The 88,549-nt window shown below is 39.0% G+C and carries 77 protein-coding genes; 75 read left to right on the plus strand and 2 right to left on the minus strand.

Features of this window, described 5'->3' with window-relative positions:
• Positions 1 to 57: 57 nt before the first annotated feature.
• Entirely contained in the window at positions 58 to 2,523 is a 2,466-nt protein-coding gene (locus tag CD122_RS06745) for a YfhO family protein (protein WP_103358233.1), read from the minus strand.
• 415 nt (positions 2,524 to 2,938) lie between these two features.
• On the opposite strand from CD122_RS06745, the gene CD122_RS06750 reads away from it, so the two are divergent.
• From CD122_RS06750 to hfq, 69 genes are all read left to right on the plus strand, one after another.
• Positions 2,939 to 4,801 (plus strand): heavy metal translocating P-type ATPase, encoded by a 1,863-nt coding sequence (locus CD122_RS06750; protein ID WP_103358234.1) that lies wholly within the window; start codon positions 2,939 to 2,941, stop codon positions 4,799 to 4,801.
• A 69-nt stretch (positions 4,802 to 4,870) separates the two neighbouring features.
• A complete protein-coding gene (locus tag CD122_RS06755; RefSeq protein WP_103358235.1) occupies positions 4,871 to 5,098 on the plus strand; it encodes a heavy-metal-associated domain-containing protein in 228 nt (75 codons plus the stop codon).
• A gap of 12 nt (positions 5,099 to 5,110) precedes the next feature.
• A complete protein-coding gene (locus CD122_RS06760) occupies positions 5,111 to 5,380 on the plus strand; it encodes a hypothetical protein (protein ID WP_206167753.1) in 270 nt (89 codons plus the stop codon).
• A gap of 36 nt (positions 5,381 to 5,416) precedes the next feature.
• Positions 5,417 to 6,070 carry a Crp/Fnr family transcriptional regulator gene (locus CD122_RS06765; protein WP_103358237.1) on the plus strand — a complete coding sequence of 218 codons (654 nt, stop codon included), beginning with the start codon at positions 5,417 to 5,419 and terminating at the stop codon, positions 6,068 to 6,070.
• A 138-nt stretch (positions 6,071 to 6,208) separates the two neighbouring features.
• Positions 6,209 to 6,721, plus strand: a complete 513-nt coding sequence (locus CD122_RS06770; protein WP_103358238.1) for an NAD(P)H-dependent oxidoreductase — start codon at positions 6,209 to 6,211, stop codon at positions 6,719 to 6,721.
• A 288-nt stretch (positions 6,722 to 7,009) separates the two neighbouring features.
• Complete coding sequence (gene ylqF / locus CD122_RS06775; protein WP_103358239.1) at positions 7,010 to 7,891, plus strand: ribosome biogenesis GTPase YlqF; 882 nt, start codon at positions 7,010 to 7,012, stop codon at positions 7,889 to 7,891.
• Entirely contained in the window at positions 7,878 to 8,666 is a 789-nt protein-coding gene (locus CD122_RS06780) for a ribonuclease HII (RefSeq protein ID WP_103358240.1), read from the plus strand. Before ylqF ends, CD122_RS06780 begins: the two co-directional genes overlap by 14 nt.
• 160 nt (positions 8,667 to 8,826) lie before the next feature.
• Positions 8,827 to 9,096, plus strand: a complete 270-nt coding sequence (locus CD122_RS06785; RefSeq protein WP_103358241.1) for a hypothetical protein — start codon at positions 8,827 to 8,829, stop codon at positions 9,094 to 9,096.
• A 328-nt stretch (positions 9,097 to 9,424) separates the two neighbouring features.
• Positions 9,425 to 10,591, plus strand: coding sequence for an ADP-forming succinate--CoA ligase subunit beta (sucC, locus tag CD122_RS06790; RefSeq protein WP_103358242.1), 1,167 nt, complete (start codon positions 9,425 to 9,427; stop codon positions 10,589 to 10,591).
• A 20-nt stretch (positions 10,592 to 10,611) separates the two neighbouring features.
• On the plus strand, positions 10,612 to 11,520 hold the full coding sequence (gene sucD, locus CD122_RS06795; protein WP_103358243.1) for a succinate--CoA ligase subunit alpha: 909 nt from the start codon (positions 10,612 to 10,614) through the stop codon (positions 11,518 to 11,520).
• A gap of 153 nt (positions 11,521 to 11,673) precedes the next feature.
• Positions 11,674 to 12,552 carry a DNA-processing protein DprA gene (dprA, locus tag CD122_RS06800; RefSeq protein WP_103358244.1) on the plus strand — a complete coding sequence of 293 codons (879 nt, stop codon included), beginning with the start codon at positions 11,674 to 11,676 and terminating at the stop codon, positions 12,550 to 12,552.
• Positions 12,553 to 12,654: 102 nt separating this feature from the next.
• Positions 12,655 to 14,724 carry a type I DNA topoisomerase gene (gene topA / locus CD122_RS06805; protein ID WP_103358245.1) on the plus strand — a complete coding sequence of 690 codons (2,070 nt, stop codon included), beginning with the start codon at positions 12,655 to 12,657 and terminating at the stop codon, positions 14,722 to 14,724.
• A 23-nt stretch (positions 14,725 to 14,747) separates the two neighbouring features.
• Positions 14,748 to 16,055, plus strand: a complete 1,308-nt coding sequence (gene trmFO, locus CD122_RS06810) for an FADH(2)-oxidizing methylenetetrahydrofolate--tRNA-(uracil(54)-C(5))-methyltransferase TrmFO (RefSeq protein ID WP_103358246.1) — start codon at positions 14,748 to 14,750, stop codon at positions 16,053 to 16,055.
• 118 nt (positions 16,056 to 16,173) lie between these two features.
• Positions 16,174 to 17,064: a tyrosine recombinase XerC gene (gene xerC, locus CD122_RS06815; protein WP_169926483.1), complete on the plus strand. Its 891-nt coding sequence runs from the start codon at positions 16,174 to 16,176 to the stop codon at positions 17,062 to 17,064.
• Positions 17,065 to 17,071: 7 nt separating this feature from the next.
• Positions 17,072 to 17,614, plus strand: coding sequence for an ATP-dependent protease subunit HslV (hslV, locus tag CD122_RS06820; protein WP_103358248.1), 543 nt, complete (start codon positions 17,072 to 17,074; stop codon positions 17,612 to 17,614).
• A 16-nt stretch (positions 17,615 to 17,630) separates the two neighbouring features.
• The gene (hslU, locus tag CD122_RS06825; protein ID WP_103358249.1) at positions 17,631 to 19,040 is read left to right on the plus strand and encodes an ATP-dependent protease ATPase subunit HslU; all 1,410 of its coding nucleotides are present in this window, start codon (positions 17,631 to 17,633) and stop codon (positions 19,038 to 19,040) included.
• 14 nt (positions 19,041 to 19,054) lie between these two features.
• Positions 19,055 to 19,828, plus strand: coding sequence for a GTP-sensing pleiotropic transcriptional regulator CodY (codY, locus tag CD122_RS06830; protein ID WP_103358250.1), 774 nt, complete (start codon positions 19,055 to 19,057; stop codon positions 19,826 to 19,828).
• Positions 19,829 to 19,991: 163 nt separating this feature from the next.
• Complete coding sequence (gene rpsB, locus CD122_RS06835) at positions 19,992 to 20,762, plus strand: 30S ribosomal protein S2 (RefSeq protein ID WP_103358251.1); 771 nt, start codon at positions 19,992 to 19,994, stop codon at positions 20,760 to 20,762.
• Positions 20,763 to 20,849: 87 nt separating this feature from the next.
• The gene (tsf, locus tag CD122_RS06840; protein WP_103358252.1) at positions 20,850 to 21,728 is read left to right on the plus strand and encodes a translation elongation factor Ts; all 879 of its coding nucleotides are present in this window, start codon (positions 20,850 to 20,852) and stop codon (positions 21,726 to 21,728) included.
• Between the two features lie 155 nt (positions 21,729 to 21,883).
• The gene (gene pyrH, locus CD122_RS06845) at positions 21,884 to 22,606 is read left to right on the plus strand and encodes a UMP kinase (protein ID WP_103358253.1); all 723 of its coding nucleotides are present in this window, start codon (positions 21,884 to 21,886) and stop codon (positions 22,604 to 22,606) included.
• Positions 22,607 to 22,625: 19 nt separating this feature from the next.
• Positions 22,626 to 23,180, plus strand: coding sequence for a ribosome recycling factor (gene frr, locus CD122_RS06850; protein WP_103358254.1), 555 nt, complete (start codon positions 22,626 to 22,628; stop codon positions 23,178 to 23,180).
• 271 nt (positions 23,181 to 23,451) lie between these two features.
• Positions 23,452 to 24,213 (plus strand): isoprenyl transferase, encoded by a 762-nt coding sequence (locus tag CD122_RS06855; RefSeq protein WP_103358255.1) that lies wholly within the window; start codon positions 23,452 to 23,454, stop codon positions 24,211 to 24,213.
• 14 nt (positions 24,214 to 24,227) lie between these two features.
• A complete protein-coding gene (locus tag CD122_RS06860; RefSeq protein ID WP_103358256.1) occupies positions 24,228 to 25,010 on the plus strand; it encodes a phosphatidate cytidylyltransferase in 783 nt (260 codons plus the stop codon).
• A gap of 17 nt (positions 25,011 to 25,027) precedes the next feature.
• Positions 25,028 to 26,158 carry a 1-deoxy-D-xylulose-5-phosphate reductoisomerase gene (locus CD122_RS06865; protein WP_103358257.1) on the plus strand — a complete coding sequence of 377 codons (1,131 nt, stop codon included), beginning with the start codon at positions 25,028 to 25,030 and terminating at the stop codon, positions 26,156 to 26,158.
• Between the two features lie 6 nt (positions 26,159 to 26,164).
• Positions 26,165 to 27,445, plus strand: a complete 1,281-nt coding sequence (rseP, locus tag CD122_RS06870; RefSeq protein ID WP_103358258.1) for an RIP metalloprotease RseP — start codon at positions 26,165 to 26,167, stop codon at positions 27,443 to 27,445.
• Between the two features lie 27 nt (positions 27,446 to 27,472).
• A complete protein-coding gene (locus tag CD122_RS06875; RefSeq protein WP_103358259.1) occupies positions 27,473 to 29,176 on the plus strand; it encodes a proline--tRNA ligase in 1,704 nt (567 codons plus the stop codon).
• A gap of 255 nt (positions 29,177 to 29,431) precedes the next feature.
• Positions 29,432 to 33,742: a PolC-type DNA polymerase III gene (locus CD122_RS06880; RefSeq protein ID WP_103358260.1), complete on the plus strand. Its 4,311-nt coding sequence runs from the start codon at positions 29,432 to 29,434 to the stop codon at positions 33,740 to 33,742.
• Positions 33,743 to 33,866: 124 nt separating this feature from the next.
• The gene (rimP, locus tag CD122_RS06885; RefSeq protein WP_103358261.1) at positions 33,867 to 34,334 is read left to right on the plus strand and encodes a ribosome maturation factor RimP; all 468 of its coding nucleotides are present in this window, start codon (positions 33,867 to 33,869) and stop codon (positions 34,332 to 34,334) included.
• A gap of 21 nt (positions 34,335 to 34,355) precedes the next feature.
• Entirely contained in the window at positions 34,356 to 35,528 is a 1,173-nt protein-coding gene (nusA, locus tag CD122_RS06890) for a transcription termination factor NusA (protein WP_103358262.1), read from the plus strand.
• Positions 35,529 to 35,539: 11 nt separating this feature from the next.
• On the plus strand, positions 35,540 to 35,827 hold the full coding sequence (rnpM, locus tag CD122_RS06895; protein WP_103358263.1) for an RNase P modulator RnpM: 288 nt from the start codon (positions 35,540 to 35,542) through the stop codon (positions 35,825 to 35,827).
• Positions 35,824 to 36,132 (plus strand): YlxQ family RNA-binding protein, encoded by a 309-nt coding sequence (locus CD122_RS06900; protein ID WP_103358264.1) that lies wholly within the window; start codon positions 35,824 to 35,826, stop codon positions 36,130 to 36,132. The genes rnpM and CD122_RS06900 overlap by 4 nt, the downstream gene beginning before the upstream one ends.
• Positions 36,133 to 36,143: 11 nt before the next feature.
• Positions 36,144 to 38,264, plus strand: a complete 2,121-nt coding sequence (gene infB / locus CD122_RS06905; protein WP_103358265.1) for a translation initiation factor IF-2 — start codon at positions 36,144 to 36,146, stop codon at positions 38,262 to 38,264.
• Positions 38,265 to 38,425: 161 nt separating this feature from the next.
• Positions 38,426 to 38,728 (plus strand): hypothetical protein, encoded by a 303-nt coding sequence (locus tag CD122_RS06910; protein WP_103358266.1) that lies wholly within the window; start codon positions 38,426 to 38,428, stop codon positions 38,726 to 38,728.
• Positions 38,729 to 38,831: 103 nt separating this feature from the next.
• On the plus strand, positions 38,832 to 39,176 hold the full coding sequence (gene rbfA / locus CD122_RS06915; RefSeq protein ID WP_103358267.1) for a 30S ribosome-binding factor RbfA: 345 nt from the start codon (positions 38,832 to 38,834) through the stop codon (positions 39,174 to 39,176).
• Positions 39,177 to 39,275: 99 nt separating this feature from the next.
• A complete protein-coding gene (gene truB, locus CD122_RS06920) occupies positions 39,276 to 40,193 on the plus strand; it encodes a tRNA pseudouridine(55) synthase TruB (protein WP_103358268.1) in 918 nt (305 codons plus the stop codon).
• A gap of 17 nt (positions 40,194 to 40,210) precedes the next feature.
• Positions 40,211 to 41,182, plus strand: coding sequence for a bifunctional riboflavin kinase/FAD synthetase (locus CD122_RS06925; RefSeq protein WP_103358269.1), 972 nt, complete (start codon positions 40,211 to 40,213; stop codon positions 41,180 to 41,182).
• Between the two features lie 105 nt (positions 41,183 to 41,287).
• On the plus strand, positions 41,288 to 41,557 hold the full coding sequence (gene rpsO, locus CD122_RS06930) for a 30S ribosomal protein S15 (protein ID WP_103358270.1): 270 nt from the start codon (positions 41,288 to 41,290) through the stop codon (positions 41,555 to 41,557).
• 157 nt (positions 41,558 to 41,714) lie between these two features.
• Positions 41,715 to 43,808, plus strand: a complete 2,094-nt coding sequence (gene pnp / locus CD122_RS06935; protein WP_103358271.1) for a polyribonucleotide nucleotidyltransferase — start codon at positions 41,715 to 41,717, stop codon at positions 43,806 to 43,808.
• 333 nt (positions 43,809 to 44,141) lie between these two features.
• Positions 44,142 to 44,747, plus strand: a complete 606-nt coding sequence (locus tag CD122_RS06940; protein ID WP_103358272.1) for a DUF6088 family protein — start codon at positions 44,142 to 44,144, stop codon at positions 44,745 to 44,747.
• 292 nt (positions 44,748 to 45,039) lie between these two features.
• On the plus strand, positions 45,040 to 46,713 hold the full coding sequence (rnjB, locus tag CD122_RS06945) for a ribonuclease J2 (RefSeq protein WP_103358273.1): 1,674 nt from the start codon (positions 45,040 to 45,042) through the stop codon (positions 46,711 to 46,713).
• Positions 46,714 to 46,859: 146 nt separating this feature from the next.
• Positions 46,860 to 49,223 (plus strand): DNA translocase FtsK, encoded by a 2,364-nt coding sequence (locus CD122_RS06950; protein WP_103358274.1) that lies wholly within the window; start codon positions 46,860 to 46,862, stop codon positions 49,221 to 49,223.
• Between the two features lie 2 nt (positions 49,224 to 49,225).
• Entirely contained in the window at positions 49,226 to 49,942 is a 717-nt protein-coding gene (locus CD122_RS06955) for a GntR family transcriptional regulator (RefSeq protein ID WP_103358275.1), read from the plus strand.
• Positions 49,943 to 49,961: 19 nt separating this feature from the next.
• On the plus strand, positions 49,962 to 51,233 hold the full coding sequence (yfmF, locus tag CD122_RS06960) for an EF-P 5-aminopentanol modification-associated protein YfmF (protein WP_103358276.1): 1,272 nt from the start codon (positions 49,962 to 49,964) through the stop codon (positions 51,231 to 51,233).
• The gene (yfmH, locus tag CD122_RS06965; protein ID WP_103358277.1) at positions 51,226 to 52,515 is read left to right on the plus strand and encodes an EF-P 5-aminopentanol modification-associated protein YfmH; all 1,290 of its coding nucleotides are present in this window, start codon (positions 51,226 to 51,228) and stop codon (positions 52,513 to 52,515) included. Before yfmF ends, yfmH begins: the two co-directional genes overlap by 8 nt.
• Positions 52,512 to 53,213, plus strand: coding sequence for an elongation factor P 5-aminopentanone reductase (ymfI, locus tag CD122_RS06970; protein ID WP_103358278.1), 702 nt, complete (start codon positions 52,512 to 52,514; stop codon positions 53,211 to 53,213). Before yfmH ends, ymfI begins: the two co-directional genes overlap by 4 nt.
• A gap of 48 nt (positions 53,214 to 53,261) precedes the next feature.
• On the plus strand, positions 53,262 to 54,101 hold the full coding sequence (locus CD122_RS06975) for a YmfK family protein (RefSeq protein ID WP_103358279.1): 840 nt from the start codon (positions 53,262 to 53,264) through the stop codon (positions 54,099 to 54,101).
• A gap of 15 nt (positions 54,102 to 54,116) precedes the next feature.
• The gene (locus CD122_RS06980) at positions 54,117 to 54,512 is read left to right on the plus strand and encodes a helix-turn-helix domain-containing protein (protein ID WP_103358280.1); all 396 of its coding nucleotides are present in this window, start codon (positions 54,117 to 54,119) and stop codon (positions 54,510 to 54,512) included.
• Positions 54,513 to 54,550: 38 nt separating this feature from the next.
• Positions 54,551 to 55,135 carry a CDP-diacylglycerol--glycerol-3-phosphate 3-phosphatidyltransferase gene (gene pgsA / locus CD122_RS06985; RefSeq protein WP_103358281.1) on the plus strand — a complete coding sequence of 195 codons (585 nt, stop codon included), beginning with the start codon at positions 54,551 to 54,553 and terminating at the stop codon, positions 55,133 to 55,135.
• 223 nt (positions 55,136 to 55,358) lie between these two features.
• The gene (locus tag CD122_RS06990; RefSeq protein ID WP_103358282.1) at positions 55,359 to 56,501 is read left to right on the plus strand and encodes a CinA family nicotinamide mononucleotide deamidase-related protein; all 1,143 of its coding nucleotides are present in this window, start codon (positions 55,359 to 55,361) and stop codon (positions 56,499 to 56,501) included.
• A gap of 208 nt (positions 56,502 to 56,709) precedes the next feature.
• Positions 56,710 to 57,759, plus strand: coding sequence for a recombinase RecA (gene recA / locus CD122_RS06995; protein WP_103358283.1), 1,050 nt, complete (start codon positions 56,710 to 56,712; stop codon positions 57,757 to 57,759).
• A gap of 482 nt (positions 57,760 to 58,241) precedes the next feature.
• Entirely contained in the window at positions 58,242 to 59,801 is a 1,560-nt protein-coding gene (rny, locus tag CD122_RS07005) for a ribonuclease Y (protein WP_103358285.1), read from the plus strand.
• A 358-nt stretch (positions 59,802 to 60,159) separates the two neighbouring features.
• Positions 60,160 to 60,534 carry an ArsR/SmtB family transcription factor gene (locus CD122_RS07010; protein WP_103358286.1) on the plus strand — a complete coding sequence of 125 codons (375 nt, stop codon included), beginning with the start codon at positions 60,160 to 60,162 and terminating at the stop codon, positions 60,532 to 60,534.
• Positions 60,524 to 62,674, plus strand: a complete 2,151-nt coding sequence (locus tag CD122_RS07015; protein ID WP_103358287.1) for a heavy metal translocating P-type ATPase — start codon at positions 60,524 to 60,526, stop codon at positions 62,672 to 62,674. Before CD122_RS07010 ends, CD122_RS07015 begins: the two co-directional genes overlap by 11 nt.
• A gap of 279 nt (positions 62,675 to 62,953) precedes the next feature.
• Positions 62,954 to 63,766, plus strand: a complete 813-nt coding sequence (locus CD122_RS07020; protein WP_103358288.1) for a TIGR00282 family metallophosphoesterase — start codon at positions 62,954 to 62,956, stop codon at positions 63,764 to 63,766.
• A gap of 220 nt (positions 63,767 to 63,986) precedes the next feature.
• Positions 63,987 to 65,747: a 2-oxoacid:acceptor oxidoreductase subunit alpha gene (locus tag CD122_RS07025; RefSeq protein WP_103358289.1), complete on the plus strand. Its 1,761-nt coding sequence runs from the start codon at positions 63,987 to 63,989 to the stop codon at positions 65,745 to 65,747.
• Positions 65,748 to 66,614, plus strand: a complete 867-nt coding sequence (locus CD122_RS07030; RefSeq protein ID WP_103358290.1) for a 2-oxoacid:ferredoxin oxidoreductase subunit beta — start codon at positions 65,748 to 65,750, stop codon at positions 66,612 to 66,614.
• Between the two features lie 164 nt (positions 66,615 to 66,778).
• Positions 66,779 to 66,955 carry a hypothetical protein gene (locus CD122_RS11940; RefSeq protein ID WP_169926484.1) on the plus strand — a complete coding sequence of 59 codons (177 nt, stop codon included), beginning with the start codon at positions 66,779 to 66,781 and terminating at the stop codon, positions 66,953 to 66,955.
• A gap of 151 nt (positions 66,956 to 67,106) precedes the next feature.
• On the plus strand, positions 67,107 to 68,654 hold the full coding sequence (gene miaB, locus CD122_RS07035) for a tRNA (N6-isopentenyl adenosine(37)-C2)-methylthiotransferase MiaB (RefSeq protein WP_103358291.1): 1,548 nt from the start codon (positions 67,107 to 67,109) through the stop codon (positions 68,652 to 68,654).
• On the plus strand, positions 68,654 to 69,043 hold the full coding sequence (locus CD122_RS07040; RefSeq protein ID WP_103358292.1) for a YlbF family regulator: 390 nt from the start codon (positions 68,654 to 68,656) through the stop codon (positions 69,041 to 69,043). The genes miaB and CD122_RS07040 overlap by 1 nt, the downstream gene beginning before the upstream one ends.
• Positions 69,033 to 69,545 (plus strand): energy coupling factor transporter S component ThiW, encoded by a 513-nt coding sequence (thiW, locus tag CD122_RS07045; protein ID WP_103358293.1) that lies wholly within the window; start codon positions 69,033 to 69,035, stop codon positions 69,543 to 69,545. Before CD122_RS07040 ends, thiW begins: the two co-directional genes overlap by 11 nt.
• A 117-nt stretch (positions 69,546 to 69,662) precedes the next feature.
• A complete protein-coding gene (gene mutS / locus CD122_RS07050; RefSeq protein WP_420852953.1) occupies positions 69,663 to 72,254 on the plus strand; it encodes a DNA mismatch repair protein MutS in 2,592 nt (863 codons plus the stop codon).
• Between the two features lie 11 nt (positions 72,255 to 72,265).
• Entirely contained in the window at positions 72,266 to 74,221 is a 1,956-nt protein-coding gene (mutL, locus tag CD122_RS07055) for a DNA mismatch repair endonuclease MutL (protein ID WP_103358295.1), read from the plus strand.
• 24 nt (positions 74,222 to 74,245) lie between these two features.
• Positions 74,246 to 74,779 carry a glycerol-3-phosphate responsive antiterminator gene (locus CD122_RS07060; RefSeq protein ID WP_103358296.1) on the plus strand — a complete coding sequence of 178 codons (534 nt, stop codon included), beginning with the start codon at positions 74,246 to 74,248 and terminating at the stop codon, positions 74,777 to 74,779.
• Positions 74,780 to 75,041: 262 nt separating this feature from the next.
• A complete protein-coding gene (locus CD122_RS07065) occupies positions 75,042 to 75,857 on the plus strand; it encodes an MIP/aquaporin family protein (RefSeq protein WP_103358297.1) in 816 nt (271 codons plus the stop codon).
• Positions 75,858 to 75,907: 50 nt separating this feature from the next.
• Entirely contained in the window at positions 75,908 to 77,413 is a 1,506-nt protein-coding gene (glpK, locus tag CD122_RS07070) for a glycerol kinase GlpK (RefSeq protein ID WP_103358298.1), read from the plus strand.
• A gap of 122 nt (positions 77,414 to 77,535) precedes the next feature.
• Positions 77,536 to 79,206, plus strand: a complete 1,671-nt coding sequence (locus CD122_RS07075) for a glycerol-3-phosphate dehydrogenase/oxidase (protein WP_103358299.1) — start codon at positions 77,536 to 77,538, stop codon at positions 79,204 to 79,206.
• Positions 79,207 to 79,475: 269 nt separating this feature from the next.
• Positions 79,476 to 80,429 carry an alpha/beta hydrolase gene (locus tag CD122_RS07080; protein ID WP_103358300.1) on the plus strand — a complete coding sequence of 318 codons (954 nt, stop codon included), beginning with the start codon at positions 79,476 to 79,478 and terminating at the stop codon, positions 80,427 to 80,429.
• Entirely contained in the window at positions 80,416 to 81,372 is a 957-nt protein-coding gene (gene miaA / locus CD122_RS07085) for a tRNA (adenosine(37)-N6)-dimethylallyltransferase MiaA (RefSeq protein ID WP_103358301.1), read from the plus strand. The genes CD122_RS07080 and miaA overlap by 14 nt, the downstream gene beginning before the upstream one ends.
• Positions 81,365 to 81,571 (plus strand): RNA chaperone Hfq, encoded by a 207-nt coding sequence (gene hfq, locus CD122_RS07090; RefSeq protein WP_103358302.1) that lies wholly within the window; start codon positions 81,365 to 81,367, stop codon positions 81,569 to 81,571. The genes miaA and hfq overlap by 8 nt, the downstream gene beginning before the upstream one ends.
• Before the next feature lie 510 nt (positions 81,572 to 82,081).
• On the opposite strand, the gene CD122_RS07095 is transcribed toward hfq, so the two are convergent.
• The gene (locus CD122_RS07095) at positions 82,082 to 82,555 is read right to left on the minus strand and encodes a glutathione peroxidase (protein WP_103358303.1); all 474 of its coding nucleotides are present in this window, start codon (positions 82,553 to 82,555) and stop codon (positions 82,082 to 82,084) included.
• 107 nt (positions 82,556 to 82,662) lie between these two features.
• On the opposite strand from CD122_RS07095, the gene hflX reads away from it, so the two are divergent.
• From hflX to CD122_RS12320, 6 genes are all read left to right on the plus strand, one after another.
• Positions 82,663 to 83,901: a GTPase HflX gene (gene hflX / locus CD122_RS07100; RefSeq protein ID WP_103358304.1), complete on the plus strand. Its 1,239-nt coding sequence runs from the start codon at positions 82,663 to 82,665 to the stop codon at positions 83,899 to 83,901.
• 7 nt (positions 83,902 to 83,908) lie between these two features.
• Positions 83,909 to 85,153, plus strand: coding sequence for a methionine gamma-lyase family protein (locus CD122_RS07105; RefSeq protein WP_103358305.1), 1,245 nt, complete (start codon positions 83,909 to 83,911; stop codon positions 85,151 to 85,153).
• Between the two features lie 594 nt (positions 85,154 to 85,747).
• Positions 85,748 to 86,116, plus strand: a complete 369-nt coding sequence (locus tag CD122_RS07110; RefSeq protein ID WP_103358306.1) for a MerR family transcriptional regulator — start codon at positions 85,748 to 85,750, stop codon at positions 86,114 to 86,116.
• 23 nt (positions 86,117 to 86,139) lie between these two features.
• Complete coding sequence (gene glnA / locus CD122_RS07115; protein ID WP_103358307.1) at positions 86,140 to 87,480, plus strand: type I glutamate--ammonia ligase; 1,341 nt, start codon at positions 86,140 to 86,142, stop codon at positions 87,478 to 87,480.
• A 255-nt stretch (positions 87,481 to 87,735) separates the two neighbouring features.
• On the plus strand, positions 87,736 to 87,942 hold the full coding sequence (locus tag CD122_RS07120; RefSeq protein WP_103358308.1) for a hypothetical protein: 207 nt from the start codon (positions 87,736 to 87,738) through the stop codon (positions 87,940 to 87,942).
• Between the two features lie 370 nt (positions 87,943 to 88,312).
• Positions 88,313 to 88,444: a hypothetical protein gene (locus CD122_RS12320; protein ID WP_373694279.1), complete on the plus strand. Its 132-nt coding sequence runs from the start codon at positions 88,313 to 88,315 to the stop codon at positions 88,442 to 88,444.
• Positions 88,445 to 88,549 lie beyond the last annotated feature (105 nt).

Below are 88,549 nucleotides of genomic sequence, written 5' to 3' on the forward strand. Positions count from 1 at the left end.
GTATATATGTTAAAAAAGCCGTTAAAATTCATTTTAGAGAATTTTAACGGCTTTTTCTTAGGGAATCTGAGTGCTTATGTCCCAGCCCCCTTTTAACACAGGTCTTACTTTGCCATCTACTTCAGCCTTTAAGCCATCGCGATAGGGTATCGGTAATACGAGATACGCTTTTTTCTTAGGATTCATCTCTATTTGAAAGTCGTGCTTTGTTTTGCTTACTTTCACCGGTACCACATTTCGAGCTGCTTGTTTAAGCGTTGTGTAATTCTCCCCATAAATGCCGTTGATTTTTAGACGATAAGTCCCTTTGTCCAGTCTTAAATGCACGGTTTCTTTTACCGGCACACGAATAGTAATAGGTGTTACAAAACGTCTATATCTGTAATTTTGTGATACACGCAGTTGCTGAAAATCATCTAAATCGATGTAGTGCGGTTGTTCTGGACGTAATAATTCGATATCCATTTCAAAGTAATAGTCTTTATATAGATTCGATAACGTTTCAGGCATCGAAATATCTAAACCCGCATTTTCTTGAGTCACTTTAAGACGATCACCCTTGAATTTGGCGTGTCGCGGTTGTATTTCAGCATACTTAATCAGGTTTGGATTCGACTTGAATGTTGAATTTTCTTTAATACCATCTGCGACAACACCTTGAAGATACGCTTGTTCACGGTCTAAAGGCGTCTTTAAATCCGCAGTATCATACACTTTAGAGGTCAAATGTGCAGCCGGATAATCAATTGTATTAAAACTACGAACCCAACTGTTTTCGTCATCTTTAATTTTCTCTCGCTGTTTCATGCCATAAGGGCGCGTTGTGTCAGGTGTTGTTGAGATGCGATCTGTCACACCCCAAAGTGCATATAAATTCGCACGATTACCGAGTGAACGGTAGGTGCTATTGCTATCTTGGCCTGTGTTTATTTGCATACGCTTGTCGTAGTAATCTAATATCGCACCGTCAAAAATACTCGAATAAAGAGACATACCATTAAAGTGATAGAGCAAACTCCAGTTTACAGTGTGGATTTCGCTTGTGTTGATAAAGTCAATACGTTCAACAGGCGATTGCTGTTTCGTAATCTTATCGAATGTTTTCTGCAATTTCGTACTGTAATAATAAGGCTTGCTGATCGTTTCAAGGTTAGGGACGTGTTTAACGATATGATTCGTATGATAATTCAACAACATCACAAACTGCTGCATGATGAAAAGACAGACAACGAATTTCAGACACCATTGAGACATTGTGCGCTGACTAAAGATGAAGTACCCGACAATGCATAAGATGAATGTGCTGAAAACCATCCACCACATACGTCCAGACGAAAAGAATACGGTCAGCAGAGCGAATGGCACTAGTGGTACTAAAGAAATTAAATAATGACGCCAGAATAACTCGGCAAAATGTTGTAACCATAACGCAACGATAATACTTGATGAAAAAACTAATAAATAGCCCCAACGACGTTCAGGAAATGAAAAGCCATTGAAGATCGTATCCGTATAAGCTGTTAACGTTCCTATTAACAATATCCATGTAAGAATCGCGAAAAGGCGATAGTAATAGTGGCGATAAAGTTTAAACGAGCAGAGTGCCACTAATACGATAAATGAAATTGTAAAATAGTAGTTATTTGAAAAGATGTGGTTATAGTTCGTCACATCTATCAGTCTTGGGACATGAAATGTATTAAGTTTTCGATCATTATTTAAAAAGGAATGGATACCTGTTAAAAAACCAAATGATGCCATACAAACACTGAGTAAAATTGCAGGACAGAGTAACCAAAGTTTTTTCCAGCGCATAACGATATCATCCGGATGTGTATCAATCATACGATAGACAAGATAAACAAACATTGCGATAGCTTCATAATAGCTGAAATAAAAATTTGAAAATAACGTCAATGTAATCGCAAAAACAAATAAACCAATTTTACGCGTCTTGAAAAACCGTTCCATACCCCAAATGGAGAGAGGTAAATAAATTAAAACGTCTCCAAAAAAAGACCATAAAAAGTTAAAGAAATACAGGATTGTTGACGCACTATAAAGCAATGCACCTAGAAAACGATATGGGTTGTTAAGCTGAAACATTTTCAACATACCGTATATCGCTAAAAACGTAAGTGCACATTTGAAAAACGCAACGATCATTAGGTTAGCTGCCCAAAAATTAATTGTTGAAGGATCGACAAGGCTGAATAATTCTAGAAGCTTAATACATAAGAAGTTGATATACATAATAGGAGAAGTCGTATAATAATATGAAAGATCTGAGAAGTAATCTCCACCGAGTCCAAGACCTATATCGTAGAAGGATGATAAGTTCGACAGGCGATTATATAAAAACAATTGAAAAGGTAGCAACTGTTTTATGCCATCATATCCACCACAATAGATTGAACCATATTTGAAATAACGTTTAAAAACTGGAAAGTATACAAGAGTAGCAACAAAAAATGCAGCCCCAAACACTTTCGTCCATTTTAAGAATAAGTATGATTTTTTCAATGAGAGTCACTCTTTCATAATTCATTTGAAACGGAGATAAATTTTTATAATACGTCGTACATATAGTAGGGAGTGTCTCTATAGCAACGAACACTACTTACACAATCGTCAATTTATAGTTAAACAACGATCACCTAATCAAAGTAAAAACGCATATTAAATATAAAACAAAATCTACTTTAAAATATATCATAAAATTTATCAGCACGTATAGTAAATGAGTAAAAAAGGCATATACTTTTTAATGTCATATTGTTAAAAATTGTATGCAAAGTTAGCAATTATCATTAAGAAAACGTGTGAGAGTATATCGAATGACTTATTTGTTTTTTGTCAAAATATCCCAAAACTTGATACGTATCAATTCTTTATTGTTGTTTATTGGCTATCCTTAAAGTAACAAGGAGGTCATCATATGCAAAAGTTCATTTTAAAACATAAAAATCAGTTGCTCATTCTCGTGATATTGTTAGTGATGTTTGCTTTTATTGTGCGATTCACTTTAGGTAGTGATCTTATTGTAGCTAGTATGCTATTCATCGCTTCAATCATGGGTGGTGCACCCATTTTTATTCAAGCACTACAAGCATTAAAAGTCCGTGTTATTAGCATTGATTTATTAGTGACCTTAGCCATTTTAGGTGCAATCAGTATTAGGAATTTTGAAGAATCAGCAGTCGTATCGCTATTGTTTTTATTAGGTGGCTATTTAGAACAACGTACTTTAAATAAGACACGTTCGGCGATACAAAATCTTGTAGACCTTGCCCCAGATACCGCATTAAGACAGATAGAAAATGGTGAATTTGTGGAAGCGGATATTGATGAGATTGAGGTGTCAGATAAGATTTTAGTTAAAACTGGTATGCGTATACCCGTGGATGGTCATATTTACGCGGGACAAGGCACATTAAACGAGGCGAGTATTACTGGTGAATCGTTGCCAGTATCAAAAGCGGTTGGTAAAGATGTTTACGCTGGCACAATTTTAGAGGATGGCGTGTTGTATATCGAAACTGAACGTGTTGGAGAAGAGACGACGTTCGGAAAAATTATTGAGCTCGTTGAAGAAGCACAAGATGCTAAGTCACAGGCAGAACGTTTCATTGATCAATTTGCCAAATATTATACGCCCTTCGTCTTAATACTTGCGGTTATCGTTTGGATGCTCACGACAAGTATAGAACTCGCAGTCACCATTCTCGTATTAGGTTGTCCGGGAGCGCTTGTTATCGGTGTGCCAGTATCCAATGTCGCAGGATTAGGAAATGGTGCGAAAAATGGTGTGCTGTTAAAAGGCAGCGAAGTCGTTCAGCAATTAAGTCATATTGATACGCTGTTATTTGATAAAACGGGCACTTTAACATATGGAAAGCCTGAGGTTAATGAGACACTATTTTATCAAGAAAACAAGCAAGACATTATCGATTATTTAGTAAGTGTTGAGGCATCATCGGATCATCCATTAGCACAGGCAATTATGCAATACTATCCGTCAGCTGAAAAACGTAAAGTATCGGATGTGTCAGTTGTAAAAGGTGGGGGAATGACTGCGCAAATTGAGAAACATCACGTAATCGTTGGCAATGTTCAAATGATGCGACAACATGATGTGACTTTTACTGATGCCATGACATTAGATATTCAACGACTTGAAAATGCAGGCCATTCACTTGTCATCATTGCCATTGATGGTTATGTGGCACTTATTAATGGTATTCGCGATAAGGTAAGAGAAGGATTAGAGCAAGATTTGAAAAAAATACAGCGCTTAGGTGCTCAAAATTTAATTGTACTTTCAGGAGATAATCAAGGAACGGTTGATCAAGTTGTTCAAGAATTAAATTTATCAGAAGGGCATGGCAATATGTTGCCTGAAGATAAAGCAGCATTTGTTGAAAAACGACAAGCGAATGGGGAGACGGTTGCCTTTATTGGTGATGGTATTAACGATAGTCCATCACTGGCTTTAGCAGACATCGGTATTGCAATGGGCTCGGGCACAGACGTTGCAATTGAAACATCTAATGTAGTGTTAATGAATGATGATTTCCGACGCTTACCACATGCACTCGGCTTAGCTAAGGCGATCAGAAGTAATATGATACAAAATATTGTCATTGCGCTGTTAGTTGTATGTGTATTGCTGTTAAGTCTAATTTTCAGTAATTGGATGAATATGGCGATTGGTATGTTTGTACATGAAGTGAGTATTCTCGTTGTAATTCTAAATGGTATGCGGTTATTACGTTATCATCCAGAAAAATCAAAATCTTGATAGAAATCAATTCGTCTTTGTGCACTGACTGTTAAGATTGAAATAACAAGAAGAAAAGGGGTTTTGAAGATGAAACAAGCTATTTTAAAATTAGAAACATTGACGTGTCCAAGTTGTATGCAAAAGATTGAATCAGCACTTAAACGACTTGATGGTGTTGAATCAGAAAGTGTCAAAGTTTTATTTAATGCGAGTAAGGCGAAAGCAAATTTTGATCCAGCACAAGTAACATTAGGAGAAGTTGTTACAGCCGTAGAGTCAGTAGGTTATACTGTTTTGAAATCAAGTGAAAAGTAGGAGTGGTTATTGATGAAAGCATTTTTAGAGGCCAATCGTGAAACTTTAGATTTATACACAAATGCAATTACGAAAGCGCATGGTCAAAATCATCCAGAGGTTTTTGAAGTGAGAAAGTTATATTTGGCTATGCAACATAAAATGGATAATGGTAATTGGGAGATGCAAGATGAGTTAGAACAATTAGCAGCGATTACCAACAATTTTGTAATTCCTAGTGATGCGTGTGAGACGCTAACGCAAACATATCAAATGTTTCAGAAATTGAATGAATTACGTTAGACTTGTCATAACACAGCTTTGTAATGGAGGGGTTCTATGGATAAACATTTATGCGTGTCGTTGGTGCCATTATTTAATCAGCTTGAACAACAAGATTTAGAGAAAATTAACGCATATGCTAAGGTTTCACATTTTCAAAAAGGCGATATTATTTTTCAACCGGGTGATGCCGAATTGTATATTGTTGCAAATGGTTATATGAAGGTCTATCAATTGTCGAATAACGGTAAGGAACAATTGTTACGTGTTGTAGAACCCGGTAGTTACGAAGGTGAAAGCCAATTGTTTGGCGTCACAAATGATACACTATTTGGCGAAGCACTTGGTAAGGTGGAAGTTTGTACTATTAGTCAACGAGATTTTAATCATATTTTGACGGAACATCCGCAACTTACTCGAAAATTGTTAGAAATTAATATGAAAAAAGTTCTTCAATTAGAACAACAAGCACAATTTCTGTCCATGGAAAAAGTAGAAGAACGGCTAGTTACGTATTTGTTAGATTTAAAAATTGCGGAAAATAGCTTAACAGTTACGTTACCAATGTCGATGAAAGATTTAGCGACTTTTTTAGGAACAACACCAGAAACGTTATCACGTAAATTAAAGTTTTTAGAAGCACAAGGTTTTATTGAAAGAAAAGGGCGAAAAATTAAAATTATAGATGCGTCAGCTTTAGCGAATATATAACGATTATTAAAGGTATCATAGCAGTGAATCATAAGTGCTGATCATGATGCCTTTTCGTTATGATAAAAGTAAAAAAGTTGACTTAAAGTTCACTTCAACTAGTAAACTAAGTTATATCAATTAGAAGGAGAAAATAAAATGAAAACAACTATTTTTTTATTCCACCCAGATATCAAAACATCACGTGTTAATCGCGCATTGGCGTCAGCAGCTGAAAAAGCTGGCATTGAAGTCCGAAATTTATACACCCTCTATCCAGATTGGAAAATTGATGTGACACAGGAACAAAATGTGCTTAAGGATGTTGATCGAATTGTATTTCAGTTTCCAATGTATTGGTATTCAACGCCTTCATTAATGAAAGAATGGTTAGACCAAGTTCTAGCGTATGGTTGGGCTTATGGATCGAACGGGAATGCGTTACAAGGTAAGAAAGTAATACTCGCCTTGTCACAAGGTGCAGCGGCTGAAGCTTATACAAAAGATGGGCGTTATGAAGTTACAACTGAAGAACTGTTAAAACCACTTGAGGCAATGAAATATCTGACAGGTCTTGAATTCGAGGAACCATTTGTTGTATCAGGTACGATGAACTTAACAGAAAGTGAATTGAAAAAAGCAGCGCATGATTATGTATCACGATTACAATAAAAATAACGGTAGATAGTCATACGGTTGTGATGAAAATTTTAACCGTTTAAGCGTTATTGTATAAATTAAAAAAACGACTACAGCATTCATAGCAAAACAATTATGAGTGGTTTGTAGTCGTTTTTTAGGCTGTTCAGCCATTTTATTGATTTTGAGGCAGGTGTATTTTTCAAAATCAAGGTCATAAATTGTCACAAACTGTATAAGTAGAGAAACACGTCAGTTCAATCCATAAAATCATGTTATAATGTAAGGCAGTAATTTGTCTTACAGAAAGGAAAGAATATGATGGCAACGATACAATGGTTCCCTGGACATATGGCAAAAGCCAGACGAGAAGTAACTGAACAACTAAAAAAGGTTGATGTTGTATTTGAACTTGTGGATGCACGTATTCCATACAGTTCACGTAATCCAATGATTGATGAAGTCATTCAACAAAAGCCACGTGTTGTAATTTTTAATAAAAAAGATATGGCGAACGATAAAGAAATGGCAAAATGGTATGCGTTTTTTAAAGAAAAAGGCGCGATTCCTGTGGCAGTAGATGCCAAGCACGGTAAAGGCTTAAAAAGTGTTGAAGCGGCTGCGATTGAAGTGACGAAAGAAAAGTTTGAACGTGAAAAGGCAAAAGGGCTTAAACCACGTGCAATTCGTGCGATGATTGTAGGTATTCCAAACGTTGGTAAATCAACGCTAATTAATAAGCTGGCGAACCGTTCTATTGCGCAAACAGGTAACAAGCCGGGTGTAACCAAACAACAACAGTGGATTAAGGTTGGTAAATCACTCCAATTACTTGATACACCGGGGATTTTATGGCCGAAGTTTGAAGATCAACAGGTCGGTATTAAGTTGAGCTTAACAGGCGCGATAAAAGATAGCATCGTGCATTTAGATGAAGTTGCAATTTATGGCTTAACATTCTTAATTGAACACGACTATGACAATCTCATTCGCCATTACAAAATTGATGTGCCACAAGATGCAGAAAACCTAGAATGGTTCGATGCGATTGGGCGTAAAAGAGGCTTATTACAGCGTGGAAATGAAGTCGATTATGAAGCGGTGATTGAGTTGATTATTAACGATATCCGTAATGCTAAAATCGGTGCGTATTGTTTCGATCTTTATGACGCGATGCAGGATGAACATGATGACAACGCATAAAAAGAAAACTATCCAACAGATTAAAGCGCTGCTTGCGGATGTTGAGACGCTTGAAGCACTCGAGCAACATCCTGATCGTATAGATACACGTAAAGGTGTGCAAGCTGCTTTTCACTCACGCCGTAAACAACTCGAGAAGCAAGCACAGTTGATAGAACAATATGTGGCAATGTCACGTTATGAAGATGAGATTCTTAATGCACACCCCGATGCGCTCATTTGTGGCATAGATGAAGTAGGGCGTGGACCATTAGCAGGACCCGTTGTAGCAAGTGCAGTTATACTAGAGTCGAACCATCAGCATATCGGCATTAATGATTCAAAGCAGTTAAATGCGGCGAAACGTGAAACGCTAAATCAATCACTTAAAGACAATGTCCTTGCGTGGGCGATTGGCGTTGCGACAGTTGAAGAAATTGACACGCTCAATATTTATGAAGCAACAAAGTTAGCAATGTATCGCGCGATTGAGAATTTATCAGTAACACCCACACATTATTTAATTGATGCGATGACACTTGAAAAGCTTGCAGAGCCTCAACAAAATATTATTAAAGGCGATGCGAATAGTGTATCTATTGCGGCCGCGAGTATTATTGCCAAAGTATATCGTGATGACTTAATGGCAGATTATGCTGAACAGTATCCGGGTTATGACTTTGAACATAATGCGGGTTACGGAACAGCGAAACATCTTTCAGGGCTGGCACAACAAGGTGTATGCCCAATTCATCGTTTGTCGTTTGAACCAATCAAGTCTCAATATCGTTCATAAAGCGAGATTTTTGAGTGAGGTTAAAAAGGTCAGAACGGCATAATGACAAGGGTTTTGGGGTATTTGTTAATGTAAAAGCTAAGTTAAATAGTTTTCAAAACAGCGTATTTATGTTTAACTAGAAATGTACATTCCAAAATAGAAAGGAATATTTTAATTTATGGATGAAACATTACAAAAGCTTTATTCAGTCTTAGTACACTTTGAAGAAAAAGAAGCTGAGATTACAGAAGATGAAGCAACTTTAGCGAAAATCAAACAAGAAATCGAACAAAACTTAAATGTATCAGTTGAAGAATTATCACAATTAGACTTAATTCGTGTGTTGAAAGACCATAATTTTGTGGTTGAGTCAGCAGAAGATGATCAAAAAATCGTCAGCGTACCAATGGATGATGACACACAAGTCACTTTCCAAACTGATAAATAATACACAAACGAAATAGGCAGCACATTTGTTATGGTTATCAATAACAGGTGTGTTGTCTTTTTTATTGGGCATAAATACTGATGGGCCAGGGAACTTAATAGAAACATTTATTTTTGAATGCGGTTTATCGGTTTCTCAGTGACTAAATTTACTATTTACCAGCCTTTGTCCCACTCCCAAACATCATGCTTTACAATACGCTATTTTTCCGAAAGTACATTCAAAATGAAAATCAATCCTATGAAAGTGGTGTCTATCGGTTTACAATAGCGCTTACATTTTTTATAATTGTAGTTGAACTTAACCTTAAGAAACAGGAGGATGGAGTATGAATATCCATGAGTATCAAGGAAAAGCAATCTTTCGCTCAATGGGCGTAGCAGTACCAGAGGGGCGTGTTGCTTTCTCGGCTGAAGAAGCTGTTGAAAAGGCGAAAGAATTAGACACAGATGTTTATGTTGTAAAAGCACAAATCCATGCAGGGGGACGCGGTAAAGCTGGCGGTGTAAAAATTGCGAAGTCTTTATCAGAAGTTGAAACTTATGCAAATGAATTGTTAGGCAAAGTATTAGTAACGCACCAAACAGGTCCTGAAGGTAAAGAAGTCAAACGTCTTTACATTGAAGAGGGCGCTGACATCAAGAAAGAATACTACATCGGTTTTGTTATTGATCGTGCAACTGACCGTGTGACGTTAATGGCGTCAGAAGAAGGGGGTACTGAGATTGAGGAAGTAGCGGCAACAAGCCCTGAAAAAATCTTCAAAGAAACAATCGATCCAGTAGTTGGTCTTGCACCATATCAAGCACGCCGAATTGCATTCAATATTAACATTCCTAAAGAATCAATTAACAAAGCAGTTAAGTTCTTAATGGCATTATACAATGTGTTTATGGAAAAAGACTGCTCTATCGTTGAGATTAACCCACTTGTATTAACAGGTGACGGTGATGTCTTAGCATTAGACTCTAAAATTAACTTTGATGACAACGCATTATTCCGTCATAAAGATATCCAAGAGTTATGTGATTTAGATGAAGAAGATCCAAAAGAAATCGAAGCATCTAAATATGACCTTTCTTACATCGCTTTAGATGGTAACATCGGTTGTATGGTTAATGGTGCAGGTCTTGCGATGGCAACGATGGATACAATCAACCACTTTAACGGTACGCCAGCAAACTTCCTTGATGTAGGGGGCGGCGCGACAAAAGAAAAAGTTACTGAAGCGTTCAAAATCATCTTAGGTGATGACAACGTAAAAGGTATTTTCGTTAACATCTTTGGTGGTATCATGCGTTGTGACGTAATTGCTGAAGGTATTGTTGCGGCAGTTAAGGAAGTAGACTTAACATTACCACTTGTTGTGCGTTTAGAAGGTACAAACGTTGCACAAGGTAAACAAATCTTAGAAGAATCTGGTTTAGCGATTGAGCCTGCTAGTACAATGGCTGAAGGTGCACAAAAAATTGTTAAACTCGTAAACGAAGCGTAGGAAAGGATGGGACAACTAAAATGAGTGTATTTGTTGATAAGAATACGAAAGTTATCGTACAAGGTATTACAGGGTCAACTGCCCTTTTCCATACAAAACAAATGTTAGAATATGGAACGCAAATCGTAGCGGGTGTAACTCCTGGTAAAGGCGGTCAAGTTGTTGAAGGGGTACCTGTATTCAATACGGTAGAAGAAGCGAAAAATGAAACAGGTGCAACAGTATCAGTTATTTACGTACCAGCACCATTTGCAGCAGATGCAATTTTAGAATGTGCAGATGCTGAACTTGACTTAGCAATTTGTATTACTGAGCATATTCCAGTTGTAGATATGGTTAAAGTGAAACGCTACTTAGAAGGCAAAAAGACACGTTTAATCGGACCAAACTGCCCAGGTGTTATCACTTCAGACGAAACTAAAATTGGTATCATGCCTGGTTACATCCACAAAAAAGGTCATGTAGGTGTTGTATCACGTTCTGGTACTTTAACTTACGAAGCAGTACATCAATTAACTGAAGAAGGTATCGGTCAATCAACAGCTGTAGGTATCGGTGGCGACCCAGTTAACGGTACAAACTTTATCGATGTATTAGAAGCATTTAATAATGATGAAGATACAAAAGCGGTTGTAATGATCGGTGAAATCGGTGGTACAGCTGAAGAAGAAGCGGCTGAATGGATTAAAGCGAACATGACGAAACCAGTTGTTGGCTTCATCGGTGGTCAAACAGCACCTCCAGGAAAACGTATGGGTCACGCTGGTGCCATCATCTCAGGCGGTAAAGGTACAGCTGCTGAGAAGATTAAAACTTTAAATAGCTGTGGTATCAAAACTGCAGCAACGCCTTCTGAAATTGGTGCGACATTAATTGAAGCAGCAAAAGAAGCAGGTATTTACGAATCACTTTTAACAGTTAAACAATAAGTGAATGTTATAAAATAGATATGTATGTTGGTAGGTAATATACGTATCTAAGGTGGGGCAAGGAACCTTTATAATGAAGGTTTCGGTCCCGCCATTTTTTGCTTTCTCTTTTTATAGACGTTATTGCTATCAATGGAGGTGTTTTTGATAACAATGATTTTAACGACCCGCCACTTGTTGCTACTCCTTGTTTATAGCGGATTTACGACCCGTCAAATTTACAACTATTTCCCTCATATTATGAACTATCAAGGCACAAAACAGGATCTTACAAAACAGCTCACTCAGGATTTATCACAATATAATGATGCACGCATACAAGCAAAGCTACAACGATTTATCAACTTGGACATTCGTATGATAGAACAGGCATTAACCAATGGGAAAATTGATGCCGTTAGTATTGACGACGCCCGCTATCCGCAGTTACTCAAGCATATTTATGATCCACCACTCATTCTTTTTTCTCGTGGCAATTTAGCCCTTTTACAACATAGTCGCACGTTAGCTATTGTTGGTTCACGTCAGCATACACACTATACGAATCAAGCGTTAAATGTGCTATTTCCTCATTTTGCCAAAGCGCGGTTAACAATCATTTCAGGATTAGCCAATGGTGCAGATGCCATTGCGCATGAACAAGCAATCCAATTTGGTTGTAATACGATTGCAGTCTTAGGTTTCGGCCATTTTCATCACTATCCCAAACAAACACAAAAGCTACGTCACCATATTGACACCCATTTTCTAAGTATTAGCGAATATCCTCCCTATACACGACCTGCCAAGTTTCGTTTTCCCGAGCGCAATCGCCTGATTAGTGGTCTTTCACAAGGTGTGCTCATTACAGAAGCGAAAGAACGTAGTGGTGCATTGATTACTGTTGATCAAGCACTCGACCAAAATCGCAATGTATATGTTTTGCCCGGTGATATGTTTAATCCTTATACAAAGGGGAACATGTTAAGGGTTCAAGAAGGGGCTGAAATCGTATTGACAGAAATGGATATTTTGAAAGATTATTGTCAATAATTCAGGAAATCCCATATGAAATAATGGTAAAAGATTGACAAATATAAATTTCAGCGTTTATCATTTAAATTTGTAATCAGAATTTGCAAGGGGGGACCTGCATTGGCAGAGAATCTTGTCATTGTTGAATCGCCTGCAAAAGCTAAAACAATCGAAAAATATTTAGGAAAAAAATATAAAGTTATTGCCTCAATGGGCCACGTGAGAGATTTACCACGTAGTCAGATGGGTGTAGATGTAGAAGATAATTATGAGCCTAAATATATTACAATTCGAGGTAAAGGCCCTGTCGTCAAAGAATTAAAAAGACATGCAAAAAAAGCAAAAAAAGTTTTTCTTGCAAGTGACCCTGACCGTGAAGGTGAAGCAATTGCATGGCATTTGGCAAACATACTAGAGCTAGAAGATAAAACAGATAATAGAGTGGTATTCAACGAAATTACAAAAGATGCAGTAAAGGCCAGCTTTAAAAACCCGCGCGGTATCGAAATGGAACTCGTCGATGCACAACAAGCACGTCGTATTTTAGATAGATTAGTAGGTTATAACATTTCGCCAGTATTATGGAAAAAAGTAAAAAAAGGTTTGTCGGCAGGACGTGTACAATCTGTAGCATTAAGATTAGTCATTGACCGAGAAAATGAAATCAGAAACTTCAAACCGGAAGAATATTGGACGATTGAAGGTGCATTCCGCTATCAAAAATCCAAGTTCACGGCAAAGTTTCTTCATTATAAAGGCAAGCCGTTTAAGTTAACGAATAAAGATGATGTGAAGTTGATTACGGATGCGCTAGATGGCGATCGTTTTGAAGTGACGAAGGTTAATAAGAAAGAACGTACACGTAAACCAGCCAATCCATTTACAACTTCAACATTACAACAAGAAGCTGCACGTAAGTTGAACTTCAAGGCGCGTAAAACGATGATGATTGCGCAACAGTTATACGAAGGTATCGACTTAAAACGTGGCGGCACAGTCGGTTTGATTACGTATATGAGAACAGACTCTACGCGTATTTCAAAGGACGCACAAGCTGAAGCAAAAGGGTATATTGAAAGCAATTACGGTAAAGAATACATTTCTAAGGCTGTCAACAAAGGTAAACAAGGCGATCAAGATGCGCATGAAGCGATTCGTCCAACAAGTACGTTGAGGACACCTGATGAAGTGAAAACATACTTAACGCGTGATCAATTCAGATTATACAAGCTTATTTGGGAACGTTTCGTGGCAAGTCAAATGGCACCAGCGATTCTTGATACAGTTGCGGTAGACTTGGAGCAAGGAGATATTAAGTTCCGTGCAAATGGTCAAACGATCAAGTTTAAAGGGTTTATGACGCTATACGTTGAAGCCAATGATGACGCGACAAAAGAAAAAGAGAATCGTTTGCCGAAACTTGAAGAAGGTAATGAAGTCATTGCGACGAATATTGATCCAGCGCAGCACTTTACACAACCACCACCACGCTACACTGAGGCGCGATTGGTTAAGACGTTAGAAGAGTTAAAAATCGGGCGACCTTCAACATATGCACCAACGATTGATACGATTCAAAAGCGTAATTACGTGAAGAGTGAGAGTAAGCGTTTTGTGCCGACTGAGTTAGGTGAGATTGTTCACGAGCAAGTGAAAGAGTATTTCCCAGAGATTATCGATGTTGACTTTACTGTAAACATGGAGACATTACTCGATAAAATTGCAGATGGTGATATTGGTTGGCGTAAAGTGGTTGGAGACTTCTACAACAGCTTTAAGCAGGATGTTGCGCGTGCAGAATCTGAGATGGAGAAAGTCGAAATCAAGGATGAGCCTGCGGGAGAAGATTGTGAGAAGTGTGGTCATCCAATGGTTATTAAAATGGGACGCTATGGCAAGTTTATGGCGTGTTCAAACTTCCCAGACTGTCGCAACACGAAAGCAATTGTGAAGCCGATTGGTGTGAAATGTCCAACTTGTAAAGAAGGCGACGTTGTTGAACGTAAGTCTAAGAAGAATCGCTTGTTCTACGGCTGTTCGAATTATCCAAGTTGTGACTTTGTGTCATGGGATAAACCGATTGGACGTGATTGTCCGAAATGTAATCACTATTTAGCAGAACATAAAAAAGGACGTACAACACAAGTTGTTTGTTCGAACTGTGACTATAAAGAAGAAGCTGTCAAATAACAGCGAGAAAAGGAGGTCGTAACATGACAACAGTGAATATTATTGGTGCAGGTTTGGCGGGATCAGAAGCTGCATATCAGCTTGCACAACGTGGCGTTAAAGTGAATTTATATGAAATGCGACCTGTCAAACAAACGCCGGCACACCATACGGATAAGTTTGCGGAATTGGTATGCTCTAACTCATTACGAGGAAACGCATTAACAAATGCAGTCGGTGTGTTGAAGGAAGAAATGCGACGTTTGGACTCGCTTATTATTGCGGCGGCGGATAAGGCACGTGTACCTGCAGGTGGTGCCTTAGCTGTTGACCGTCATGACTTTGCAGGTTATATTACGGATACTTTGAAAAATCATCCGAATGTAACAGTCAAAAATGAAGAAATTACGAAAATTCCTGAAGGTCCAACGATTATTGCGACAGGTCCATTAACAACTGAAGGCTTAGCTGAAGAGATTGTTGCTTTAACAGGTGCAGATCAACTGTATTTCTATGATGCGGCAGCACCGATTATTGAAAAAGAGTCTATCGATATGGATAAGGTATATCTGAAATCACGTTATGACAAAGGTGAAGCAGCATATCTTAACTGTCCGATGACAAAAGAAGAGTTTGAGCGTTTTTATGAAGCGACACTCGCAGCTGAAGTTGCACCGATGAAAGACTTTGAAAAGGAAAAATACTTTGAAGGTTGTATGCCGTTTGAAGTTATGGCAAGCCGTGGTCCGAAGACATTATTGTTTGGACCGATGAAGCCAGTAGGACTTGAAGATCCTAAAACAGGCAAACGTCCATATGCGGTTGTCCAGTTACGCCAAGATGACGCAGCTGGCACACTTTACAATATTGTAGGGTTCCAAACACGTTTGAAATGGGGCGCACAAAAAGAAGTATTAAGTTTGATTCCAGGTCTTGAAAATGTAGATATTGTTCGATATGGTGTGATGCATCGTAATACTTTCATCAATTCTCCAGGTGTTTTATCAGAAACATATGAGTTTAAAGCACGTCCAAATCTGTTCTTTGCAGGTCAAATGACGGGCGTTGAAGGTTATGTCGAAAGTGCAGCAAGTGGTATGATTGCAGGTATTAACTTAGCGCATCGTATGCTAGGTAAAGGCGACGTTATCTTCCCACGCGAAACAATGTTAGGTAGTATGGCATATTATATCTCTCACGCAGAGAATAATAAAAACTTCCAGCCAATGAATGCAAACTTTGGTCTTGTACCGTCATTGCCAGAGCGTGTCAAAGATAAAAAAGAACGCTATGAAGCACTTGCCAATCGTGCGTTGACATATCTTGATAGCTTTAAACAAACTTTGCAATAACTTACGAAAGTATTTGACAAAAGTAGTAAAATTTAGATAACTGTGAATATTTAACAGTTATTCTATGCAGGACCCCTTATCATTGTGCTACAATGCAAATGATGGAGGGGTTTTTACTTTGGAACAAATCCAACAACAATTTCTTAATATGCTCAAATATGAGCGCCTATTCTCAGAACACACACTGAAAGCATATCATGATGATATCGTTCAATTTAATCGCTTTTTGGTACAAGAGCAACTGACTTTACGGTCATTTAGTTATCAAGAGGCGAGAGGGTATTTACAAATGTTATACGACATGGGCTTGCAACGTACGACGGTTTCTCGTAAGATTTCAACGTTGCGTAGTTTCTATGCGTATTGGATGACGATAGAGGAGAATATCACGAATCCATTTGTACAGCTTGTTCACCCGAAAAAAGAGCGTTACTTACCATCATTTTTTTATGCTGAAGAAATGGATGCACTGTTTGATACAGTTATCCATGATCACACAAAAGGTTTAAGAGACCGCGTTATTCTGGAACTGCTGTATGCAACTGGAATACGTGTGTCGGAGCTTGTCGGACTGAAAAAGTCTGATGTTGATTTATCGATGTCCTTGCTCAAAGTCATGGGGAAAGGACAGAAAGAACGCATTGTGCCGTTTGGTGAGTTTTGTCGTCAAAGTATTATCGATTATTTGGAGTCATTTACGCCAATACAACGTGCGAAACACGACTACCTCATTGTGAATATGCAAGGCAAGCCGATTACAGAACGAGGTGTTCGCTATATCTTGAATGATATTGTAAAGCGAACGACAGGTGTTACAGCCATACATCCACATAAGTTGCGTCACACATTCGCGACACATCTGTTGGACGCGGGTGCGGACCTTCGAACTGTACAAAACTTGTTAGGTCATGTTAATTTATCGACAACTGGACGCTACACGCACGTGACGAATCAACAATTGCGCAATGTCTATTTACAAGCACATCCACGTGCACAAAAAGGAGAGTAAAGCATTTATGAGTTCATCAATTCATGCAACGACAATTTATGCAGTGCGACATAACGGTGAAGCCGCGATGGCAGGCGATGGCCAAGTGACATTAGGTCAACAAGTCATTATGAAACAAAATGCCAGAAAGGTTCGAAAGTTATATAATGGTAAAGTCATTGCCGGTTTTGCAGGAAGTGTTGCAGACGCTTTTACGTTATTTGAAAAGTTTGAAATGAAATTGCAACAGTATGGCGGTAAGCTGGAGAGAGCTGCTGTAGAACTTGCAAAAGAATGGCGTGGCGATAAGCAACTCCGCCAATTAGAAGCGATGCTAATTGTAATGGATGCAGAGCACATTTTAGTAGTGAGCGGTACGGGCGAAGTAATTGCACCAGATGACGACCTGATTGCGATTGGGTCAGGTGGTAATTTTGCCTTGAGTGCGGGTCGCGCATTAAAACGTCATGCAACGCATCTGAATGCACGAGAGATGGCTTATGAAAGCCTCAAAGTTGCTTCAGAGATATGCGTATTTACAAACGACCACATCATAGTGGAAGAATTATAATGGAGGTTTCGTACTTATGGATACGAATGCGATTAAGTTAACACCTAAAGATATCGTTTCCGAGCTAGATGCGTATATCGTCGGACAAGAAGAAGCAAAGAAAAAAGTAGCAATTGCATTGAGAAATCGTTATCGTCGTAGTTTGTTAGACGATGATGTTAAACAGGAAATTGCACCGAAGAATATTTTGATGATGGGGCCAACAGGTGTTGGGAAAACCGAGATTGCACGACGTATGGCAAAAATCGTCGGTGCGCCATTTGTCAAAGTGGAGGCAACAAAGTTTACAGAGGTTGGTTACGTAGGGCGAGATGTGGAAAGTATGGTACGTGACCTTGTTGATGTAGCGGTGCGCCTTGTGAAAGACCAAAAGAAAGCAGCTGTGCAAGAAGTTGCGAGTAATAAAGCCAACGATAAGCTTGTTAAATTACTTGTGCCGAGCATGAAGAAAAAAGCAGCTCAAAATACGAACAATCCACTTGAATCATTATTCGGTGGAGCGTTACCGAACTTTGGTCAGACTCAAGAAGAAGAGGAAGAACCGCCAACAGAAGAAATTAAAACAAAACGCTCTGAGATTAGAAAGCAATTGCTAGCAGGTATGTTGGAAGAAGAAAAAGTACGTGTTAAAGTGGAACAGGATCCAGGTGCGCTTGGTATGTTAGGCACGCAACAAAACGAGCAAATGCAAGAAATGATGAATCAATTGATGCCGAAGAAAAAAGTTGAAAAAGAAGTACCGGTCAAAACTGCACGCAAAATCTTAACGGATGAATTTGCAGATCAGATGATTGACCACGAGACAGCGAACCAAGAAGCACTTGATTTAGCCGAACAGATGGGAATAATCTTTATCGATGAAATTGATAAAGTGGCAACATCTAACGGGCACGGTGGGGGTCAAGATGTATCACGCCAAGGTGTTCAACGTGATATCTTGCCTATTCTTGAAGGTAGCGTTGTCAAAACAAAATATGGTACGGTTAGTACGGAACACATGCTATTTATTGGCGCGGGTGCATTCCACGTCTCTAAACCGAGCGACTTGATTCCAGAATTGCAAGGGCGTTTTCCAATCCGTGTAGAGCTACAAAGCTTAACGGTGGATGACTTTGTAAGAATACTGACTGAACCTAAACTTTCACTGATTAAGCAGTATGAGCTATTGCTTAAAACAGAAGAAGTGACTGTGAATTTCAGCGACGAAGCGATTCAACGCTTAGCTGAAATGGCGTATCACGTCAATCAAGAGACAGATAACATTGGCGCGCGACGCTTACACACAATTTTAGAGAAAATGTTAGAGGATTTATCCTATGAAGCGGCGAATATGCCACATGCACACGTTGATATTACCCCTCAATATGTGGATGATAAGTTAAAAACAATTTCAACAAATAAAGATCTTAGTGAATTTATATTATAAAAAGGAGTAGTGACATGAGCTTATTAACAAAGACAAGAGAACTTAGTAGCTTATTACAAAAACATAAAGGAATTTCGGTTAACTTTAAAGACGTTGCACAAACGATTAGTAAAGTAACAGTTACAAATGTATTTATCGTCTCGAGACGCGGTAAGATTTTAGGATCTTGCCTAAACGAATTATTGAAAAATGAACGTATTAATAAAATGCTAGATGATCATCATATTCCAGATGCGTATACTGAAAAATTAATGCACGTATATGAAACATCTTCAAATATTGATATTGAAGATCCACTTTCAGTATTCCCACTTGAAAGTAGAAATTTATTTGAAGATTCTAAAACGACAATCTTCCCAATTATTGGTGGTGGCGAACGTCTTGGTACATTAGTACTTGGTCGCCTATCAGATCCATTTGATGAAAATGACCTTGTATTAGGTGAATACGCAGCCACTGTTATCGGTATGGAAATTCTACGTGAGAAACATTCTGAAATTGAAGCACAAGCACGTGATAAAGCAGCAATTTCTATGGCAATCAACTCATTATCTTACTCAGAAAAAGAAGCCATCGATCATATCTTTGAAGAGTTAGGCGGTACAGAAGGATTATTAATCGCTTCTAAAGTCGCTGACCGTGTGGGTATTACACGTTCAGTTATCGTAAACGCATTGCGTAAGTTAGAAAGTGCGGGCGTTATTGAGTCACGTTCACTTGGTATGAAAGGAACATTTATCAAAGTGAAAAAACGCGCATTTTTAGACGAATTAGACCGCATGGAATAATCAACTTTACTGTTGCATATAAAAAGGCATTATGGTATATTTATATGCGGCTATTAAATGCCAAAACACACACGTTCAACAGGCATATAAATGGGTGCGATTCAAGTGATCGTTTTTATATGAGTTAACGTGGAGGAATATAACCAACAGGAGGAATTTTATTATGGCAGTTATTTCAATGAAACAATTGTTAGAAGCTGGTGTTCACTTCGGTCATCAAACACGCCGTTGGAACCCAAAAATGAAAAAGTACATCTTCACTGAGCGTAACGGTATTTACATTATCGACTTACAAAAAACAGTGAAAAAAGTTGAAGAAGCATACAACTTCATCAAACAAGTATCTGAAGATGGCGGTAAAGTCTTATTCGTAGGTACTAAAAAACAAGCACAAGAATCAGTTAAAGCTGAAGCAGAACGTGCTGGACAATTCTACGTTAACCAAAGATGGTTAGGTGGAATCTTAACAAACTTCAAAACAATTTCTAAACGTGTACACCGCATTTCAGAAATTGAAAAAATGGAAGAAGACGGTACTTTCGACGTACTTCCTAAAAAAGAAGTTGTTGAACTTAAAAAAGAATACGACCGTTTAATCAAATTCTTAGGCGGTATTCGTGATATGAAATCAATGCCTCAAGCATTATTCGTAGTTGACCCACGAAAAGAGCGTAATGCGATTGCAGAAGCACGTAAATTAAACATTCCAATCGTAGGTATCGTTGATACAAACTGTGATCCAGATGAAATCGACTATGTAATCCCAGCTAACGATGATGCGATTCGTGCGGTTAAGTTATTAACTGGTAAAATGGCAGACGCAGTCTTAGAAGGTCAACAAGGTGTATCTAATGATGAGGTAGCTGCTGAACAAAACATCGACTTAAACGAAGATGAAAAAGCAGAAACTGAAGCATCAGTTGAATCTAACTAAGTAGAATCTTAAAATGGGTGATAAGATATTGATGCTTATCTCCCTTTTTTTAAAATAATGAATGAATTGATATTGGAGGAATAGTGAATGGCAATTTCAGCTAAACTTGTAAAAGAATTACGTGAAAGAACAGGCGCTGGTATGATGGACTGTAAAAAAGCGCTTGAAGCAACTGAAGGTAACATCGACAAAGCGATCGACTACCTTCGTGAAAAAGGTATTGCTAAAGCAGCTAAAAAAGCAGACCGTATTGCTGCAGAAGGTATTACACATGTAGAAGTAAAAGGTAACGACGCTGTTATCGTTGAAATCAACTCAGAAACAGACTTCGTTGCACGTAACGAAGGTTTCCAAGAGCTTGTTAAAGACATCGCGAACCAAATTCTTGATACTAAAGTAGAAACTGTTGAAGCATTAAACGATACAACATTACCAAACGGTAAAAAAGTATCTGAACACATGACTGAAGCAATTTCAACAATCGGTGAAAAATTAAGCTTACGTCGTTTCGCAGTTAGAACTAAAACTGACAACGATGCATTTGGTGCATACTTACACATGGGTGGACGTATCGGTGTACTTTCAGTTGTTGAAGGTTCAACTGACGAAGAAGCTGCTAAAGACGTAGCAATGCACATCGCTGCAATCAACCCTAAATACGTTTCTTCTGACCAAGTAAGCGAAGAAGAAATCTCTCACGAAAGAGAAGTATTAAAACAACAAGCATTAAACGAAGGTAAACCTGAAAACATCGTTGAAAAAATGGTTGAAGGTCGTTTACGCAAATACTTACAAGAAATTTGTGCAGTTAACCAAGACTTCGTTAAAGATCCAGACCAAACTGTTGAACAGTTCCTTAAAGCTAAAGGCGGTAAATTAGTTGACTTCGTACGCTATGAAGTGGGCGAAGGTATGGAAAAACGTGAAGAAAACTTTGCGGATGAAGTAAAAGGACAAATGAAATAATCAACACGGTTTTGTATAAGAAAGAAGACACCTGTTGTGTCCTCCTTTGCATGACTTCAATGCATTGATGTTGAAGCCGTGTGTAAGGAAGATACCTATTGTGTCTTCTTTACTTGTATTGTTCCATATAATACGAATAGAGAGGTTAATAGATAATGACTGAAACTTCAAAATATAAGCGAGTCGTTTTGAAACTTAGTGGAGAAGCATTGGCAGGAGAAAAAGGATTTGGTATCAATCCAATTATTATTAAAAGTATTGCGCAACAAGTCGCAGAAGTAGCGAAAATGGATACAGAAGTTGCTGTTATCGTTGGTGGCGGTAACATCTGGCGTGGTAAAACAGGTAGTGACCTCGGCATGGACCGCGGAACTGCTGACTATATGGGAATGCTTGCAACAGTAATGAACGCTTTAGCATTACAAGATAGTCTTGAACAGCTTGACTGTGATACACGTGTACTAACTTCAATTGAGATGAAACAAGTGGCAGAGCCATACATTCGTCGTCGTGCCATTCGTCATTTAGAGAAAAAACGTGTTGTTATTTTTGCAGCAGGTATCGGTAACCCTTACTTCTCAACTGATACGACAGCAGCATTACGTGCCGCTGAAGTAGAAGCGGAAGTAATCTTAATGGGTAAAAACAATGTGGATGGCGTATACTCAGCAGATCCAAAAGTTGACCCAACCGCACAAAAATATGAGCGCTTAACTTATATCCAACTTTTACAAGAAGGATTACAAGTAATGGACTCAACAGCCTCTTCATTCTGTATGGACAACGATATTCCTTTAAAAGTGTTCTCAATCATGGAAGAAGGAAATATCAAACGTGCTGTATTAGGTGAAGATATCGGAACAATTATCACAAAATAATATAGAGGTGACTTTGACAATGAATGCAATTATTAAAGATGCAAAAGCGCGCATGAAAAAATCTGCTGAAAATTTATCACGTGAATTGGCACAAATTAACGCAGGTCGTGCGAACTCAAACTTATTAGCTGGTGTCAATGCGGACTACTACGGTGCCCCAACACCTGTTCAACAATTAGCAAGTATCAATGTGCCAGAAGCGCGTTTACTTGTAATCTCACCATATGATAAAACATCATTGAAAGAGATCGAACGTGCGATTATCGCTGCTAACTTAGGTGTTAACCCAACAAGTGATGGTGAAGTAATCCGTATTACTGTACCAGCATTAACTGAAGAGCGTCGTAAAGAACTTGTTAAAGAAGTGAAGAAAACAGGTGAAAACGCGAAAGTATCTGTTCGCAACATTCGTCGTGATGCTAACGATTCATTGAAGAAACAAGAGAAAAACGGTGAAATCTCAGAAGACGAATTACGTTCATCTTCAGACGAGGTTCAAGACGTTACAAACGATGCAATTAAAGAAATCGATCAACTCGTTGCAGATAAAGAAAAAGATATTATGTCTGTTTAATGCGTGTGTGTCGTTTGATACATGCGATGTCATTAACCGTTCTGAATATTTGTGTAGTGCGTCATAGCGTAGGTTGGAATGCTGTTTAATGGCTTCTCAGCCTTTGACAAACTACAATATAACGAAGAAACGAAACTGTACCGAATCAGACTTTGGTACAGTTTTTTCTATGTTTATTTTATGCGCTGTTCGAGTGTGATAAAATGATAGATGAATGTTTGTTAGTAAGATGATAATATTTAAGAGACACTACAGGCTCGGAGGAACACGCATGTTTAAGATATTCAAAAAAAACAACGATAGACAAGCGCGTCTTGATACATTAGACTTGCATCATATACCAGAACATATTGCGATTATTATGGATGGTAATGGACGCTGGGCGAAACAGCGCAAGATGCCGCGAATTAAAGGGCATTATCAAGGTATGGAGACGATTAAAACGATTACACGTGCAGCAAGTGATTTGAACGTTAAGTATTTGACGCTGTATGCTTTCTCAACTGAAAACTGGTCACGTCCACAAGAAGAGATTAATTATATCATGGGCTTGCCGGTTAATTTCTTGAATACGTTCTTGCCGGAATTAATTGAGAAGAACGTTCGAGTGGAAACAATCGGCTTTATTGACGAATTGCCAACGAAAACGATTCAAGCAATTGAAGAGGCAAAGTTAAAGACAGCTGACAATACTGGATTAACACTTATCTTTGCGATTAACTATGGTGGTAGAGCGGAGATTATGCATGGAATTCAAAATGTCATTAAAAATTATAAGCATGCTTCGGATAGTGATATTGAGCAGCTGACTGAGAAGGACTTTTCTAAGTATTTAATGACAGGCGCGTTTCCTGATCCAGATTTACTCATCCGTACGTCTGGTGAGCAACGCATTAGTAACTTTTTGATTTGGCAACTGTCGTACAGTGAATTTATTTTCAATGAGAAGATGTGGCCAGACTTTAACGATGAAGATTTAAAAGCATGTATAAAAACGTATCAATCACGCCAAAGACGTTTTGGAGGATTGTAGATAGGAGCAGTGAGATGAAGGTCAGAACGATTACAACGATAATTGCACTTATTGTGTTTTTACCCATTCTGTTAGTGGGTGGTGCGACATGGATGTATTTCACATTCGCACTTGCATTAATCGCCTTAAAGGAATTATTAAATATGAATCGCATTCGCTTTCTGTCAATTCCTGGATTGATTAGCGCAATCGGTTTGGTCATTATTATGTTACCGGAAGAATTTGGACAATGGGTGCCTATATTACAACAAAAAGGGCTCATTATTTTAAGTTTTCTTATTCTAAGTTATACGGTAATGTCGAAAAACCGTTTTAGTTTCATGGATTCAGCATTTTGCTTAATGTCCGTAGCATACGTCGGCATTGGCTTTATGTATTTTTACGAAACACGTGAAGCAGGGTTACAGTTCATTCTATTCGGTCTGTTAATCGTGTGGTTGACAGATACAGGCGCATACATATTCGGTCGCTCATTTGGTAAACACAAGTTATGGCCAGTCATTAGCCCGAACAAGACGATAGAAGGTTTTATCGGGGGCTTATTATGCAGCTTACTTGTACCATTGTCATTCATGTTCTTTATGCCGTTTCATTATAATATGATTTGGATACTTGTTTTGACGGTCGTATTGAGTGCATTTGGCCAACTTGGTGACTTAGTAGAGTCTGGCTTTAAACGCCATTTCGGTGTTAAAGACTCAGGGCGTTTGTTACCTGGGCACGGCGGTATTTTGGACCGCTTCGATAGTTTTATGTTCGTCTTACCATTAATGAATATTTTCTTAATTCAAATGTAAAGTGAAGTGAGCAAGTAATGAAAAATATAGCAATCTTAGGCGCTTCAGGTTCTATCGGTCAACAAGCCATTGACGTGATCGAACGTCATCCAGAGCATTTTAATTTAGTTGGACTATCAGTAGGTAAGCGCGTAGATGAAGCAATAGATATCGTGTCACGACTTAATCCGGATATTGTATCCGTGCAATATGAGGCTGACATGGCACGTTTTGCAGAATTTGATGTTGAAGTAGTGTGTGGTGCAGAAGGTTTAAAAGCAGTTGCAACAGCGTCACACAATGATCTTGTATTGAACGCATTAGTAGGTAGTGTAGGCTTACCACCGACCATTGCGGCAATTGAACAAGGCATTGACATTGCGCTGGCTAACAAAGAGACGCTTGTCGTTGCAGGCGAACTGGTTATGGCACATGCGAAAAAACACGGTGTCAACATTTTACCAGTAGACTCAGAACACGCTGCGATTTTCCAATGTTTGAATGGGGAAGATCACCGTCAAATTAAAAAAATTACGATTACAGCAAGTGGGGGTTCATTTAGAGACTTGTCACGTGACCAATTGGAATCGGTGACGGTAGAAGACGCTTTGAATCATCCGAACTGGTCGATGGGGCAAAAGATTACAATTGATTCCGCAACGATGATGAATAAAGGCTTTGAAGTGATTGAAGCAAAATGGTTGTTCGATTTAGATATTGAACAAATTGAAACAATCCTACATAAGGAAAGCATTATTCACTCGATGGTTGAATTTGTCGATACGAGTGTGATGGCACAGTTAGGTACGCCGGATATGCGTATGCCGATACAATATGCATTTACATATCCAAATCGTATTGAGCACGATGCACCGTCACTCAACCTTGCTGAAGTTGCACAGCTGAATTTTAAAGCGATGGACCTTGATCGATACAGATGTTTAAAATATGCCTATGATGCATTGAAAATAGGCGGCACCATGCCTGTTGTATTAAATGCTGTTAACGAGGTTGCAGTTGCTAAGTTTTTAAATCGTGAAATTGGCTTTTTAGATATCGAGCGCTTAATTGAGCGTGAAATGAAGGCACACCAAGTGATTGAACATCCGACACTTGAACAAATTTTAGCCGTTGATAAACAGTATAAATCTAAGGAATATGAGGTGTAGCGCTCTGTGTTTGTAACCATAATTGCATTTATTATTGTTTTTGGTTTACTCGTTTCTGTGCATGAATATGGGCATATGTTTTTTGCGAAACGCGCAGGTATTATGTGTCCAGAGTTTGCCATTGGTATGGGACCTAAAATTTTAAGTTTCCGTAAAAATGAAACGCTGTATACCATTCGCTTGTTGCCAGTAGGTGGGTACGTTCGTATGGCTGGAGATGGCTTGGAAGAATCTCCCGTTCAACCAGGGATGCACATCCGCATTAAGTTAAATGAGCAAGAAGAAATTACGCATGTGATTTTAGATGATCAACATAAATTCCAACAAATTGAAGCATTAGAAGTGAAGCAAGTGGACTTAGAGGAAGGCATGTATATCGAAGGCGTTGCTGCATACGATGATGCACGTCACCGCTATCCAGTTGCGCGCAAAGCATTTTTTGTTGAAAATGGTAGCTTAATTCAAATTGCGCCACATGATCGTCAATTTACACATAAGAAACCATTTCAAAAGTTTTTAACATTGTTTGCAGGGCCACTATTTAACTTTATTTTAGCGTTTGTGTTGTTGCTTGGTTTAGCCTATTATCAAGGTGCACCTACGCCAACAATTGATCAAGTTGGTAAAGGTATGGCGGCTGAACAGATCGGTCTAAAAAAAGGTGACACGATTACTGAAATTAATGGCGATAAAATCAATCGTTTTAGTGATGTGAAACGTGCGTTACGTGAAACAGGCGGTAAAGAAACCGAGATTAAAGTCTCACGTGACGGTAAAACAATCACGAAAACATTTACGCCTAAAAAAAATGAAGTGAAAGTGACTAAAAATCAAAAACAAACAGATTACCAACTCGGCTTTTTACCTAAGAGAGAGCGCTCATTAGTTGAGCCACTTGTTTTTGCTGGGGAAGAAACCCTCCGTTTTGGTAAAACCATCTTTGTTGCCGTATCGGCTATGATAGGTAGCATATTTACTGGAGACTTCAGTTTTGATATGTTGAACGGGCCTGTAGGTATTTATAAAAACGTTGATACAGTCGTAAAAACTGGTATTATTAATTTAATTGTCTGGACGGCAGCCTTAAGTGTTAACTTAGGAATTATGAACTTATTGCCAATTCCAGCATTAGATGGTGGACGTATATTATTTGTTATTTACGAAGCAATCTTTAAAAAGCCAGCTAATAAAAAGGCTGAAACAATCATTATTGCAGCGGGTGCTGTATTTGTCATGGTCGTGATGGTATTAGTCACATGGAATGACATTCAAAGGTATTTTTTATAACGAGATAACAAGGAGGCACAAATAAAGATGAAGCAATCGAAAGTCTTTATACCGACATTACGTGAAGTTCCTGCAGAAGCTGAAGCGTTAAGTCATCAATTATTATTAAAAGCAGGACTGATTAAACAAAATACAGCAGGGGTATACAGCTATTTACCACTTGCAACACGCGTGATACAAAAAATTTCAGAGGTTATTCGTGAAGAGATGGAACGCATTGATGCAGTAGAAGTGTTAATGCCTGTATTACAACACGCAGAATTATGGCAAGAGTCAGGACGTTGGGAAGCGTATGGTGCAGAGTTAATGCGTCTACGCGACCGCAACCAACGTGAATTTGCGCTTGGCCCAACACACGAAGAAGTTGTTACTTCATTGATTCGTGACGAGTTACGTTCATACAAACAATTACCATTAACATTGTTCCAAATTCAAACAAAGTTCCGCGATGAGAAACGCCCTCGCTTCGGCTTGCTTCGTGGCCGTGAATTTATTATGAAAGATGCGTACTCATTCCATGCTGATGAGGAATCATTAATGAAGACGTACCAAGATATGTACGATGCTTACAAACGTATCTTTAAACGTGTAGGCTTGAATGTACGTCCGGTTGTTGCGGATTCAGGTGCAATCGGTGGGAACTATACACATGAATTCCATGCGCTAAGTGCCATCGGGGAAGATACTATCGTGTATAGCGACAACAGTGACTATGCGGCGAATATTGAAAAAGCAGAAGTTGTATACGTACCATCTGATGCGGCTAAAGAAGCGCCACAAGCATTGGAAAAAATCGCGACACCAAACGTGAAGTCTGCGAAAGAATTAGCTGAACTATTAGGCAAGCCACTTGAACAAACAACGAAATCAATGGTGTTCAAAGTAGACGACGCATTTGTCATGGTCTTAGTACGCGGTCATCACGAAATTAATGACGTGAAGTTAAAAGATTATTTCAACACGGACAATATCACAATGGCGACGGAAGATGAAATCCGTAACTTATTAGGTGCAGCGCCTGGTTCTTTAGGTCCTGTAACAGACAGCGAGATTAAAGTATATGCGGATAATTCTGTACAAGATTTAGTGAATATCCCAGTCGGTGCGAACGAAGACGGTTTCCACTATGTCAATGCAGTTGTTGGTCGTGACTTTGAAGTCGACGGCTATGGTGACTTCCGTTTCATTTTAGAAGGCGAGCCACTTGCTGACGGTTCAGGTAATGCGAAGTTTGCTGAAGGTATCGAAGTAGGTCAAGTATTCGTACTTGGTGAAAAGTATTCGAAATCTATGAATGCAACAATTTTGAACAATCAAGGTCGCGAACAACACTTAACAATGGGTTGTTACGGTATCGGTGTATCAAGAACGTTGAGCGCAATTATCGAACAACATCATGACGATAACGGTATTATTTGGCCAAAATCCGTAACGCCATATGATTTACATTTAATTACGGTTAATCCGAAAAAAGAAGCACAGTTTGAATTGGCTGAGAAGTTATATGCGACACTTCAAGAAAAATACGATGTGTTATATGATGATCGTCAAGAACGTGCTGGTGTTAAGTTCAATGATGCTGACTTAATCGGTCTGCCAATTCGCATTGTTGTAGGTAAAAATGCTGAAGGCGGTATTGTGGAAGTGAAACGCCGTGATACAGGTGACAGTGAAGAAGTTGCAGTGGATGCATTAGTAGATTATATTGAAGGACTTTATGAGCAAGTCTAAGATATCTAGTGACTTCCTTTGCTATAATAGAATATAATTGTAGAGATAAAATGTGAGTGATGTTGGGGTATCGTTTATCGGTTCTCCAGTGCTTAAATTGATTGTGTCCCAACTCCAAGACATTTGATTCTCTCATCATCCTTACGGGGGTGGGGCAACGAATTCTTTGTTAAATTTAAGATTCTGTCCCACTCCTATTCATATTCTATACATAACGAAATTAGATTTTATTTGATCGATAAGGTGGATTAAAAAATGGACCTACAGAATCAAGAAAAGTTCAAAATTCTGCTCAAGCAATTGAATATGTTAGATCATTTTGATACGGAAATGATAGAAAATAGTGCGTTAAATCGTGTCGATGTATCTGAGAAAACGCGTGAATGGACATTTCATATTACGTTACCGCATGTGATGTCTTACGAAGATTATGCGGTTTTTACGCATGCAATGAAGGAGACGTTCAAGGATATTGCACAGGTCAACTGGCAAATTCGTGTGCAGTCGACAGCAAATCAAGATGAGCATTTGTTAAAATACTTTGCTGATTGTATTGATCAGACGGCGCTATCTCCTAAAGTGAAAGGCCAATTGCGTCAGAAGCGTATTATTGTCTCAGGGGATGTTGTCAAAGTACTCGTCCAAAATGATATTGAACGTGATCACTTTGATAAAGTATGTAATGGTAGCTTAGTTAAAGCGTTGAAACAATGCGGTTTTGATGTTGATAAAGTCGTATTTGAAACGGATATGACAGGTCAAGATGACGATCTTGCCTCATTAGAAGCGCACATCCAACAAGAAGATGAACAAAGTGCAAGAGAAGCAACAGAGAAAATTGAAAAAATGAAAGAACAACGTGCGCAACAAGAAGAAAGTGGCGTAACGGTAGATAAATGTCAAATTGGTAAACCGATTCAAGTTGAAAATATCCGCCCAATTTCCGACATTATTGAAGAAGAATTCAAAGTTGCAATTGAAGGGGTTATTTTTGACATCAATTTGAAAGAGCTGAAGAGTGGTCGTCACATTGTCGAGCTGAAAGTAACGGACTATACAGACTCACTTGTGTTAAAAATGTTTACGCGTAAAAATAAAGACGATTTGGAACATTTTAAAGCATTGTCAGAAGGTAAATGGGTTCGCGCACAAGGACGTATTGAAGAAGATATGTACATCCGTGATCTTGTGATGATGATGTCAGATATTGAAGAAGTGAAACATACAGAAAAACAAGATAAAGCGGAAGAAAAACGTGTGGAATTCCATTTGCACACAGCGATGAGTCAAATGGACGGTGTGTCTAATATTGGTGATTACGTGGCACAAGCGGCGAAGTGGGGACATGACGCGATTGCTGTAACGGATCACAACGTTGTACAAGCATATCCAGATGCTTATGCGGCGGCTAAGAAACATGGTATTAAGATGATTTACGGTATGGAAGGGATGCTCGTGGATGACGGCGTACCAATTGCGTATAAGCCGACAGATATCGCTTTAGAATCTGCGACGTATGTGGTATTTGACGTCGAAACAACAGGGCTCTCTAACCAATATGACAAAATCATTGAGCTTGCGGCTGTCAAAGTGAAGGACGGCGAAATTATTGATAAGTTTGAACGATTCAGTAACCCGCACGAGAAGTTATCTGAGACCATTAAAAACTTAACGCATATCAATGACGATATGTTACGTGACGCGCCTGAAATTGAAGAAGTGCTGACAGAATTTAAAGATTGGGTGGGCGATGCGATATTTGTTGCCCACAATGCATCATTCGATATGGGCTTTATCGATACAGGGTATGAACGCCTCGGCTTCGGTCCGTCAACGAATGGTGTGATTGATACGCTTGAATTGTCGCGTACGATTAACACGAGTTACGGTAAGCATGGTTTGAATTTCTTAGCGAAGAAGTATGGTGTTGAACTTACACAACACCATAGAGCGATTTATGATACAGAAGCGACGGCGTATATTTTTGTGAAGATGTTAGCGCAATTGAAAGAGCTGAATGTTCACAATCACAAAGACATCAACCAACAGTTATCTAATGAAGATGCGTACAAACGTGCACGTCCTCAACACGTGACGTTAATTGTACAGAACCAAGTAGGATTGAAAAATCTATTTAAGATTGTTAGTCAATCACTCGTGAAATATTTCTACCGTACACCGCGTATTCCACGTTCGGTATTAGATGAACACCGCGAAGGATTACTGGTCGGAACGGCGTGTGACGAAGGTGAAGTGTTTACAGCGGTCATGCAGCGTGATCAGTCTGAAGTAGAACGTATCGCGAAGTATTATGACTATATTGAAGTGCAACCACCGGCATTGTACCAAGACTTACTAGACAGAGAATTGATTCGCGACAATGAAACACTTGTGGAGATATATGAACGTATTTTAGCAGTCGGTAAAACGAACAACATACCTGTGATTGCGACCGGGAATGTGCACTACTTACATGAACATGATGGCATTGCACGTAAAATATTAATTGCGTCACAACCGGGAAATCCACTGAATCGTACAACGTTACCGGAAGCACATTTCCGTACAACGGATGAGATGCTCGCAGATTTTCACTTTTTAGGCGAAGAACGTGCGAAAGAACTTGTCGTGACGAATACACGTGCATTGGCGGAACGCATTGAAGAAGTGGTGCCGATTAAGGATAAGTTGTATACACCGAATATGGAAGGTGCTAACGAAGAAATTCGAGAAATGAGCTATAACAATGCGAAAAAATTGTATGGTGATGACTTGCCACAAATCGTTATCGATCGTCTGGAAAAAGAACTAGACAGTATTATCGGTAACGGATTCGCCGTTATCTATCTGATTTCACAGCGACTCGTGAAGAAATCGTTAGAAGACGGCTATCTCGTAGGGTCACGTGGTTCGGTTGGTTCGAGCTTCGTAGCAACAATGACGGAAATCACAGAAGTTAACTCGTTACCACCACACTACATTTGTCCAAAATGTAAGAAAAGCGAATTCTTTAACGATGGGTCTGTCGGTTCAGGATTCGACTTGCCAGACAAGACATGTGAATGTGGTACGCCGTTAATTAAGGAAGGACAAGATATTCCGTTCGAAACGTTCTTAGGATTTAAAGGGGATAAAGTACCCGATATCGACTTAAACTTCAGTGGGGAATATCAACCACATGCACATAACTACACGAAAGTACTATTCGGTGAAGATTACGTCTTTCGTGCAGGAACGATTGGTACGGTTGCCGAGAAAACAGCGTTTGGATTTGTTAAAGGCTATCTCAACGACCAAGGCATTCACAAGCGAGGCGCTGAAGTCGACCGTCTTGTGAAAGGCTGTACGGGTGTCAAACGTACAACAGGTCAGCACCCGGGTGGTATCATCGTTGTGCCAGACTACATGGATATTTACGATTTCACACCAATTCAATATCCAGCCGACGCGCAAAACTCTGCATGGATGACGACACACTTCGACTTCCATTCGATTCACGACAACGTGTTGAAGCTCGATATTCTCGGACACGATGATCCAACCATGATTCGTATGCTTCAAGACTTATCTGGCATCGATCCGAAAACTATTCCAGTCGATGACAAAGAAACAATGGGCATCTTCAGTTCACCTGAAACCTTAGGCGTGACAGAAGATGAGATTCTCGCAAAAACCGGAACATTCGGTGTCCCAGAGTTCGGTACTGGTTTCGTACGTCAAATGCTTGAAGACACGAAACCGACGACATTCTCTGAGCTCGTTCAAATCTCAGGTCTGTCACACGGTACGGACGTATGGTTAGGCAATGCGCAAGACTTAGTACGTAGCGGCACATGTACGCTATCAAGCTGTATCGGTTGTCGTGACGATATCATGGTTTATCTGATGTATGCCGGTCTCGAGCCATCACTCGCCTTCAAAATTATGGAGTCCGTACGTAAAGGGAAGGGCTTAACCGAAGACTTTGAACAAGCCATGCGTGATAACGAAGTCCCAGAATGGTATTTGGATTCATGTAAAAAAATCAAATACATGTTCCCGAAAGCCCATGCCGCAGCCTACGTATTAATGGCAGTGAGAATTGCATATTTCAAAGTGCATCATCCACTCTATTATTATGCAAGCTACTTTACTGTGCGTGCGTCAGACTTTGACTTATTAACGATGATTAAAGATAAAGACAGCATCCGTAACACGGTAAAAGATATGTACAGCCGTTATATGGACTTAGGTAAAAAAGAAAAAGACGTATTAACCGTTTTAGAAATTATGAACGAAATGGCACATCGTGGTTATAGAATGCAACCTGTGAACCTTGAGAAGAGCCAAGCCTTTGAATTTATTATTGAAGGCGATACCTTAATCCCACCATTTATAGCAGTACCGGGACTAGGTGAGAACGTAGCAAAACGTATTGTTGAAGCACGTGAAGAAGGCCCATTCTTATCAAAAGAAGACCTCAACAAAAAAGCAGGTGTATCTGCTAAAATCATTGAGTATCTTGATGAATTAGGTTCATTACCGAATATGCCCGACAAAGCCCAACTCTCAATTTTTGACATGTAGATTCGCATTTGTCGTCACGAGGGTTATGTGATATAATAATGTTGCTTATAAAAAATGGACTCAAGCAGAAAGAGTGGGTGTTACCCGCTCTTTTCTGTTTGTATGTCACTGATAGGGGGCACGTATGAGTAAAATTACAGAACAAGTAGAAGCGTTAATCCAACCTGTCCTTGACGATTTAGGGTATGAATTGGTAGATGTTGAATTTACAAAAGAAGGACGCGATCATTATTTGCGTATTTCAATTGATAAACCGGGTGGCGTTGATCTCAACGATTGTACGCGTGCATCTGAATACATTAGCGAAGTGATGGACGAACACGATCCAATCACGCAAGCTTATTATTTAGATGTTGCATCTCCAGGGGCAGAACGACCTATCAAGAAAGAGGAAGATTATCAAAAAGCAATTGGACAACCCGTTTTCGTATCGTTATATGCACCAATTGAAGGTGACAAAGAATGGTTAGGTACACTATCTGCCGTAACGGATGAGACAATTGATATGTCAGTGAAGATTAAAGCGAGAACAAAAGTCATCACAATACCGCGCGATAAAATTGCGAAAGCACGTCATGCGGTCATGCTTTAATGTATGTAAGGAGGAAGATTCGTGAAAAGTAATGAATTATTATTAGCGACTGAGTATTTAGAAAAAGAAAAAAGAATTCCAAGAGAAGTGTTAGTGGATGCCATTGAAGCAGCATTAATCACAGCCTATAAAAAGAACTATGAAAGCGCGCGTAACGTCCGCGTTGAATTGAACTTAGACAGCGGTACATTCCACGTTATTGCACGTAAAGAAGTTGTTGAAGAAGTTTTTGACGACCGTGAAGAGATTGATCTTTCAACAGCATTGGTGAAAAACCCAGCGTATGAAATTGGCGATATTTATGAAGAAGACGTGACACCAAAAGATTTCGGTCGTGTGGGTGCACAAGCAGCGAAACAAGCAGTTATGCAACGTTTGAGAGACGCTGAGCGCGAGATTTTATATGAGGAGTTCATCGACAAAGAAGATGACATTGTAACAGGTGTTATTGACCGTGTAGATCACCGTTATGTTTACGTAAACCTTGGTAGAACTGAAGCTGTTTTATCAGAAGCAGAACGTAGCCCGAACGAAACATACTTACCTAACGAACGCATTAAAGTGTATGTGAATAAAGTGGAACAAACGACAAAAGGCCCACAAATCTTCGTATCACGTAGTCATCCAGGTTTGTTGAAACGCTTGTTTGAACAAGAAGTACCAGAGATCTTTGAAGGTACAGTTGAAGTGAAATCAGTTGCGCGTGAAGCGGGAGATCGCTCAAAAATCAGTGTTTATGCGGAAAATGGCGACATTGATGCAGTCGGCGCATGTGTCGGTGCAAAAGGTGCACGTGTTGAAGCAGTTGTTGAAGAATTAGGTGGCGAAAAAATTGACATCGTACAATGGGATGCAGATCCGAAAGTATTTGTACGCAATGCATTGAGCCCATCACAAGTTGTTGACGTTATCGTTGACGAAGAAAATCAATCAACAACAGTTATCGTACCAGACTATCAATTGTCACTTGCGATTGGTAAACGTGGTCAAAACGCCCGTCTTGCTGCGAAATTAACAGGTTGGAAAATCGACATTAAGTCTGAGTCAGATGCCAAAGCATTAGGTCTAGACCAACCACAACCCGTTGTTGCAGAAGCGGATGACGAAGAAGTAGCTGTTGTCGATGAAGAAGCACTCGTAGATGACGTGAATGAAGACGTGGTTGTGCTTGAGGATGAAATAGAAGAAAAATAGGGGGGATTTTCATGAAAAAACGTAAAATTCCTATGCGAAAATGTATTTTGTCCAACGAGATGAAACCGAAGAAAGAAATGATTCGTGTTGTACAAAATAAAGAAGGCGACATTGCTGCGGATGCGACAGGTAAAATGCAAGGGCGTGGCGCGTATGTCAGTAAAGACGTTGCGTTAGTAGAACAAGCACAGCAAGCGCAAAAACTGGAGAGCTTTTTTAAAGCACCTCAAGAAACGTTAGAACCTGTGTATAAAGAGATTATTCGATTAATTTATCGGGAAGAGATACCTACGAAATGAACCAACAATTTTTGAATTTTTTAGGACTCGCCATGCGTGCGGGCAAGGTTAAAACTGGAGAATCTGTGCTAATAGCAGAATTGAAAAAACATCGATTGAAGCTTGTGTTAATTGCAGATGATGCATCAGACAACACGAAGAAAACATTAATTAACAAATGTACAACCTACAAGACACCTTATCGAGTGGTAAGCAATCGTTATGAACTCGGTGTGGCGATTGGCAAAGAGGCGCGTGTGAATATCGGTATAACAGATAATGGCTTTGCGAAGAAGCTGATAACAATGATCGATGAAGATAAGTAAGGAGTGGTTGAATGAGTAAACAAAGAATTTATGAATATGCAAAATCATTAAACATCAAAAGTAAAGATGCCATTGATGAACTAAAGAAAAATGGTGTTGAAGTATCAAACCACATGCAGACGTTAGAAGCGGATCATGTCAAAATTTTAGATAAGGTGTTTAATAAAAAAGCTGCAAATGACAAAAAAGCAGATGCACCTAAGAAAGATAACAAACAAGCAAAAGGTACCAACCAACAAGGTAAAGGCAAGCAACAACCTAAAAACAATAAAGGCAATAATCAGCCAAACAACAAGAAAAACAAACGCAATAACAAAAATAATAACAATAAAAAACAACAGCAGCAGCAACAACCAAAACCAGCAGAACCTAAAGAAATGCCATCAAAGATTACTTACACTGAAGGTATTACAGTAGGTGAACTTGCAGGAAAATTAGGTGTAGATGCTTCTGAAATTATTAAAAAATTGTTCTTATTAGGTATTATGGCGAACATCAACCAAGCGTTAGATGTTGAAGCATTAGAACTTGTTGCATCAGATTACGGTGTTGAGATTGAAGAAGAAGTTGTGATTGATGCGAACGACTTAGACGTCTACTTTGAAGATGTTGAAGAAGATGAAGATGCGACAGTACGTCCAGCAGTTGTTACAATCATGGGACACGTTGACCATGGTAAAACAACATTGCTTGACTCTATCCGACACACACATGTGACAGCTGGAGAAGCTGGTGGTATCACACAACATATCGGTGCATACCAAATCGAAAATAAAGGCAACAAAATTACGTTCTTAGATACACCAGGACATGCTGCGTTCACAACAATGCGTGCGCGTGGTGCACAAGTAACGGACATTACAATTCTTGTTGTAGCAGCTGACGATGGTGTTATGCCACAAACAATTGAGGCGATTAACCATGCGAAAGCTGCTGAAGTACCAATTATCGTTGCAGTAAACAAAATCGACAAACCAACAGCTAACCCTGATCGTGTAATGCAAGAGCTTGCGGAATACAACTTAATTCCAGAAGACTGGGGTGGCGATACAATCTTCGTACCACTTTCAGCATTAAGCGGCGAAGGTATCGACGATTTATTAGAAATGCTCGTGCTTGTTTCTGAAGTACAAGAATTAAAAGCGAATGCAGACAAACCAGCTGTAGGTACAGTTATCGAAGCTGAATTAGATAAATCACGTGGTCCAGCTGCGTCATTACTTGTTCAAAACGGTACATTACAAGTTGGCGATGCCATCGTAGTAGGTAACACACATGGTAAAGTACGTGCGATGGTTAATGACCTTGGTAAACGTATTAAAACAGCAGGTCCATCAACACCTGTTGAAATCACTGGTTTAAGTGCTGTACCACAAGCGGGTGACCGTTTCGTAGTATTCAAAGATGAGAAAAAAGCACGTCGTATCGGTGAAGCACGTGAACAAGAAAGCATTATCCAACAACGTCAAGAAAGCAAAAACGTTTCACTTGATAACTTGTTTGAACAAATGAAACAAGGCGAAATGAAAGACTTGAATGTCATCATTAAAGGGGACGTTCAAGGTTCAGTTGAAGCATTAGCTGCGTCATTAATGAAAATTGATGTTGAAGGCGTTAACGTGCGTATTATTCACACAGCAACAGGTGCCATCAACGAATCAGACGTTACATTAGCCAATGCGTCAAACGGTATTATTATCGGATTCAACGTACGTCCTGATGCAGGTGCGAAACGTGCGGCTGAAGCTGAGAACGTTGATATGCGTTTACACCGTGTCATCTACAACGTTATTGAAGAAATTGAAGCAGCGATGAAAGGTATGCTTGATCCAGAATACGAAGAAAAAGTTATCGGTCAAGCAGAAGTACGTCAAACTTTCAAAGTATCTAAAGTCGGTACAATTGCAGGTAGCTATGTGATTGACGGTAAGATTACAAGAGATGCTAGCGTACGTGTCATTCGTGACGGTATCGTTATCTTTGAAGGCGAACTTGATTCATTAAAACGTTTCAAAGACGATGCGAAAGAAGTTGCACAAGGTTACGAATGTGGTATCACAATTGAAAAATTCAACGATTTAAAAGAAGGCGATGTTATCGAAGCCTATGTAATGGTTGAAGTGGAAAGATAAGATCACTTATGTGCTGACACTTTGAAATCATTCAAAACAGCACATTTGATATAACATTATTTGACACACCTCGTTATTTTGTAATAATGAAATAGTGGGGTGTGTTTTCTATGCTTTGCGAAATGTATGTGAGCTTAATACCCCGATTTAGGAGGGATTCCATGGATGTTATTGATATGATCATAGCTATCATATTGATGGTTATATCGAGTGTTTTAGCACTATACATTTATTTTTCAAAGAATTTGCATATGGTTGCATCGATTGATCCAGATAAAATTCCTGGTCATTTAAAGGATAGAGTTATAAACTACTTTGTTACAACGCTCATACTTGTAACGTTATTTTTTGCGATTGGAATTTGTTTAACAGAAGTTAATACGATTTTATCTTCTGTATTTACCGTTTTTGGTTTCTTAAGTTGGATCCCGTTTTATGTATATTGTTATAAAATACAACGATAGGCGGGGCTCGATAAAGCGCCTAACATTGACGTGTGTTCATACAGTCATATATAATGAGATATTGAAGTAAACAGCTCGATACTGGTATAAAGAGGTGAAAGACATGAACATGAGAGCAGAACGTGTTGGTGAACAAATGAAAAAAGAATTAATGGATATCATCAACAACAAGTTAAAAGATCCACGTGTTGGGTTTTTAACAATTACAGATGTACAACCTACAAACGACTTGTCATTGGCAAAGGTTTATTTCACAGTACTTGGTAATGATAAAGAACGTAAAGATACATTCAAAGGGCTTGAAAAAGCAACAGGATTTTTAAAATCAGAACTCGGACAGCGCATGAGATTGCGTATTATTCCTGAGTTACAATTTGAATATGATGAATCGATTGAATACGGTAATCGTATCGAACAATTAATTCAAGGTTTACACAAACAAGATTAACAGTAAGGCTAGGGTATGTCATGCGGTCTAAACCGATGAAGTCATATATCCTAGCTTTTGTTGTTGCATCGAATTTTTGACGATAAAGGAGCAGCGTCTATGTATAATGGTATATTGCCAGTTTATAAGCCACGTGGATTGACGAGTCATGATGTGGTGTTTAAGTTACGTAAAATCCTCAAAACGAAAAAAGTAGGTCACACAGGGACGCTTGATCCGGAAGTAGATGGTGTTTTACCTATCTGTATTGGACAGGCGACAAAGGTAAGTGACTATGTCATGGATATGGGTAAGACGTATCATGCGGAAGTTGCGATAGGCGTATCGACAACGACGGAAGATCAAACGGGAGAAGTACTTGTGCGTGAACCAATTGACGCATCACGCGTGACGAATCAAACGGTTGATGACGTGTTGAAACAGTTTGATGGATGGATTACACAAATTCCTCCGATGTATTCATCTGTGAAAGTGAATGGTAAGAAGTTGTATGAATATGCACGAAATGGTGAAGAAGTCGAACGTCCGGAACGTCAAGTGTACATTCAGCACATTCAGCGTGTGACAGATGTGACGTATACAGAGGGCCAAGCCATTTTTGAAATCATCGTAACATGTGGTAAAGGAACGTATATCCGCACACTTGCGACGGATATTGGACGTGCCCTTGGTTATCCAGCACATATGTCTCGTTTGACACGTACAAATAGTGGCGGCTTCGATATGGAACAGGCGTTGACGTTAGAAATGATTCAAGAACGTCACGATGCAGGCACGTTATCAGATGCACTATTGCCTTTATTATACGGTCTCAAAGCATTACCAATCTATGAAGTGCGTGATAACAAGCTCGCCCAACGTATTCAGAACGGACAAAAGTTTGAACGTAAGCATTTTAATGTTGATTTTGAACAAACACTGGTAATGTATGAACCAGAAACAGAAAAAGTGCTCGCAATTTATGAAGTACATCCATCACGCGACAATGAAATTAAACCGAAAAAGGTATTTAACTAAAGGAGTATGACGTAGAAATGGAAGTTATTGAAATTACACATCCAATTAAACCTGAGCAATACATTGAAGAAGATATTGTGATTGCATTAGGTTTTTTTGATGGTATACATCGTGGTCATCAAGCATTGTTCGAACGTCTTGATGAAGTAGCAGCTGAACGTGGTTTAAAGAAAGCGGTAATGACGTTTGATCCGCATCCATCTGTTGTGTTAAACCCAAAACAAAAACGTACAACGTATTTAACACCGCTTGACGATAAAATTGATTTATTACTTGAAGCAGGTATTGATTACTGTTTAGTTGTGAACTTTTCAAGTCGTTTTGCAGAGGTATCTCCCGAGGCATTCATTCAAGACTATTTAGTGAAAAATCATGTAAAAGTTGCGGTGGCAGGCTTTGACTTTACATTTGGCAAATACGGCAAGGGCAACATGGCAATGCTGCAAGAATATACGAGTCAAATTGAATGTATCACAGTCGGTAAGCAAGACTTAAACGGCGAAAAAATCTCTACAACTGCGATTCGTCGTGACTTAACACAAGGTAAATTAGCAGAAGTCAATGAAGCGCTCGGTTATCGCTATCAAGTTAAAGGGACAGTTGTCCAAGGTGAAAAACGTGGGCGTACGATTGGTTTTCCAACAGCGAATATCCAGTTAAGTGATGATTACGTGTTACCCGCGAAAGGTGTGTATGCGGTAAGCTTGAAAATTGGCACGAGTGACAAAGTATATCGCGGTGTATGTAACGTAGGTGTAAAACCAACATTCCATGATGACTTGCCACAAATCGTTATCGAGGTAAACATTTTCGACTTTGAAGAAAACATTTACGGCGAACGTGTAACAGTAACATGGCACCATTATATCCGTCCAGAAATGAAATTCAATGGCATCGATCCGCTCGTTGCACAAATCAATCAAGATAAAGAGCGTGCGAAATATTTGTTGGCAGTTGATTTTGAAGATGATGTATCCTATAATATATAAGGTCTATTAATTTAAGACATTAGAGACCTTAGTCTTGGTAGGTTGAGACTCCGACGCCTTACTCAGATTAAGGCATACTAAAAAATTAAAGGAGGAAATTGACTTATGGCAATTTCACAAGAACGCAAAAACGAATTAATCAAAGAATACCGTACACACGAAACAGACACAGGTTCACCTGAAGTACAAATCGCTGTTTTAACTGCAGAAATCACTGCATTAAACGAGCACTTACGTACACACAAAAAAGACCACCATTCACGTCGTGGTTTATTAAAAATGGTAGGTCGTCGTCGTCACTTATTAAACTACTTACGTGACAAAGATATCCAACGTTACCGTGAACTTATCAAGTCTTTAGGTATCCGTCGTTAATTCTAAGCGATATATCTGTAGAGATGAAGTTAAATGGAAAGAGACCAATAACTTGGTTTCTTTCTTTTTTTACTATTAAATACCCATAATGTAAGCTATAATGTTTGTATGAATAAATAAGGTACGAAATGTTTAACAGTAGGAGAGGAGATTCATCATGTCTCAAGAAAAAAAGGTTTTTAAAACGGAATGGGCGAACCAACCGTTAACAATAGAAACGGGACAATTAGCAAAACAAGCGAACGGTGCTGTACTTGTTCGTTATGGCGACACGGTCGTTTTATCTACAGCAACAGCATCCAAAGAACCACGCGACGGGGACTTTTTCCCATTAACAGTCAACTATGAAGAAAAAATGTACGCGGCAGGTAAAATTCCAGGCGGATTCAAAAAACGTGAAGGACGTCCGAGTGATGAAGCAACATTAACAGCACGTTTAATTGACAGACCAATCCGTCCATTGTTCCCAGACGGTTATCGCCACGATGTTCAAATTATGAATATCGTGTTAAGCGCAGATCCAAACTGCTCACCAGAAATGGCGGCAATGATTGGTTCATCTATGGCATTAAGCTTATCAGACATTCCATTCCAAGGACCAATTGCAGGTGTGAATGTAGGTTATATTGATGGGGCATATGTAATCAATCCAAACCTTGAACAAAAAGAAGTGTCACGCTTAGACCTTGAAGTAGCCGGTCATAAAGATGCGGTTAACATGGTTGAAGCAGGCGCAAGTGAAATTACAGAAGCTGAAATGCTTGAAGCAATTTTATTTGGACACGAAGAAATCAAGCGTCTATGTGCATTCCAACAAGAGATTATCGATACAATGCAACCAGAAAAACAAGTCTTTGTACCAGAAGAAAAAGACCAAGCATTGATTGATCGCGTTGTAGAATTAACGCAACAAGAAGGCTTAAACCAAGCTATTTTAACATTCAACAAACAAGAACGTGAAGCGAACTTAGACGCGATTAAAGAACGCGTACTTGCGCAGTTTGAAGACGCTGAAGATCCAGAAAACGAAGCGGTTCTTAAAGAAGTCAATGCAACAATTAACAAATTGATCAAAGAAGAAGTGCGTCGCCTGATTGCTGACGAGAAGATTCGTCCAGACGGTCGTAAGCCAGACGAAATTCGTCCATTGTCATCAGAAGTGGGCTTATTACCACGCGCACACGGTTCAGGTCTATTCACACGTGGTCAAACACAAGCACTTTCTGTATTAACACTTGGCTCAATCTCTGAATATCAATTGATTGACGGATTAGGTGAAGAACAGCAAAAACGCTTTATGCACCACTACAACTTCCCGAATTTCTCAGTAGGTGAAACGGGTCCTGTACGTGCACCAGGTCGTCGTGAAATCGGTCACGGTGCATTAGGTGAACGTGCATTGAAATACATTATTCCAGATGAAAAAACATTCCCATACACAGTGCGTATTGTGAGTGAAGTATTAGAATCAAACGGTTCTTCATCACAAGCATCAATCTGTGGTTCAACACTTGCATTGATGGATGCAGGGGTACCAATCAAAGCGCCAGTTGCTGGTATCGCGATGGGCTTAGTGACACGTGAAGAAAGTTACACAATCCTAACAGACATCCAAGGTATGGAAGATGCGTTAGGCGACATGGACTTTAAAGTAGCGGGTACGAAAGATGGTATCACAGCGATTCAAATGGACATTAAAATTGACGGTTTAACAAAAGAAGTGATTGAAGAAGCATTAGAACAAGCGCGTAAAGGTCGCCTTGCAATTCTTGAACATATGTTATCAACAATTGATCAACCACGTGCAGAATTGAGTGCATATGCACCTAAAGTTGAAATCATGACGATTAAACCTGAAAAAATCCGTGATGTTATTGGACCTGGTGGTAAGCAAATCAATGAAATTATCGATGCAACAGGTGTTAAACTAGACATTGAACAAGACGGTACGGTTTACATCGGTTCAGTAGATCAAGCGATGATTAACGAAGCGCGTGCATGGATTGAAAGCATTGTACGTGAAGCAGAAGTAGGTCAAGTCTACGATGCGAAAGTAAAACGCATTGAAAAGTTCGGCGCATTTGTTGAGTTGTTCCCAGGTAAAGATGCTTTAGTACACATCTCACAAATTTCAAAAGAACGCATCGACAAAGTAGAAGATAAGTTGGCAATCGGTGATACGTTGAAAGTAAAAGTCACTGAAATCGACAAACAAGGTCGTGTCAATGCATCTCACAAAGTTTTGTTGTAGGTGTAATAAATAATTTATAGTAGTGACAAAAATAAATATAATTATTATGAATTTCACAAGGATTTATCGATAAAGTGGAATGTAATTTGTTGATTGGGAGACACTACTACAAGGTAAAAGTCTCTGAAATCAAGAAATAGACTTGTGACGAGGTATCGCATTAATTTTTAAGGCACAATAAATAATTTATGTTATCAGTTATACAAAACAGGCAAATGAGAGATTGTTATACTCATTTGTCTGTTTTTTGGGTTCTAATAGCATTGTGAAGAGCTATAAAATTAGGTTTACCATCCCAAAAAGTGTATAATATTTGGGACAGGAGTGATAACAATGACTAATTACAAATCAAAAATACAAAAGCGCATTGATAATCTTCCGCAAAATGCTGTTTTTATTGCAAATGATTTTTTGGATATTGCTGATTATGAAACGGTACGAAAAAATTTGAATCGTATGGTAGATAAAAAAGAGATTGAGCGTGTTTTAAAAGGCATCTATCATAAACCGAAATATATTGAAATAATTGGTGAGTATGAAATAGCGGATACGAATGAAGTCGCTAAAGCGATTGCACGCAAATATCATTGGACAATTGCGCCTTCTGGAAATACAGCACTGAATCTATTAGGACTATCAACACAAGTACCTTCCAAATGGGTATATATATCGGATGGAAGATATGTGGAATACACATTCGGCAATACAACAATTGCGTTTAAAAAAACAAGGAACAGTGATATTTCTCATATATCAACACATACTGCTACAGTGATTCAAGCTATTAAAACGCTAGGGGAAGATCAAATTACAGAACAACATATTGAACGCTTGAGAGATAGCTTAGATTCTAATGACAAGAAACAGATACTTGAAGAAGGTAAAATGACAGCAACTTGGATTTATCGCATTATTAAGAAGATAGTGGAAACCGAATAACAACATGAAAGAAATGTTTTCAAAGATTATCCCTCTTTTAGTGAAATTATGCATGTGATTAAGTCATTGGAACAAGAGATACATAAACTTTCCGGTAAAAACTAGAATCAACATAAGTTAATAAAGTTAGTATAAATTATATTTGGAGTTATTTTAAAGATACACAAGCACAAATCTAAGCATGAAGTTTATTGTGTATCTGATTCTTTAACAGTGTACAGAGCTGTTAATATCTACTATAATAAAGTATGACTGTAATATGGACGGGTTATATTTATTAGGAGGTAACATTTTGAATTTAGTAAAAAAGAAAAATAAAAATATACGTATCATTCCACTCGGTGGTGTTGGTGAAATTGCCAAAAATATGTATATCGTTGAAGTTGATGATGAGATGTTCATGTTGGATGCAGGGCTTAAGTTCCCAGAAGATGAAATGCTTGGGATTGATATCGTTATTCCAGACATCCAATATGTCATTGAAAATAAGCATAAGTTAAAAGGGATTTTCTTAACACACGGTCACGAGCATGCGATTGGTGCGGTTTCATACGTGTTAGAACAAGTGGAAGCACCAGTGTATGGTTCTAAGTTAACAATTGCATTAATTAAAGAAAATATGCGCGCACGCCAAATTGACAAAAAAATCCGCTACTACGTTGTGAATAACGACTCAGTCATGCGTTTCAAGAGTGTCAATGTAACGTTCTTCAATACGACACACAGTATTCCGGATAGTCTTGGAGTCTGCATTCATACGTCATACGGTGCAATCGTCTATACTGGCGAGTTCAAGTTCGATCAAAGCTTACACGGGCACTATGCGCCAGACTTGAAGAAAATGGCGGAAATCGGTGACGAAGGTGTCTTCGCGCTGTTAAGTGATTCAACTGAAGCGGAAAAACCAGGTTACAATACGCCAGAAAACGTGATCGAAAGTCATATGTTTGATGCGTTTACCAAAGCACAAGGGCGTATCATCGTATCTTGTTATGCATCTAACTTTATTCGCATTCAGCAAGTATTGAATATCGCAAGTCGTTTGAACCGCAAAGTTTCATTTTTAGGTCGTTCACTTGAAAGTTCATTTAGCATTGCACGTAAAATGGGCTATTTCAACATTCCAAAAGACTTATTAATCCCAATTAATGAAGTTGAAAACTATCCAAAAAATGAAGTGATTATTATTGCGACGGGTATGCAAGGTGAACCTGTAGAAGCATTAAGTCAAATGGCGCAAAATAAACATAAAATCATGAATATTCAACGTGGCGATTCAGTATTCCTAGCGATTACAGCTTCAGCGAATATGGAAGTGATTATCGGTGACACATTGAATGAACTTGCGCGTGCAGGTGCGATTGTCATTCCGAATAACAAAAAAATCCATGCATCAAGTCATGGTTGCATGGAAGAACTTAAATTAATGTTAAACATGATGAAACCTGAATATTTCATTCCAGTACAAGGCGAGTTCAAAATGCAAATTGCACACGCGAAACTTGCGAGTGAAGCAGGTGTTGCACCAGAAAAGATTTTCTTAGTAGAGTCTGGTGACGTGATTAACTTTGATGGTGAAGATATGACGTTGAATGAAAAAGTCAACGCAGGTAATGTCCTGATTGATGGTATCGGTGTCGGCGATGTAGGCAACATTGTGTTACGCGACCGTCATTTATTAGCAGAAGATGGTATTTTTATCGCAGTTGTGACATTAGATCCGAAAAACAGACGTATTGCAGCAGGTCCTGAGATTCAATCACGTGGTTTTGTTTATGTGCGTGAGAGTGAAGCATTGCTCAAAGAAGCAGAAGAAAAAGTACGTGAAATTGTCGAAGCAGGTCTGCAAGAAAAGCGTATCGAATGGTCAGAAATCAAACAAAATATGCGCGATCAAATTAGTAAATTATTATTTGAAAGTACGCGCAGACGTCCGATGATTATCCCAGTCATTTCTGAAATTTAATGATACGCAATACGTTCAATAGTATGATAGCTTAACAAAAAAACGAATCTTACTCTTTGAAATGTACGTTAGTTTTGAAGAGCAGATTCGCTTTTTTACATCATACATATATACATATTTTGATAGAAAGAAGCAGGTGACGATGTATGGCGCAAACGAAGAAGCGTAAAACACAAGCGTCGCGCAGTAGAAAACGTTCCCCGAAGAAAAAACAAAAAGATTCACCACTACGCTTTGTCATAGCGATTGTGGTCGTCGTGCTAGTAATGTTGGGGATTTTTCAATTAGGTTTAATCGGTGTCGGGATTGATAGTTTTTTCAACTATTTATTTGGACTGACACGCTATGTAACCTATGTACTCATCTTATTAGCAACGGGCTTTTTGGCGTATAACGGTAAGCTACCGAAGACGCGCCGTGTACCCGGTTCAATTGTCCTGCAAATCGCTTTATTATTTGTGGCACAATTGTATTATCGCATTGTCGGTGGTATGCAAGCACAACGTGAACCCGTGTTGTCTTATGTATTTAAAAGTTATGATAAAGCCGCTTTTCCAAACTTTGGTGGCGGTGTGTTCGGCTACTACTTAATCGAATTGTTTGCACCGTTGATTTCGTGGGCGGGCGTTGTATTACTGACGCTATTATTGCTCATTTCTAGCGGTATTTTATTGCTGAAAAAACGTCATCGTGATGTTGCGAAAGTATGGTTCGAACAGACGAAACAATTTATCAATAACAGTTACTTTAAGCTAACGAAACGATACGAACAACGACGCATGGCAAATGCAGAGAAAAAGGAATTGAAGCGTCAACAACGCGAGGCAAGCGCTGAATCGCCGAAAGATGTTTCTGACTTTACTGAAGTCCAAGGTGCAATGGAGGAAGATGATACGCCATCGATTCCAATATTAAGACATCAAGCGTCACGCGAAACTGAGCCAACGTCACACGATGTAGACACACCAAAAGAACCGGTCCCAAATATGAATGAGATGCCGAAAAAACAGAGACCAAAACGTGTTGAAGCGTCAGCAGAAAATGATGATACACCAGCAGAAGGTTCTATTTCTGAAGCGGGTGAAGTGGAGAACCAAGCGTATCAATTACCGCCGTTCTCATTGTTGAATGCACCGACAAAACAACAGTCGGTATCGAAGGCGGATGTGCAGCGTAAAGGGAAGTTGCTCGAAACGACGTTGAAAAACTTTGGTGTGAATGCTAAGGTGACCCAAATTCGTATCGGTCCAGCAGTTACTCAGTATGAAATTCAGCCGGCACAAGGTGTGAAGGTCAGTCGTATCGTCAACTTGCACAGCGACTTAGCGTTGGCATTGGCGGCGAAAGACATTCGTATTGAAGCACCGATTCCTGGCAAATCAGCAGTCGGCATTGAAGTACCGAATGACCATATTTCGCTTGTTACGTTAAAAGAAGTTTTAGACGAGAAGTTTCCGGCTAAAAATAAACTGGAAGTGGCACTCGGACGTGATATTTCTGGAGAACCGATTACGGCAGAGTTGGATAAAATGCCACACTTACTTGTTGCGGGTTCAACGGGTAGTGGTAAATCTGTCTGTATCAATGGCATGATTACGAGTATTTTGTTGAATGCCAAACCACATGAAGTGAAACTGATGATGATTGACCCTAAAATGGTGGAATTGAACGTCTACAATGGCATTCCGCACTTGTTGACGCCGGTTGTAACGAATCCACATAAGGCGGCGCAAGCACTTGAAAAAGTTGTTGCTGAAATGGAACGTCGTTATGATCTTTTCCAACATTCTGGCACACGTAATATTAAAGGTTACAATGCTTACATTGAACAACAAAATAAGGAACTAGATGAAAAACATCCATTACTTCCATATATTGTAGTGATAGTGGACGAGTTGGCAGACTTGATGATGGTTGCAGGCAAAGATGTTGAAACAGCCATTACACGTATCACACAGATGGCACGTGCGGCAGGTATTCATTTGATTATCGCAACACAAAGACCGTCTGTTGATGTCATTACGGGATTGATTAAGAACAATATTCCGTCACGTATCGCATTTGCGGTAAGTTCGCAAACAGACTCACGTACGATTATTGATAGTGGTGGCGCTGAAAAACTATTAGGTAAGGGCGACATGCTGTTTATTAAAAATGGTGGTTCGACGCGCACACGTGTTCAAGGTGCTTTCCTTAGTGATAGCGAAGTACAAAAAGTTGTCGACTATGTCGTCGCGCAACAACGTGCAAATTATGTGAAAGAGATGACGCCTGATGCGCAAGTCGAAAATGCAGAAACTGAAAGTGATGATCCATTGTATAAAGAAGCATACTTGTTTGTGATTGAGCAACAAAAGGCGAGTACGTCACTGTTACAACGCCAGTTTAGAATTGGTTATAATCGTGCTTCTCGCATTATGGACGACCTTGAACGCAATCAAGTTATCGGACCGCAAAAAGGAAGTAAGCCAAGACAAATTTTAGTTGATTTAAATGATAATGAGGTGTAAATGTGTCCATTAATCCTGACGTGAATAAAGTAAAAGAATGGATTTTAACAGAAATTGAACAACAGCATTTGAAATCTGGGGAGCCGTTGCCTAGTTTGTTAACGATGGCACGTGCGTGTGATGTGAAAACAGATGATGTCCAAGTAGCGATTCATGAGTTAGTAACGGAACAAATTGTAACTGAAAACTTTGAGGAAGGTGCGCGTGTCAAAACGCCGCAACCTTTCTTCTATCCGCTTGATGAATTAATGAGTGTAGGCCGTATGATTACGGAAAAAGGGTATCAAGCAGGGACGGTATTTTTAAGTTTAGATGAAGAAGTTGCGTCACGTGACGATTGTCGTGTTATGAATCTTGATGAGGGTACGGTGATTACGGTTATTGAGCGTATCCGTACAGCAGACGATCAACCAGTGGTATATTGTTTAGATAAAGTCGCAGAAAATGTTTTACAATATTTCGGTGCACATGATCAGCAGTCGTCAATATTGAAAGCGATTGAAGAAGCGACGCAACAAAGCATTTCATATGCGGAAACAGAGATAGAAGCGATTAGCTATGAACCGTATATTTCAGAGGCACTTGCAGCAGATCCACATGAAGGCTTGATGTTATTAAGACAAGTGCACTACACAACAGATGGTAAACCCGTCTTATATTCACTGAATTATTTCAAAAGCAGCTTAGTCAAATTCCGAACAGTAAGGAAACGTCTATAATTAAAATCTAAAAGGAGCGATGAATATGACTTTACATGCAGATGTACCGATTCGTGTATTGCCGACAGATAAATTTAAAACAACAACGATTGCATTTAAATTTATGGCACCACTTGATATCGATACGATGACAGAACGTTCGCTACTCAGCAAAATGTTGGTACGTGCGACGCAAAAATATCCAACTGATAAAGCGTTCAATCAGCATTTATCACATTTATACGGTGCGTATCTGAATAGTAACGTATCTAAATTTAAAGATCGTCATGTGATTACAATCAGTCTGGAAATCGTCAATGAACGTTATTTACCAGATGATTTACAATTAATCGATGAGGGGATTCAACTTTTAAAAGAAGTTATTTTGAATCCACTCGTTAATGAAGGGCAGTTCGACGAAACATTTTTAGCACAGGAAAAACGCCTATTACAGAATAAATTGATTGCGATTGAAGATAATAAAACGCAATTATCATATTTGCAGTTATTAAAATATATGTTTGGAGATCAGCCGTATAGCTATCCAGCAGTAGGGCAGCTCGATCAATTAGCAGATATTACGCCAAAAACACTTTTCGATACATATCAAAGTATGTTACATCATGATAATTGTTCCGTTTATGTGGTTGGCAATGTGGATGAAGATGCGACGATACAAAAATTAGCATCAACGTTTAACATTCAATCATTTACATATGAACCAAAGCATGATACACAAGCAATCAACCCACAACAACCTGTTAATGAAGTGGTTGAAACCGAAGATATTGATCAAACGAAATTAAATATGGGCTTTCGTTTCCCAACGCAATACGGTGCGGAAAATTACCCGGCATTAATCGTCTTTAATATGATGTTCGGAGCAGATCCATCGTCTGTACTATTCAATGAAGTCCGCGAGAAGAAAAGTTTGGCTTATTCCATTCATTCACAAATTGACGGTAAAAATGGCTATCTTTTTGTATTAAGTGGTGTTTCAAGTGATGCATATCAAGATGCCAAAGAGACGATTATTGATGCATTTGAGCAGTTTAAACAAGGCAACTTTACAGACGAAAAAATGGCACTTGCGAAAAAGATTATTTTATCACATCGTAAAGAGTTGAAAGACCGTCCAAAACAAATGATCGAACTGATGCACAATCAAATCTTAGTCGACAAGCCAGAACCTGAGGCATCATTTATTGAACGTATTGAAGCGGTAACTAAAGCGGATATTCAACAATTATGTCAACAAGCACAACTAGACACAATCTACATTATGACAAAGGCGGTGGATGACAATGCGTAAAACGTATTATAAGCAAATTGATGAAACAGTCTATCAAACACAACTTGATAACGGTCTCTCGCTTTTTGTCATTCCGAAACCAGGATTTCAAAAAACGTTCGTCACATATACAACACAGTTTGGTTCACTCGATTCGCGTTTCAAACCACATCAATCTGATGAATTTGTAACAGTACCTGATGGCGTTGCCCACTTTTTAGAACATAAGTTGTTTGAAAAAGAAGAAGGCGACTTGTTTACAGAGTTTGCCGAGTACGATGCACAAGTCAATGCATTCACAAGCTTTGATCGTACAAGCTATCTCTTTAGTGCAACAAATTATATCGACGAAAATATTTTACGTTTATTAAAAATGGTGGAATCACCTTATTTTACAGAAGCGTCTGTTGAAAAGGAAAAAGGGATTATCGCTGAAGAAATTAAAATGTATCAAGAGCAACCAGGTTATCGCCTAATGTTCAATACATTACGTGGTTTATACCATGATCACCCTGTCAAAGTAGATATTGCTGGTAGCGTGGAAAGCATTTATGACATTACAAAAGATGACTTGTATTTGTGTTATGAGACATTCTATCATCCGTCTAACATGGTGTTGTTCGTTGTAGGTGATGTGGATCCACAACATATTTATGAGTTGGTCAAAACACATGAAGATGCACGTCATATTGCAGCACAACCTGATATTGTACGCGATCCATTACAAGAGTCACATAACATTGTGGAAGCGGACGTACGAGAGGCGATGCAAATTCAAGCACCTCGTCTCATGTTAGGGTTTAAAAATCATCAGCTAGACGTATCCAATCGCCGTCGTGTTCAAGAAGATATTGAGTTATCCTTTTTCTTTGAATTGGTGTTCGGTGAAGAAACAGAATTTTATCAAGCATTGCTGAATGACCATTTGATTGACGCGACATTCAGTTATCAAACAGTTGTGGAACCAACGTATAGTTTTTCAGTAGTGACGTCAACAACGGAACAACCTGAAACCTTAAAAGCACGCTTGATGACTGAGTTGCAAAATAAATTTGGAAGTGTCGATGATCAAGAAGCTTTCGACTTATTGAAGCGTCAATTTATTGGAGAGTATGTATCAAGCTTGAACTCGCCTGAATATATTGCGAATCAAGCGACGAAGTATCATTTTGATGGTGTCGCATTGTTTGATTTATTAGCAATTATTGACGATATTTCACTTAGTTCAATGAATGAAACGGTACGTCAACGTCTAGACTTAGAGAACGTTGTCGACAGTCGTTTGGAGATGAAGACGTCATGAAGGCACTCGTTGTAGGTGGTTCGGGAACGATAGGTCGTGCAATTGTGCATGACCTTCTTTCTCGTGGTTATGAAGTTATTTTGACATATCATACGGCGTCTCGTGAACAATTGGCAGCGACATATGAAGGGCAGCCTGTGCAACTACTGCAACTAGACGTTTCACAACAAATGGATATGGAACGTCTCGCATTTATTCAAAATTTGGACGCGTTAATTTATGTGAGTGGAAAGAGTCTGTTCGGTATGTTGCAAGATATGACCGATGCACAAATTGACGAAACGTATCGCATTAATGTCTATAATTTGATTAAGCTCAGCCAACATTTTGTCGGTCAATTGATGGCACGTCCACATGGTCGTATTATTGCGATTTCATCAATTTGGGGCGAGGCAGGTGCCAGCTTTGAAACGGTCTATTCTGCAATGAAAGCAGCACAGATTGGTTTTATTAAAGCACTGAGTCAAGAACTAGCGATGACCAATGTAACAGTCAATGCGGTAGCACCGGGTGCGGTAGCAGGAACAATGAGCGACCAGTTAAGCGATGAAGACCTTGCTGCATTGCTTGAAGCACTACCGCAAAATCGTTTGGTACAACCTGAAGAAGTGGCGCACGTTGTTGGGCATTTGTTGTCGCCATTGTCCCAAAGTATTACAGGCACCGTGCAACGAATTAATGGTGGCTGGTATGTATAATTGATACAATACGAACAAAGAGATAAGCGCTTTAAGGGGTGAGCACATATGTCGACAACTGAAAAAAAAGAATGGTATTTGGAATATGATATTAATATTAACCGTGCTGGGTTACTTGGTGATGTGTCAAGTTTGCTCGGTATGATGGGAATTAATATCGGATCAATTAACGGGATTAAGTCATCAAGACGTGCCTTTATTATCAAGTCAGATAGTGAAGAAAAGGTACAGCGATTTGAAACACTTTTGAAAGAAATTGATGATATTTCGTTGCGCGTTTTACGACCGCCTGAATTGAAAGACCGTTTAGCGGTAAGACATGGACGTTATTTAAAGCAGGATAAACAAGATAAAAAAATCTTCCGTTTTGAACGTGATGACTTAGGTGTACTCGTTGATTTTATGGCGGAATTATTTAAAGAAGAAGGTCACAAGCTAATCGGAATTCGCGGGATGCCACGCGTCGGTAAAACAGAGTCTATCGTTGCAGGGAGTGTATCTGCACATAAACGCTGGTTGTTTATTAGCTCAACACTTATTAAACAAACTGTGCGCAGTTCATTAATCAAAGGGGAGTATGATGCGGATCACGTCTATATTATTGATGGCGCAGTGACCGCACGTGAACAAAATCCGAAACATCAACAACTCGTTCGAGAAGTAATGGCGTTACCGTCTGTCAAAGTGGTTGAACATCCTGATTTATTTGTTGAAGCCAGTGATTACCAAATGGACGATTTTGATTATATTATCGAGTTGCGTGCGGAAGAAAATCAAGAAATTGCATATGACGAAATGAAACAAAAAACCGTGCGCAGTAAAAATAATTTAGATTTCGGTGGTGGCGATCCATTTGGCGGCTTCGGTGATGGTTTTGGTGGATTTTAATAGGAGGTTGAAGTAGTGAAGTTGATTGGCGAGGTTTTACAAGGGAAGAGAGAGCGTCTCGGAATGACGTTATCTGAATTAGAAGAACGCACGCATATTCAGCGTGAGACATTGATGGCCATTGAACGCAATCAATTTGAAAAACTCAATCAGCCAGCATATGCGATTGGTTTTATTCGTAAATATGCGCAAGCTGTAAACTTGGATGGTGCGCATTTGATTGAGAAACATCAGGAAGAATTGCCTGAAACGAATCAGTTTGTGTCTAAAGCACTGCATCAGTTGGCGACGACAGATCAATCATTGGCCTATCAGCAGCGAGATAATGAAACGAAGCAAGTGGCGATTGTTATTGCAGGCTTGATGGTTGTATCGGCAGGGCTTTGGGCTGTGTTAAGTCTTGTGTTATAATAGGGCGGTATAAAAAGATATTGAAATGAGGATGAACAATGAATATACCAAATCAGATCACGCTTTTTCGTGTGATATTAATTCCTCTCTTTATGTTATTTGCACTTGTTGACTTTGGTATGGGGCAAGTCGCATTGCTTGGAGGACAAACGGTACGCATTGAATTTTTAATCAGTGGCTTGATCTTTATTTTAGCCTCAATTAGTGACTTTGTTGATGGATACTTAGCACGTAAATGGCAACTCGTAACGAATATGGGTAAATTCCTAGATCCACTCGCGGATAAGTTGCTTGTTTCTGCGGCGCTTATCGTATTAGTTGAGCTTGGACTCACGAACTCAGTAGTTGCGATTATTATTATTGCACGTGAATTCGCAGTAACAGGCTTGCGTTTATTGCAAATCGAACAAGGTTTTGTGAGTGCAGCAGGACAACTTGGTAAAATCAAAACAGCCGTGACAATGGTGGCGCTTGTATTTATCTTATTAGGCGAACCATTAAGCCAATGGATCGGTTTCTCACTTGGACAAGTTTTATTATACATCGGTGTGTTCTTTACGATTTTATCTGGTGTGGAATATTTCTATAAAGGACGCGACGTCTTTTTACAAGATAAACAATAATTTTAAAAGTGGTGCATACAGTCTTTTGATTATAAAAGGATTGTGTGCCCTTTTTTGTATTTGATATGGTCAACATGAATAACTAAGAAATGTGAATATTTATGGCTTGCTATTGGTTATTCATTCAGCTTGTAGGGTATAATGTATAAGCATTCTAACTGACCCAGTAAAGTGAAAAATATTATAGTAGTGTTATGTGATTTATGTATGGGAGGACAGAACAATGAAAGTATGTATTATCGCTGTTGGCTCAGAGTTGTTACTCGGTCAAATTGCAAACACGAATGCGCAATATATCTCACGTGTACTTAACGAAGCGGGACACCACGTGTTGGAACACATTGTTGTAGGGGACAATCCAGAACGTTTGGCACGTGTAACGAAACGCGCGTTGGCACAATATGACGCGATTATTTTTACAGGTGGTTTAGGGCCAACGAAAGATGATTTGACGAAGCAGACGGTTGCGGAAGTAATGGGTAAGGAATTGGTTATGGATCAATCAGCGCTAGATTATATTGAGTCATATTTTGTGGCACAAGATAGAGTGATGACACCGAATAATAAGCAACAAGCATTGGTAATTGAAGGTTCTCAAGTCTTGGCGAATCGTGTAGGGATGGCACCCGGTATGTATGTCGTTTATGAAGATACACATGTTGTCATGATACCGGGACCACCGAGTGAAATGCGCCCAATGGTAGATAATGAATTAATGCCACACTTTGCACAATCGAACCAGACGATCTTTTCTGAAGTGCTTCGCTTTTGTGGCATTGGTGAGTCACAAGTGGAGACGGAACTGTTAGATTTAATTGATGCGCAGACGAATCCAACAATTGCACCACTAGCTGGTAAACATGAAGTGACGATTCGTTTAACGGCGAGCGGGAAAGATACTGAAGCTTGTAAAGCACTTATTGAACCGATAAAAGCGCAAATTCTGGAACGTGTTGGTGATTATTATTATGGCTCAGATGATCTAACACCCGAACAGGCAGTCATGAATCGTCAATCAGCGTCTGTTGCGGTGTATGATGCGGTAACTGATGGCTTATTACATGCCCGTTTAAAACAAGCGGATACTTGTCATCTATTGAAAGGCTATATGTTACATCACGACAGCTTTTTACAGTCGGATGTGACAATTGAAGAGAACCTACGCATTGCGGCGATGTTCGTACAATCATTGTATGAAACGCAACAGGCTGTTAGTCTATTAGCAGTCGGTCAAACAGTATATGTTGGCTTTTTAGATGGATCACAATTTGATGTGAAAAGCTTCAAAATGGCGACACAACGCAATCTAATGCGCGATCGCAGTCAAAACTATGTGCTCATCGAGTGGTTGAATTGGTTAAAATGAAGCGAGTTGTGTTGAGTACGACGATAAAGCACGTTTGTTCGCAAAAGTGAAATCACTCGAGAAAATAACCGAACAAATATTCGCTAAAATGCTTGTAATTTTAGTTGAAAGCTTGTATAGTATAACTAAATCAATTGGAACAACGAACACGGAACGTACGTGTAATTAATACATTTGAACAGATAGATGATATTAGGAGGTACAATCATTGGAGAATGAACGTCAAAAAGCACTAGATACGGTAATTAAAAACATGGAAAAATCTTTCGGTAAAGGTGCCGTTATGAAGTTAGGCGATAATAAAGATCGCAACGTATCAACAATTTCAACAGGCTCTGTAACGCTAGACCACGCATTAGGAGTGGGCGGTTATCCGAAAGGGCGTATTATCGAAGTTTATGGTCCTGAAAGTTCAGGTAAAACAACAGTCACATTGCACGCTATTGCAGAAGTGCAAAAAAATGGTGGCGTTGCAGCGTTTATCGATGCCGAGCATGCGTTAGACCCTGTATACGCAGAAGCATTAGGTGTGGACATTAATAATTTATATATTTCTCAACCAGACCACGGTGAACAAGGTTTAGAGATCGCGGAAGCCTTCGTACGTAGTGGTGCAGTAGATATCGTTGTTGTCGACTCAGTTGCGGCGTTAACACCTAAAGCTGAGATTGAAGGTGAAATGGGTGATACGCACGTTGGTTTACAAGCGCGTTTAATGTCTCAAGCATTACGTAAACTTTCAGCAGCTATATCTAAGTCTAAAACAACAGCAATCTTTATTAACCAAATTCGTGAAAAAGTGGGTGTTATGTTTGGTAACCCTGAAACAACACCTGGTGGGCGCGCATTAAAATTCTATAGCTCTGTACGTTTAGAAGTTCGTCGTGCAGAACAATTGAAACAAGGTCAAGATATCGTTGGTAACCGTACGAAGATTAAAGTCGTTAAAAACAAAGTTGCACCACCATTCAAAGTAGCAGAAGTGGATATTATGTACGGTCAAGGTATTTCACGCCAAGGTGAGTTAATCGACTTAGGTGTGGCACATGATATTGTAGACAAGTCAGGTGCATGGTATTCATACAACGGTGAACGTATGGGTCAAGGTAAAGAGAATGTAAAATTATTCTTGAAAGAAAACCCAGAATTAGAAGCGGAAATCGATCGCAAATTGCGTGAAAAACTCGGTATTGCTGATGAAGCAGCCGCAGATAACGAAGATACAGCAAAAGAAGCAGATACGCTTTTTGATGCTTAATCAATAGTGAATGAAGAATACTTCATCTTTTATGGTGGAATGGCGTATGCTGTTCCACTTTTTTCAGGTTAAGGTGTTATAATGCGTTCTTATAATTTATTTTCGGAGATGTGCAAGGAGTTAGGACATTAAGGCTGTTCAATTTATAAGGCAGTAGTTGTCGGGTATGAAATTACGCTTGTTATACCCACTCAGTCATACTGAGATAGGACAATGGTGATTTTGATAAATAAGATGCCTATCCTAAACTTAATTTTGGTTGTGAACAATAGGACTTGAACATAAAGATGACTCGATAAATGCTGATGACAGTTTTTGAGAAATAGAATGTGTAGAAAAGAACGCTGGCTATTCATGACACAAGTCTTGATTTTTCTGACTTCAAAACGTACAATTAGACTTGTATGATTTTTAGTCATATTCATGTAATCATATTGATTTGTTAATATACAGAATCAAATCCTAGAAAAGGAGGTGTTTGTGTGAATTTATTAACCCTCTTACTCATTTTGCTGGGTATTATTCTAGGAGTTGTTGCGGGGTACTTTATCGCTCAGAATTTAATAAATCAACGGCAAGTACAAGCTAAAAATACAGCCGAAGATATTGTTGAACAAGCGAAGAAAGACGCCGAAAATCTAAAAAAAGAAAAGTTACTCGAAGCGAAAGAAGAAAACCAAAGAATTCGTGAGCAAGCGGACAGCGAGCTTAGAGAACGTCGTGGTGAACTTCAGCGACAAGAATCCCGACTTCTTCAAAAAGAAGAAAACTTGGAGCGTAAATCTGATCTATTAGATAAGAAGGATGAGATTTTAGAGCAAAAAGAATCTAAACTTGAAGAAAGACAACAACAAGTAGATGCAAAAGAGAGTAGTGTTCAAGCAATAATAATGAAACACGAACAAGAATTAGAACGCATCTCCGGTCTCACTCAAGAAGAAGCACGTAATGAACAACTGGAACGTGTTGAAAATGAATTGTCACAGGATATTGCAGTACTTGTTAAGGAAAAAGAACGTGAAGCGAAAGAAAAAGTCAACCAAACTGCAAAAGAGTTACTTGCGACGACCGTTCAAAGATTTGCAGCTGAACATACGTCAGAGTCAACGGTGTCAGTTGTTAACTTACCTAACGATGAAATGAAAGGACGTATCATTGGTCGAGAAGGACGTAATATTCGTACGCTTGAAACGTTAACGGGTATTGATTTAATTATTGATGATACACCAGAAGCAGTTATTTTATCTGGTTTTGACCCAGTTCGTCGTGAAATTGCAAAAACGGCATTGATTAATTTAGTATCAGATGGTCGTATTCATCCGGGACGTATTGAAGATATGGTCGACAAAGCACGACGTGAAGTAGATGAAATTATCCGAGAAGCAGGGGAACATGCGACATTTGAATTGAATGTACACAATATGCATCCTGATCTTGTGAAAATTTTAGGACGTATGCACTACCGTACAAGTTATGGTCAAAACGTACTGAAACATTCTATTGAGGTGGCACATTTATCAGGAATGTTAGCAGCTGAATTGAATGAAGATGTCACGATTGCCAAACGTGCAGGTTTATTGCACGACATTGGTAAGGCGATTGACCATGAAGTGGAAGGCAGTCACGTAGAAATTGGCGTGGAACTTGCGAAAAAATACGGAGAATCGCCAACTGTTATTAATGCGATTCATTCACATCACGGCGATGTTGAACCGACATCTATTATTTCAATCCTTGTGGCAGCAGCTGACGCATTATCAGCAGCTCGTCCAGGTGCGCGTAAAGAAACATTAGAAAACTACATCAAGCGTCTCGAACGCTTGGAGGCCATTTCAGAGAACTACGATGGTGTTGAAAAGGCATTTGCGATTCAAGCAGGACGTGAAATTCGCGTGATTGTATCGCCAGAAGCCATTGATGATTTACAATCCCATCGATTGGCAAGAGACATTAAAGACCAAATTGAAGGTGAACTTCAATATCCAGGTCATATCAAAGTGACAGTTGTTCGTGAGACGAGAGCAGTCGAATATGCAAAATAATAAAAAACAACCTCAATATTGGGGTTGTTTTTTTGTGCAGTATTTGAAGATGAAGGTTCAAATGATAGTCCGAAAAACAAACTATACAATGGGACCTTCAATTTAAATTTGAAATTTCATGTAAAGCAGTAACTGACTGGCATGAGAATATGTTTTTACAAGCTTTTTTCACACCTACTCGATTTTGCAAGTGAACCTTTATAGAAAAATGAGATGCCTATCATATTCACTAGCTTGAAATGGACAATGAAAAAATGTAAATTTTGTCTCACTTTCATTCAAGCGAATATTTGAATAACAATCAAAATTGCGTTATATTATAATCAAGTGAATACTTGAATGAAAGTGGGTGATAGTTATGGCTCAAGATCCAATGGGATGTGATGCATTTTTCATTGATGAGCAACATGTGCGCGAGGCGAAAGAAACATTGGCGCAAACAAATATTGAAAGTGTGAGTTTGATGTTTAAAAGCATTGCCGACATCAATCGTGCCAAAATAACGTATTTATTATGCGTGCATGATGAGTTATGTGTTTGTGACTTGGCAGAAATCTTACATTTAACCGTTGCGAATACATCGCATCATTTACGTTTGCTATATAAAAATGGTGTGGTTACTTATCGCAAAGAAGGTAAACGTGCATTTTATCGTATTTATGATGAACATATTCGTCAAATTATGATGATTTCAATTGCACATAAAGAAGAGGTGGTTAGCGATGACGAATAAGCAAACAACGTATCGTGTAGAGGGTATGTCATGTGCCAACTGTGCTGCAAAATTTGAACGTAATGTTGCGGCATTGCCATCCGTAGAATCAGCAACTGTTAATTTCGGGGCATCCAAAATTTATGTTACAGGAACGCCAACGCTAAAAGAGATTGAAGCAGCAGGTGCGTTTGAAAATATTTCTGTTTTTGATGATCAAGCCCCAAAAGTTAAACAACAAGATGAAAAAGAGGGTCATGAACCACAAACAATATTTGAAAAACTAAAACATTTTCTTGAGAATAATCAGTCATTATGGTTTGCGACATTATTAATTGTATTTGGCTATATATCACAGGTTTTATATGGTTCGGACGCAATACTTACGCCGTTATTATTTGCCAGTGCTGTTGTAATCAGTGGCATGACGCTGATTAAAGAAGGGCTTAGAAACTTATTCCATTTTGAATTCGATATGCGAACATTGATGACGATTGCCGTTATTGGTGGTATGTTGATTGGCGAATGGGGAGAAGTGGCCGTTGTTGTGGTTTTATTTGCGTTAAGTGAAGCGTTAGAAGAATTTTCAATGCATAAAGCACGTGATGCAATGGCGTCATTGATGACGATTGCTCCCGATACAGCAACTGTGTTACGTGACGGTAAGCATGTTGAATTACCAGTTGAAGATGTCAGCGTTGGCGATGTGTTATATGTCAAAGCTGGACAAAAAATTGCGTTAGATGGTGTTGTGCAATCAGGTCATGCGACTGTGAATCAAGCTGCGATTACAGGTGAGTCCATTCCGGTTGAAAAAGTGATTGGCGATGAAGTATATGCGGGCACGTTAAATCATGATGGATTGTTAGAAATTGAAGTGACGAAAGGTGCAGCTGATACAACGATTGCGAAAGTGATTGAAATGGTGGAAGCAGCACAACTCAATAAAGCACCTGCACAAGCATTTATCGAGCGTTTTGCGCAGTATTATACACCATTAATTATGCTCATAGCGGTAGGCGTTGCTGTGATACCGCCTTTAGTAACGGGTGGCGATTGGTACGATTGGATTTACCAAGGTCTGTCCGTACTTGTGGTCGGTTGTCCGTGTGCGTTAATTATTTCAACGCCTATTTCAATTGTATCGAGTATTAGTACTGCTGCGAAAAATGGTGTACTCATTAAAGGCGGCATTCATTTAGAACAGATGAGCAAAATTAAAACGATGGCATTTGATAAAACAGGTACATTGACCATGGGAGAACCGAGTGTTGTGGATGTTATAAACTTAACAGCACAACAAGATGAAGAAGCGGTGTTGGCACGTGCTGCTGCATTAGAACATACGACGCAACATCCGCTTGCTCGAGCGATTGTCAACTATGTAGAAACGCAAAATATTTCGTATAATGTAACGTTGGATCACGTACAAAGTATGACTGGACAAGGTATCCAAGGTACGTTTGGCGAACATACGATGACGATAGGACAGCCTCAATTATTCGAAGCTAGCTTAACAGCACATGTGCGTCAATTAGTCGAAACACAGCAACAACAAGGGCGCACAGTTGTATTGGTTATGGAAGATGAAATGCTTAAATTATTAATTGCGCTACAGGATAAAGTACGCCCACAATCTAAAAAAGTCATTGCGCAGTTAGCAGATTTAGGTGTCACATGCCGTGTTATGTTAACAGGTGATAACACATTTACTGCGAATACGATAGGTGAAGAAGTCGGTATTACAGATGTATACGCGAACTTGATGCCAGAAGATAAATTGACGTATATTGAACGTCTTGCCGAATCACAGTCTGTCGCAATGGTGGGTGACGGTGTTAACGATGCACCCGCACTGGCGCGTGCAGATGTCGGTATTGCGATGGGTGGTGCAAGTACGGATACAGCGCTCGAAACGGCAGATATTGCATTGCTCAGTGATGATATGTCAAAATTACCGTATGCGATACGTTTAAGTCGTCTAACAATGCGTACGATTAAGTGGAATATTGCGATTGCACTTGGTCTTAAAATAATTGCATTGTTGCTCGTTATTCCAGGATGGCTTACATTATGGATTGCGATTATGTCTGATATGGGTGCGACAATTCTTGTTACACTGAATGCGATGCGTCTTTTATACGTTAAAGATGTGTCCTAACATTGACATCACATATGAGCACGCTAAAATATATAAGAGAGTATTTTGATCGTAGGCAATCAAACTGAAGTTGGGACATTCATAGGAACATTTAAATTCAATTTGAGATTTCATATAGTAGGCAGTAGCTGACTGGTATGAAAATGCGCTTTGACAAGCTTTTTTACACCTAGTCAGCCTTGCCGGGGTGGGACAACGGAATCTTTTTTGATAAATGAGATGCCTGTCCCACTCCCATGTTTAGATTGCCTATGTCAATGAATAGAGAGGACATAGCGGATGAGAATATTATTTATTGGAGATATCGTAGGCAAGGTTGGTCGACAAGCGATTTCGGATTATTTGTCTCAGCTAAAGCAACATTATCGTCCAACAGTAACGATTGTAAATGCTGAAAACGCAGCACATGGGAAAGGGATTACTGAAAAGATTTATAAAGAATTGTTGCGTGAAGGTGTCGACTTTATGACGATGGGGAACCATACATACGGGCAGCGTCAAATATATGAGTTTATTGATGATGCCACACGCATGGTACGACCTGCGAACTTTCCAGATGAAGCACCAGGCATAGGTATGCGCATTATTCAACTGAATGATAAAAAATTAGCAGTTATTAATTTACAAGGCCGTGCGTTTATGCAAGATATTGATGACCCGTTCAAAAAAGCGGACCAGTTGATTAAAGAAGCACAAGCAGAAGCGGACTATATTTTTGTCGATTTTCATGCTGAAACGACGTCCGAAAAGAATGCGATGGGTTGGTATTTAGATGGCCGTGTAGGTGCGGTTGTAGGAACACATACACATATTCAAACATCTGATGAACGTATTTTGCCACAAGGTACGGCGTATATTACAGATGTCGGGATGACGGGCTATTATGACGGTATACTCGGTATTAACCGCGATGAAGTGATTGAGCGCTTTATTACGAGCTTACCACAACGCCATGTCGTGCCTGATGAAGGACGTAGTGTATTATCAGGTGTCTTTGTAGAGTTGAGACCTGACGGGACTGCGAAACATATTGAGCGTATTTTAATAAATGAAGATCATCCAGAGATTGGTACAAAAGCATTTAGAAATTAAGTAGAACCAGCGTGATGCGTAAAATAGCTTTTTATTTTATCGAATCACGAAGTTGTGTCGAAAATTCTGCTTTTAGGACACCAGTGCACCAATTGATTGTGAGCCAGTTCAGTATCGTCCATTAGTATGATTTTTTGTAAAACCCACTATTTTATTGCACATATAGTGGGTTATTTTGATATGATAAACAATGAAGTTAAACGTGTAGGAGGCTAAACGAATGAAATCTCAAATATCGTGGAAAGTCGGCGGACAACAAGGTGAAGGGATTGAATCTACGGGTGAAATCTTTGCCACTGCCATGAACCGTAAAGGCTATTATTTATACGGCTATCGTCACTTTTCTAGCCGCATCAAAGGCGGACACACTAACAATAAAATTCGTGTGTCGACAACACCTGTACATGCGATTAGTGATGATTTAGATATATTAGTTGCATTTGATCAAGAAACGATCGCATTGAACCATCATGAAATGCGTGAAGACAGTGTGATTTTAGCTGATAGTAAAGCAAAACCGGAAAAGCCGGAAGATTGTAAGGCACAGTTAATTGTGATGCCATTTACAGCGGTAGCTAAAGAATTAGGCACAACATTGATGAAAAACATGGTGGCAATTGGTGCGACAGCGGCGTTAATGTCATTAGATAAAGCACCATTTGAAACGCTTATTACAAGTATGTTCGAGAAAAAAGGTGACAAAGTCGTTGACCTAAACATTCAAGCATTACATGAAGGTTATCGTTTAATGCAAGATGAATTATCAAATATTAACGGTGACTTTGATTTGGCAGAAAGCGACAATGTCCCACATCTATACATGATTGGTAACGATGCAATCGGTTTAGGTGCCATTGCAGGTGGTTCACGCTTTATGGCTGCGTATCCAATTACACCAGCATCTGAAATTATGGAATATATGATTGAACACTTACCTGAAGTCGGCGGTACAGTTATTCAAACTGAAGATGAAATCGCTGCAGCAACAATGGCAATCGGTGCGAACTACGGTGGCGTTAGAGCATTCACTGCCTCTGCAGGACCAGGTTTATCGTTAATGATGGAAGCGATTGGTTTATCAGGTATGACTGAAACACCACTTGTCATTATGAATACACAACGTGGTGGCCCATCAACTGGTTTGCCAACAAAGCAAGAACAATCTGACTTAATGCAGATGATTTACGGTACACATGGCGATATTCCAAAAATCGTCTTGGCACCAACAGATGCGGAAGATGCGTTTTATCTAACAGTAGAAGCCTTTAACTTGGCTGAAATGTATCAATGTCCAGTCATTTTATTAAGTGACTTACAATTGTCACTCGGTAAACAAACAGTCAAACAATTAGATTACGACAAGATTGAAATTAATCGTGGCGCAACGATTTTAGAAGATATTGAACGTGATCCTGAAGATAAAGACTATTATAAACGCTACGAAGTGACTGAATCAGGCGTGTCACCAAGACCAGTTCCTGGCGTTAAAGGCGGTATTCACCACGTTACAGGTGTTGAACATAACGAACAAGGGAAACCAAGTGAAGCAGCACAAAACCGTCAAGATCAAATGGACAAACGTATGCGTAAAACAGAAAACTTACGCATTGAAAAGCCAGTTGAAGGTACGTTGAAGCATGACGATGCAGACATTCTTTACCTTGGATTTATCTCAACAAAAGGTGCGATTCAAGAAGGTACCGCACGCTTAGAAGCAGAAGGTCATAAAGTGGAACATTTACAAATTCGTCAATTGCATCCATTCCCAACTGACGTCATTCAAGAAGCGGTGGATCGTGCACGTAAAGTCGTTGTCGTTGAACATAACTACCAAGGACAACTTGCGAATATTATCAAAATGAATGTGAATTTAGGCGATAAATTAGTAAACCAAACAAAATATGATGGCACACCATTCTTGCCACATGAAATCGAAATGAAAGGTTTATCACTTTTAAATTCACAAAAGGAGAGACTCTAATTGGCTACATTCAAAGATTTTAGAAATAATGTCAAACCGAACTGGTGTCCAGGATGTGGCGACTTCTCAGTTCAAGCAGCGATTCAAAAAGCAGCAGCGAACGTCGGTTTAGAACCAGATGAAGTGGCATTAATTACTGGGATAGGTTGTTCTGGACGTCTTTCAGGTTATGTTAATTCATACGGCGTGCACTCAATTCATGGACGTGCATTGCCACTTGCACAAGGTGTTAAAATGGCAAATCGCGACTTAACAGTCATTGCTTCAGGTGGTGACGGCGATGGTTACGCGATTGGTATGGGTCATACAATCCACGCGTTACGTCGAAATATGAACATTACGTATATCGTTATGGATAACCAAATTTACGGTCTAACAAAAGGACAAACATCACCTTCATCAGCACCTGGATTTGTAACGAAAACAACGCCAAAAGGGAATATCGAACAAAATGTTGCACCGCTTGAGTTGGCATTGTCATCAGGCGCAACATTTGTCGCACAAGGTTTCTCAAGTGACATTAAAGCATTAACAAAAATGATTGAAGATGCGATTAATCATGATGGTTTCTCATTTGTGAATGTTTTCTCACCATGTGTTACTTATAATAAAATCAATACGTATGATTGGTTTAAAGAACATCTGACTGACTTGAATGATATTGAAGATTACGATACGTCAGATAAGCAACGTGCGATCAAAACGGTTGTTGAACACAATTCGTTAGTTAAAGGAATCGTGTACCAAGATACAGAAACACCATCATATGAATCACAAATTGAGACGTTTGGTGAAACACCTTTAGCACATCAAGATATTAAGTTAACATCATCACAATTTGAATCATTAACAAAACAATTTGTATAAGATATAGATGGACGAATAGAGCTGGAGTACCGTGGTAATGTGGTATTTCAGCTTTATTTATGTGCTGTTATTGAGTGATTATATTATTGAGCCATTCGGTAAAAGAATATATAGTTGAGATAATAGAGAAAGATTGCCAAAAATATGAGAAAGGGGGATGTATTATGGCTACAGTCAGTTTTACTACAAATTATATTTTTGACAATCAAGGCGCACAAAAACTTGTTGAAGCAATGGAAAAGAGTGAACATACGAAAGTGAACAGAGTTGAAATCCATGCGAAGCGTTTGAAGCATAAAAAGGAACTTGAAAGTTTTATGGAAAAAGTGGAACAAGCATGAGGATTAACGATGTTTCACTATTGCTCGCTTTAATAAATGGGTATCACTAAGCGCAGACTTCATATTGCCACGACAAGATATGACAAATTGCACTTTGCGTTTTTTTCTAATATAATGGAGAGATGATATAAGGGCAGAAAGGGTTTTGCATGTGAATGAAGAACAAAGAAAAGCTGGCACGTTAGACGTACTGGCAAATCGTAAAGATAAAGCTGAAGAGAAAGATTATAGTAAATACTTCGACCACGTTTATCAGCCACCAAGTCTAAAGGAAGCGAAAAAGCGTGGGAAAGAAGAGACGGTTTATAATCGCGACTTCCAAATCGACGAAAAGTATCGTGGTATGGGGAAAGGTCGTACGTTCTTAATTAAGACATATGGTTGTCAAATGAATGCGCATGACACGGAAGTAATGGCGGGTATTTTGACGGCGCTAGGCTATACGCCAACAGAAGACGTCAATGTAGCAGATGTCATCCTATTAAATACATGTGCGATTCGTGAAAATGCTGAAAACAAAGTGTTCGGCGAAATTGGTAACTTGAAACATATTAAACAAGAACGTCCAGATTGTTTAATCGGTGTTTGTGGTTGTATGTCACAAGAAGAATCTGTTGTAAACAAAATCTTAAAATCTTACCAAAATGTCGACATGATTTTTGGTACACACAACATTCATCGTCTTCCACAAATTTTAGAAGAAGCGTATCTTTCTAAAGCGATGGTTGTCGAAGTATGGTCCAAAGAAGGCGATGTCATCGAGAACTTGCCGAAAGTGCGTGAAGGTCGCATTAAAGCATGGGTGAACATTATGTATGGTTGTGACAAGTTCTGTACATACTGTATCGTGCCATTCACACGTGGGAAAGAACGTAGTCGTCGCCCACAAGATATTATTGATGAAGTGCGCGACTTAGCATGCCAAGGATACCAAGAGATTACGTTGTTAGGTCAAAATGTGAACTCTTACGGTAAAGATTTAGACGATATCGAATACGGTCTTGGCGATTTATTAGAAGATATTGCGAAGATTGATATTCCACGTGTTCGTTTCACTACGAGCCACCCTTGGGACTTTACAGATCGCATGATTGAAGTGATTGCGCAAGGTGGTAATATCGTGCCACACATCCATTTACCGGTACAATCGGGTAATGACCAAGTGCTAAAAATTATGGGCCGTAAATATACGCGTGCAAGTTATTTAGATCTTGTTAACCGTATTAAACAAGCAATTCCTAATGTGGCATTAACAACGGATATTATCGTTGGCTATCCGAATGAAACAGAGGAACAATTTGAAGAAACATTGTCATTATATGAAGAAGTAGGTTTCGAGCATGCGTATACGTATCTCTACTCTCAACGTGACGGTACACCAGCAGCCAAGATGAAAGATAACGTACCGACAGACGTGAAAAAAGCGCGTCTACAACGTTTGAACCAATTAGTCGGTAAGTACTCAGCAGAAGCATTAAAAGCTTATGAAGGTAAAACTGTTAAAGTGCTTTGTGAAGGTGCAAGTAAGAAAGATGAAGAAGTGTTAGCGGGCTACACGGAACGCAACAAGTTAGTCAACTTCCGTGCACCAAAATCAATGATTGGTAAAATTGTAGATGTGAAAATTGTTGAAGCGAAACAATATTCATTAAACGGTGAATTTGTAGGTGTGAGTGTTGCAACGCTGGTGAGTCAATAATGACTTCCAAAGAGGATGTATTACAAAAGGCGCGTGAACTACAACAAGCAATTCAAGACTTGGAGACGGTTCGTTACTATCAACAAGTCGAACAGCAAATTCATGAAAATGAACAAATAGCGCAACATATGAATACATTAAAGCAACAACAAAAACAATCTGTAAACTTACAAAACTATCATAAACCCGTTGCATATCAACGTTCGGAATCAACCATTCAAGCGATTCAATCAGAAATTGACGATATTCCTATTGTGTCAGAATTTCGCCAAGCACAGCGTGAAGCGAATGATACGATACAGTTTATTATTGAAACATTAGCGGATGGCATTGATGTTGCACAAGTGGGCACACTCGACGATCGAAAGGAGGATGACAATGAACAATAGAAAACTGACATTAACAGCATTATTTATCGCACTCAATGTCGTATTAAGTACGGTCATTGTCATTCCAATTGGTCCGATTAAAGCAGCACCCGTACAACATTTTATCAATGTGCTGAGCGCTGTATTGTTAGGCCCTTGGTTCGGCCTTGCACAAGCGTTCTTATCATCTACCATTCGTGTGTTGCTGGGAACGGGGACACCTTTTGCATTTCCAGGTAGTATGATTGGTGTACTTCTTGCAAGTCTGTTCTATTACGTGAATCGCCATCTGTTTGTTGCGGCGATTGGCGAAGTGATTGGTACAGGGATTATCGGTAGCTTAGTGTGTATTCCACTCGCTTGGCTATTACATTTGGAAGGCTTTTTAATAAAACCACTGATGGCTGCGTTTATCGTATCAAGTATGCTTGGTGCAGTAGTCAGCTATGCGTTACTAATCGTGTTGAAAAGACGTGGTTTGTTAAGCAAAATACAAAAATATACGAAACACAAGTCGAAATGACGAATGGGCTAGACGAATTGAATGTTGCATATCGTCTAGCCTTTATACATAGTTCTAATGAATGATAAATAGAGATTTAAAGGAATGTGATAATAGATGTCAAATGTAACACCGATGATGAAGCAGTATCTCTCAATAAAATCTCAACATCAAGATGCGCTACTGTTTTTTAGATTAGGCGATTTTTATGAATTATTTTATGATGATGCGATTACAGCTGCACGCGTGTTAGAAATTACACTCACGAAACGCGATGCGAAAAAAGCCAACCCGATTCCAATGGCTGGCGTACCGTTTCACTCGGCGGACGGTTATATCGAAACGCTTATTCAGAATGGCTATAAAGTAGCGATTTGTGAACAAATGGAAGACCCACGACAAGTAAAAGGAATGGTTAAGCGAGAAGTCGTACGTATTGTGACGCCTGGTACTGTTATGGAGCAAGGTGGCGTTGACGACACGCAAAATAACTATATTTTAAGTTTTGTTCATGATGGCGATTATGCGTTGAGTTACTGTGATATTTCAACGGGAGAATTAAAGGTCACACATTTTGAAGATGAGAGTACGTTAATTAATGAAGTGACGACGATTAAACCGAATGAAATTGTCGTATCACAGCCGCTTTCAGATAGTTTGAAACGTCAGTTCAGTATAATTACGGAGACGATTACAGTACGTGAGGCGATTTCAGAAACGCAGTACGATGTGAATCAGCTGGATCATCCTCAAATGCAGCAAGCGGTACAAATTTTGCTTGACTATATTTATGATACGCAGAAACGAGATATGTCACATATTGAACCGGCCGTCGTTTATCGTGCGCTCGATTATATGAAAATGGACTACTATGCGAAACGTAATCTTGAATTAACGGAAAGTATTCGCTTGAAGTCTAAAAAAGGGACATTATTATGGTTGATGGATAAAACGAAAACACCAATGGGCGCAAGACGTTTGAAACAATGGATTGATCGACCGTTGATTCAACAAGCAGAAATTGTTAAACGTCACGAAGCGGTGTCACAGTTTTTAAATTACTTTATTGAGCGTGCCACACTCAGAGATTATTTAACAGAAGTGTATGATATTGAACGTTTAGTAGGACGTGTCAGCTTTGGGAATGTCAATGCGAAAGACCTTGTACAACTGAAGCATTCGATTGCACAAATTCCAGCGATAAAAGCATTATTACAAACAATTGATCATGAAGCCATTGCACATTTTAATGCGTTAGAACCTTTGGAAGACCTATTAGCGGTATTGGAAAGAAGTCTAGTGAACGAACCGCCATTATCAGTCAAAGAAGGCGGTCTGTTCAAAACTGGATTCAATGAAGAATTAGATAGCTATTTAGATGCATCACGTAACGGAAAACAATGGCTTGCGGAATTACAAGCAAGAGAACGTGAACGTACAGGCATTAAATCGCTCAAAATTAGCTTCAATAAAGTATTCGGTTATTATATCGAAATCACACGTGCCAATTTAGCACAGTTTGATCCAGTCGCACACGGTTATGAACGTAAACAAACGCTATCCAATGCTGAGCGTTTTATTACAGATGAATTAAAAGAAAAAGAAAGCATGATTCTCGGCGCACAAGATAAAGCCATTGAACTTGAGTATCAGTTGTTCACAGAGTTACGTCAGTATGTGAAACAATTTACAGAACGCCTACAACAACAAGCCAAAATCATCTCGGAACTCGATTGCTTACAAAGTTTTGCGGAGATTGCACAACAATATAATTATGTGCGTCCGACATTTAGTGAAAATCGCACATTATCACTTGTGGATTCACGCCATCCGGTAGTAGAGCGTGTAATGGACTACAACGATTATGTGCCGAACGACTGTCACTTAGATGATGACACATACATTTATTTAATTACTGGTCCGAATATGTCTGGGAAATCTACCTATATGAGACAAGTTGCGATTATTAGTATTATGGCGCAAATGGGGGCATTCGTTCCATGTAAGTCAGCACAGTTACCGATTTTTGACCAGATTTTCACGCGTATTGGTGCGGCGGATGATCTTGTATCAGGAAAAAGTACATTTATGGTCGAAATGTTGGAAGCACAAAAAGCATTGCGTTATGCGACAGCGGACAGTTTAATTATTTTTGATGAAATCGGACGTGGTACGTCGACATACGATGGTTTGGCACTGGCGCAAGCGATGATTGAGTATGTTGCGGAAACGTCACAGGCGAAAACATTGTTCTCAACGCATTACCATGAGTTAACAGAATTAGACCAGTCATTGCCATGCTTGAAGAACGTCCACGTAGCAGCAAACGAATATAAAGGCGAATTGATTTTCTTACACAAAGTTAAAGAAGGGGCTGTCGCGAACAGTTATGGTATTCAAGTCGCACAGTTAGCCGATTTACCGGAAGCTGTTATCGCACGTGCGAAGGTGATTTTGGATGCTTTTGAATCGCATGATAAACCAACTGCGATTGCGGCAACGGCTTCTGAGCATGACGAAGGGCAAGAGATACCAGAAGTACAGCGTGAAACACAGGAACCAGCAAAGGCACAATCAGGCGAAACGATTTACGAACAACCGACATTTGATTTATTTGAACCGACTGCAGAGAGTGAAATCGAACAAGAAATTAAAAAATTGAACATTTCACAAATGACGCCGTTAGATGCATTAGTCAAATTAAGTGAACTGCAAAATCGATTGAATTAGAAGGTGACACGATGGGAAAAATTAAAGCATTACAAACGTCACTTGCCAATAAAATTGCAGCAGGTGAAGTGGTTGAACGTCCAAGCTCAGTTGTTAAAGAATTACTAGAAAACAGTATTGATGCAGGTGCAACGGAGATTAACGTCGAAGTTCAAGAAGCGGGTGTGGCATCCATTCGCGTTGTTGATAACGGATCAGGCATTGAAGAAGATGACTTATCGCTCGTGTTCCATCGTCATGCTACGAGTAAGCTATACGATGATGACGATTTATTCCATATTCGTACACTTGGATTCCGTGGTGAAGCGCTAGCAAGTATTGCTTCAGTCGCCAAAGTCACATTACAAACATCAACAGATGGCATAGACGGCTATGAAGTATACGCGGAAGAAGGGGCAATTTTGTCTCAAAAACCAGCACGTGCACGTCAAGGCACAGATATTTTGGTTGCGAACTTGTTTTACAATACCCCTGCACGTTTGAAGTATATTAAAAGTTTGTATACAGAACTGGGCAAGATAACCGATATTATGAACCGCATGGCAATGAGCCACCCAGATATTCGTATGTCATTGATGAGTGACGGCAAAAAAATGCTACAAACGAATGGTTCAGGTCGCACAAATGAAGTGATGGCAGAAATATATGGTATGAAAGTCGCACGTGATTTACTGCATATTACTGGTGAAACGAGTGACTATGAAATTGAAGGCTATATTGCCAAACCAGAACATTCACGCAGTAACCGCCATTACATTTCATTGTTTATCAACGGCCGTTATATTAAAAATTTTGTGTTAAATAAAGCGGTAGTGGAAGGCTATCATACATTATTAACGATTGGCCGTTACCCAATTGTCTATTTGAACATTAAGATGGATCCCATTTTAGTAGACGTCAATGTGCATCCGACAAAGTTAGAAGTACGTTTGTCAAAAGAAGACCAATTATACGCACTCATTGTTGAAAAAATACGTGAAGCGTTTCAAGACAAAATATTAATTCCGAAAAATGACTTAGACAAACACAAACCGAAAAAAGTGTTGGAACAGTTCGAACAACAGAAAATAGCGTTTGAGCAGCGCCAACAAATAACACCTGTACAACCGGATACGACACTTGAAAATGGTGCTACTTATGTAGAAGATGAGCGAGCAGAATCCAATGAGCAACCATCAGTGGTTCGTGAAGCGGCACCGACATATACGCCACCCGTTAATGAGCCGTCGCTATCACAAGACGAGGCTGAATCAACAGATGATCAGGATGCCTTCGCACAAGCACAACGTGAACTGCTGATGGATATGGACACAGCACCTGAACAAGCACCGGTACAAGAAGCTGCGCAACAAGCACCTGTTGAACAGCCAGCACAAGATCAGTCACGTGTGCCTTATATGGAAATTGTTGGTCAAGTGCATGGCACGTACATTGTGGCGCAAAATGATACAGGCATGTATTTGATTGACCAACATGCGGCACAGGAACGCATTAAATACGAATACTTCCGTGACAAAATCGGGGAAGTGACGAACGAAAATCAAAGTTTATTAATTCCACTAACCTTTAATTTTTCAAAAGATGAACAGTTGATCATTGAACAATCACGTGAAGAATTAGAAAAAGTCGGCATCTTTTTAGAACCATTTGGCGGTTATGATTATATTGTGAATAGTTATCCAGTATGGTTCCCACAAGAAGAAGTGGAAGAGATTATTAAAGATTTGATTGAGTATGTGCTCGCGCATAAAACGGTGAACATCGCCAAGTTCCGTGAAGAAGCGGCAATTATGATGAGCTGTAAAAAGTCGATTAAAGCCAACCATTACTTGAAGAAAGAAGATATGGCGCATTTGATTGATCAATTACGAGAAATGCAAGATCCGTTTACGTGTCCGCATGGTCGTCCCATTATTATTAACTTTACTAATTATGAACTAGAGCGATTATTTAAACGTGTTCAATAGTACATCTGAAAGGAATTACAAACAGTGAAACCTTATATTTTACCAGCGATTCGATCAATGAAAGACCTTGAAAAGTTAGCAAAAACGGATTATCAAACATGTGTACTATTAGACACACATATTAGTCACTTAAAAGGTATTATGCAGTTTATGCAGCAACGCCAACTTCAACCATACGTGCACATTGATTTGATCAAGGGCATGAGTCATGATGAATTTGCATGTGAATACATTGTTCAGCAGTATCGACCAAGAGGCATTGTATCTACAAAAATGAAAGTCATTAAAAAAGCGAAAGCACTTGGCGTCGTAACTATTTTTCGTGTATTTATTATCGATAGCCATGCATTGGAGCGTAGTATTGAACTCATCAAACGCCTTGAACCAGATTATGTAGAAGTATTACCTGGCATTGCAGATAAAGTCATCCAACAGATTCAGCAACAAACGGGCGCACGTGTCATTGCCGGTGGACTCATTAGTACAGAAGATGAAGTGCAACGTGCAGTGGATAGTGGCGCAACCTATATTACAACAAGTGACCGTAGCTTGTGGTAAATGCACGCAATAAAAGATAGTGTGATAGACGCTGATATATACAGCGCTGTGACACTATCTTTAATTTTATGTTGAAAAATTAAAACAAAAGTAATAAATATCTATAAAAATCAAAATTTTAATTTGACAGCGTTTTCATATCACTGTATTATTAATAGCAAGTTAATATAAGAATAGAGACTAAGAGATTTCTGCGTTCGTATTATATCTATTGGTGTAGTGCGTGTTGTAGTTGTCTCTTTTTTGCTAAGGAGGAACAGACATGAATATTTATTTAGCAGAATTTTTCGGGACAGCCCTTTTACTTTTAATGGGTGGCGGTGTTGTCGCTAACGTCGTACTAAGAAAGTCAAAAGGTGAAGCAGCAGACTGGATAGTTATTGCTGTCGGTTGGGGACTTGCTGTTACGTTAGGTGTCTACGCAGTCGGTCAGTTCTCAGGTGCGCATTTGAACCCTGCAGTTACCATCGCATTTGCCGTAACGGGTGATTTTGCATGGTCACAAGTGCCAGGTTACATCGTGGCACAAATGCTTGGTGCCATTGTCGGTGCAGCACTTACATGGTTAACATACTTACCACATTGGCGTGCAACAGATGATCAAGGTGCGAAGTTAGGTGTTTTCTCAACAGCACCTGGTATCCGTAACTACATGGCAAACTTCTTAACAGAGATTATTGGCACAGCTATTTTAATTGCAGGTTTATTATTTATCGGCGCAAACAAATTTACAGATGGTTTAAATCCATTAATCGTCGGTGCATTAATCGTCGCAATTGGTGTCAGCTTAGGTGGTCCAACTGGTTATGCAATCAATCCAGCCCGTGACTTAGGTCCACGTATCGCGCATGCGTTATTACCAATCCACAAAAAGGGTAGCAGTGACTGGTCATATGCAATCGTACCAGTACTTGGTCCTATCGTTGGTGGTATGTTAGGTGCGGTCATCTATCGCCTTGTATTTGAAAGTACATTCGATGTATGGACAATCATCACAGTCGTTCTTGTCGCATGTACACTCGTGCTCGGTCAGATCATGAACAAAAAATCTTCAAGAGATGACATCGCAAAAATTTAACTTTAAAATAATAGATAATGAATACGAATGATTCAGGGAGGCATCATATTATGGGAAAATATATTTTAGCAATTGACCAAGGTACAACGAGCTCAAGAGCCATTTTATTTGATGAAAAAGGAGAAATTTGTGGTATCTCACAACGAGAATTCAAACAACATTTTCCAAAATCTGGCTGGGTAGAACACGACGCAAATGAAATTTGGACGTCTGTTATTTCAGTAATGGCAGCCGTATTAAACGAAAACGACATTTCAGCATCTGAAGTCGCAAGTATTGGTATTACGAACCAACGTGAAACTACAGTCGTTTGGGATAAAAACACAGGTCGTCCAATCTATCACGCAATCGTTTGGCAATCACGTCAAACACAACATATTTGCGATCAGTTGAAAAAAGACGGTCACGAAGAACTATTCCGTCAAAAAACAGGCTTACTATTAGACCCATACTTCTCAGGAACAAAAGTTAAATGGATTCTTGATGAAGTAGAAGGTGCCCGTGAGAAAGCAGAAAACGGCGACCTATTATTCGGTACAATCGATTCATGGCTCGTATGGAAACTGTCAGGCGGACAAGCACACGTAACTGACTACACAAATGCGAGTCGTACGTTAATGTATAATATTCATGACTTAAAATGGGACGATGAATTACTTGAACTATTAGACGTTCCGAAAAATATGTTACCGGAAGTACGTCCTTCAAGTGAAATCTACTGTGAAACAAAAGACTATCACTTCTTTGGTCAAAATGTTCCAATTGCTGGTATCGCTGGTGACCAACAAGCCGCATTATTCGGCCAAGCATGTTTCGAACGTGGCGACGTTAAGAACACGTACGGTACAGGTGGCTTCATGTTGATGAACACAGGTGAAGAAGCTGTTATTTCTGATCATGGTTTATTAACAACAATCGCTTACGGTCTCGACGGCAAAGTACATTACGCATTAGAAGGCTCAATCTTTGTTGCCGGTTCAGCAATCCAATGGTTACGTGACGGCTTACGTATGATTCAATCAGCACCACAATCAGAAGACTATGCAACTCGCGTTGACGGTAGCGACGGCGTCTATGTCGTGCCAGCATTCGTAGGTCTTGGTACACCATACTGGGATTCTGAAGCACGTGGCGCAATCTTTGGTTTAACACGCGGAACGAAAAAAGAACACTTTATTCGTGCAACATTAGAATCACTTTGTTATCAAACACGTGACGTTATCGAAGCAATGGCACAAGATTCTGGTATCGAAGTGAATGGTTTACGTGTTGACGGTGGTGCCGTACAAAATAATTTCTTAATGCAATTCCAAGCTGATTTATTAAATATTGAGGTAGAACGCCCAGAAGTCAGCGAAACAACAGCATTAGGTGCCGCATACTTAGCAGGTATTGCGACAGGATTCTGGAAAGATCAATCACACGTTAGCAGTCATTGGAAATTGGAAAAAGCATTCAATCCTGAGATGCCTGAAGCGAAACGTGAGAAACTTTATACAGGATGGAAAAAAGCAGTTGAAGCAACGCAAGTATTCAAGTTAGACGAAGCGGAGTAACTGTGATATACTAAAGTCAAGTTAATAGAAGCACGCGAGATTAGGAGAGATTTTTCGTACAACTTTAAATAAGTCTGTAGGAGAAGTCTCTCCTTTTTTAGTACAAATAGGAGGTAGTTAGTATGGGTTTATCAACATTAAAGCGTCATTCAGTCAAAGAAAATATGAAACAAGGTACGTATGATTTAGTCGTTGTAGGTGGCGGTATTACAGGGGCAGGTATCGCACTTGATGCATCAGCACGTGGCATGAAAGTCGCACTCGTGGAAATGCAAGACTTCGCACAAGGGACAAGCTCTCGTTCAACAAAATTAGTACACGGTGGTTTACGTTACTTGAAACAATTCCAAATTGGTGTTGTCGCTGAAACAGGTAAAGAACGTGCTATCGTTTATGAAAACGGACCACACGTAACAACACCAGAGCGTATGTTATTACCAATGCACAAAGGCGGCACATTCGGTAAATTCTCAACATCTATCGGTTTAGCTGTATACGATTTCTTAGCAGGCGTTAAAAAATCAGAACGCAAAACAATGTTAAACAAACAACAAACAATGGACAAAGAACCACTAGTCAAACAAGAAGGTCTTAAAGGTGGCGGTTCATACGTTGAATATCGTACAGACGATGCACGTTTAACAATCGAAGTTATGAAAAAAGCAGCTGAACAAGGTGCAGACATCATCAACTATGCAAAAGTAACGAACTTCTTATATGACGATAAACAACAAGTCAAAGGTGTAACTGTTACAGACCGTTTAGAAAACGATACATTCGACATTCATGCGAAAAAAGTCGTCAATGCGACTGGTCCATGGGTAGACGAAGTACGTCGTGCAGACTACTCTAAAAACAACAAACAATTACGCTTAACTAAGGGTGTTCACGTTGTTATCGACCAATCTAAGTTCCCATTACAACAAGCTGTGTACTTTGATACAGAAAATGATGGTCGTATGATTTTCGCTATTCCACGTGATGGTAAAGCGTATGTTGGTACAACAGATACATTCTACGATAACGATAAAGCGAGCCCACAAGTAAACCAAGAAGACCGTGATTACTTAATTGATGCGATTAACTACATGTTCCCAACAGTGAATGTGTCTGATAGCGATATCGAATCAACTTGGGCAGGTATCCGTCCGTTAATTTTAGAAGAAGGTAAAGATCCATCTGAAATTTCACGTAAAGATGAAGTTTGGGAAGGTAAATCTGGCTTATTAACAATTGCAGGTGGTAAGTTAACAGGTTACCGTCATATGGCCGAAGATATTATGAACTTAGTTGAAAAACGCTTGAAACAAGAGTATGGCGATAAATTTAAAGCAGTGAACACTAAACACATCACGATTTCTGGTGGTGACGTAGGTGGTAGCGCAAACTTTGAAAACTTCGTTGCTGAAAAAGTAGAAGAAGCACGTAAATTCAACTTAGACCCACAACTTGCAGAATTCTTTGCGCGTCGCTATGGTTCTAACGTAGATACTATTTTTGAAATCGTTCAAGCTGCTAAACACCAAAACAGTGGCTTACCATTACAAGTTTATGTAGAACTTGTTTACGGTGTACAACACGAACTTGTCGTGAAACCAACAGACTTCTTCGTGCGTCGTACTGGCGATATTTACTTCAACATTGATGCGGTAATGCGTCATAAAGATGCGGTTATCGAAGTGCTTGCTGACTTAGTAGGTTATGATGAACATACAAAAGCACAATACAAAGCAGAACTTGAACAAGCAATTGATGAAGCACGCTTTGGTCAACATCAACCAGCTGAAGCATAATAAGCGCTAATAAAATATTCTAAAACCATTGGCTTGTCAGTGATACATGGACATATCATTGTTACATGTACACTGTCGCCAATGGTTTTTCTTTGTATAAATTTAGGTGTTCAAAAGCATTTTCTGTCTCATGACCAATGTTTTGAAGTAATGAAACAATTAAAGTATAAAGCACCTAAACATTACTAAATTGCCAATTCAGTCCACCGTCAATAAAATGGTTATGGTAAAGTATAGATAGGATAAATGACGAAAGGTGGAGAGATAAGATGGTCAAACATGAAGCAATGAAGATGACAATGACAGATGGCACAATGCTCGAAACCAAAGTTGATCGTGCCGACAGAGAGGCAGTTGGCATCATTCATATTTTTCACGGTATGGCTGAACATATGGATCGCTATGAACCACTTGTCAACAAACTGAATGAACGTGGCTACCATGTCATCCGTCATAATCATCGCGGTCACGGGAAAGAAATTGATGGGATTCGTGGACATTTTGATTCTATGGAACAAGTCGTCACAGATGCGAATGAAGTACAAACGACATTGCGCAATGACTTAGGACAACAGCTACCGTATATTGTAATCGGGCATTCAATGGGATCGATTATTGCACGTCAATATGCCGAAACATACCCTGAAACATTGCAAGGTCTGATTTTAAGTGGTACGGGTTACTTCCCGAAATGGCAAGGGTATCCGTCGTTTGTTGCCCTGAAGCTTATTACATTGTTGTTTGGATCAACGAAACGATTAGATTGGGTCAATCACCTTGTAACAGGTCGCTTTAACAAACAATTCAAACCACAACGAACAGTGAGCGACTGGATTAGTTCAGATCACGCAGAAGTAGACAAGTACATAAAAGATGCGTACTCAGGTTTTAATGTGTCGAACCAACTCGTGTATAGTGTCACACGCAGTATGATGAAGACGGGTGAATTGGCAAATATCCAACGAATGAACAAACGCGTCCCAGTTTTGCTTGTATCAGGCAAGGACGATCCATTTGGCGAAAATGGTAAAGGGATTCGTCGTCTCGCACGTCAACTGAAAAAAGGCGGTATTGAACACATTACAGTCCAATTGTATCCACATAAACGGCATGAAGTGTTATTTGAAAAAGACTATGAAAATGTTTGGAAACACCTATTAGACTGGATGAGTCGCCAAATTATACAAAAAACAAAAGAGAGTGAAGCACATGAGCAAAAATAAACCATTTCTTGTTGTGATTGTCGGACCGACTGCGAGCGGTAAGACAGCATTGAGTATAGAATTAGCCAAAGCGATTAATGGAGAAGTCATTAGTGGTGATTCTATGCAAGTATATAAGGGAATGGATATCGGTACAGCGAAGATTACGCAAGAAGAAATGGAAGGCATTCCACACCATTTAATTGATATCTTAAACCCAGACGAACCGTTTTCGGCTTATGACTTTCAACAACGTGTGAAGCCACTGATAGAAGCTATTACAGCGCGTGGTAAAGTGCCAATTATTGCGGGAGGTACAGGCTTATACATTCAATCCGTGATCTATGATTATCGTTTTGATGATGAAGCCGTATCAGCAGAGCGTGCGCAAGCGGTTGAAGCCCAAATGGCGGAACTTGCCGCGTATTCCAACGAAGCGTTACACGAATATCTTGGTACATTTGATCCGGAATCTCAAGAAGCGATTCATCCGAATAATCGTCAAAGAGTGGAGCGCGCGATTGTCTACTACTTGAAAACAAAAAAAGTTATGAGTAAACGTAAGAAAAGTACCCAGTTAACAGAAAATTATGATACATTAATAGCAGGGATAGAAATGTCGCGCGAAACATTATATCAAAGAATAAATAATCGCGTTGACATCATGTTGTCTCAAGGTTTATTGGATGAAGTGCAAGAACTGATTGATCAGGGATATGCATCGTGTCAGAGTATGCAAGCTATCGGTTATAAGGAAATGATCCCTGTTGTTACAGATGGTAAGGATGTAGATGTCGCAACTGAAGAACTTAAGCAACATTCACGCAACTATGCAAAAAGGCAGATGACCTGGTTCAAAAACAAATTAAATGTTCACTGGTTAGATAGAGAGAAGATGTCACTTACTTCAATGTTATCTGAGCTCACAACCCAAATAAACAAAAGGAGATATGAAAATGGTTGAGAAAAGAAACATTCAAGATGAGTACCTTGAAACTTTCAAAAATGAAGAGAAGGAATTGACGGTCTTTTTAACAAATGGCTTTCAATTACGTGGTACATTACACGATTATGACAAGTATGTCATTGACTTCTTCTCACAAGATCGACATCATCTGATCTATAAACACGCGATTAGTACGTTTGTAGAAGGGGCACAATAATTTGAGTTGTGCGTAGTGCGTATGAATTGGGGAGTGGGGCAGGAATCTCATTTTTTAAAAGATTCCGTTGTCCCACCCCGGCAAGGCTGAGTAGGTGTGAAAAAAGCTTGTAAAAGCATATTTTCACACCAGTCAGCTACTGCCATCTACATAAATACTCAAAAATAAATTGAACGTTATTTGTTAAGGGGATGTGAACAGTTTGATTCAAGCAAGCTGTCGCACGCACTACCGATTGATTGAGCGAAGATGAAACGAATTATGTAATATGATAGAACGTCTTACTACATTGTGGTATGGCGTTTTATTATGCAAAAAAGCAGTATCACTGTGGCTTTGTGCCGACAATGATACTGCTTGTGTACTGCAAATTGATGGATGTGAGACAGATAGCTCACTCTTTTAAAAAGATTGTGTTGTCTTACGTGAAAAAACTTGAGAAAGTGTATTTTCACATCAGTCTACATCAATATTCAAACATAAATTGAATAATGTCCCAATTTCGAATGATTATAATACTTTCTCAATCGCATCTTTAATTTTTTCAGGTGGTTTTTGTGGAGAATATCGATGTATTACATTGCCTTCACGGTCGATTAAAAACTTTGTGAAATTCCATTTAATATTCTCGCTGAATAATCCTGATTGTTGCGCTTTAAGATAAGTAAATAATGGATGTGCATTTTCCCCATTGACATCAATTTTTTCGTGCATAGGGAATGTCACACCATAGTTTAATTTACAGTTCGTTTCAGCTTCTTGACCCGTTCCCGGTTCTTGCTTACCAAACTGATTACATGGAAAACCTAATACAGTAAATCCTTGATCACGATATGTTTCGTAAAGTTCTTGTAACCCTCCGAATTGTGATGTGAAACCACATTCACTTGCAGTATTCACAATAAGTAAAACATCACCTTGATACTTCGCAAGTGGATAGGTTGTGCCATCTGTCTGTGTGACTTCGATATCATATATACTCATAACAACCACTCCTTTATAATTAATATAGCACATTCCTCGGATATAGTCTTAACAAGCACACTGTGTTACAATAAAGTTTACTATGTTAAAGAACGAATGGTGATATGATGCATAATCAACAACCTTATACAACAGAAAAAGTACGTGAAAAAGCGGTCTTAATTGGTGTCGATCTCTATCAATCTGATTATGATTTTGATAGTACGATGGCAGAGTTAGATGCCTTAGCACATACATGCGAATTAGAGGTGAAAGGGGCCTTTTCGCAACGTAAAAACTATATGGACCAGCGCTTTTATGTCGGTAAAGGAAAATTACAAGAAATTGAAGACTTTATTGAATTTCATGATATTGATGTGTTGGTCACAAATGATGAATTAACGACCGCACAATCGAAAAATTTAAATAAAGCGTTAGGCATAAAAATTATTGACCGTACGCAACTAATACTTGAAATTTTCGCGTTGAGAGCAAAAAGTCGAGAAGGGCAACTCCAAGTCGAATATGCGCAATTAGATTATCTATTGCCACGCTTGATGGGGCACGGTAAAAGCTTGTCACGTCTTGGCGGTGGTATCGGGACACGTGGTCCGGGTGAAACGAAGCTAGAGACCGACCGCCGTCACATCCGTACGCGTATGACAGAAATCAAACGTAAGCTTTCTGAAGTGTCTGCACATCGAGAACGTTATCGTCAAAAAAGAGATCAACATGACGTCTTCCAAATTGCTTTGGTAGGTTATACTAATGCGGGGAAATCATCGTGGTTTAATACGTTAACAGACGCAGGGACCTATGAAAAGGATCAACTTTTTGCGACATTGGATCCTAAAACACGACAATTAAAGTTAAATGACGGTTTTGAAGTAATTATTTCAGACACAGTAGGTTTTATTCAAAAATTGCCGACGACTTTAATTGAAGCATTTAAGTCAACATTGGAAGAAGCAAAACGTGCAGACTTGTTGTTACATGTGGTAGATGCAAGCCATGCTGATTATAAAGCACAGTATGATACGGTTAATGACTTGATTAAAACATTAGAAATGGATACGATTCCGCAAATTGTGTTATTTAATAAGCGTGACCTACATACAGGTGAAATGCCAGTGACGAATAAACCAATGGTCTTTGTATCAGCAAAAGACGCCGATGATATTGAAACGGTTAAGAGAATGTTATTAACACAAATGAAACAACAAATGTCATACTATGAAACACGTGTACCAAGTCACGATGCAGATAAATTGTATCAGTTAAAACAACATACGTTAGTCACACGTCTTGAATTTGATGAAGGCGCAGAAGATTATATTGTTGAAGGGTATAAAAAATATAGAAAGTAGCGGGAACATGAGCAAATTAACACAAATTATTGAACAAGTAGAACATACATTAACACCATATTTTAAAGAAATTGAAACACGTGCGTATCATAACCAAGCAAAAGTATTAGACGCTTTCCATAAAGTGAAAATTTCAGAATCTGATTTACTGGGCACAACAGGATATGGCTATGATGACTTTGGGCGAGATCATTTAGAAGCGGTTTATGCTGAAACGTTTAAGGCAGAAGATGCGCTCGTTCGTCCACAAATTATTTCAGGGACACATGCGATTACCGTTGCGTTACAGAGCTTGTTGAAACCGGGAGATGAACTGATGTATATTACTGGAAGCCCGTATGACACTTTATTAGAAGTTATTGGCGTTAACGGCTCTGGTATTGAAAGTTTAAAAGAATATGGCATTGGTTATCGTGAAGTACCATTGAATCATGGCGCAATTGATATTGATGCTGTGAATGAAGCGATTAGCGCAGAGACAAAAGTTATCGCAATCCAACGTTCAAAAGGTTACGACCAACGACCTTCAATTACGATTGACGAGATTGAAAATGCGATTCAACAAATCAAAAAAGTACATCCAGAAGTGATTGTTTTTGTCGATAACTGTTATGGTGAATTTGTAGAAACACGTGAACCAATTGAAGTAGGTGCAGACGTAATCGCCGGTTCATTAATTAAAAACCCAGGTGGCGGCCTTGCGAAAATTGGTGGTTACATTGCAGGGCGTAAAGATTTAATTGAACGTTGTGGTTATCGCTTAACAGCACCAGGTATTGGGAAAGAAGCAGGTGCCTCATTAAGTGCCCTACATGAAATGTATCAAGGCTTTTTCTTGAGCCCACACGTTGTTAGCCAAAGTTTAAAAGGTGCATTATTTACAAGTCTATTATTGGAAAAATGCAATATGCAAACAACACCAAGCTATGACACACCGCGTACCGACTTAATTCAAACAGTATCATTCGAGAATGCCGAACAAATGATCAAATTCTGTCAAAGTATTCAACACGCATCTCCCATTAATGCCCAATTCAGTCCAGAACCAAGCTACATGCCAGGTTATGAAGACGATGTCATTATGGCAGCAGGTACTTTTGTGCAAGGTGCTTCAATTGAGCTTACCGCAGACGGTCCAATCCGCGCGCCATATGAAGTATATGTGCAAGGTGGCTTGACATACGAACACGTTAAGATAGCTGTGACACGTGCAGTAGAAGATATGATCAATGAAGGCTTGATCGAGCTTTAAGCATACGAAAACACCCCCATCTTTTTCGAGAGGGGGTGTTTTTGTATTACAGAGTAGTAAAACTGTATAGCACTGATGTTTGTGATATATGGTGTTTCACTTATACCAAAAATTACAGAGTACTAAAACTAGTCATCGCATTTTTACGAATCTTGTTAGGTTTCACTTATACCAAAAATTACAGAGTACTAAAACCTCTAGCGTTATTATAACTTAGAATATTGATAATTTCACACATAATTTTGATAAGCCTTAATTGATAAGCCATAATGGCAACAAGGGAAAAGGGATCAGAAGGTGACAATATCAAATTTATGACTTCCCTCTTAAAATGGTTTGTTGCTCAACAAAAGATTCACCTGCTTAAACAAGAAGTTTTCAAGTTGAAAGAACAGAATAGGCTACTGACAAAATCTTTAGTTGAAAGCATTTTTGAGTAGTAGTATTTAGAATGTTTAACATTATTCCAGTCTGTTTTGTATTACGTATGTGTTGATTTTGAATTTCATGTCAGGTTTTCTTACATATTTTTGAAATACATAAAATTATGTGCTAATGTTAAGACAAGTTCAAAAGTTCAAGGAGATGGCATAGATGAGTAATGATACAATTCGACGTAATATGCCGGTCTTTCCGATGAGTGTTGTTAGTAAGTTAACGGAGTTGTCTCCACGACAGATTCGTTACTATGAAACACATGAACTAATCAAACCCTTTCGTACTGATGGTAAGAAACGCCTGTTTTCTTTAAATGATTTAGAGATATTGTTGTCAATTAAGCATTTATTAGAAAAGGGCTTCAATATGAAAGGGATTAAGCAAATTATGTTAGCAGAAGAAAGCAGTACATTAAATGATGAAGAAGAGCGTCTAAGAAAACAAATGATTGTGGATACGACGCAGAAACCGCAACGTGAATCTATTCCACTTAATCGTGGTGACTTATCGCGCTTTTTTAAATAACTCATACTGGGGGACAAGATGCAATGACAAAGCAAAAGTTTACTAAGGATGATATTAGAAGGTTTGCCGAGGAACAAGATGTTCGCTATTTACGATTACAATTTACGGACATTTTAGGCACAATCAAGAATGTTGAAGTACCTGTAAGTCAGTTGGAAAAAGTTTTAGACAATGAAATGATGTTTGATGGCTCTTCAATCGAAGGATTTGTTCGTATTGAAGAATCAGATATGTATTTATATCCAGACTTAGACACATGGGTTATCTTCCCGTGGACAGCAGGTAAAGGTAAAGTTGCACGTTTAATCTGTGATGTTTATACAACAGAAGGAAAACCTTTCGCTGGTGATCCTCGTGGTAACTTGAAACGTATTCTAAAAGAAATGGAAGATTTAGGCTATACAAGTTTCAACTTAGGGCCTGAACCAGAATTCTTCTTATTCAAATTAGACGAAAAAGGCGAACCAACAATGGAATTGAATGACCATGGTGGTTACTTTGACTTAGCACCAACAGACTTAGGGGAAAATTGCCGTCGTGATATCGTACTTGAACTTGAAGACATGGGCTTTGACATCGAAGCGTCTCACCATGAAGTTGCACCAGGTCAACATGAAATTGACTTCAAATATGCGGATGCGATTACAGCGTGTGACAACATCCAAACATTCAAATTAGTTGTTAAAACAATTGCTCGTAAACATAACCTTCATGCAACATTTATGCCAAAACCATTGTTTGGTGTGAACGGAAGCGGTATGCACTTCAATGTGTCATTATTTAAAGGTAAAGAGAATGCGTTTTATGATGAAAATGGCGAAATGCAATTAACGAAAGATGCATATCACTTTATTGCAGGTTGTATGAAAAATGCACGTGGTTATACAGCAGTATGTAACCCACTCGTAAACTCATACAAACGTTTAGTACCTGGTTATGAAGCACCAAGTTATATTGCTTGGAGTGGTAAAAACCGATCTCCATTATTACGTGTCCCAACGTCACGTGGTTTATCAACGCGTGTTGAGATTCGTTCAGTAGACCCAGCTGCAAACCCATACATGGCATTAGCGGTTATTTTACAAGCTGGTTTAGACGGTATTAAGAATAAATTAGAAGTACCAAAACCAGTGAACCAAAATATTTATGAAATGAACCGTGAAGAACGTGAAGCGGTTGGTATTGAAGATTTACCATCAACACTTTACACAGCATTAAAAGCAATGCGTGAAAATGAAGTTGTTAAAGATGCGCTTGGTGAACACATTTATAATCAATTCATTAACTCAAAATCAATTGAGTGGGATTATTACCGCACGCAAGTGTCTAAGTGGGAAATTGAGCAGTATATGAAGCAATATTAATTTTTGTAACCCTTGAGGCTGTAAGTCTTGAGGGTTTTTGTTTGTTGTTTTTGCACCCACTATCTATAAAAATTTTGTTTTGGGTGCAAAATGGTCTCAATTATTTGTTAAGAATAAAAACAGATGACTTAATATCTGGCCAGCCGAATGGGTTATTGGAAAAATAATAATCTTATCAACTCGTATAAAAGTATTTTGTTAGAAGTAGTGCAAGGGTGGCTTATATCGTATATTTTATTGTAGGGGGTGAATAAAATGATATTGGTAGAACTAAAAAAAGAACATGAACAATTCTTGGAAAAGTACAACATAGATAAAAACGACTATATTGGTAAAGATATTAATCAATTAATTGATATATTAGATGATTTATCTGTTGATTCGTTGGATGACAATGAAGAAGCAACAGATGAAACGAGAGCGATTGAAACTGTTATTGATGATATAGCATATAACTATTAGTGTATTGAGCATACAAAGTAGTAATGAGTTTTGATAAATAAACAAATAGCTTAAAAAAGTATGCTAAAGGTGAACATGATATTTTGTTAACATTGATGTTTTTGAAAATTGAATGCGTTATAATAAGTCTAGAGGTTTTAGTACTCTGTAATTTTAGGTATAAGTGATACAAAGGGCATTAGACGAAGTAGTTAAACTGTGTTTTAGTACTCTGTAATTTTAGGTATAAGTGATACGGTTAGACGCATCTATTGCTGGAACTACGGGTTTTAGTACTCTGTAATTTTAGGTATAACTGAAATGCTATTATGCCAAAAAATGTATTGCTTATTTTTACCTTAAAGGTATACTGAAGATATCATGAGAGGAGCTGCTTACTTATGATAGAAAAGATAGAGGTACAATTACGCTAAACAAAAGTGAAACTGTTATATTTGCAAATGAGAAATTTAAGCCCTTTAACAATATGATTAAAAAAGAAAGTTCTAAACCTAACACTTAAAAAAATGTAAATAATGAAAGAAAATAATTATTAGTAAATTTTCGCCTTTCTCGGGTATTTTATAGTATAACTTTTGTATTTAAAACTAAGTATATTGACATGGTT

Source organism: Staphylococcus rostri (assembly GCF_002902145.1).
In the GTDB taxonomy this organism is placed as follows: domain Bacteria; phylum Bacillota; class Bacilli; order Staphylococcales; family Staphylococcaceae; genus Staphylococcus; species Staphylococcus rostri.

Coding starts and splice junctions, on each gene's coding strand:
- CD122_RS06750 (WP_103358234.1), top strand. CDS start 2,939: ATGCAAAAGTTCATTTTAAAACATAAAAATCAGTTGCTCATTCTCGTG.
- CD122_RS06755 (WP_103358235.1), top strand. CDS start 4,871: ATGAAACAAGCTATTTTAAAATTAGAAACATTGACGTGTCCAAGTTGT.
- CD122_RS06760 (WP_206167753.1), top strand. CDS start 5,111: ATGAAAGCATTTTTAGAGGCCAATCGTGAAACTTTAGATTTATACACA.
- CD122_RS06765 (WP_103358237.1), top strand. CDS start 5,417: ATGGATAAACATTTATGCGTGTCGTTGGTGCCATTATTTAATCAGCTT.
- CD122_RS06770 (WP_103358238.1), top strand. CDS start 6,209: ATGAAAACAACTATTTTTTTATTCCACCCAGATATCAAAACATCACGT.
- ylqF (WP_103358239.1), top strand. CDS start 7,010: ATGGCAACGATACAATGGTTCCCTGGACATATGGCAAAAGCCAGACGA.
- CD122_RS06780 (WP_103358240.1), top strand. CDS start 7,878: ATGACAACGCATAAAAAGAAAACTATCCAACAGATTAAAGCGCTGCTT.
- CD122_RS06785 (WP_103358241.1), top strand. CDS start 8,827: ATGGATGAAACATTACAAAAGCTTTATTCAGTCTTAGTACACTTTGAA.
- sucC (WP_103358242.1), top strand. CDS start 9,425: ATGAATATCCATGAGTATCAAGGAAAAGCAATCTTTCGCTCAATGGGC.
- sucD (WP_103358243.1), top strand. CDS start 10,612: ATGAGTGTATTTGTTGATAAGAATACGAAAGTTATCGTACAAGGTATT.
- dprA (WP_103358244.1), top strand. CDS start 11,674: ATGATTTTAACGACCCGCCACTTGTTGCTACTCCTTGTTTATAGCGGA.
- trmFO (WP_103358246.1), top strand. CDS start 14,748: ATGACAACAGTGAATATTATTGGTGCAGGTTTGGCGGGATCAGAAGCT.
- hslV (WP_103358248.1), top strand. CDS start 17,072: ATGAGTTCATCAATTCATGCAACGACAATTTATGCAGTGCGACATAAC.
- hslU (WP_103358249.1), top strand. CDS start 17,631: ATGGATACGAATGCGATTAAGTTAACACCTAAAGATATCGTTTCCGAG.
- codY (WP_103358250.1), top strand. CDS start 19,055: ATGAGCTTATTAACAAAGACAAGAGAACTTAGTAGCTTATTACAAAAA.
- rpsB (WP_103358251.1), top strand. CDS start 19,992: ATGGCAGTTATTTCAATGAAACAATTGTTAGAAGCTGGTGTTCACTTC.
- tsf (WP_103358252.1), top strand. CDS start 20,850: ATGGCAATTTCAGCTAAACTTGTAAAAGAATTACGTGAAAGAACAGGC.
- pyrH (WP_103358253.1), top strand. CDS start 21,884: ATGACTGAAACTTCAAAATATAAGCGAGTCGTTTTGAAACTTAGTGGA.
- frr (WP_103358254.1), top strand. CDS start 22,626: ATGAATGCAATTATTAAAGATGCAAAAGCGCGCATGAAAAAATCTGCT.
- CD122_RS06855 (WP_103358255.1), top strand. CDS start 23,452: ATGTTTAAGATATTCAAAAAAAACAACGATAGACAAGCGCGTCTTGAT.
- CD122_RS06860 (WP_103358256.1), top strand. CDS start 24,228: ATGAAGGTCAGAACGATTACAACGATAATTGCACTTATTGTGTTTTTA.
- CD122_RS06865 (WP_103358257.1), top strand. CDS start 25,028: ATGAAAAATATAGCAATCTTAGGCGCTTCAGGTTCTATCGGTCAACAA.
- CD122_RS06875 (WP_103358259.1), top strand. CDS start 27,473: ATGAAGCAATCGAAAGTCTTTATACCGACATTACGTGAAGTTCCTGCA.
- CD122_RS06880 (WP_103358260.1), top strand. CDS start 29,432: ATGGACCTACAGAATCAAGAAAAGTTCAAAATTCTGCTCAAGCAATTG.
- rimP (WP_103358261.1), top strand. CDS start 33,867: ATGAGTAAAATTACAGAACAAGTAGAAGCGTTAATCCAACCTGTCCTT.
- rnpM (WP_103358263.1), top strand. CDS start 35,540: ATGAAAAAACGTAAAATTCCTATGCGAAAATGTATTTTGTCCAACGAG.
- CD122_RS06900 (WP_103358264.1), top strand. CDS start 35,824: ATGAACCAACAATTTTTGAATTTTTTAGGACTCGCCATGCGTGCGGGC.
- infB (WP_103358265.1), top strand. CDS start 36,144: ATGAGTAAACAAAGAATTTATGAATATGCAAAATCATTAAACATCAAA.
- CD122_RS06910 (WP_103358266.1), top strand. CDS start 38,426: ATGGATGTTATTGATATGATCATAGCTATCATATTGATGGTTATATCG.
- rbfA (WP_103358267.1), top strand. CDS start 38,832: ATGAACATGAGAGCAGAACGTGTTGGTGAACAAATGAAAAAAGAATTA.
- truB (WP_103358268.1), top strand. CDS start 39,276: ATGTATAATGGTATATTGCCAGTTTATAAGCCACGTGGATTGACGAGT.
- CD122_RS06925 (WP_103358269.1), top strand. CDS start 40,211: ATGGAAGTTATTGAAATTACACATCCAATTAAACCTGAGCAATACATT.
- rpsO (WP_103358270.1), top strand. CDS start 41,288: ATGGCAATTTCACAAGAACGCAAAAACGAATTAATCAAAGAATACCGT.
- pnp (WP_103358271.1), top strand. CDS start 41,715: ATGTCTCAAGAAAAAAAGGTTTTTAAAACGGAATGGGCGAACCAACCG.
- CD122_RS06940 (WP_103358272.1), top strand. CDS start 44,142: ATGACTAATTACAAATCAAAAATACAAAAGCGCATTGATAATCTTCCG.
- CD122_RS06950 (WP_103358274.1), top strand. CDS start 46,860: ATGGCGCAAACGAAGAAGCGTAAAACACAAGCGTCGCGCAGTAGAAAA.
- yfmF (WP_103358276.1), top strand. CDS start 49,962: ATGAATATGACTTTACATGCAGATGTACCGATTCGTGTATTGCCGACA.
- yfmH (WP_103358277.1), top strand. CDS start 51,226: ATGCGTAAAACGTATTATAAGCAAATTGATGAAACAGTCTATCAAACA.
- ymfI (WP_103358278.1), top strand. CDS start 52,512: ATGAAGGCACTCGTTGTAGGTGGTTCGGGAACGATAGGTCGTGCAATT.
- CD122_RS06975 (WP_103358279.1), top strand. CDS start 53,262: ATGTCGACAACTGAAAAAAAAGAATGGTATTTGGAATATGATATTAAT.
- pgsA (WP_103358281.1), top strand. CDS start 54,551: ATGAATATACCAAATCAGATCACGCTTTTTCGTGTGATATTAATTCCT.
- CD122_RS06990 (WP_103358282.1), top strand. CDS start 55,359: ATGAAAGTATGTATTATCGCTGTTGGCTCAGAGTTGTTACTCGGTCAA.
- CD122_RS07010 (WP_103358286.1), top strand. CDS start 60,160: ATGGCTCAAGATCCAATGGGATGTGATGCATTTTTCATTGATGAGCAA.
- CD122_RS07015 (WP_103358287.1), top strand. CDS start 60,524: ATGACGAATAAGCAAACAACGTATCGTGTAGAGGGTATGTCATGTGCC.
- CD122_RS07020 (WP_103358288.1), top strand. CDS start 62,954: ATGAGAATATTATTTATTGGAGATATCGTAGGCAAGGTTGGTCGACAA.
- CD122_RS07025 (WP_103358289.1), top strand. CDS start 63,987: ATGAAATCTCAAATATCGTGGAAAGTCGGCGGACAACAAGGTGAAGGG.
- CD122_RS11940 (WP_169926484.1), top strand. CDS start 66,779: ATGGCTACAGTCAGTTTTACTACAAATTATATTTTTGACAATCAAGGC.
- CD122_RS07040 (WP_103358292.1), top strand. CDS start 68,654: ATGACTTCCAAAGAGGATGTATTACAAAAGGCGCGTGAACTACAACAA.
- thiW (WP_103358293.1), top strand. CDS start 69,033: ATGAACAATAGAAAACTGACATTAACAGCATTATTTATCGCACTCAAT.
- mutS (WP_420852953.1), top strand. CDS start 69,663: ATGAAGCAGTATCTCTCAATAAAATCTCAACATCAAGATGCGCTACTG.
- mutL (WP_103358295.1), top strand. CDS start 72,266: ATGGGAAAAATTAAAGCATTACAAACGTCACTTGCCAATAAAATTGCA.
- CD122_RS07065 (WP_103358297.1), top strand. CDS start 75,042: ATGAATATTTATTTAGCAGAATTTTTCGGGACAGCCCTTTTACTTTTA.
- glpK (WP_103358298.1), top strand. CDS start 75,908: ATGGGAAAATATATTTTAGCAATTGACCAAGGTACAACGAGCTCAAGA.
- CD122_RS07075 (WP_103358299.1), top strand. CDS start 77,536: ATGGGTTTATCAACATTAAAGCGTCATTCAGTCAAAGAAAATATGAAA.
- CD122_RS07080 (WP_103358300.1), top strand. CDS start 79,476: ATGGTCAAACATGAAGCAATGAAGATGACAATGACAGATGGCACAATG.
- miaA (WP_103358301.1), top strand. CDS start 80,416: ATGAGCAAAAATAAACCATTTCTTGTTGTGATTGTCGGACCGACTGCG.
- hfq (WP_103358302.1), top strand. CDS start 81,365: ATGGTTGAGAAAAGAAACATTCAAGATGAGTACCTTGAAACTTTCAAA.
- CD122_RS07095 (WP_103358303.1), bottom strand. CDS start 82,555: ATGAGTATATATGATATCGAAGTCACACAGACAGATGGCACAACCTAT.
- hflX (WP_103358304.1), top strand. CDS start 82,663: ATGCATAATCAACAACCTTATACAACAGAAAAAGTACGTGAAAAAGCG.
- CD122_RS07105 (WP_103358305.1), top strand. CDS start 83,909: ATGAGCAAATTAACACAAATTATTGAACAAGTAGAACATACATTAACA.
- CD122_RS07110 (WP_103358306.1), top strand. CDS start 85,748: ATGAGTAATGATACAATTCGACGTAATATGCCGGTCTTTCCGATGAGT.
- glnA (WP_103358307.1), top strand. CDS start 86,140: ATGACAAAGCAAAAGTTTACTAAGGATGATATTAGAAGGTTTGCCGAG.
- CD122_RS07120 (WP_103358308.1), top strand. CDS start 87,736: ATGATATTGGTAGAACTAAAAAAAGAACATGAACAATTCTTGGAAAAG.